The sequence below is a fragment of the Streptomyces toyocaensis genome, from assembly GCF_000725125.1.
GTDB classification, from domain to species: domain Bacteria; phylum Actinomycetota; class Actinomycetes; order Streptomycetales; family Streptomycetaceae; genus Streptomyces; species Streptomyces toyocaensis.
In genome coordinates this window covers 1-115,343 of the sequence record NZ_JFCB01000021.1, presented here as the reverse complement: position 1 = coordinate 115,343, position 115,343 = coordinate 1, and the positions used below count along the sequence as shown (strand labels likewise).

Annotated in this window: 56 protein-coding genes and 1 pseudogene (1 of these 57 running past the window's edge); 20 read left to right on the top strand and 37 right to left on the bottom strand. The window is 72.9% G+C overall.

Features of this window, described 5'->3' with window-relative positions; genetic code table 11:
• A protein-coding gene (locus BU52_RS33890) for a transposase (protein ID WP_078903378.1) crosses the window boundary here: on the top strand, window positions 1-165 show its 3' end. 243 nt of this gene lie to the left of the window's left edge; 165 of the gene's 408 nt are visible here — the last part of the coding sequence; the start codon falls outside the window, past its left edge; the stop codon is at window positions 163-165.
• A gap of 16 nt (window positions 166-181) precedes the next feature.
• On the opposite strand, the gene BU52_RS21875 is transcribed toward BU52_RS33890, so the two are convergent.
• Complete coding sequence (locus BU52_RS21875) at window positions 182-745, bottom strand: hypothetical protein (RefSeq protein ID WP_078903377.1); 564 nt, start codon at window positions 743-745, stop codon at window positions 182-184.
• A 508-nt stretch (window positions 746-1,253) separates the two neighbouring features.
• Window positions 1,254-1,643 carry a hypothetical protein gene (locus BU52_RS21870; protein WP_037937024.1) on the bottom strand — a complete coding sequence of 130 codons (390 nt, stop codon included), beginning with the start codon at window positions 1,641-1,643 and terminating at the stop codon, window positions 1,254-1,256.
• 372 nt (window positions 1,644-2,015) lie between these two features.
• Here BU52_RS21870 and BU52_RS21865 point away from each other — a divergent pair, with 372 nt between their 5' ends.
• Window positions 2,016-2,759 carry a FadR/GntR family transcriptional regulator gene (locus BU52_RS21865; protein ID WP_037937022.1) on the top strand — a complete coding sequence of 248 codons (744 nt, stop codon included), beginning with the start codon at window positions 2,016-2,018 and terminating at the stop codon, window positions 2,757-2,759.
• 100 nt (window positions 2,760-2,859) lie between these two features.
• Here BU52_RS21865 and BU52_RS21860 read toward each other — a convergent pair whose 3' ends face one another.
• Window positions 2,860-4,533, bottom strand: coding sequence for an L-lactate permease (locus BU52_RS21860; RefSeq protein WP_037937019.1), 1,674 nt, complete (start codon window positions 4,531-4,533; stop codon window positions 2,860-2,862).
• 240 nt (window positions 4,534-4,773) lie between these two features.
• Between BU52_RS21860 and BU52_RS21855 the strand changes: the two genes are divergently transcribed.
• Genes BU52_RS21855 through BU52_RS21845 form a run of 3 tightly spaced genes read left to right on the top strand, consistent with a single transcriptional unit; the run spans window position 4,774 to window position 7,732 of the window.
• Window positions 4,774-5,550, top strand: coding sequence for a (Fe-S)-binding protein (locus BU52_RS21855; RefSeq protein ID WP_037937013.1), 777 nt, complete (start codon window positions 4,774-4,776; stop codon window positions 5,548-5,550).
• A complete protein-coding gene (locus BU52_RS21850; RefSeq protein WP_037937012.1) occupies window positions 5,547-7,100 on the top strand; it encodes a lactate utilization protein B in 1,554 nt (517 codons plus the stop codon). The genes BU52_RS21855 and BU52_RS21850 overlap by 4 nt, the downstream gene beginning before the upstream one ends.
• The gene (locus tag BU52_RS21845; protein ID WP_037937011.1) at window positions 7,097-7,732 is read left to right on the top strand and encodes a LutC/YkgG family protein; all 636 of its coding nucleotides are present in this window, start codon (window positions 7,097-7,099) and stop codon (window positions 7,730-7,732) included. Before BU52_RS21850 ends, BU52_RS21845 begins: the two co-directional genes overlap by 4 nt.
• Before the next feature lie 65 nt (window positions 7,733-7,797).
• On the opposite strand, the gene BU52_RS21840 is transcribed toward BU52_RS21845, so the two are convergent.
• Window positions 7,798-8,517 carry a lytic polysaccharide monooxygenase gene (locus BU52_RS21840; RefSeq protein WP_037937009.1) on the bottom strand — a complete coding sequence of 240 codons (720 nt, stop codon included), beginning with the start codon at window positions 8,515-8,517 and terminating at the stop codon, window positions 7,798-7,800.
• 359 nt (window positions 8,518-8,876) lie between these two features.
• Here BU52_RS21840 and BU52_RS35970 point away from each other — a divergent pair.
• A pseudogene (locus BU52_RS35970) lies at window positions 8,877-9,079 on the top strand (IS5/IS1182 family transposase); the annotation flags it as partial.
• Window positions 9,080-9,148: 69 nt separating this feature from the next.
• Here the strand turns inward: BU52_RS35970 and BU52_RS21830 are convergent.
• From BU52_RS21830 to BU52_RS21815, 4 genes are all read right to left on the bottom strand, one after another.
• Window positions 9,149-12,349, bottom strand: coding sequence for a M20/M25/M40 family metallo-hydrolase (locus BU52_RS21830; protein WP_037937007.1), 3,201 nt, complete (start codon window positions 12,347-12,349; stop codon window positions 9,149-9,151).
• A gap of 281 nt (window positions 12,350-12,630) precedes the next feature.
• Window positions 12,631-14,040 (bottom strand): helix-turn-helix domain-containing protein, encoded by a 1,410-nt coding sequence (locus BU52_RS21825; RefSeq protein ID WP_037937005.1) that lies wholly within the window; start codon window positions 14,038-14,040, stop codon window positions 12,631-12,633.
• Entirely contained in the window at window positions 14,037-14,255 is a 219-nt protein-coding gene (locus BU52_RS21820; RefSeq protein WP_037937002.1) for a hypothetical protein, read from the bottom strand. Before BU52_RS21820 ends, BU52_RS21825 begins: the two co-directional genes overlap by 4 nt.
• Window positions 14,256-14,788: 533 nt before the next feature.
• Window positions 14,789-16,615 carry a glycoside hydrolase family 3 protein gene (locus BU52_RS21815; RefSeq protein ID WP_037937000.1) on the bottom strand — a complete coding sequence of 609 codons (1,827 nt, stop codon included), beginning with the start codon at window positions 16,613-16,615 and terminating at the stop codon, window positions 14,789-14,791.
• A gap of 352 nt (window positions 16,616-16,967) precedes the next feature.
• On the opposite strand from BU52_RS21815, the gene BU52_RS21810 reads away from it, so the two are divergent.
• The gene (locus tag BU52_RS21810) at window positions 16,968-17,540 is read left to right on the top strand and encodes a MarR family winged helix-turn-helix transcriptional regulator (protein WP_037937079.1); all 573 of its coding nucleotides are present in this window, start codon (window positions 16,968-16,970) and stop codon (window positions 17,538-17,540) included.
• A 20-nt stretch (window positions 17,541-17,560) separates the two neighbouring features.
• Here the strand turns inward: BU52_RS21810 and BU52_RS21805 are convergent, their stop codons facing one another.
• The 7 genes from BU52_RS21805 to BU52_RS21775 form a co-directional block, all read right to left on the bottom strand.
• Window positions 17,561-18,292, bottom strand: a complete 732-nt coding sequence (locus BU52_RS21805; protein ID WP_037936998.1) for a gamma-glutamyl-gamma-aminobutyrate hydrolase family protein — start codon at window positions 18,290-18,292, stop codon at window positions 17,561-17,563.
• Window positions 18,289-19,797: an aldehyde dehydrogenase gene (locus BU52_RS21800; protein ID WP_051858451.1), complete on the bottom strand. Its 1,509-nt coding sequence runs from the start codon at window positions 19,795-19,797 to the stop codon at window positions 18,289-18,291. Before BU52_RS21800 ends, BU52_RS21805 begins: the two co-directional genes overlap by 4 nt.
• Window positions 19,798-19,881: 84 nt before the next feature.
• Window positions 19,882-20,505, bottom strand: coding sequence for a TetR/AcrR family transcriptional regulator (locus BU52_RS21795; protein ID WP_037936996.1), 624 nt, complete (start codon window positions 20,503-20,505; stop codon window positions 19,882-19,884).
• A gap of 28 nt (window positions 20,506-20,533) precedes the next feature.
• Window positions 20,534-21,379 carry a fumarylacetoacetate hydrolase family protein gene (locus tag BU52_RS21790; protein WP_037936994.1) on the bottom strand — a complete coding sequence of 282 codons (846 nt, stop codon included), beginning with the start codon at window positions 21,377-21,379 and terminating at the stop codon, window positions 20,534-20,536.
• Window positions 21,380-21,390: 11 nt separating this feature from the next.
• Window positions 21,391-22,317 (bottom strand): 3,4-dihydroxyphenylacetate 2,3-dioxygenase, encoded by a 927-nt coding sequence (locus BU52_RS21785; RefSeq protein ID WP_037936992.1) that lies wholly within the window; start codon window positions 22,315-22,317, stop codon window positions 21,391-21,393.
• On the bottom strand, window positions 22,310-23,773 hold the full coding sequence (locus tag BU52_RS21780; protein ID WP_037936990.1) for an aldehyde dehydrogenase: 1,464 nt from the start codon (window positions 23,771-23,773) through the stop codon (window positions 22,310-22,312). The genes BU52_RS21785 and BU52_RS21780 overlap by 8 nt, the downstream gene beginning before the upstream one ends.
• A gap of 43 nt (window positions 23,774-23,816) precedes the next feature.
• Window positions 23,817-24,623 (bottom strand): acetoacetate decarboxylase family protein, encoded by an 807-nt coding sequence (locus tag BU52_RS21775; RefSeq protein WP_037936987.1) that lies wholly within the window; start codon window positions 24,621-24,623, stop codon window positions 23,817-23,819.
• Between the two features lie 331 nt (window positions 24,624-24,954).
• Between BU52_RS21775 and BU52_RS21770 the strand changes: the two genes are divergently transcribed.
• Window positions 24,955-26,310, top strand: coding sequence for a glutamine synthetase family protein (locus BU52_RS21770; RefSeq protein WP_037936985.1), 1,356 nt, complete (start codon window positions 24,955-24,957; stop codon window positions 26,308-26,310).
• 91 nt (window positions 26,311-26,401) lie between these two features.
• Here the strand turns inward: BU52_RS21770 and BU52_RS21765 are convergent, their stop codons facing one another.
• From BU52_RS21765 to BU52_RS21725, 9 genes are all read right to left on the bottom strand, one after another.
• Window positions 26,402-26,785 (bottom strand): nuclear transport factor 2 family protein, encoded by a 384-nt coding sequence (locus tag BU52_RS21765; RefSeq protein WP_037936981.1) that lies wholly within the window; start codon window positions 26,783-26,785, stop codon window positions 26,402-26,404.
• Window positions 26,786-26,822: 37 nt separating this feature from the next.
• Window positions 26,823-28,271: an aldehyde dehydrogenase family protein gene (locus BU52_RS21760; RefSeq protein ID WP_037936979.1), complete on the bottom strand. Its 1,449-nt coding sequence runs from the start codon at window positions 28,269-28,271 to the stop codon at window positions 26,823-26,825.
• A gap of 147 nt (window positions 28,272-28,418) precedes the next feature.
• Window positions 28,419-29,009: a TetR/AcrR family transcriptional regulator gene (locus BU52_RS21755; RefSeq protein WP_037936975.1), complete on the bottom strand. Its 591-nt coding sequence runs from the start codon at window positions 29,007-29,009 to the stop codon at window positions 28,419-28,421.
• An 8-nt stretch (window positions 29,010-29,017) separates the two neighbouring features.
• The gene (locus BU52_RS21750) at window positions 29,018-29,869 is read right to left on the bottom strand and encodes an ATP-binding cassette domain-containing protein (RefSeq protein WP_037936973.1); all 852 of its coding nucleotides are present in this window, start codon (window positions 29,867-29,869) and stop codon (window positions 29,018-29,020) included.
• Window positions 29,870-29,886: 17 nt separating this feature from the next.
• Window positions 29,887-31,689, bottom strand: a complete 1,803-nt coding sequence (locus BU52_RS21745) for a dipeptide/oligopeptide/nickel ABC transporter permease/ATP-binding protein (RefSeq protein ID WP_037936971.1) — start codon at window positions 31,687-31,689, stop codon at window positions 29,887-29,889.
• Window positions 31,686-32,627, bottom strand: a complete 942-nt coding sequence (locus tag BU52_RS21740; RefSeq protein WP_037936968.1) for an ABC transporter permease — start codon at window positions 32,625-32,627, stop codon at window positions 31,686-31,688. The genes BU52_RS21745 and BU52_RS21740 overlap by 4 nt, the downstream gene beginning before the upstream one ends.
• Before the next feature lie 54 nt (window positions 32,628-32,681).
• The gene (locus tag BU52_RS21735; RefSeq protein WP_037936966.1) at window positions 32,682-34,193 is read right to left on the bottom strand and encodes an ABC transporter substrate-binding protein; all 1,512 of its coding nucleotides are present in this window, start codon (window positions 34,191-34,193) and stop codon (window positions 32,682-32,684) included.
• Between the two features lie 269 nt (window positions 34,194-34,462).
• Complete coding sequence (locus BU52_RS21730) at window positions 34,463-35,452, bottom strand: methyltransferase family protein (RefSeq protein WP_037936964.1); 990 nt, start codon at window positions 35,450-35,452, stop codon at window positions 34,463-34,465.
• Between the two features lie 58 nt (window positions 35,453-35,510).
• Entirely contained in the window at window positions 35,511-36,479 is a 969-nt protein-coding gene (locus BU52_RS21725; protein ID WP_235216391.1) for an aldo/keto reductase, read from the bottom strand.
• Between the two features lie 87 nt (window positions 36,480-36,566).
• On the opposite strand from BU52_RS21725, the gene BU52_RS21720 reads away from it, so the two are divergent.
• Window positions 36,567-37,310, top strand: coding sequence for an SDR family NAD(P)-dependent oxidoreductase (locus tag BU52_RS21720; protein WP_235216390.1), 744 nt, complete (start codon window positions 36,567-36,569; stop codon window positions 37,308-37,310).
• Window positions 37,311-37,413: 103 nt separating this feature from the next.
• On the opposite strand, the gene BU52_RS21715 is transcribed toward BU52_RS21720, so the two are convergent.
• Entirely contained in the window at window positions 37,414-38,817 is a 1,404-nt protein-coding gene (locus BU52_RS21715; RefSeq protein WP_051858444.1) for an amidohydrolase, read from the bottom strand.
• Between the two features lie 99 nt (window positions 38,818-38,916).
• Here BU52_RS21715 and BU52_RS21710 point away from each other — a divergent pair, with 99 nt between their 5' ends.
• The 4 genes from BU52_RS21710 to BU52_RS21695 are packed head-to-tail and all read left to right on the top strand — an operon-like array spanning window position 38,917 to window position 43,391.
• Window positions 38,917-40,026 (top strand): zinc-binding dehydrogenase, encoded by a 1,110-nt coding sequence (locus tag BU52_RS21710; protein ID WP_200881242.1) that lies wholly within the window; start codon window positions 38,917-38,919, stop codon window positions 40,024-40,026.
• Between the two features lie 26 nt (window positions 40,027-40,052).
• Window positions 40,053-41,015, top strand: coding sequence for an aldo/keto reductase (locus BU52_RS21705; RefSeq protein ID WP_037936957.1), 963 nt, complete (start codon window positions 40,053-40,055; stop codon window positions 41,013-41,015).
• Window positions 41,016-41,058: 43 nt separating this feature from the next.
• Window positions 41,059-42,117, top strand: a complete 1,059-nt coding sequence (locus BU52_RS21700; RefSeq protein WP_078903374.1) for an alpha/beta hydrolase — start codon at window positions 41,059-41,061, stop codon at window positions 42,115-42,117.
• Between the two features lie 29 nt (window positions 42,118-42,146).
• A complete protein-coding gene (locus tag BU52_RS21695) occupies window positions 42,147-43,391 on the top strand; it encodes a multidrug effflux MFS transporter (protein WP_051858457.1) in 1,245 nt (414 codons plus the stop codon).
• Between the two features lie 459 nt (window positions 43,392-43,850).
• On the opposite strand, the gene hpaD is transcribed toward BU52_RS21695, so the two are convergent.
• From hpaD to BU52_RS21675, 4 genes are all read right to left on the bottom strand, one after another.
• Entirely contained in the window at window positions 43,851-44,876 is a 1,026-nt protein-coding gene (hpaD, locus tag BU52_RS21690; RefSeq protein ID WP_037936952.1) for a 3,4-dihydroxyphenylacetate 2,3-dioxygenase, read from the bottom strand.
• Between the two features lie 20 nt (window positions 44,877-44,896).
• The gene (hpaE, locus tag BU52_RS21685) at window positions 44,897-46,396 is read right to left on the bottom strand and encodes a 5-carboxymethyl-2-hydroxymuconate semialdehyde dehydrogenase (protein WP_037936950.1); all 1,500 of its coding nucleotides are present in this window, start codon (window positions 46,394-46,396) and stop codon (window positions 44,897-44,899) included.
• 22 nt (window positions 46,397-46,418) lie between these two features.
• Window positions 46,419-47,339 carry a 4-hydroxy-tetrahydrodipicolinate synthase gene (gene dapA / locus BU52_RS21680; protein ID WP_037936946.1) on the bottom strand — a complete coding sequence of 307 codons (921 nt, stop codon included), beginning with the start codon at window positions 47,337-47,339 and terminating at the stop codon, window positions 46,419-46,421.
• A gap of 81 nt (window positions 47,340-47,420) precedes the next feature.
• Entirely contained in the window at window positions 47,421-48,857 is a 1,437-nt protein-coding gene (locus BU52_RS21675; RefSeq protein WP_037936945.1) for a fumarylacetoacetate hydrolase family protein, read from the bottom strand.
• Window positions 48,858-49,123: 266 nt separating this feature from the next.
• Between BU52_RS21675 and BU52_RS21670 the strand changes: the two genes are divergently transcribed.
• The 7 genes from BU52_RS21670 to BU52_RS36840 all read left to right on the top strand — a co-directional run bounded on the left by BU52_RS21670 (window position 49,124) and on the right by BU52_RS36840 (window position 56,398).
• The gene (locus BU52_RS21670) at window positions 49,124-49,864 is read left to right on the top strand and encodes an alpha/beta fold hydrolase (protein ID WP_037936944.1); all 741 of its coding nucleotides are present in this window, start codon (window positions 49,124-49,126) and stop codon (window positions 49,862-49,864) included.
• 61 nt (window positions 49,865-49,925) lie between these two features.
• Window positions 49,926-50,600, top strand: coding sequence for a GntR family transcriptional regulator (locus tag BU52_RS21665; protein ID WP_037936942.1), 675 nt, complete (start codon window positions 49,926-49,928; stop codon window positions 50,598-50,600).
• A gap of 94 nt (window positions 50,601-50,694) precedes the next feature.
• A complete protein-coding gene (locus BU52_RS21660; protein ID WP_037936941.1) occupies window positions 50,695-51,813 on the top strand; it encodes a phosphotriesterase family protein in 1,119 nt (372 codons plus the stop codon).
• The gene (locus BU52_RS21655; RefSeq protein WP_051858442.1) at window positions 51,810-52,880 is read left to right on the top strand and encodes a phosphotriesterase family protein; all 1,071 of its coding nucleotides are present in this window, start codon (window positions 51,810-51,812) and stop codon (window positions 52,878-52,880) included. Before BU52_RS21660 ends, BU52_RS21655 begins: the two co-directional genes overlap by 4 nt.
• A 45-nt stretch (window positions 52,881-52,925) precedes the next feature.
• A complete protein-coding gene (locus tag BU52_RS21650) occupies window positions 52,926-53,903 on the top strand; it encodes an alpha/beta hydrolase (protein WP_037936939.1) in 978 nt (325 codons plus the stop codon).
• A 343-nt stretch (window positions 53,904-54,246) separates the two neighbouring features.
• On the top strand, window positions 54,247-55,956 hold the full coding sequence (locus BU52_RS21645; protein ID WP_037936926.1) for an amidohydrolase: 1,710 nt from the start codon (window positions 54,247-54,249) through the stop codon (window positions 55,954-55,956).
• Window positions 55,957-56,272: 316 nt separating this feature from the next.
• Window positions 56,273-56,398: a hypothetical protein gene (locus BU52_RS36840; protein ID WP_268747620.1), complete on the top strand. Its 126-nt coding sequence runs from the start codon at window positions 56,273-56,275 to the stop codon at window positions 56,396-56,398.
• 105 nt (window positions 56,399-56,503) lie between these two features.
• Here BU52_RS36840 and fabD read toward each other — a convergent pair whose 3' ends face one another.
• The 8 genes from fabD to BU52_RS21600 all read right to left on the bottom strand — a co-directional run bounded on the left by fabD (window position 56,504) and on the right by BU52_RS21600 (window position 115,260).
• The gene (fabD, locus tag BU52_RS21640; RefSeq protein WP_037936923.1) at window positions 56,504-59,743 is read right to left on the bottom strand and encodes an ACP S-malonyltransferase; all 3,240 of its coding nucleotides are present in this window, start codon (window positions 59,741-59,743) and stop codon (window positions 56,504-56,506) included.
• 23 nt (window positions 59,744-59,766) lie between these two features.
• Entirely contained in the window at window positions 59,767-77,751 is a 17,985-nt protein-coding gene (locus BU52_RS21635) for a non-ribosomal peptide synthetase (RefSeq protein WP_051858438.1), read from the bottom strand.
• Between the two features lie 62 nt (window positions 77,752-77,813).
• A complete protein-coding gene (locus BU52_RS21625; protein WP_037936921.1) occupies window positions 77,814-80,459 on the bottom strand; it encodes a type I polyketide synthase in 2,646 nt (881 codons plus the stop codon).
• A 24-nt stretch (window positions 80,460-80,483) separates the two neighbouring features.
• Entirely contained in the window at window positions 80,484-81,617 is a 1,134-nt protein-coding gene (locus BU52_RS21620) for an adenine nucleotide alpha hydrolase family protein (RefSeq protein WP_037936918.1), read from the bottom strand.
• A 65-nt stretch (window positions 81,618-81,682) separates the two neighbouring features.
• Window positions 81,683-85,150 carry an amino acid adenylation domain-containing protein gene (locus BU52_RS21615; RefSeq protein ID WP_037936917.1) on the bottom strand — a complete coding sequence of 1,156 codons (3,468 nt, stop codon included), beginning with the start codon at window positions 85,148-85,150 and terminating at the stop codon, window positions 81,683-81,685.
• Window positions 85,147-99,726, bottom strand: coding sequence for an SDR family NAD(P)-dependent oxidoreductase (locus BU52_RS21610; RefSeq protein WP_037936916.1), 14,580 nt, complete (start codon window positions 99,724-99,726; stop codon window positions 85,147-85,149). The genes BU52_RS21615 and BU52_RS21610 overlap by 4 nt, the downstream gene beginning before the upstream one ends.
• A gap of 129 nt (window positions 99,727-99,855) precedes the next feature.
• A complete protein-coding gene (locus BU52_RS21605; protein ID WP_051858436.1) occupies window positions 99,856-107,982 on the bottom strand; it encodes an amino acid adenylation domain-containing protein in 8,127 nt (2,708 codons plus the stop codon).
• 15 nt (window positions 107,983-107,997) lie between these two features.
• Entirely contained in the window at window positions 107,998-115,260 is a 7,263-nt protein-coding gene (locus tag BU52_RS21600) for an SDR family NAD(P)-dependent oxidoreductase (protein WP_268747619.1), read from the bottom strand.
• Window positions 115,261-115,343: the final 83 nt, after the last annotated feature.

Below are 115,343 nucleotides of genomic sequence, written 5' to 3'. Positions count from 1 at the left end.
GCATACAGCAACGGCCCCGTCCGCAAGTACCTGCGACGGCGGGGCATCCGCCACACGGTTCCGGAGAGGAGTGACAGCCAGGCTTTCCGCCTGCGCGAGGGCTCACGCGGCGGACGGCCACCCGGTTTCGACGTGGCAGCCCTTGTTGTCTGGCTCCGAATGTGAGCAGTCGGGCAGATTCCTAGTGGTGGTCGAGCCAGCGGCGTGCCGCGACGCTCAGCGGCGGCTCGTCCGGCTCGCCCATGTCGTCCATCGTGCCGTCCGTCAGCGCCTCGGCCCACCGGCGGAGAACCTGCGAACGATGCGGCGCCTTCAGCACGGAGGTGCTGATCGCGTGCTCCCACGTCGTTGCGAAGCACAGCACGTTCCCGTCGAGCGAGACCATGCGGAACTCGGGGCGGCAGGGTGCGCTGCCGAGCAGTCCGGCAGCACCTCTGCCCATGACGTCCCACTCGTTCTGCAGCTCGACGCAGTACCACCGGGCGAGGCGGTTCTCGTCGGGCTGGAGCGCGAGCAGGAACCTGCGGTCGGTCTCGGAGAAGAGGCCTCCTTCGACCGACAGCCGGTACCAGTCGGCGTTCGCTTTCTCGTGCAGCTTCGGCTCGAGGACGTCCAGCGTGGCCTCGACGCGCCCTTCCTCGGGAGGGCAGCTCGGTGCCTGGCCGGTGACGATGGGGGGAACGAGCCCTTCGGGCTCGGTCCACCCGTCCACGATCCGCAGGCCCGCCGCGGCGAGAGACTTCATGCACCCCATCATGTAGTCTCCGCTGGTCAGCATGCGGGGCAGAGCAGTGCTTGGGTTCGCACGTGGCCGTTGCCGCCCGTTACGGCAGACGCGGCCATGCGTTCCTCAGTACCACCATCGCGGCGATTGGCATCGTCCCGCTCCGCACATGATCGGCCGGACAAGTCCTAGCCGTGGGCCTTGTCCGAGAGGCTGTCCGGCTCGTCGCGGAGCGCCTGCCCGTCCCGAGTCGCGTTCCCTGGCGGCGGATCCGGTCCGGACCCGGTGAAGAATCCCGTCGGTCACCTGCCGGTGATCTCGCCACCTCTGCAACGCCTGGTGCTGACGGGCAGGAGCGGTGGCAGGCGTTCTCACTCGGCCTCACTCGGATCGCCCCGCCTCGTGCCTCCGTCAACGAGCCCGGCACGGAGCAGTCACCTGCTAGCCCGGACAGCTCCTGGACGGTCAATTCCAAGGAATGCCTGCCGAGGGTGCGGACTGGGCGGCGGCCGAGGCCACCGCGAGACAGTCAGGCGGCAGGGTCGACTTCGGGGTGCGTGAACCGCACGGGCTTGCCCAGCGACCGGGCGTGGGCGATTTCGGCTCGGGTGCTGTCCCCGATGTAGTCGCCGACTACGAGCACCTCATCAGCGAGGCGGATCTTCGCCCGGTGCAGATCGTCGAGTCGTGCCTTCAGCGCCTCGGCCTCGACAGGATCGGACCGAAGTTCGTGCGGCGACTTCATGTCACAGCCCGGTTTGACGACGATGTTCCCGGCTTTGGTCTCCCGCAGGTCGGCCTCGTTCATCTCGGTCATGAAGCGGGTGGAGCCGCAGATCACGACGATACGCGGGAGGCTCAACAGCTTCTTCGCATCGGCGAGCTTCTCCTCGGGGGTGAGCGGTAGCGGGTCTGACACCGGTTCCTCCTGGTGGTGTGGCCCAAGGGGTGCCTGCGGAGACGAGAACGAGGGTGCCCGAGATCGTTGTGCGACGAACGATGTGGACGCCCTCGCGACAGCACTCTATGCGGCGACCGACGACATGCGATGCCGGACCAAGGTGCAGGCGAGGGCGTCGTCATCGCTCACCTGACGTCCGGGGGAGGCCGACCATGATGCGCGTGATGACATCGTTCTGATCCTTACCGTCGGCCTCGGGGGCCACTGGTGACACACCGAGCGTCGCCGAACCCGCCCGCGCGAATACTCTGAGTGACGGTTCCGGTCCGACCACATGGCATGTGTGACATAGTCGCTTTCAGGGGCCTTTTATCCGGGAGGAAGTGCGTCATGTCCGTCGAGTGGGAGCCCGTCCGGCAGTCCCGCACCCATGAACTCGTGCTGGAGACCATCGAGGCGCGGGTGCTGGCAGGCGAGCTCAAGGCCGGTGACCGGCTGCCGCCCGAACGGGAGTTGGCGCCCGTGCTCGGGGTCAGCAGGTCCGCTCTGCGTGAGGCGCTGCGCGTGCTGGAGACGATCGGCGTGCTGGTCGCCCAGTCCGGCCGGGGACCGGACGCCGGGGCGCGGATCGTGCGGCACCCCGACGACGCGCTCGGCAGACTGCTGCGGCTGCACTTCGCGCTGGGCAGCTACAGCCTCGAGGACGTGCTGGAGGCTCGGGTCACGTTGGAACGTTCCAGCTTCCAGGCCGCGGCCGGGCACGCCTCGCCGGAGGACATCGAGGAGGCGGAGACCTTGCTGTGGCGTATGCGGGCCCCCGGCGTGGAGGTCGCGGAGTTCAACGACCTCGACACCCGTTTCCACGTCCTGATCGCCCGCAGCTCCGGCAACCGGCTGACGTCCACCCTGACCTCGGCGGTGCGCGAGTCCGTGCGGCCGCTGATCCTGCGTGCCCTGGAGGCGGTCGAGGACTGGCCGGCCGCGTCGGGCTCCCTGAACGACGAACACGCCGAACTTCTGCGTCTGGTACGGGAGGGCGAGGGCACGGCGGCGGCCGATCTGGTCGAGAGGCACATCCGCGGCTTCCACGGCACCCTGGTCGACGACCAGCAGCCGGGGTCCGCCGGGCAGTAGTCGCGGTGGCGAGGGCCGACGGCCACGGTGCGTCGAGCGGGGGTGGAACCGGGCGAGCGGCCCGGTACCACCCCCGCGCGCGGTTTTCGGGTGTCCGCCCCTACGGCAGCATCCAGGACAGGACGGGCAGCGACTGCAGGTAGACCAGCAGTCCCAACGCCGCCAGCATCACGACGCTGTACCCGACGACCTTGCGCAGCAGGATCCGCTCGGAGCCCGGCTCTCCCACCGCGGTCGCCGCGATGGTCAGGTTCTGCGGGCTGACCAGCTTGCCGACCACGCCGCCCGAGGTGTTCGCGGCCACCAGCAGGGTGGGGTCGATGCCCGCGCTCTTGCCCGCGGTCTGCTGGAGCGTGGCGAACAGGGCATTGGCGGAGGTGTCCGAGCCGGTCACGGCGGTGCCGAGCCAACCGAGGGCGGGGGAAAGCAGGGCGAAGATCCCGCCGACCGCGGCGAGCCAGGTGCCGATGGCGACGGTCTGGCCGGACTGGTTCATGACGTAGCTCAGCGCGAGCACGGTGGCGACCGTGGCTATGGCCGTACGCATGTTCTTCAGGGTCCGGCCCGCGGCGAGCAGGCCGGTGCGGGCGGACATCGGGAACCGGTCGCCGTCGCTCATGAGGCTGTACACGAGCGTCACCAGCAGGCCGGAGACGATCAGCAGGGTGCCGGGATTGCCGAGGATCTCCAGCTTGTAGACCGCACTGGCGGAAGGGGAGCCGTCGCCGGCCACCAGGTTGCCGTACAGGCCGGGCCACTGGAGTTCGATCTTGAACCGGCCGAGCAGCGCGGGGACGTCGAGTCCGCCGGCCTTGAGCTTGGCCAGCGCGAAGACCGCGATCACCAGGACGTACGGCAGGACGGCCAGGCCGACCCGGCGCGGGGTCAGCGGCTCTGCCTCGACCTGGGAGCGCTGGTCGTCGGGGGTCTTCGGCGCCCAGAACCGCAGCATGATCACCGCGGCCGCGAAGCCGGCCAGCGCGGAGACCACGTCGGTGAGTTCGTACGCGAAGTGGGACGCGCACCAGAACTGGGCCACGGCGAAGACGAGTCCGGTGACCAGGGCGATGGGCCACAGCTGCCGGATGCCGCGGGTGCCGTCGACGAGGAAGAGCAGCAGCATCGGGACGAAGAGCGCGAGCAGCGGTGTCTGCCGGCCGACGACGGCGGCGATCTCCTCGGGCGCGATGCCGGTGAGGTTGCCGGCCGTGGTGATCGGGATGGCCATGGCGCCGAAGGCGACGGGTGCCGTGTTGGCGACCAGGACCGTCACGGCCGCCTTGAGCTTCGGCAGGCCGATCGCCATGAGCATCGCGGCGGTGATGGCGACGGGGGCGCCGAATCCGGCGAGTGCCTCCAGGAGGCCGCCGAAGCAGAAGGCGATGAGCATCGCCTGGATGCGCAGGTCGCCGCGGCCGACGGCGCTGAACGAGCGGCGCAGGTCTTCGAACCGGTTGCTGACGACGGTGAGTTCGTAGAACCAGATGGCGGCGACGACGATCAGCATCACCGGGAACAGGCCGAAGACCAGGCCCTGGGTGGCGGACAGGACGCTGAGCCCGACCGGCATCCCGTAGCCGAGCACCGCGATCGACAGGGCGGTGATCAGGGCTCCGAGCGCCGACTGGAGCGCCGGGCGCCTGGCCGCCATCAGCAGCAGGAAGAAGACCGCGAGGGGCACAAGACCGAGCAGGGCGGTGGCGGTGAGACTGTCCCCGACGGCGGTCACGTCAGGGGTGTAGGCCGCGAGGACGGCCGGTTGCGCTGTGATCACGTACGTGCTCCTCCTTGAGTACCGCGGTCGCGGGGCCGTTACCGCCGGTGTCCGTGTTCCGGGCGGCCGTGCGCGTGCCCCGCCGGTGTCCCGTTCCGTCAGGCCCGTGCGTGCCCCTGCCGCTGCTGAAGCGGGCATCAGTAGGACACCGATGACCTCACATGTCAATAAGGTCGGACCGAACTGTGGCAGACAGAAGGGTCGGTGCCTAATATGGTCGGACCGAACAAGGGAGGCTCCATGCGCATCGGACTCTTCGCCACCTGTCTGGGGGACACGCTGTTCCCCGACGCGGTGAAGGCGACCGCCGTGCTGCTCACCCGGCTGGGCCACCACGTGGTGTTTCCGCCGGAGCAGACGTGCTGCGGTCAGATGCACGTCAATACCGGATACCAACGTGAACCGGTCCCCCTGGTGCGCGGCTTCGCCGAGCAGTTCGGCGACCCGTCGATCGAGGCCGTGGTCATGCCGTCCGGTTCCTGCGCGGGCTCGGTGCGTCACCAGCACCGGATCGTCGCCGAACGGTACGGGGACGCGGCACTGGCCGACGCCGTCACCGCCGTCGAGGCCAAGACCTACGAGCTGTCGGAGCTCCTCGTCGACGTGCTCGGCGTGACCGACGTCGGCGCCTGGTTCCCGTACCGGGTGACCTACCACCCCACCTGCCACTCGCTGCGCATGCTGCGGGTGGGGGACAAACCGCTGCGCCTGCTGCACGCGGTCGACGGCATCGACCTGGTGGAGCTGCCGGAGGCCGACGCCTGCTGCGGATTCGGCGGCACGTTCGCGGTCAAGAACGCGGACACGTCCACCGCCATGCTCCAGGACAAGGTCCGCGACGTGCTGTCCACGGGGGCGGACGTGTGCACGGCCGGCGACTCGTCCTGCCTGATGCACATCGGCGGCGGCCTGTCCCGCATCAAGGCCGGGACCCGCACCCTGCACCTCGCGCAGATCCTCGCCTCCACCCGCACCTCACCCTGCACACTTCCGGAGACGGAGGCCGCCGCCCGATGAGCAGCACCTTCCTCGGCATGCCCGCCGTCCCACCCCGCTCCCCCTACGGGACCGGCAACCTGCGCGGTGAGCACACGTTTCCCGCGGCCGCCCACGACGAGCTGCGCAACGAGCAGCTGCGCGGCAACCTCCGCAAGGCCACCCGTACCATCCGCGGCAAGCGGCTCGACGTGACCGGTGAACTGCCCGACTGGGAGCGGCTGCGCGACGCCGGCGCGGCGATCAAGACGGACACCATGAACCGGCTGCCCGAGTTGCTCGAACAGCTGGAACGCAAGGTCGTCGAGCACGGCGGCACCGTCCACTGGGCGCGTGACGGCGCCGAGGCCAACGAGATCGTCACCCGGCTCGTCGAGGAGACCGGAAGCGACGAGGTCATCAAGGTCAAGTCGATGGCGACCCAGGAGATCGGCCTCAACGAACACCTCGCGGGCCGGGGCGTCACCGCGTACGAGACCGACCTCGCCGAGCTGATCGTGCAGCTCGCGGACGACAAGCCGTCGCACATCCTGGTTCCGGCGATCCACCGCAACCGGCACGAGGTCAGGGACATCTTCCGCGCCGCCATCCCGGGCGTGGACCCCGGTCTCGACTCCGTGCCGGCCCATCTGGCGGCCGCGGCCCGGGCCTATCTCCGGGAGAAGTTCATGACGGTTCCGGTGGCCGTCTCGGGCGCCAACTTCGGCATCGCCGAGACCGGCACGCTCTCGGTGGTCGAGTCCGAGGGCAACGGACGCATGTGCCTGACCATGCCGGACACCCTGATCACCGTCATGGGGATCGAGAAGGTGCTGCCGCGCTACCAGGACCTGGAAGTCTTCCTGCAACTGCTGCCGCGCTCCTCCACCGGTGAGCGGATGAACCCGTACACCTCGTTGTGGACCGGTGTGACCCCGGGGGACGGCCCGCAGACGTTCCACCTGGTGCTCCTCGACAACGGGCGCACGGCAGCGCTCGCCGACCGGATCGGGCGCGAGGCGCTCAACTGCATCCGCTGCTCCGCCTGCCTCAACGTCTGTCCGGTGTACGAGCGGGCCGGCGGCCATGCCTACGGGTCGACGTACCCCGGACCCATCGGCGCCGTGCTCACCCCGCAGCTCGCCGGGATGCACGCCGCGAAGAACGACCCGAACAGTTCGCTGCCGTTCGCCTCCAGCCTGTGCGGCGCCTGCTTCGACGCCTGCCCGGTGAAGATCGACATCCCGTCGCTCCTGGTGGAGCTGCGGCACCAGCACACCGAGCAGGCCGACACCACCGTGGAGAAGCTGGCGATGAAGGCGGCCGCCTCGGTGATGAAGCGGCCCCGTCTGTTCACGGCCGCGCAGAGGGCCGCCGGCCCCGGCGGCCGGCTGGTGGCAGGGCGGGACCGGAAGATCTCCCGCCTCCCGGCACCGTTCGACGGCTGGACCGACAGCCGGGACGTCCCGGCTCCGCCCAGGCGTACCTTCCGCGACTGGCTGGCGTCCGAGGAGGGCGAGGCCACCCTGCGGGCCGCAGCCGAGGAGGGCGCCCGGACCGCAGACCACCCCCACCAGGAGGAGAACCGGTGACCACGACCGCACGCGAGACGGTGCTCGGACGCGTCCGGGACGCCCTCACCCTCGCCCGCCCGGCGGAGGTGACGGTCCCCCGCGCGTACCGCACGGGCCGCACGCTGCCCGACGACGAACGGCTCGCGCTCTTCGTGGACCGTCTGGCCGACTACAAGGCCCAGGTGCGCACCTGCACCACCGACCGCGCCCCGGCCGTGATCGCCGACGCGCTCCACGAGCACGGGGTGCGCCGGGCCGGCGCGCCGGCCGACCTGGACGCGGCCTGGCTCGCCGGCTACGACGGCGAGGTCCAGTGGGACTCCCCGGCCGTCCCGGCCCGTCGGCTCGGCGAACTGGACGGCGTGGTCACCGCGTCCGCGGCCGGCTGCGCGGAGACCGGCACGATCTTCCTCGACGGAGGCCCCGGACAGGGCCGGCGCGCCCTGTCCCTCGTCCCCGACCTGCACGTCTGCGTCGTCGACCTGTCGTCAGTGGTGCCCGGAGTGCCGGAGGCGGTCGCCCGGCTGGTCCCGGAACGCCCGACCACGCTGATCAGCGGCCCGTCGGCCACCTCCGACATCGAACTGGAGCGCGTCGAGGGGGTGCACGGTCCGCGCACCCTGGTCGTGGTGATCCGCACGGACAGCTGAGCGACGCCCGATTCCTGGCGGCGGGCCCGGGGACCGCCGGACACGAAGCGCGTTCCGCCGCCGGATCAGCAGGCGCCGAGGTCTTCCCAGACGCCCCATTCACCGGTGGTGCCGGGCTCCTCGCCCGTCACCCACCACTTGGCGCGCCAGGTGCGGCCCTCGTGGGAGACGGTGTCGCCGCCGGTATAGACGCTTCCGGCGTTCCAGACCGGTGCGGTGCAGTCGCCCGGCTCGCCGTCACCGCCGCCGTCACCGCCGCCGCCGTCACCGCCGCCGATGTTGACGTCGATACAGGAGTAGAAGGCGTTGGCGGTGTCCGCCACGTTCCAGACGGCGAGCACCTTCTGACGGCCGGTGAGGCCGCCGAAGTTCACCTGGTGGCTGACATCCGCCGGGGGCTGCGCGCCGTGGCCGTCGAACTCGGCGATCTTCGTGTTGCCGATGAAGTACTGCCAGGTGTCGGTGGCATGCCGCGCCGTGTGGTGCCAGTTGAAGGTGTACGTGCTGCCGACCGGGGTGACCCGCCAGCCCTTGCTGTCGTCGTCGAGCTCGGCGAACTCGGTGTTGCCGCCACTGCAGCTGCGCAGGCCCTTCGGTCCCTCGACGCTCTGCGGCTCGTACTTGATCTGGCCGCAGTCGACGACTCCGGTGGCGCACTGGTCCTGCCGGCTCGCGGGCGAGGTCACCCAGCCGTGGGCGCCGGCCGTGCTCGCCGGGAGGCTGACGGCGAGCAGGGGAGCCACCAGCGCGCCGATCGCGAGAGCCGCTCGTCTTCTCGTGTTCATGCCATGCCACTTCCTTCGTTGTCGTCAAGGCAGTCGCCACGGGCCGCGCGGCGGTGCCGATGAGTCGTGGTGCGTGCGCTGCGCGGCCGTACCGCCCCTGTGGCCGCGTCAGGTCGTGTCGGGCGTCGGGGTTGCGGGCGGGGTCGCCGCCGTGCGAGCACCACGTCCTCGCGCGTGCGACATCACCACTCCCGTGCCGATCGAGCTAAGGTCTAGACCTGAGTGCGTCAGGTCTAGACCTTAGCGCCGGACCGGATTCGGTCAAGGGGTTGGGCAAGGTGAACTGTCGAGAGCGGTGACCTGGTGAGTGGAGGCCGCAGACCTCGAACTGCCACCGCGCGACCGACGGACCGGCGGCACCCGGTGTGGTCATCGCCGACAAGGCGTATTCACCCCGGGCGATCCGCCAGGTCCTGCGCAGCCGGGGCATCCAGGCCGTGATCCCGGAGCGGACCGACCGGAAGCCGACCGGCTGCGGCGCGGACGGGCCGGCGGCAGGCCACCGGCCTTCGACCGTGAGCTCTGCAAGGCCCGCAACGTCGTCGAACGCTGCTTCAACCGCTCAGAAGGCCGCCCGGGACGGTGACGTGGTGACGCCGGCTGCGCTGTCCTCGAACGGAGAGGACCGGTCTCAGACGCGCTCCCACAGGGCCGGGACGTTCGGCGGCTCCCAGCCCGGGTAGGCGGTGTGGCCCTGGATGCAGCGGTACCGCACACCGTTGTACGTCACCACGTCCCCGGCCGCATACGTCGCGCCGAGTTGCCAGGTGGTCTCCCCACCGTCGCCGGACACGGTGAGGGTGTACGTGGTGGCGTGGCTGACCTCACCCGCCCCGGTGAAGGTCAGGGTGTACGTGCCGCCGGGTGTGCCCGCCGCCACCTGGACGGTGGCGGTCGACGACTGCCCGGAGGTCATCGAGGAAGGGTTGAACGACACGGTCACGCCGGTCGGTTCACCCGATGCCGACAGCCGCACGTTCTGGGCACTGCCGCTCGTCGTGGTGGTGGACACGGTGACGGTGGCGGAGGTTCCGGGGGCGACTGTGCCGGCCGAAGGGCTGGCCGAGATCGAGAAGTCGTTCGCCGGCGTGGGGTCGCCGGCGACGGCTGTCTTCCAGATCGTGTACGCCATGCCGTCGGCGCTGCGGTTCAGGGCGGTGGCGCTGATGTTGCTGGTGGTGTCGCATGCCGAGTGGTAGCAGGGGTCGTAGGCACTGCCGGCGGTGCCGCCCCACTTGGCGGCCTCGGCGACGGACTTCCGCGCCGAGGCTCCGGTGGCGTATCCGGAGGTGGGGATGCCGATGCTCTGGAAGGAGTAGTCGTCCGAGCGGCCCTGCCCCTCGATGTTCTCCTGCGGGGCCAGGCCGAGCGAGTCCCAGTACGCCTTCATCGGCGCCGAGGCCGCCGAGTTGAGGTTGTTGATGAAGTAGCCGCCGTTGGTCGAGGCGACCATGTCGAAGTTGTAGTAGACCTTGATCTTGGAGCGTTCGGCGCTGGACAGGGTCCTCGTGTAGTAGTCGGAGCCGTTCAGGCCGGCTTCCTCATCGGTCCACCAGGCGAAGCGGACGCGGTTCTTCATGGTGGCGTCGCTCTGCGCCAGAGTGAGTGCCGTCTCCAGGAGTGCGGCGGACCCGGATCCGTTGTCGTTGATGCCGGGGCCCGCGGCCACGCCGTCGAGGTGGGCGCCGAACATGTAGACGTTGTCGGCGTTCCCCTTGGGCCATTCGGCGATCAGGTTGCTGCCGGCGCCCGTCGAGCAGCCGGAGGCACATGCCTGTTCGGTGACGGTGTAGCCGGCGGCCTGGAGCTTGCCCTTCACATAGGCGAGGGAGGCTCGGTAGCCGGCGCCGGTCGCGTGGCGGTTGCCGCCGTTCTGCTGGGCGATGCCGTGGAGCTGGGACAGGTGCGCCTGCACCTTGGCCACGTCCACGTCCGGCGGGGTGGGCTGATTGTCACCGCCTCCGCCGACCCGCAGCGTGTACTGGGCGGTGTGGGTCTTGGTGCCCGCGCTGCCGGTGACGGTGATGACGTACGTTCCTCTGGTCGTGCCGGAGGAGGCGGACACCGTCATGGTGGAGCTGCTGCCGGAGGTGACCGTCGCGGGGCTGAAGGAGACGTCCACACCGGCGGGCTGGCCGGAGGCGGTCAACGAGATCTGCTGAGCGCCGCCGGCGACGGTGGTGGTGTCGACGGTGGTGCGCACGGAGGAGCCGGCGTCGACGTCACCCGTGGCCGCGCTGAGCGCGAGCGAGAAGTCGTTCTGCTGTCCGGTGCAGGTCGGGTCGGCGGGCTGGGCGGGCACGTCGATGGCGTTCCAGGCCGCCTTGGTGGTGTTGAACAGGTCGCAGCTCGCGTCCAGGTTCTTCGCCGCGGTGAGCGTGGCGGTGCGGTACCGCTTGTGGGTCATGCCGCTGGTCTTGAGCAGCATGCCACCGTAGAAGATCTTGCCGGCGTTCCGGATGCCGATGCCGGTCACGGTGGATCCGTCACAGGTGGCACTGGAGGGTTTGCCGCCACCGGGGTTGGAGCCCTCGGCCAGCAGGTAGAACCAGTGGTTGAGCGGCCCGGCGGCGGCGTGCTCCTCGGTGCTGGGGATCGCCGAGGAGTAGCAGGCGGGGTGGTTCAGCGCTCCGGGGTTGTACATGTTGCGGATCGGTCCGCGGCCCTGGAGGTCGATCTCCTCTCCGACGGTGTAGTCAGGAGTGTCGTACGGCACCGGCTGGTTGGTGTACGCCTCGGTCAGCGCGCCCATGATGTCGCCGGTCGCCTCGCCCAGTCCGCTCTCGTTGTTGGCGCCGCCGGGGGTGTTGGAGTCCAGGCCGTGGCCGAACTCGTGGCCGATCACGTCCATGCCGGCGATCCACTTGCCGGCGCTGTTGCGGCCGATGGTCACGGTGGAGCCGTCCCAGTAGGCGTTGAGCTGGTTGAGACCCACGCGTACGGGCCAGCTTCCGCCGTTTCCGTTGTGACCGTTGCGGCCGAGCCAGTTCTTGAGCATGTCCGACTCTTTCTGCGCCGCGAACATGGCGTCGACGCAGCCGGTCTCCTTGCTGGAGGCGTTGCCCGTCCCCCAGTCGTCCCGGGACTTGGTGAACAAGCCTCCGCTGTAGTCCGAGCACTGCAGGCCGGGGCGGGTGGTGTCGCGCAGGACGTAGTCGCTGCCCGAGCGGGAGGTGTCGATCGTCAGGGGATCGGGACCGTTCCACTCGCTGTGTCCGGTGCCGGCCCGTACGTCGTCGTAGGTGTCGACGACCTTGCCGGTGCGGGCGTCGACGAAGACGTGGAGTCTGCTGGGCACGTCGGCCTTGGTGCGCCCGGTGAGCACGGCTTCCCAGGCCAGAGTGGCGTGGTCGTTCTTGACCCGGACCACCAGACGCTTCGAGTCGAGCTTCTCGACCTTCGCGAGTTTGGCCCGGCTGGTTCTGACGGCCTGGGCCTGTGTGACCTTGGGTCTGGTGGGGACGGTGATCGTGACGTCGGCGGCGGACTGGACCGCGCGGACCTTGCCCTTGCCGTCGGCGAGGACCACCGCGTCGCCGCCCACCACGGGCAGGCCCTTGTAGGTGCGTTCGTAGGCGACGGAGTACAGGTCTTTGGTCCACGGGGTGACCTGGCTACGGTCGTACTGCTCGTCGGGTCCCTTGGCGAGGGCGTCGACGCCGCTGTGGGTGGCCTGGTCGGCGGCGGCGATCGCCAGGGCGGCGGGGGTGGGCTTCGGTTGGCTCGTGGGGGGTGCGGCGGCCGGCGCGGCCGAGGCGAGGGAGGCAGGCAGTGTCACCCCGCCGAGGGTCATGGCCAGGGATATCCCGGCCACCGCCATCTTTCTCAGCATCGTGGCTCCTTGTGAGAGGTCGTGAAGCGTCGCTCGACGATGCCGACAAGGACATGACAAAACAGCCGCCTCTCCCTGAACGCGATCGGGGTCGAGGGGGTGCTGTCACCGGGCCGGCCGACATGAGTGGCATGCCCACGCCATCGAGCTCGTCGAACCCTCACACCGGCTGCGGCCCAGGTCAACGACTTTCGGACGAGGTCCCCGAGTTGGCAAAATCCGGCAAGCGGAACGGGCCGACCGAAGTCCGGATGCAGGAGTCCGGCCGCCCGCACTCACGGTCATACATCCGGGTCCAGCACGTGCAGGCGGTAGTCCCGTACCTCGGGAACACCGCCCCAGTCGGTGAGCAGCCTGCCGTGCAGCCCGCCCAACTCCGCCCGGATCATCAGGTCACGTGAGCGCATCGCCTCTTCGCGCACCGGGGAGACCAGGGCGACCGCGGCCTGCGGGTTGCCTGCGCAGGCCCAGCTGTCGGCCAGCCGCAGGGTGAGCAGCAGGTGCGTCCCACGCATCGACGGCGGCACCAGAGCACGTGAACGCACGGTGGTGCCGACCGCGCGCCGGGCCGTCGCTCGGTCGCCGGTCACCACGGCGAGGTCGCGCAGCGCCCCGCCGACTGCCGACTCCAGCCACATCTCGCCGTCGGCACCGCGGAGCCACGGTGCCTCCAGACGGTCCCGGTCGCCGAGCCGGCCCAGGCCGCGCCGCGCCAGCCTGATCTGCCGGAGGCATTCTGCCGTGTCGCCGCCGAGTGCGTGACCGCGTGCCAGGTACAAGTGCGACAGGACGGCGACCCAGCGGCGGCGGCGGTCCACGGCGCCGACGGCCTGGGCATGGTCGAGTGTCGAGGTGGTGTCCCGGTCGAGCCGGACGAGGGTGCACATGTCGCTGAGCAGCGTGGCGCGTGCCGGGGCGTCGTGGACGGCCTCGGCCCACCTCAGACCATGGCCGAACCAGGCCATGCCGATGCTCCCCTGGCCGTGCTGCACCCGCAGACGGCCCGCGACCTGGGCGTACTGGGCCGCGGTCCGTAGTTGCCCGTACGGCAGCCGGCCCGTGGAGTTGATCGCCTCGGCCCACCGCACCACGGCGTGCAACAGCCGCTCCACCGTGGTCACACCGTCGAGCACGGCCCGGTGCAGTGCATGCCGGATCAGCCAGGCGAGGACGGCTGTGAGACCGTGCAGCAGCTCGGCCTCCGTGCCCGCCAGATCGGTGTACCGGGGGTGCGGGCCGGTGAGTCCGTGCAGCAGAACCGATATGGCCGCCCGGTCCGGGATCGGACAGCCGATCGTGCCGTGCAGCGGGCACGGGAGGCCTTCGGCGGGCAGCGCCGGGGGCCACAGGCCGGGGTCCATCGTCCCTTCGATGGCCGCCGTCCTCTCCCCCGACGGCACGGCGAACAGGCCCGGGGGGAGCCGGCGGTGTGGCAGGTCGTGGGGCACCTGATGCGGCGCGGCGGCGATCAGGGCCAGTTCCCCTCCGGTCTCCAGCACGGAGTCCAACCGCGGTACCAGCGGCGTCGGGGGTTCCCGCAGCCCCGCTTCCAGTCTGCTGATCAGGCTGTGGTGATAACCGACCCTCAAGGCGAGCTGCTGTTGGGTGAGCCCTGCCCGCACGCGCCATGATCGCAGATGTCGTCCGAACTGCCCCCGGGACAGGACGGCTTGCGCCGGGTCGATGGTCATCGTCTGTTGCCTCCGTCATGAAGCGCGCCGGTGACTTCGCCCGGCATGCGCAGTGACGTCATGGACCCGCGCCGACCGGTCACGGCACGTGGGTGCAGGGCGAGTCCGATGTCCCGGGGCCGGCCGTTGCCCTCGCCGAGCAGCCGGGACCGGTCGGCATGCGTGCCCGAGGCCGTCAACGCGGCCGGGACGACTGTGACGAGTCGGTGGAGCATGGGGGAACTCCTCGATGTCCTCGTGCGGGTGCCGAAACGGTAGGGACAGCGGATCCATGTGCGGAAGAAGCGATCTGACCCTCACTCCGGTGTTATGGAACACGGTTCCGGCGATGCGAGGTGAGGGGGGAGACGGCCGGCGGAAACGGGAACCCGGGCGGACGACATGCCCGCCGCTCGCCCGGGGATTCCTCCCGACCCCGGAAGTCCCGGGATCGCTGCGCTGCTTCAGCATGTTTCCAGCGCGGTCATCAACCCTTGATCTTCGGCACCCGGGAACCACGCAGTGCAGTGCGCCGGCCGCTGATCCGGATCTCGCCCGGCGGGGTGGCGGGGGCGCCGTCGGTGAGCGGCAGGTCCGGAGTGGCGGCCGAGCCGAACAGCCGACCACGCGCAAACGCTCGGCCGGCAAAGCCAGCCGAGCGTCCCGCCGGGGTCACGGCCACCGCCGGTTGATCACTTGTGTGGCGACGGTCTCCTGGAGCGCGTCCGTCCCAGGGTCGCCGGGCCGAAGGCTGCACGGGGCACGGCCGTCAGTCGTCGAACGACAGGCCGTGCCCGGTGCGGAAGAGCACCTTGGCCGGGTCGTCGGCCCGCTGGATGGGCACGGGCAGCCTGCCGCGCGGGTCGACCCGGCCGGCGATCACCCGGGCGGCGGCGCGCAGTTCGACCTCGGTCCAGCAGTACGAGGCCAGGGAGGCCGGGACGTCGCCGAGGTGGGCGATGTCGTAGGGGTTGCGCACCGCGAGGTGGACCACGGGGACGCCCGTGGCGAGCAGCCGGGACACCAGGGTGCGCTGCGCGCTGGTGGCGCCGACGTTGTCGGTGGTGACCACCACCGCGTCCCGTCCCCGTGCCGCGGCCAGGGCGGCGTCGATCGTCGCCGCGTCGGGCGCCCGGCCGGTGACAAGGTGGGTGGTGCTGTAGCCCAGTTCGTCGAACACTGTGGCCAGCTCGGGCACCGTGGTGCGGGTGCCGTCGGTCGGGAAGGCCGGGCTGGCGCCGACCACGAGCAGTCTCCGCTGCCGGCCGCGCAGCGGGAGCGCCTCGTCCTCGTTGACCAGGAGGGTGGTGGTGCGCTCGGCGATCCGGGCGGCGGCGCGCTGGTGGCTGCGGGCGCCGACGACCCGGTCGACCTCCCTCGGGGAGACGTAGGGGTCGCGGCTGAGCAGGCCGGCCTTGTCCTTGACCCGCAGGATGCGCAGGACCGACTCCTCGAGCCGGGCCTCGCTGATCTCTCCGCTGCGGACGGCGGCCAGGACTCCGTTGTAGGCGACGTCGATGTCCGGCGGGAACAGCAGCTGGTCGGCGCCGGCTTTGAGGGCGAGGACGGGCACACGGTCGTCGCCGTACTTGGTGCGCACGCCGGCCATGTTGAGGGCGTCGGTGACGATCACTCCGTCGAAGCCGAGTTCGTCGCGCAGCACTCCCTGGAGGATCGCGGGTGACAGGGTGGCCGGGTCGTTGCTGGGGTCGAGCGCGGGCACCTGGAGGTGCGCGGTCATGATCGAGTCGACGCCGGCGGCGATCGCGGCCCTGAAGGGCGGGGCGTCGATGCGGTCCCACTCCTCACGAGTGTGGGTGATCACCGGCAGTCCGGTGTGGCTGTCCTCCCCGGTGTCCCCGTGGCCCGGGAAGTGCTTGGCGCAGGCCACGACGCCGGCCCGCTGATAACCCGCCACCTGGGCCGCCACCATCCGGGCCACCTCGCGGGCGTCGGCGCCGAAGGAACGGACGTTGATGACGGGGTTGACCGGATTGACGTTCACGTCGGCGACCGGGGCGAAGTTCTGATGGATGCCCAGGGCAGCGAGTTCGGTGCCCGATATCCATCCGGCGGTGCGCGCGTCGGAGAGTGAGCGGCCCGCGCCGAGCGCCATCGCGCCCGGCAACTGAGTGGCGCCGCTGCCGATGCGGACGTTGGCCCCATGCTCCTGGTCGATGGAGATCAGGGACGGGATGGGGGTGGGCAGGGCGAGCGAGGCCCGCTGCACACCGTTCGACAAGTCCGCCACCTGCTGGGGGTCCTGGATGTTGTTCGCCCAGCCGGAGAAGTAGATGACACCGCCGATGTGGTACTTGGCGATGAGCTCGGCCACCGTACGGACACCGAGCTCCCTGAGGTTGCGGTCCTGGTCGAACTGGCTGGGAGAAGTCGCCGACGTACCGTAGAAGTACGGTACGAACAACTGGCCGATCTTCGCCTCGACGCTCATCCGGGAGATGATCTTCTTGAGCCGGTGGTCGCGCCCGTGCGCGACCGCGGGGACAGCCGTCGCACCCACGACACCCGTTGCGCTCGCAGCGACCACGGTTGCGGAGGCGAGAAGGGTCCGTCTGGACAGACTCCCGTCGTGCATGCGGAGATGCTCCTTCCAGCCTTGCCGTCAGAGGAATGGGAGGACACGCGCAGTACGTCGAACAGCGGGCAACGTAGCCCGCGGATCAGGGACGGGGCAAGAGGTCTAGACAAAATAGGTCTAGACAAAATGCAGAACTCCCCCTGGCCGACAACGGCATCCGCCGTCAACCGGTCAGCCCGCCGTCCGGTTGACGACGGCGTGGCACAGAAGCGCCAGGCGTCGCTTCCGCGACGTCCCGTCGACCTGCCCCCTTCCGCGTCGGCGGCGCTCCCGCCCGTACAATTCGGTGACGAACGACCGGGTGGCCGGCAGGCCGTCCGGTTCCGTCCGGGAGACCCAGGGAGCACTCTTGCCCGGTCAGCGATCCATCACCGAAGCGGAGAAGCTCGCGGAGGCCAAGCTGGGCGGGATTCCCGTTCATCGGGAGCGGATGGCGGCGGTGGCCAACATCCACCGGGCTGCCTCCGCGGTACGGCACCACCTGGAGAACTCCGTGTTGCGCGGTTCGGATCTGACCTGGACCGCGTTCGTCGTCCTGTGGGTGGTGTGGATCTGGGGCGAGTCGGAGACCCGGCACGTCGCGGAAGAGGCCGGCATCTCGAAGGGCACGCTGACCGGTGTGTCCCGCACACTGGAGTCGCGTGGACTGGTCCGCCGTACCGGTCACCCCACCGACGGCCGGCTCGTGCTGCTGTCCCTCACGGAGGACGGTGAGGAGTTCATGCGCCGCGTGTTCCCCGCGTTCAACTCGGAGGAGGCTTTCGTGACCGCGCAGTTGAGCGACGAGGAGTGCCGCGGTCTCGCGTCCGGACTGCGCCGTGTGGTTCTTCAGGTGGAGCAGCACGGCGAGGACCGCCGCAGGTCCCTGCTGGACGGGGCGGAGCCCGCGCCCCGTCGCAGCGGGCGGCGCGCCAGGGACTGAACTGCCCTGGTGCGGCCGGCTCAGCGGGGACCGCGCGAGGCCCTGACCAGCGCGTCGAACAGGCGCTGCTGAGCGGGGTCCTCGCGTGCCGTGTCCTCCGGGTGCCACTGCACGGCCACGAACCAGCCGCCGGCTTCGGCCGCTTCCACGGCCTCGATCGTGCCGTCGGCGGCCCGCGCGGTGACCGCGAGCCCGTCTCCCAGCCGGTCGACGTGCTGGTGGTGATAGCAGGACGCCTCCACCTTGTCGGTCCCGGTGGCACCTGCCACGACGGACCCGGGGGTGAGGGTCACCGGGTGTCCGACGTGCCGGTGCTCCCGCCCCGGACCGCCCATGTCCTGGTGCAGGGTGCCGCCCAGAGCCGTGTTGACCACTTGCAGGCCACGGCAGATCGCCAGCAGCGGCAGCCCCAGCGCGAGTGTCTGCCGGGCCGTCTCCAGGTCGAAGGCGTCCTGTTCGTCGTCCACGTCGTAGACGGCCTCGTGTGCCTCGTCGGCCCCGTAGCGGTGGGGTGCGAGGTCGCCGCCGCCGGGGAGCAGGATGCCGTCGAAGCGGGCGAGGCGGGCGGCGGTCTCCGCCGGGTCGCAGGTGCCGCCGGGAGCGTGCGGATGGATGGTGACGGGTTCGCCGCCGGCCCGCCAGACCGCCTCCGTCAGGGCCCGGGCGTTGACCTCGGCCGCATACCGCAGGGCCGAGGCGGTGGCGGAGAAGCGGGCCGGGACGGCGATGAGGGGGCGGTGGGTACGGGTCACAGCTGGATCCACGTGGTCTTCAGTTCCGTGTACTTCTCCAGGGCATGGGCGGACTTGTCGCGTCCGTTGCCCGACTGCTTCATGCCTCCGAAGGGCACCGTCAGGTCGCCCTCCTCGTAGCAGTTCACCCAGACCGTGCCGGCCTTCAGGGCGCGCGAGACCCGGTGGGCGGTGGACAGGTCGGAGGTCCACAGGCCGGCGGCGAGTCCGTACTCGGTGGCGTTGGCGAGGGCCACCGCCTCGCCGAGGTCGTCGAAGGTGAGGACGGACAGGACGGGGCCGAAGATCTCTTCACGCGCCAGCCCGCTGTGCGCGTCGACGCGGTCGAAGACGGTGGGCGAGAGGTACACGCCCCCGGTTTCGGGCAGGACGCGGTCTCCCCCGGTGCGGAGCCGGGCGCCGGCGTCCACGCCGGCGTGGATGTGGCCCAGCACCCGGTCGAGGTGGTCCGGGCCGACCAGCGCGCCCATCTCGGTGGCCGGGTCGAGGGGGTCACCGACGCGCAGTGCGCGGGCCCGCTCGACGACCGCCTCGGTGACCTGTTCGGCGACGGAGGAGTGGACCAGCAGCCGGGAGGGGGCGGTGCACATCTCGCCCTGGTTGAAGAAGATGCCCCAGGCGGCCGTGGCGGCGGCCCTCTCCAGGTCGGGGGCGTCGGGCAGGATGATGTTGGGTGACTTGCCGCCCAGTTCGAGCCAGACCCGCTTGAGGTTGGAGTCGGCGGAGTAGCGCAGGAAGTGCCGGCCGACGGCGGTGGAGCCGGTGAAGGCCAGCACGTCGACGTCGGGATGGAGGCCCAAAGCCTTCCCGGCCACCGGTCCGTTGCCGTTGACGACGTTGAGAACGCCGGGCGGCAGCCCGGCCTCGACGGCGATGCGGCCGAGGTGCAGCGCGGACAGGGGCGAGTTCTCCGACGGTTTGAGAACGACCGCGCAGCCGGCCGCGAGCGCGGGGGCGACCTTCCACCCCGCGAGCGTGAGGGGGAAGTTCCACGGCACGACGGCGCCCACGACGCCGGCCGGCTCCCGGGTGACGAGCGCGAGGGCGTCCGGTGCGGTGTGCGGGGACTCGTCGGTGAGTTTGTCGGCCAGTTGCCCGTACCAGCGGAAGGTGCCGATCAGGGCCCGCAGCTCGATGTCGTGGGCGTCGCCGATCGGCTTGCCCATCTCCAGACTCACGGTCAGGGCGAGGTCGGCCCGCCGCTCCTCGATCAGGTCGGCGATGCGCAGCAGGACCCGGCCGCGTTCGGCGGGCGCGAACCGCGGCCAGGGCCCGTCGTCGAAGGCCCGGCGGGCTGCCGCGACGGCCAGGTCGACCTCGGCCGCGCCACCGTCGGCCACGTCGGCCAGCACCTGGCCGTCCCGCGACGAGACAACGGCGAAGGTGCCGCCTCCCCCGTGGTGGTCGGCGCCGTCGATGATGTGCGCGCCGGGAAACGCGAGCGTCTTGGCCCGGCGGATCCAGTCGTCTTGGGTGGCATCCACCGTCAGTCCTCGTTTCGTCATGGTTCGAGATGTGCGGTCGGGTCGGGAGCGGAGATGCGGGAGCGGGGTCACCGGACGCCCTCGGGCGACAGCACGACGAGGCGGTCAGCTCCCGGCCGAGTCTCCCGGGTCCTCGCTCAGTCCCTCCAGCAGCGCCCGAAGCTCCGACAGTGCCTCTTCGGTCACTTCTCGCTCACCGAAGACCAGCTGGTGCAGGACGAGACCCTCCAGCGCGGCGAAGACCAGCCGGGACAGCCCGCGGTCGACCGGCCGGGAGAGAACCCGGGAGAGCCGGCGCGTTGCGGAGTCGAAGTACTCCTCGTACAGGGCGCGCAGGTGGGGCATCAGTTCCGGCCTGCGCCGGGCCTCCAGGAGCAGTTCGTACTGGAACGCCTGGAGATCCGGTCCGGTCTCCACCATCTCCCCCAGGCCGGCGGCGAAGCCGTCCACCGTCTCCGTGCCGGTGTCGAGCGCGTTGACACGGAGCGAGGAACGGACGGCGTGGTCGACGGCCTCCGCGATGAGCGTGTCGCGGGAACCGAAGTGGTGGACGACCAGCCCATGGGTGACTCCGGCCTCCTCGGCGACGGCCCGGTAGGTCAGCTTGCGCAGACCACCCCTGGCCACCACCCGTACGGCGGCATCCAGCAGGGCGACCCGCCCCGTCCCGTAGTTCGTCACGCGCTTGCGGGTGCCGCGTTCGCCGGCGGGCTCGGCGGGATCGGTCATGCCGTCGAGCCTACCCGCGGCGTCCGGGTCAGCGCCTCGGTGCTCTGATGCCACGGAACTCCCAGTCGCCGCCGAGGGCGGTGGAGAGCACCTCCTCCGACTCGGTCGGCTGGGCTCCGACGTCGGTACGGACAGCGGTGGGGCCGGTGACGACGTGGTTGACGAGACGGCCGAGACCCTCGACCTCGACCTCGACGACGTCGCCTGGCCGGACGGGCCGGGAGCCGGCCGGTGTGCCGGACAGCAGGACGTCGCCGGGGAACAGGGTGATGGTGCGGGCGATGTCGGCGACGAGGTAGTGCATGTCCCAGGTCATCTCGTCGGTGGAGCCGTCCTGAACGACCTCGCCGTTGACGTAGGTCCGCAGCCGTTTGCCGTGGAAGTCCCAGTCGGTGACCAGACCGGGGCCGAGCGGGCAGAGGGTGTCGGAGCCCTTGACACGAAGCATGGACCCGGCGTCGGTGTCCCGGAAATCGTGCAGGCCGTAGTCGTTGGCCACGGTGTAACCGGCGATGTACTCCCCCGCCCGGGCCGGGGAGATGTTGCGCGCCGTCTTCCCGATGACGATGGCGACCTCCCCCTCGTAGTTGAGCCACTTGCAGCCCTCGGGCCGGACGATGGCGCCCTTGTGCGCGTTCAGGGCCGAGGTGGGCTTGTGGAAGTAGGTGGGGGTGTCCGTGAGATCGATCTGGAACTCGTCGACGCGGCTGCGGTGGTTGAGGTGGACGGCGATCACCTTCGTGGGGACCACCGGCGGCAGGTGCGTGGCGTCCTCGGTCCTCACGCGGCGTCCGTCCCCGGCAACGAGTTCGTCCCCGTCGACGACGACCTGCACGACGGCTCCGGCGAGGAGGATGCGGCGGTATTCGGGCATGTCGGGACTCCTCAGACGCGGCTGTGCGGGGTGTGGGGCGTGGGCAGACCGGTGCCGGTCCAGCCGTCGGCGGGGCGGTCGAACCAGAGCAGCACCTGGCCGGTGCCGACGGAGTTCTCGTACTCCCCGTACTGGCGGCCCTTCGCCATGCACGCCCGCTCGCCGAGGGCTCCGGCCATCATCAGGTAGTGGAAGAACTTCGCCTCCGGCTTGTACTTCCAGAACTCGTCCATGGTGTCGAGGACCCGGTCGTGGCGGCCCTCCTTGAACCAGGCGATGCGTTCCTCGTCGGCCGACCGTGCCTCGGGGGTGAAGATGTGGGCGGGGTCGCTGGCCTCGTGGTCGCGCAGTTCGCGCAGCGGCCAGAAGGTGTGCGACAGGGCGCCGGAGGCGATGATCAGGACGCGGCGGCCGGGGGTGGCGGCGATGCCGTCGGCCAGGGCCCTGCCGAGGCGCAGGTGGTCCTCCATGTCGCCGGTCTGGCAGACGCCGATGGTCACCCAGCGTTTGCCGGGCAGGCCCCGGCCGAGATACGTCCACAGGTTGGTGGTGGCGTAGTAGACCGGCAGGTACGCGTCGTCGATCGGAGTGATCCAGGTGCCGTGCCGGTCGGCGAACGCGGCTATTTGATGCGCGAGTTCGGGGTCGCCGGGGAAGTCGTAGGGCATGCGGCACATGCCGCGCGGCAGTTCCTCGGAGGTGAACAGGCCGGCCCGGCGGTCCTGCGCGGTGACGACGAACTCGACGGTGGTGGCCCAGTGGGAGTCCAGGACGACCACGGTGTCGTAGTCGTCGCGCTCGAAGACGTCCTCGCGCAGTCGGCGGAGACCGGTGACGAGGGTGATCTCCTTGCCCTCGTTGAGCTCCAGCCGGGTCTTCTCGGGGAGCACGATGGTGGGGACGTGGGCGAGCAGGCCCGCCCCGACGATCTCACCCATGGGCCTTCCATCCCTTCGGCGCGGTGACGGTGTTCTTGAGGTCGCAGTAGAAGTCGAAGCTCCAGTTGCCGCCCTCGCGTCCGACGCCGGACTGGCGGGAGCCGCCGAACGGAGCCTGGAGGTCGCGGACGAAGAAGCAGTTGACCCAGACGGTGCCCGCGACCAGCCGCGCGGTGACGCGTCCGGCGCGCTCGGGGTCACCGGTGGCGACGGTGGCGGCCAGGCCGAAACGGGTGTCGTTGGCGAGGCGGACGGCCTCGTCCTCGTCCGTGAAGGTCTGGAGTGTCAGAACGGGTCCGAAGACCTCTTCCTGAACGATCTCGGAGTCCTGGGCGACGTCGGTGAGCAGCGTGGGGGCGTAGTAGTGACCCTCGCCGCGATGAGCGCCGACGACCGCGCGTGCACCGGCCGCGAGCGCCCGCTGCACGAACCCGTCGATCTTGTCGAGCTGACGGGGATGGATGAGGGGACCGATGTCGGTGGCCTCGTCGCGCGGGTCACCCTGCCGGAGCCGGGACGCCTTGTCGGTGAACCGGCGGGTGAACTCAGCGGCGACGGTCTCCTCCACGAGAATGCGTGTGGCCGCCAGGCACACCTGCCCGGAGTTGTCGTACTGCTCGACGGCGAGGTCGACGGCGAGATCCAGGTCCGCGTCGGCGAAGACCAGCAGCGGGGACTTCCCGCCGAGTTCGAGGCTGAGCGGGGTGAGGTGGGCGGCGGCGGACGCGGCGATGTGCCTGGCGGTCGGCACTGACCCGGTGAAGCTGATACGGCGCACGTCGGGGTGCGCGGTGAGGGCGTCGCCGATCTCGGAGCCATAGCCCTGGACGACGTTGAGAACGCCGGCGGGGAGCCCGGCCCCGGCGGCTATGTCGGCGAGCAGCGAGGCGGTCAGCGGTGACCACTCGGCGGGCTTGAGGACCACGGTGTTGCCGGCGGCCAGCGCCGGGGCGACCTTCCAGGTCGCGAGCATCAAGGGGGCGTTCCAGGGGGTGATCAGGACGCAGGGGCCGGCCGGGTCCCAGGAGACATGGTTGGTGTGGCCGCGGGTGGTGAAGTCCTCGTGCTCCAGTTTCAGCAGCCAGTCGGCGAAGAAGCGGAAGTTGTGGGCGACGCGGGGCATGATGCCGTGGCGGTGGGAGCGCAGGAGGGCGCCGTTGTCGGTGGTCTCGACGATGGCGAGTTCTTCGGCGCGTTGGTCGACGCCGTCGGCGACGGCGCGCAGGATGCGGGCACGCTCGGCGCGGGGGGTGGCGGCCCAGCCGGGGAAGGCGGCCTTGGCGGCGGCGACGGCCGCCGCGCCCTCCGTCGCGGTGCCCCGGGAGATCTCACCCAGCCTGCTGCCGTCGATGGGTGACCGGTCGGTGAAGGTCTCGGTGGAGGCGACGCGTTCGCCGCCGATGAAATGCCGGGTGTCGACGGTGACTCCGGCGACGGTGGTGAGGTGTTCGCTCATGCCCTCTGGCTCCTGACGGTCGGTGCTGCACGGTGCGGCGCGGTCACTGGGCACCGGAAGTGTTCGACTCCAGCAGCCGGCCGCCGTCCCACACCACGCCGACCTGCCGGTAGTAGGCGGCGATCGGCTCGCGGACCTCCAGCCGGGCCAGTTCCTCCGTGGGTGCCTCGAACAGCTCCAGTTCGGCGTCGCCCACCCAGGGCCGGCCGCCCTCGAACGAGGCGGCGCCGGACTCGATCAGTTCGTCGAGCGCCAGGCCCTTGCCCTTCTCGATGGAGGGCAGCCAGCGGTGGTGGGCCATCGGGTGGCCGTTGACGAAGCCGTTGGTCTCGGAGGGCTCCCGCAGAGTGACGACGGCCTGGGCGAGGCGCCGGTCGGCGGCGGCGAGAGTGGCGCCGAAGCGGGCGCCCGCCTCGATGCGCGGCGCGGGTCCGTAGGGGTGCGGACGCGTCTGGTGGATGGAGCCGAGCTTCTTCGGGTAGCCCTGGTGCAGTCCGCGGGCGATGGCGAAGTCCTTGTCGACCCAGATGTGGACGCAGCGAGTGTAGGTCTGTTGCCGGTACTTGCAGCGGACGACCGCGAAGGCCTCCTTGTACTGGGCGAGCACCGGGTCGAGCAGTTCCTCTCCCGAGGCGGAGCAGGACTGCCAGTCCGCCCAGATCAGCGCGACCGCGCCGGGATCCTCGTCGGCGAGCTGAAGCGGCTCGGGCAGCAGCTCGCGCACGCGGGCCGGGTCGGTGCGGTACTCGATGGTGAGCAGGTCGCCGGAGTAGCGCCATGGCGGCGAGGGGATCAGCGATGAGGCGCCCGTCGCCGTCTTCGGGTGGAAGTATCCGCGGACAGTGGTCACTGGAGATTCCTTAGGCGGTTGCACGGAGCGGTCGGGTCGTGGGGGCGAACTGCCTGCGCGGTTCGGCCTCGACACCGGTGGGACGGCCGGTGAAACGTCGGACCAACTCGTTTGACTCCAAACAACATAGGAAGCGGCGGACGCCCGGTCAAGAGCTATCCGTATGGATAAATTTCTCGGGTGGGCCCCTTGTGTGAAGGCGGCGGCCCTCCCTACGGTGTGGCCCAGACAAGTGCGCGCCTCCTGCTGTCGCAGTCCGAAGCCGCCTTCCTCCCTCTTCCCCAGCGGCCCCCGAGCCCTGGGACGCGCCCCTTCCCCCGAGGAGACACCGGTGAGCGCATCCACCACCCCACCCGTCCGCCGCCAGATGGAGCGGCTGGCCTCCGAGGGCATCGACGTGGTCCGGGTGACCTATCCCGACCTCATCGGCACCGAACGGGCCCGGGACGTCCTGCTGGAACACCTGCCCGCGGCCTGCGACCACGGCCTCGCCTTCTGCCGCGCCGTGTACCACACCAGCCCCCAGGGCGACACCGTGCCCGTCTCCGGCGGCCTCGACGCCGGCATGCCCGACATCCGCGTCACCCCCGACCTCGGCACCCTGACCGCCCTGCCGTGGGAGCCCGGGGTCGCCACCTGCCTGGGCGACGTCACCGACCCGGCCACCGGACTGCCCGCCTCCGAGTCCCCCCGCGACCTCCTGCGCGCCGTCCTCGACCGGTGCCGCGAGCACGGCCTGCGTCCCGTGGTGGGCCCGGAGCTGGAGTACTTCCTGTGCGACGCGGCCCCCGACAGCACGCAGGGCTGGCGCCGCTACAGCGACGCCGAAGGCGCCGTGTACACCGCCGGCCTGCGCGCGGACGGCGACAACCACCTACTGCGCACCCTGCGCCACCTGCGCGGCCTGAACATCGGCGTCAGCAGCGGCAATCACGAGTTCGACGGCTCCCAGTTCGAGATCAACCTGACCCACTCGGACGCCATGGATGCCGCCGACCGCGCCTTCCGCTTCAAGGCGGCGGTCAAGGAACTGGCCCGCAAGGAGGGCCGCCTGGCCACCTTCATGGCCAAGCCCTTCAACGACGCGGGCGGATCCGGCTTCCACCTCCACCTGTCCTGCCTGGACGACGACGGCGGCAACGCCTTCGCCGAGACCGCGGCGCCGTACGGCCTGTCCGCCACCGCACGCCATGCGCTGGCCGGTGTCCTCGCCCATGCACCGGCGCTCACCGCGCTGGCCAATCCGACGGTCAACTCCTACAAGCGGTTCGGCCCCGACAGCCTCGCGCCCTGGCTGATCGACTGGGGCCTGGACAACCGCAGTGCGATGGTCCGGATCCCTCCCGAGCGCGGCTCCGGCACCCGCTTCGAACTGCGCCTGGGCGACGCGAGCGCCAACCCCTACCTGCTGATCGCCGGAACGGTCGCGGCGGCACTGCTGGGCGTACTGGCCGGTGCGGAGCCACCCGCTCCGCTGGAGGGGTACGGCTACGACGCCGCGAAGGCGGCCGTGCTGCCGATGAGTCTGCCCGCCGCCCTCGACGAGCTGGAGGCGGACACGGCACTGACCGAGGTGCTCGGCAAGGACTTCACCGCCTCCTACCTCACGTACAAGCGCGACGAGGTCGCACGCTTCCACCGGCACGTCACCGACTGGGAGTTCACCGAGTACGCGTACCACCTGTGACGCCGGAGGGCCCCGGACCACTGACGCCCCCGCTCCCCGCCGGTCGTACGGCGGGGGCCGGGGGCGTACTCGCCGGCCGTGCGGCGGGGACTCAGTCCGGGTCCCGGCGGAAGAACGTCTTGCCGGCGATCCGCCACACGCCGTCCTCCCGCACCAGGGAGAAGTGGTTGGTGAAGTCATGGCCCTGATAGCCGGACTCGTCGAGCACGGCGACCGCGACCTCGCCGCTCACCTCGACCGAGCGGATGGTGTAGGTGTACGCCGGGGTCCACTCGTCGGGGCGGGAATCGGCCCCGACCACGTCGCAGAACGCCTCGATCGGCGCGGAGACGAACTCCCGTCCCAGGTAGCCCCACATGTGCGCGTCCGGACGGAAGGCCGCCCGGACGGCCTCCGGGTCTGCGGCACTCACCGCCGCCACATAGGCTTCCACAGCGGATCGAACGTCGTCGTGTGCCGCGGTGCGGTCACTCATCTGCTTTTCCTCTCAGCTCGTTTCAGGGCGGGCCGTGTCACCCGTGGTGTATCCACACGCCCTTGGTCTCGGTGAACACGTCCAGTGCGTAGGAGCCCATCTCCCGCCCCCAGCCGCTGGTCCCGAACCCTCCCCAGGGCGCCGCCGGGTCGGGGACCGGCGGCATGTTGACGAACACCGCGCCCGCGTGGATGTCCGCCGCGAGCCGGTGGGCGGTGGACAGGTCCCGGGTCCAGACCGCGGCGGCCAGTCCGTACCGGGTGTCGTTGGCCCGCGCCGCCAGTTCGTCCTCGTCCTCGTAGGTGAGCACGGGCAGCACGGGACCGAAGACCTCCTGCCGGGCGATGGTCATGTCGTCACGCACGGCGGAGAAGACGGTGGGCCGGTAGAAGTTCCCGTGTTCCAGGGGGCCGTCGGCGCGCGCTCCTCCGGTGACCAGCTCGGCCCCCTCGGCGGTGCCCTGCTTCACCAGGGCGTCCACCCGACGCAGGTGCTCGTCGGTAACCAGCGGCCCCATCTGGGTGTCCGGGGACAGGCCGGGGCCCAGGCGCAGGGCGTCGACCGCGGCCGCGAGCTTCTCGGTGAACTCCTCCGCCCGGTGGCGGTCCACGTAGAAGCGGGAGTAGGCGGCGCAGACCTGCCCGCTGTTGAGCAGTGCTCCCCGCACATTGCCCTCAACGGCGGCATCGATGTCGGCGTCCCGGGCGATGACGCTGGGTGCCTTGCCGCCCAGTTCCAGGGTGACGCGCTTCAGATCGTTCGACGACGCCCGGACGATCTCCTGTCCCACCTCGGTCGAACCGGTGAAGGAGACCTTGTCCACCCGCGGGTGTTCCACGAGGGCCCGGCCGGTCGCGGGCCCGCCGGTGAGCAGGTTGACCACACCCGGGGGGAAGCCGGCTTCCTCGCACAGCCGCACGAGGTGCCCGGTGGTCAGCGGAGTCTGCTCGGCCGGCTTGAGTATCACGGTGTTGCCGCAGGCCAGGGCCGGTGCCACTTTCCAGGCAGCGATCATCAGCGGGAAGTTCCACGGAGTGATGAGCGCGCACACCCCCACCGGTTCACGACGGGTGAAGTGCAGCGTGCCGGGGAAGGAGACCGGGCTGACCGCTCCCTCGATCTTCGTGACCCAGCCCGCGTAGTAGCGAAAGTGCTCCGCGGCCCCCGCGACACTGACCCCGCGGGCCACCTCGAGAGGCTGCCCCTGGTCACGGGTCTCCAACTCCGCGAGTTCCGCGGCGTCGCGCTCGATCAGGTCGGCGACCCGCCACAGCAGCCGGGCACGCTCCGCCGCGGGCAGCCCGGCCCACGCCGGGTCGCGCAGCGCCCGCCGTGCCGCGTCGACCGCGGCGTCGGCCTCCGCCTGTCCGGCCTGGGCGCAGGTCCCGAGGACCTCCCCGGTGGCGGGGTCGCGGGTGGTGAACTCCGCCCCGTCCGCGGCGTCGGTCCACTCACCTCCGATGAAAAGCCTGCCTCGCACATCCATGGGAGGATCCTTCTTTCACATCTTCGTCATGGCCCGGAACGGGCATGGCCAGGGGCCCGGGACAGGTATGGGTCGACGGCCCGGACGGGCATGGGTGAGAGGGGCGCGGCCACGAGGGCACGCCCCGGGGACTGCCCGGTGAACGGATCAGTCGTCGAGGTTCCGCATCACCCGGTCGACGTAGGCGCGGTACTCCGGGATCAGCGCGCCGTCCGGGAACATCAGGGAGGTGACATTGGCCCCGATGGACACGCTGATGATCTCCCCCGCGAGCTCCGTCACCGCGGGCGCGTCGGCGCTCTCTCCCTTGCCGCGCGCGGCAGCGAGCCGTTCGGCGAGCCGCCGGCGCCAGTCGTGGAGGTGCTCGCGGTACAGCGTCGCGAGTTCCTCGTTGGCCACCGAGTGCTCCCACAGTGCGAGCAGCACACGGGCGGAGTCGATGCGGTACTGGTCCAGCGGCAACGTCGCCTCGAGGTCGTGACGCAGCGCCTCCCTCGGGTCGGGTGACGGACCGTCCGCACCCATCTGCTCGTTCATCTCCGCGAGCACGCTCTGGAACGTGGCCGCCACGATGCTGTCCTTGCTGGGGAAGTAACGCTTCAGCGCGCCGTTGGCGAAACCCGCCGCGGCGACGATGCTGCGCATGGTCGCGGCCTCGAAACCACCCTGGATGATGAGCTTCTTCGCGACTGCGACGATCTCCCGCCGCCGCTGATCGTGGTCGATAATCTTCGGCATAGTCTTCCCTACGGTACTGGCGTTGTGGCCGGTGCACGAAGAGCGAGCCAGCTCCGTCTGCGCCCGGCCTGCCGGGCCGGGTCGGCGACCGGAGAGGCGAGGAGCAACCGCTGGGTGTAAGGGTGTTCGGGGTTGCGCGTGACCGTCTCGTTCGGTCCGGTCTCGACACATTCTCCCTGGTACATCACCGAGACACGGTGGCAGATGCGGCGTACCACGCCCAGGTCGTGCGACACGAAGAGGTAGGAGACACCGGTCTCCCGCTGGATGTCGATGAACAGGTCGATCACCGCCGCCTGCGTGGTCAGGTCCAGCGCGCTGACCGGTTCGTCGCAGACGATGAGCCGTGGGCGGCGCACCAGCGCGCGGGCGATGGCGATGCGCTGGCGCTGGCCGCCGGAGAACTCGCTGGGATAGCGCGTCACGGTGTCCGCGGGGAGGCGGACGTGGTCGAGCATCTCGGCCACCGTCGTCCGCGCTTCGGCCCGGCCGGTACCCGAGGCGGTGAGGGGCTCGGCGAGGATCTGCCCGACGGTCATCGTCGGGTCGAGCGAACCGTAGGGGTCCTGGAAGACCACCTGGAGGTCGGCCGCCAGGCGGCGGCGGGCGGCTCCCTTGAGGTGGGTGATGTCGCGGCCGGCGAAGCGGATGCTGCCGGAGGCGACCTCGGCCAGCCCGAGGATGGCCTTGCCGAGCGTCGATTTGCCCGATCCGCTCTCCCCGACGAGTCCCACGCACTCGCCCGCCCCGATGGTCATCGAGACGCCCTTGAGCGCGCGGAAGGTGGTGCGGCCGCGCCGGTAGTCCACCACCACGTCGTCCACTTCGAGCAGCGGCGCGGCCTGCGAGTCCGTTCTCACGTGTGCGGATTCCTCTTTCATGTGTGCACCTTCTGTCCGGCCTCGTGCCACGCCGCGTCCAGATCGTCGCGGCTCTCGCTGTCGTCCTGCGAGGCGTGGATGAGCTCCGCGGTGTACGGGTCGGCGGGCTCGGCGAAGATCTGCCCGACCGTACCGGACTCGATGATCCGGCCGTCCTTCATGACCACGACCCGGTCGCAGATGTCGGCGACCACACCGAAGTTGTGCGTGACGATGACGAGCGCCATGCCGTACTCCTGCTGCAGTTCACGCAGCAGTTCCAGCACCTCGGCCTGGACCGTGACGTCCAGTGCCGTGGTCGGCTCGTCGGCGACCAGCAGGTCCGGCTTGCCCGCCACCGCGCCCGCGATGAGGACCCTCTGCGCCATACCGCCTGAGACGTGGTGCGGGTAGGAGGCCATCACCCGGTCGGGGTCGGTGATGCCGACCCGCAGGAGAACCTCGCGTGCCCGGTCCCGGGCCTGCGCCTTGGTCAGCTTGTGCACCGCTCGTAGGGGTTCGACGAGCTGGTGGCCGATCGTGTAGCAGGGGTCGAGGTTGCTCATCGGCTCCTGGGGCACGTAGCCGACACGGGTGCCCAGCAGGGCGTGTCGTTCGGCGCGCGAGAGACCGCCGGCCTCCCGGCCGCCGATCCAGATGCCGTCGGCACTCGAACGGCCGTCCTGAGACAGCAGGTCCAGCGCCGAGAACATCGTCTGTGACTTGCCGGACCCCGATTCACCGACGATGCCGAGCACTTCACCGGGTGCGACGTCCAGGCAGACGCCGCGCACGACCTCCTTGTCGCCGTGCGCGGTGGCGTAGGTGACGCGGAGGTTGTCGATCCGCAGCGCGCTCCGCTCGACGGTGTGGACCAGTGCGCCGCTGCTCGCGGGCGTTTCGGCGTCCACCGCATGCCGGCCGGCCGGAGCGGTACGGCGTCGGCGGGCCGGCTCGGTGCGCACGCTCACCAGATCGGCGAGGGTCGATCCTATGAAGGCGAGCGCGGCGATGGTGATGCCCAGCGCGAGCGAGGGCCACAGGAGGATCAGCGGGTGCGTCCCCATGGTGCGGAACCCGTCGTTCATCATCTGCCCCCAGTCGGGGGCCGACGCGGTGCCCACGCCGAGGAACTGCAGGCCGGTCTGCATGCCCATCGCGACGCCCGCGGTGAGCGCGGACTGGATGATGACGGGCGCGTGGACGGCGCGCAGCATGTGCGCGTGCAGGATCCGGGCGTGCGTGAGCCCGGCGACACGGGCGGCGTCGACGTAGGGCTCTCTGCGCACGGCGAGTGCCCGGGAACGGGAGATCCGGTAGTAGCCCGGCGTCATGAACACGCCGACCGTCACCATGAGCACCGTGAAGTCGGCTCCGGTGCCCGCGGCGACGATGAGCAGGACGATCATGCCGGGCACGGACTGGACGGCGTCGCTGATCCACGAGCAGATCCGGTCGGCCGCTCCGCCGAAGTACCCGGCGGCCACGCCCGCGGGCACCCCGATCCCGACCCCCACCAGGCACGCGATGGCGGCGCCGTACACCGTCGTGCGCGCGCCGTACAGCAGCCGGCTGAAGATGTCCCGGCCGGCGGAGTCGCCACCCATCAGGTGCTCCGCGCCGGGCGGGGCCTGGGTCAGGGTGAAGTCGACGAGGTTGGGATCGTGCGGAGCGAGGAGCGGGGCGAACAGGCCCGTGAGGACGACGAGGAGGAGCACCGCCAGGGCGGTGACGCCGAGTGGACGGTGCAGGAAGCGCCGCCACAGGCTGAGCTCGGCCCGGACGGGAGCGCCCGGCGCACGGAGTGCGGCGTCGGTCATATCTCACGCACCTTCGGGTTGATCCACCCGAGCACGAGGTCGAGCAGGAAGTTGATGAGGACGACGAAGACGACCGTCACGGCGGTCAGCCCGAGCAGGATGGGGATGTCGCCGATCTGGGAGGCCGACTGGGTGAGGCTGCCGATGCCCGGGAGGTTGAAGATGATCTCGACGACGATCGCACCGCCGAGCAGTCCGACGAACATCACCGCGAGCACGGTCAGCGCGGCGGGCGAGGCGTTGCGCAGCACATGAAGGGTCACGCGGCGCGAGGACAGCCCGCGGGCCCGGAGGGTACGGACGAAGTCCTGTCGGTTGACCTCGACGAATCCGTTGCGGAGCTGTTCGGCGATCATCACGATCGCGGCCAGCGCCAGGGCGACCGACGGCAGAGTGATGGAGCTCAGCCACGCGGAGGGGGACTGGGTCAGAGGGACGTAGCCGACCGCGGGGAACCACTTGAGCCGGACCGCGAACGTCATGACGAGGACGAGGCTGACCCAGAATCCCGGGAGGGCGAACAGGACCACCGACGCGAGCTTCAGCACGTGGGCGAGGTGTCCGCCCGGACGCAGCCCGGTGGTGATACCGACGGCGGTCCCGACCACGGCCGCGAGGAGCGTGGCGCTCACCACGACCGACAGGGTGACCGGTACGCGCAGGGCGATCTGGTCCGAGACCGGCTGGAAGTTGCGCCACGAGGTACCGAAGTCGCCGCTGAGCGCGTGGGAGAACCAGTCCCAGTACTGCGCCAGGATCGGCCGGTCCAGGCCGAGCCGCTCGTGCAGCGCCGCCCGCTGAGCCGGGGTGGCGTTGTTGCCGAGCAGGCCGGCGGTGGGATCGCCGATGGCCAGGTGTGCCAGGAAGAAGGTGGCGGAGGTGACGACGAGCAGCAGGACTATCCCCGACAGCAGTCGCCGGATGGTGAATCTGATCATGTGAGGGCCCCTCTGGGAGCGGGGCCGCCCGGCTGCCGGGCGGCCCCGCCGGTACTAGCCGGCCTGAATGAACCGAAGGGTCGGGTACATCATTCCGGTGATCGGGGTCACCTTGATGCCCTTGACGCTGAAGTACGTGTTGTTCGCCTGGTACCAGACGTTGTTCCAGGCCTGCTCGATGATCTCTTCGTTGAGGTCACGGATCGGGGGGACCTGCGCCTCGCCCGTCGCCGCTTCGACCTTGCCCACGAGCTCCTTGACCGTGGGGAAGTCCTCGACCGAGGGGTTCGGGTTGAACCACTGCTGCGACGTGATCTGGCTGTCCACCGACGCCGCCGGGTTGGAGTCCATGGCCAGGACGGCGACGAACATCGGGTAGGTGGCGGCGTTCTTCTGGTAGTCGGCCGGAGACAGGTTCTTCCACGTCACCTTGATGCCGAGCTTGCCCAGGGTCTGCTGGACGGACGGCTGCCACGGCTGGAAGATCGACGACATCGGCATCGTCACCTCGAAACCGTCGGGGTAGCCGGCCTCGGCCATGAGCTTCCTGGCCTTGTCCATGTCGAACGCGTACCGGTCGTCGAGGGACTGGTCGTAGACCCCCCGGCCGACGGGGAACACCTGGTTGGTCGCCGATCCGGCGCCCTGACCCACGGACTTCAGCATGGCCGCGCCGTCGAAGGCGTGGTTGATGGCCCGCCGCACCCTGATGTCGCCCAGGGGCTTGAGCTCCTTGCCCGTGCGGTCGGTGAACTGGATGCCCACCCAGGTGGCGACGTCGGAGGCGACGTTCCAGCCCTGCTGCTTGGCCCGGGGGATGTCCGTGGCGTTGGCGTAGGCGATGTCGAGCTGGCCGGAGAGCATCGCGTTGAAGCTCGCGGTCGGGTCGGCGATCGGCAGCACGTGCACCGCGCCGAACGGGTAGGTCCTCTTGTCCCAGTGCTCGGACTTCTTGGTGAAGACGTACTCCGACCCCGGTGACGACTTGCCCTTGTCGTAGGTGTAGGGACCCGAGCCGACGGGTGCGGTGGCGAGCGACTTCGCCTTGATCGCCGTCGGCGAGGCCATCCAGCTGCGGCCCAGCCCCATGTAGTAGAGGAGGGCGTCGTCCTTCTTCTTGAGCTGGAGGGTGACGGTGTCCTCGTCGACCTTCTTGATACCGGTGACGTTCGCGTACGTCTGCCCGGACCGGACTCCGGCCTTGAGGTGCTCGAGGTTCTGGACCGCGGCATCGGCGTCGAAGACCGCGCCGTCGCTGAACTTCACCCCGGAGCGCAGCTCCAAGGTGAGGGTCCGGCGGTCCTTGGAGTACGTCCACGACTCGGCGAGAGCGGGAATGGGCTGGGACATGTCGTCCAGGGCGATCAGCGGGTCGTAGAGGGCCGACAGGTAGGGGCCGTCGAAGCCGATGTCGGCCTGGGCCGGGTCCCAGGAGGTGACGTCGAGGAGCGTACCGATCTTGATATCCTCGGGGGTGTCACTGTCTGAAGTGGAAGCGGTGTTCGTACAAGCGGCCATCGCCAGTGCGACGACCGCGACAAGGCTGGCTCGCCAGATTCTCTTCATGGAATCTTCTCTCGAGTAAGAGGGGCTGGTGCCGGATCGATCCGGCGAGGGGACATTGGCCTGTCGCCTCGCCGTCGCAGCCCTCGGCCCACGGGTTGAGAGCGAGTGCGGGAAAGAGTTTCCCTACACGCCACCTCACGCGTCGTGGCCGTTAGTCTACGATCGTCGGCGAAAAACGCAATGGCCCCGCCGCAGCCAATTGGCGAGCGGCAGGGCCAAGGTCCCGGCGGGGGCTGCCGAAGGGTCCGGCCGGGGTGAAGAAAGGTCCGTCAGACCGCCTCGGCGACCACGACCCGGGGGCTTCCCGGCAGCGCGATCACCTCGCGCCGGCGCCAGCCCGACGCCTCCAGCCACGCGGTGACCTCGGACTCCGGGTAGACGACCGTGCCGTCGATGACGAAGTACTCACCGGCGTGCAGCGCGTCGATCGGGCGCTGCCGGTCGTCGTCGTCCAGCAGGAAGTCCAGCAGGAGCAGCGTCGCGCCGGGGCGGGCCGCGGCGCGGGCGCCGGCGAGAATGGCGCGGTTCTGCTCGGCGGTGAAGCGGTGGATCACGTGGTTGACCATGACGAGGTCGTGGTCGCCGCCCGGCTGGGCCGTGTCCGTCGGTGCGGGGTCGATCCGGGCCCGGTCCGTGAGGCCGGCCGCCGCCAGCGCCGCGGCCACGGACTCCGTGGAGGCCGGGTCGAAGACGAAGCGGGCCGAGAGGTCGGGGTTGGCCCGCAGGGCGCCGATGGCGAAGTCCGGAGAGAGTCCGCCGAGGTCGAGCATGTCGCGGTAGGGCCCGAAGTCGAAGGACCGGGCGAGCATGGCGGCGTGCAGCGCGTTGTAGCGCATGACTCCGGCCATGAACGTCCCCCACCGCTCCTCGTTCATGTCCAGCTCACCGGGCTTGGTGGTGTCGACGGTGGTGTCGAACTGCAGCCAGTGGCCGTAACTGATCTCGTTCAGGAAGGCGAGGAAGGGGTGCAGATCGAGATCGCCCTCGCCCGTCAGGTGGGCGGCGGCGTCCGGCGCGAGCCGGTAACGGCCGTCGCGGCGCTCCAGCAGTCCCAGTCCGTTCATGGCGTCGGCGAGGATCCGGGCCATCCGCTCGCTGAGACCGGTCGCCGTGGCCAGCTCGGCCACGTCACGCTCGCCTTCGGCGAGGGCACGGAAGACACCGGTGCGCGCGGCGGCGAAGAGCTGCTTGGCTCCCATGTACCCGATCGCGATGTCGACGATCCGGTCGGGCGTGGCGGACGTGCTGGATACGGTCATGAGGTCCTCCTGAATGTTGTCGTACGACTGTTGAGCGGGGTGGCGGCCGTCGGCCCGGTCACCAGGTGCCGTCCGCGGCGACGTCGCGGTCGAGCCACAGGTCCGCCACCGCCTGCCGTAGCGTGGTCGCTCCCACCCGGTCCAGCAGGGCAACCGCTCCGGCGTTGTCCTCCAGCTGCGCCTGCCTGGACACGCCGACCAGGACGTTCGCGGTCGCGGGGTTGGCCAGGCAGAAGGCGATGCCCAGCCGCGCGGGCGTGGTGCCGAACTCGTCGGCAAGCCGTCGCACCTCGCCGTAGGACTCGGCGATGCGCTCCCGGATGCCGCCGACATCGGCACCGATCTTGCGGTCCGGACGGAGGTTGCCGACCAGGATGCCGCCCTCGAAGACATCGGACGCCTGGAGGGCGAGCTCGCCGGAGTCGAAGAGCGGGGCGTAGTAGCGGCCTTCGGCCATCGACCTGCGGACCAGGCCGTACTTGAGCTGGGCGAAGGCCGGCGGCACGAGTCCCCGATCGCGCGCGATGTCGATCGCCGCGCGCAGGTCGGGGTACCGCCAGTTGTTCACGCCCCAGGTGGTGAACCGGCCCGCGTCGATCTGCTCGGCGACGTCGGTGACGACCCGCTCCACATCGAGGTCGCCGAAGTAGTCGCCGACGACGACCATGTCGGCGCGCTCGACTCCGACCCGCTCCAGTGACGTCTCCATCTGCTGGGTGAAGCCGGTGGCCGGGTAGTCCCAGAGCCAGAGCTTGCCGCAGAACTGCCAGTCGGCACGCGCCAGACCGGCCTCCCGCACGGCGCGCCCGAAGATCAGGTCGGTGCGGGCGTTCTCCGCGTGCGGGCCCATGTTGTAGTGCGCGACGTCGAAGAAGGCGCAGCCGAGCCCGGCGGCCCGCGCGACCAGTGACACGGCGTCGTCGAAATCCATCCGGTCCCAGGTGTTCCAGGACCCCAGTGCCAGCACCGGTACCTCGGGGCCACCGGACCCCAACCGACGGCGGGGCACGGACTGTTCAGCGCTCAAAGCTCCTCCCGAAGCCTCGGCTTTTTTGTCTACGCTTGTATACTATAAAGCGGACGCCGTGACAAAGGTCTCGGCGCGAGGGGAGAAATGATGAAGCGCACACGCACCGTCCTCGTCACCGGCGGGGCGGGCGGGATCGGCCGGGCGGTGGCCGCGGCCTTCACGGCGGCGGGCGACACCGTGGTGATCGCCGACCGGGACGCACAGCGCGTCGGGGAGACGGCCGAGGCCCTCGGCGTCCACAGCCGGGTTCTCGACATCACCGACGCGGCCTCCGTCAAGCGCGAACTCGACTCGGTACAGGCTGAGTTGGGTCCGGTCGAAGTACTGGTGAACAACGCGGGCCTGCTCACGGTCCACGGCGCACTCCTGGACCTGCCCGGCGACGACCTGGACACCATCCTGCGCACCAACGTGGTCGGCACGTTCCGGATGACCCAGCAGGTGGCCCGCCGGATGGTCGACGCCGGCGTCGCCGGGGCGATCGTCAACATCTCCTCGATCGGCGGCAGGCAGCCCACGCCGGGCATGGGCGGCTACGAGAGCAGCAAGGCCGCCGTGGACGCGCTCACCCGCTGGGCCGCGATCGAGCTGGCCGAGCACGGCATCCGCGTCAACGCCGTGGCACCCGGCCCGGTCCTCACCGAGATGATCGCCGTCGGCATGCCGGAGGGTTCGCCCCAGCGCCAGGCGTGGGAAGGCCGCATTCCGCTGCGCAGGCTCGCGGCCATGGACGACGTCGCGGCGGCGGCCGTCTTCCTCGCCGGCGACACCGCCGCGCACATCACCGGCATCAGCCTGCCGGTCGACGGCGGCCAGCTGCTCACCTGACCGCGGCCGGCCGCCCGTCCAGGGCCTGTGCCGGGGTTCCCGCCCTCCGGGGGACGGCGGAGAACCCGGCACAGGCCCTGAAGTCCTTCCGCGCCCGGCCGGGTCAGACGGTCTCCGCCGTCGCCACCCATGCCTCGCGCTCGTAGACGATCTCGCCGTCCACCATGGTGAGTTCCACGTCGACGTCCGGCAGTTCGACGGGAGCGAGGGCAAGCGGATCGGCCGCCAGCACGCACAGATCGGCGGCCATCCCCGGGGCAAGCGTTCCCTTCCACGACGCGGCGCGGTCCTGCCGGGCGGGCTCCACCGTGTAGCAGCGCAGCAACCGCTCCATCCGCGGGCGCGGATCGGCCGTCGGCCCCATCCACTCGTCGGCGGCCGCGATCTGGCGCCGCCAGTCCGGTGAGAGCACCGGCGCGTCGGAGGTCAGGCACATGGACACGCCCGCGTCGAACGCCGCCTGCAACGGCCACGCGGCCGCCGCCGAGCCCGGGCCGAGCGCGTCGTCCACCAGGGAGCGGGTGCGCAGCGCGATCTCCGGCTGGGTGTCGAGGCCCACTCCGAGCGCGGCCATCCGGCGCAGCTGCGTCCCGGTGACGAGGTCGCCGTGGATGATGTAGTGCCCCAGGTCGGCGTCGCACTCGGCTCTCGCCTGCTCGATCGCGTCCAGCGTCACGTCGATGGAGCGGTCCCCGGTGGCGTGCACCCCCACCTGCCGGCCCGCACGGTGCGCGGCGACGATCATCCGGGCCAGGTTCGCCTCACGCTCGGCGTCGTCGGCGCCCGCCACGAGGAGCGCGGGCCTGACTCCGTCGGCGTAGCAGTGGTGCGTGTATGCCGACCGCATCGGCGGGATGCCGTCGGCGAATATCTTGACTCCGGCGAAGCGCAGCCACCGCGGGTCGCTCGTCGCGCCGTCGGTGGCGGCGAGGCCGGCCAGGAAGTTCTCCAGGTCGCTCGGTCCGTCGAGCTCGCCGAAGAGCCACAGGACGGTGATCCTGGCCCGCAGCCGCCGTTCGGCGGCGAGTTCGCGGTACAGCTCGGCGACGGAGGTGCCGAAGGCGCCGGTCGCTCCGTGGTCCTCACCCGGTCCGAGGCCCGGTTCCGTGTAGCTGGTGATGCCGAGCGAGGCGGCGAGTTCCCCGGCGCGCAGGATCGCCCGGCGGCGCTGTGCGTCGTCGAGGAGGGGTCGCTCCGGAGCCGGTCCGGGGACGACGTGCTCGCCGAAGAGGGTGTCGGGCCACATGGCCCCCAGCCAGGTGGCGTGCAGATGTGCGTCGTTGATGCCGGGCAGGACGGCACGTCCGGCCAGGTCGACGACCTCGGTCGAGGCGCCGGCGAGCGCCAGCACCTCACGGTCGTCGCCGACACGGGCGACGAGACCGTCACGCAGGGCGACGGCGGTAGCGGTCCCTCCCCCGCCGCCCGGCGCCAGGGTGTGGACGACACCGCCTCGCAGGATCAGGTCGGCCGGTGCATTGCGGGCGTCTCCGTCGGCTGTGCGCACGGGTGCTCCTCGTCGCTCTCAGGGGCTCGACATTTGAGTCGACAGCCGTAGACTAACGCATCGTCGAGCCCTTGATCCGCTCGATCCGAAGGAGTTGTGATGGATATTCCCTCCTCGACACGAGCCGCCGTACTGACGACCCACGGCGCCGCGTTGGACCTCACCGACCTGCCGTTGCCGGCGATACCGGAACCGGGCGCCGCCCTCGTACGCATCGTGTGCACGACTCTGTGCGGCACCGACATCGAGATCTGGTCGGGCAAGATGACCTTCCCCGGGATGCTGCCCATGGTGCTCGGCCACGAGATGGTCGGCGAGATCGTCGCGCTCGGCGAGGGCACCCGGGACGCGCTGGGCCGCGAGCTCTCCGTCGGCGACCGCATCGGCTGGTCCGAGTCGACCTGCGGCGCGTGCCACGGCTGCACGGTGCTGCGCGAACCGGTCGCCTGTTCGCGGCGGGGTTACGGGTTCCTGCAGCGTGCCGACGTCCCTCCCCACGCCACGGCGGGTCTGTGCGAGTACGCCTATGTGGTGCCCGGGGCGGCCAAGCTGCTGCTGCCCGACGCGGTCCCCGACACCTGGGCCGCGATGGCGGGCTGCGCGGCGAAGACGGTTCTGAGGGCGTTCTCCCGGGCCGGCGGGGTACGCCCCGGCTCCCGTGTCGTCGTGCAGGGTTCGGGGGCGCTCGGTCTCTTCGCGACCGCGGTGGCGTATCTCAGCGGCGCGGGCAGCGTGATCACCGTCGGCGCTCCCCCGTCGCGACTTGCCCTGGCCCACGAGTTCGGCGCCGACGAGACGGTGGACATCGCCCACGGCTCCGAAGCCGTCGTCGCCCGGGTACTGAAGCTCACCGACGGCCGCGGTGCCGATCTGGTGCTCGACTTCGCCGGTGCCCCGTCGGTCGGCCGGGAGGCCGTGGAAATGGCCGCGCAGCGCGGACGCGTCGTGGTCGTGGGCAGCACCGGTCCGGTCGCCGAACCGCTCGCGCTGGGCACGGTGATGGGCAAGGAACTCAACATCGTCGGTTCCCTCAACGGCGACATCGCCGACTACCACGACGCCATCGGCTTCTTCACCTCCTTCGCCGACCGCATGCCCTGGGACCGGCTGTTCGGCGAGCCCGTCGGCCTGTCGGAGGCCTCCGCCCGCATCGCCGCGATGAGCAGGCACGAGGAGATCAAGGCCGTCATCGATCCCCGGCTCGCCTGAGCGACCCGGAGAAAGGACTCACACACGTGACCACCACCCCGCTCCCCCGGCGCCGGATCGGCACCAGCGAACTCGAGGCGTCGGTCCTGTCCCTCGGCTCGTGGCACACCTTCGACCGGATGGACTTCGCGGACGCCGTCACCATGGTCCGCCACGCGCTCGACCAGGGCGTCAACCTGTTCGACGTCGGTGTCTACGGCATGCCCGGCATGCCTCCCGTCTTCACCGACGTGCTGTGGGGCGCGATCATGCGGGCCACCGGTACCCCGCGGGACGCGTACCTGGCCTCGGTGAAGCTGTGGATCGAGGGCTTCGGCGCGGAGGGTTTCGCCCCCCAGCTGAAGAACGCGTTCCTGCGGACCGGGCTCGACCACGCGGACCTGGTGATCCTGGGAGATCTGCGACGCGACGACGTACGCCTGGAGGACCTCGTCGGCGACCTCGCCGCCCTGACGGACGCCGGACTGATCCGGGCCTGGGGGGTGAACAACTGGTCTGCGGCGAACATCCACGCCCTGCGGCGGATCGCCACCGAACGGGGAGCGCCCGGCCCGCAGATCGCGCAGCTGAAGTACAGCGTGGCGCGGCGCGCGATTCCCGACGGAGAGCCGTTCGCCGAGCTGTTCGCCGAAGGGTTCAGCATGCAGGCCTCCGATGTACTGGAAGGCGGCATCCTCGCCGGACGCACATCGCCCGAGCGGGAGATCGGCCGCGACCCCGGCTCGATCCGCGACGCGATCGTGGCGACCGTCCCGGGCATCACCGGACTCGCCGGCGAGCTCGGCACCACGCCCGCCCAGCTCGCGGTCGCGTTCACGCTCACCCATCCCGCCAACACCACGACGCTCGTCGGCGCCACCCGGCTGGAGCAGGTCCGGCAGAACATCGGCGCCCTGGAGCTGGTGGAGCGGGTCGGGGCCGAGGAACTGCGGGCTCTCGTCGAACCGTTCTGGTGCGACCGCGGCATCGTCGACCCGGAAGGCCCCTGACGGTGACCGAGCCCTCCGTATACGACACCAGCAGGGGCAACCGATGACGACCGCACCCCACCACTCCCCGGCTTCCGGCGCCGAGCAGGGAGGAGGGGACGCCGTGACGGGCGCGCCGCGCCCGCGACCCGTCCCTTACGACCCCCAGCTCGAACCGGGCCTCGCCTCCTGCCGCGAGCTCATCGAGCGGATCCCGCTGCGGGCCGACACGATCCTCGCCAACCGCGCGTACTTCGCCACCCTCGTGCCTCCCGTCGAAGAGGCGGTCGGCGAGCGCCCGGTGGCATTCGAGCACGTCACCGTGGCGGGCCCGGCGGGCGCGCCGGGCGTGGAGCTGACGGTTCTGCGCCCCCGCGGCGGTGTCCGCGACGCGCCGGGCATCTACGGCATCCACGGTGGCGGCATGGTGCTCGGCAACCGGTTCTTCGGCATCGCCGGTCTGGTCGAGGACGTCCTGACGTTCGGCGCCGTCGCCGTGAGCGTCGAGTACCGGCTCGCCCCCGAGCATCCCGCGCCCGACGCCGCGGAGGACTGCTACGCGGGCCTGGTCTGGTTCGCCGAGAACGCCGCGGCCCTCGGGGTGGACCCCGCCCGCATCCTCGTCGGCGGGGCGAGCGCGGGCGGCGGCCTGAGCGCGGCGGTCGCCCTGATGGCCCGCGACCGCGGCGGCCCCGCCCTGGCCGGACAGATGCTGGACTGCCCGATGATCGACGACCGCAACACCACGGTGTCCAGCCGGCAGTACGACGGCATCGGCATCTGGGACCGCAACAACAACGACACCGGCTGGAACGCGCTGCTGGGTGCGGACCGGGGTACCGACGCCGTGTCGCCCTACGCTGCTCCCTCGCGCGCCGGCGACCTGTCCGGACTGCCTCCCGCCTACATCGCGGTCGGCGCGGCCGAGGTGTTCCGCGACGAGGCGGTCGACTACGCCACCCGGATCTGGGCCACCGGAGGCCAGGCCGAACTGCACGTCTGGTCCGGCGGCTACCACGGCTTCACGGGGTTCTCCCCGGACGCCGAGGTGTCCCGGGCCGCCGTGGCCACCCGGGAGTCGTGGATGCGGCGCGTTCTCGGCATCACCGGCCGGTCCCGGTGACGACGTCCGCGCCGCGCGGCGCGCGTGTCATGAGCGCGCGCCGCGCGGCGTTCGTCCTGGGGTCGCTCGAGGTGTTCGGGCCGCTGTCGATGGACCTGTCCATGCCGCTGCTGCCGCAGCTCGCCAAGGACCTGCACACAAGTGGCAGCCTCGCTCAGGCGTCGATGTCGGTGTGCATGCTCGGACTCGCGTTCGGCCAGCTCGTGGCGGGCCCGCTCAGCGACCGGATGGGCAGGCGGCGGCCGCTGCTGTGGGGCATCGCGCTCTTCACCGTGTTCTCGCTGCTGTGCTCGGCCGCCCCCACCATCGAGATCCTGCTCGTGACCCGGTTCCTGCAGGGCGTCACCGGGTCGGCGGGCGTCGTCATCGCGCTCGCCGCCGCCCGGGACATCGCGACCGGTATCGAGCTCGCAAGGCTGCTCAGCCTGCTCGGGCTCGTCGGAGCGCTGGCCCCCATCCTGGCGCCGGTGGCCGGCGGGCAGCTCGCCGCCGTCATGGACTGGCGGGGTCTCTTCGTCGTCCTCGCCGGCGTGGGCGCTCTCCTGCTGATCGTCGCCGGCACCCTGCTGCCCGAGACCCTGCCGTCCGGGCTGCGGCACCGGGGCGGGTTCGCCGACACCGGGCGGCGGTTCGGCACGGTCCTGCGCGACCGCCTTTTCGTCTGCTTCCTTCTGGTGGGAGCCTGCACAGGCACGGCGTTCTTCACCTACCTGGCGTCCATCAGCTTCGTGCTGCAGGACGGCTTCCACCTCACCCCCCAGGCCTTCAGCGCCGTCTTCGCGATGAACGCGGTCGTCGCGATGCTCGGTTCACTGTCCAACCGGGCCCTCGTACGCCGGGCCGGTCCCGCCCGCATGTACGTCGTGGGCACGACGGCGACGGCGGCCGCCGCGCTGGCCCTGATCGGCACGGTCGTCGCCGGATTCGGCCTGACCGTCCTGCTCGTCGTCCTCGCGCTGGTGCTGTTCTGCTACGGCGTCATCAGTCCGAACAGCTCGGCCCTCGCTCTCGCGGGTCACGGCGAACGCGCCGGAACCGCGGCGGCCCTGCTCGGCATGTCGACCTTCGCCGTCGGCCCGGTCGTCGCGCCCGTCGTCGCTCTCGGCGGAGCCGCCGACCTGACCATGGCCCTCACCATGGCCGTCGCCACCGTCCTCGCCTGCGTACTCGTGTGGACCGCCGTGCTGCCCCGGCTCCGCCGGGCCCGTCAGGATCCACCCACCGTCGAGCACCATGCCGACGATGCCGGGGAGCACCGCGGCGCCTCGCACTGATCACCCGGCCCGCTCACCGTTCGTTCCCGCCGTCGTCGGCGTCCCTCGCCGACGGCGGCGTCCGCATGCGGTCGGCCGGTGGCCGTCCGCGCTCCTTCCCGTCCCGCCGGCCCTCGTGGTGGCGTGACGGCGGGACAGCCGCGGCCGGAGGTACGGCGCGAACCGCTCCACGGTGTGCGCACGATCGTGCGGGACGTGTGGCGGCGGGGCGGCCTGCCGGCGACGGCACCCGGGAGCACAGCGAGCGTGATCCGGTATGCCGCTGAGGGGGGCCGCCGCCTTCCGCGCCTGTCCGGGCCTGCGCGACGCCCTTCCTCGTGCAGGCCGCCCGCCCCCAGCGTCGGCGGCCCCGGTACGGGACGGGGCCGAGGCGCCGGACGGCGGGTACGCCGAAGAGCCGGACCGCGTGCGGTCCGGCTCCTGCCCGGGCGGCGGCCGTGGCCGCCGCCCGGAGGTGTGTCAGCCGTCCTGCCTGCCCGGGTCGACGATCCCCAGGCCGTCGGCGCCCACCTGTACGGCGGACTCGTCCAGCACGGGACCGGTGACGGGCCGTGGACGGCCGTCGAGGTCGAGGACGGGGGACGCCTCCTTGTACCAGGACTCGATGACGGCGTTGCCCCAGAAGTCGCGGCGGCGGTCGTCGTGAACGTTCCACCGGTAGGTCTCGTGGTCGGGGTCGCCGGTGTAGTAGTCGGAGGTGTAGATCTCCACGCGGTGGCCGTCGGGGTCGCGCAGGTAGAGGTAGAAGGCGTTGGACACACCGTGCCGGCCGGGGCCCCGCTCGATGTGGTGCTCCTGGCCCAGTGACCCGAAGAGGTCGGCGGTGCGCAGTACCTGGTGGGACTCGTGGGTGGCCACACCCACGTGGTGCAACTGGGGCCCGGCGCCTGCGGTGAAGGCGACGTCGTGGACGGTCTGCTTGCGGTACATCCAGGCCGCGTACAGCTCGTGCTCGTCGCCCTCGATCGTCTCCGAGCAGCCGAACCCGAGCGCCTTGTAGTGGTCGTAGGCGGCGGGGATGTCGGGCGTGCAGATGTTGAAGTGGTCCAGGCGGGCGATCTCGGCGCCGCGGCGCAGGTCGTAGCGCTGGATGAGGCGCTCGGCGCGCTCGATGTCGTGGAAGAACTCCACGGGGAAGCCGAGCGGGTCGATGACGCGGACGGCGTCGCCGACTCCCGGGGTGCCGGAGCCCTTGGGGACGCGGCGGACGGGAAGGCCGAGCGCGGTGAAGTACCGCTCGGCGCGGTCGACGTCCTCGGGGGTGCGGACCCGGTAGGAGATGTGGTCGAGCGCCGCGGTCTCCCCCTTGCGCAGCACGAGGGAGTGGTGGGTGAGTTCGTCGGTCCCCCGCAGGCAGAGCAGGGACTTGTCCTCGTACTGGGTGTGGAAGCCGAGCATGTCGACCCAGAACCAGCTCGCCCTGTCCAGGTCGGTGACGACCAGCTGGGCGTAGGCGGAGCGGACGACGTCGGGAGGTGTGGTCATGGGATACGTCTCCTTGACGGTCAGGACGCACCGAAGCGGGGGGTGTGGGCCTCGCCGAGCATCACATGGACAATCTTCGACTCGGTGTAGAAATCGATACTATGTGCACCGCCCTCCCGGCCCAGTCCGGAGGACTTGACCCCGCCGAAGGGGGTCCGCAGGTCGCGGACGTTGTGGGAGTTGATCCAGACCATGCCGGAGTCGACGGCGTGCGCGACGCGGTGTCCGCGCTTCAGGTCGGACGTCCACACGTAGGCCGCGAGGCCGTACTCGGTGGCGTTGGCCAGTTCGACGGCCTCGGCCTCGTCGTCGAAGGGGGCGACGGCCACGACCGGGCCGAAGATCTCCTCCTGGAAGATCCGGGCGTCGCGGGGGACGTCGGCGAAGACGGTGGGCCGGAGGTAGTTGCCCTCCGGCAGATGCGCGGGGCGGGCGCCGCCGGCCACCAGTCTCGCCTCCTGCCGTCCGATCTCGACGTACTTCAGTACGCGCGCGTAGTGCTCGGGGTGCACCAGCGCCCCGACCTCGGTGGCCGGGTCGGCGGGCAGACCGACCTTCACCCGCTCTGCGCGCTCGGCCAGGCGCCGGGTGAACTCCTCGTACACCGGGCGCTCCACCAGGACACGGGACCCCGCGGTGCACCGTTCGCCGTTGAGCGAGAAGACACCGAAGACGACCGAGTCCAGCGCCGCGTCGAGGTCGGCGTCGGCGAAGAGCACGACCGGGGACTTGCCGCCCAGCTCCATCGACGTGGTCTTCAGGTGCGTGGCGGAGCTGCGGACGATGTGCCTGCCGGTGTCGGTGGAGCCGGTGAAGGAGATCAGCGGCACACCGGGGTGGTCCACCAGGGCCTGGCCGGCCTCCTCACCGATGCCGTGCACGATGTTGACCACGCCGGACGGCACGCCGGCCTCGTCGAGGATCTCCGGCCACAGGCTCGCGGACAGGGGGGTCCACTCGGCGGGCTTGAGCACGAGGGTGCAGCCGGAGGCCAGCGCCGGGGCCAGCTTCCAGCTCTCCAGCATGAACGGCGTGTTCCAGGGGGTGATCAGTCCCGCAACACCGATGGGGCTGCGGACGACATAGTTGATCTGCTGGTCGCCGGCCCGGAACGCCTCCTCGCCGAGAGCGACGATGACATCGGCGAAGTAGCGGAAGTTCTCGGCGGCCCGCCGGGCCTGCCCCCTCGCCTGGGTGATGGGCAGGCCGGAGTCGAAGGTCTCGAGGGCGGCCAGCCGCTCCTCGCGTGCCTCGACGGCGTCGGCGATCCGGTACAGGATGCGGGCGCGTTCCCGGTTTCCCAGCTTCGACCAGGCGGGGAAGGCCGTGGCGGCCGCGGTGACGGCACGGTCCACGTCGTCACGGCCGCCGGCCGCGGCGGTGGCGTAGGAGGAGTTGGAGACGGGATCGCAGACGGGGAACGTGCGGCCGTCGGCGCTGTCGAGGAGTTCGCCGCCGATCCAGTGGCGGATCTCGGCGGGCAGGTCGGCCGGGCGATGCGCGGCCAGGTTCGTGGACATGGCGTCTCTCTTCGTTCCGGAGTCAGATCTGCTGGGTGAGGTCGCCGCCCTCGGCGAGGAGGGCGCGGATGCGGGCCAGGCCGTTCTCGGTGGGCGACGTGAGCGGCGGACGCACATGTCCCGAGGCGATCCGGCCCTGCTGCTCCAGCACCCACTTGGCGGGGGCCGGGTTGGTCTCGACGAACAGCAGGTCGACCAGCGGGTGCAGCCGGTAGTGCAGGTCCCGTGCGGCGTCGAAGTCGCCGGCCTCCCACAGCTCGTACATGCGGGCCACCGCGGTCGGTGCGAGGTTGGCCACCGCGGAGACGAAGCCGGCCCCGCCCAGCGCGAGCAGCGGGAGGCACAGCAGCTCGATCCCGGACCACACCAGCAGCTCACGGCCGCAGGCGTGCAGGACGCGGGAGAAGTGTTCGAAGTCCTTGGTGGTCTCCTTGACACCGACGAAGTTGTCGAAGTCGGTGAACAGCCGCCTGACCGTCTCCGGCGCGATGTCCACGGCGGTGCGGGACGGAACGTTGTAGGCGACGACGGGCAGGTCGGGGAACTCTCGGGCCACCGTGGCGTACCACTGGTACAGCGCTTCCTGGGTGGGCCGGGCGTAGTACGGGGTGATGACCAGGGCGGCGTCCGCGCCCAGTTCCCGGGCGGCGGCGGTGATCTCGAGGGTCTCGTCCAGCTTGTGCGAGCCGGTGCCGGGCAGGAACGGCACCCGGTCGCCGATCTCGTCCGAGGCGGTGCGCATGGCGGCGATGCGTTCGGCGGCGGTCTGCGCCGACGGCTCGCCGGTGGAACCGCCCAGCGAGATGCCGTGCGAGCCGGATTCCAGCTGCCAGCGGATCAGGCCGCGGAGGCTGTCGTGGTCGACCGCGCCGTCCTCGGTGAACGGCGTGACGACGGGGGCGATGGATCCCCGGATGGTGGCGGGGTCGGTGCGGAACTGCATGGACTGCTCCGTGGGTGGATGGTTGCGGGCGAGGTCATGGGCGGGCGCGGCGGCGCCGCGGCTGCCGGCCGGGGGAGGCCGTCAGGGCTGGTCGTCGCGCCACTGCTCGTAGGCGGCCTGCCAGGCGGGGCCGAGCGGGTACAGGCCCTGGATCGGTTCACCCGCCGACACCTGTTCGGCGATGAACCGCTCCTGCAGTTCCTGCTCGGTGCTGTCGGCGATGAGTTCTCCGGCCAGGTCCGGGGGGACCACGACGACGCCGTCGGCGTCGCCGACGAGGATGTCGCCGGGCTGGACGAGCGCTCCGCCGCAGGCGATCGGGACGCCGGTGTCCCAGGGGACGTGGCGGCGGCCGAGGACGGCGGGGTGCTCGGCGGCGTAGTACGTCGGCAGGCCCAGGGCGGCCACCGCCGCGCTGTCCCGCAGCCCGCCGTCGGTGACGACGCCTGCCGCTCCCCGCACCTTCGCCCGCAGCGCCAGGATGTCGCCGATGGTGCCGGAGGTGGGGTCACGGCGGGCATCCATCACGAGCACCTGGCCGGGGCGCAGCTCTTCCACGGCACGCTTCTGCGCGTTCATGCCGTTGCCGAACTTCGCGAAGAGGTCTTCCCGCAGCGGCAGGTAGCGCAGGGTGTGCGCGGTCCCGACCAGTTTGGCGCCGGGGTCGGCCGGACGGATCCCGTCGATCGTCATGTGCTGCAGGCCGCGCTTGCGCAGCTGGGAGCTGAGCGTGGCGGTGGCCAGCCCCCGCAGCGCTTCGGCGACGTCCTCGCTCAGCGCGGGCTCGTCCGCGTGGGCCGGACCCCAGGCGTCGGCCCGCAGTGCGGCGTCGACGCGGGGCATGGCGCCCCAGGCCGCGAGGTCGTGGGCGGCGTCCGCCACCGTGTTGCGCAGCCGGCCGCCGGAGAGGTGCCGGTCCGGGGCGCTGACCTCCACCTCCACCACGTCACCGGGTGACACCACCGAGGCGCCGGCCGGGGTCCCGGTGAGGATGACGTCGCCGGGTTCCAGCGTGACCAGGCGCGACAGGTCGGCGATCAGGACACCGAACGGGAAGAGCAGTGTGGAGGTGTCGGCGTCCTGGACCAGTTCGCCGTTCACCCAGGTGCGCAGCCGCAGTGCGGCGGGGTCGAGCCCGGTGGCGTCCAGGAGCCGGGGGCCGACCGGGGTGAAGCCGTCGGCGCCCTTGGAGCGCAGGTTGGAGCCGCGGTCGGCGTAACGCAGGTCGTAGGCGCCCGCGTCGTTGGCCGCCGTCACCCAGGCGACGTGGTCCCAGCCCCGCTCCGGTGCGACCCGGTGCGCCCGGCGTCCGATGACCAGCGCGATCTCCCCCTCGTAGGACATGAGTTCGCAGCCACGGGGCCGAACGAGAGCGTCGCCGGTCCCGGCGAGGGAGGAAGGCGGCTTGAGGAAGTAGGACGGCTGGTCGGGGGTGCGTCCGCGTTCCTTCGCCCGGCAGGGGTAGTTGAGGTGAACTGCGACGATCTTCGACGGCTGGGTTCCCAGCGGGTGCGGCATGGGAGTTCTCCCTGAGCGTGTGCGACATCAGGCGCTTGTCGAGGAGGAGCGGGGCCTGTCCGCGCCGGCGCGGCCACAGGGGCCCGGGGCGCGGACGGCGACAGCCCGTCCTGGTGAAGGCCGGGCTGACCCGACTCAATAATCGTATACGTTATCATGCATGATTTAAAAGAGAAGGGTCGATCATCCGACGTCGCGGGCCAGTGGGCGGCGAACGGTAGGATCGCGAATCGTATACGAAACTCGATGTGAGAGGTCCGCGAGAGATGCAGAGTCGAACCGGTCTGAACGTCCGCACCTTCGCCCCCGCCCGCACCTCCGGGAGACCGCCCGTCCTGCTCGTGCACGGCTTCGGCTCCGACGGCCACCGGGACTGGGTCGAGACCGGGACCGCCCGGGCGCTGGCCGAGGCCGGTCGCGAGGTGATCGTGCCCGACCTGCGGGGGCACGGGGACAGCCCCTCCCCGTCGACGGCAGGCGAGGCAGGTGTGCCGAGGCTCGTCACGGACCTGGTCACGGTGCTGGACGAGGCGGGTGCCGCGGCGTTCGACGTGGTCGGGTACTCGATGGGCGCCAGACTCGCCTGGGAACTGCCCGGGGCGGCGCCCGGCCGGACGCGCCGGGCCGTCCTCGGCGGGCTGAGCCCCGTCGAACCGTTCGAGGCGGTGGACGTGGAGGCACTCCACCGCGCCGTCGCGGACGGCACCGAGCCGGCGGACGCGTTCACCGCGATGATCGCCGGCATGGTGTGCGCGCACGGGGCGCGGGCCGCCGGTCTGGCCCTGTGTGTCGAGGGGCTGCGCGACACGCCCTTCGCGCCGCGGTCCTGGGCGGGAGACACGCCGCCCGTCTTCGTCGTCGGGAAGGACGACATGATGACCCGCGGGATCGAGCGGGTCGTCGGTCTCCTCGACGGGGCGGAACTGGCCACGGTTCCGGGCGACCACCACGAGGTTCTCGCCGGTGCCGCGTTCCGCCGTACAGTCCTGGAAGTCCTTGCGCGGTGAGCGTTCGAGAACACGACCGGGGCCGCGTTGCGGCACGCCGGACCAGGGTAGGGGGACACCGATGAGCACTACGGAGAAGCAGGCCCGCTCCAAGCGGTCGAAGGCGGAGGTCAGCTACGAGCTGCTGCGCTCACGCATCCTCGACGGGACCTACGGACCGGGATACCGGCTGGTCATCAGTCAGCTCGCGCGGGAGACCGGCGTCAGCACGATCCCCCTGCGGGAAGCGCTGCGCAGACTGCAGTCCGACGGACTGGTCGAGGTCGTCCGCAACATCGGCGCACGGGTGGCGGCCTTCGACGCCGCCCAGGTGGAGCACTCGCTGCAGGTTCTGGCCCGCCTGGAGGGGTACGCGACCGCGATCTCCGCGCCCCTCATGACGGCGCGGCACATCGAGCGGTCGCGCCAGATCAACGCCCGCATGACCAGGGCGCTCGAGGACTTCGACCCCGCGTCCTTCACCGCCCTCAACCGGGAGTTCCACTTCTCCGTCTACGAGCACTGCCCGGACCGTCACCTGGTCTCCCTCCTGGAAGCGGAGTGGGCGCGGCTGGACCACATGCGCCGTTCGACCTTCAGCCATGTCCCGGGCCGGGCCCGCCGGTCGGTCGCGGAGCACGAGCGGCTGCTGGAACTGATCGAAGCGCGCGCACAGGCGCAGGAGATCGAACAGGTCGCCTGCGCGCACAAGATCGCGACCGCCGACGCTCTGCGCGAGGCGCAGGGCGCCCGCTAGGGCGGCTCCGGAACGCCGAACCGACGGTCCGCCGACCGAGAACGGACTCCGTGATCGTATACGATGAGGTATCTCATCTGTTACCGTGACCCCCATGTCCACCACCGACCCAACCGCGGGCGCGGACGGAGTGCCCGCCACCGCCCAGGTATCCGGGGGGACCGTCGTCACCGTCACCGGCGAGGTCCAGCCGGACGCACTCGGCGCGGTACTCCCCCACGAACACCTTCTGAGTGATGTCGCCCCGCCCGGCGACACGGCCGAATCCTGGGCGGCCGTGGGGCCTGCGCGTCCCACGGCCGCGAGCCGGCTCCGGCTGTACCGCGCGCCCCTGACGATGGAGCTCCTCGGCGAAGTCGGCATGGGCGCGCCCAACAGGGACAACTGGCTGCTCGGGGACGAGGAGCTCGCCACCGCCGAGGCCACCGCGTTCCGACGCGCCGGCGGCGCCACACTGGTGGACGTCACGACCGTCGGCCGCGGCCGGCACCCGGCCGGTCTGCGGCGGATCTCCGAGGCGACCGGCCTCCACGTCGTCATGGGCTCGGGCCGGTACCACCCCGCGTGGACCGGGGAAACCGCCGGTCCCACTGCCGAGAGCCTCACCGAAGAGATCGTCCGGGACTTCACCGAGGGCGTGGACGGGGTACGGGCAGGCATCATCGGGGAACTCGCGGCACTCGACCCGGAAGAGCCCGCCGAGCGCGCCGTCCTCGTCGCGGCGGCACGCGCCTCGGCGGCCACGGGCTCCGCGATCTCAGTCAACCGCTCCGGCGACGCCGCCACCCAGCAGCGGGTGCTCGACCTGCTCGCCGAGGAGGGCGCGGACCTCACGCGCGTCGCCGTCGGGCACTGCGACGCGCTCTCCCCGCACCCCGACGACCTCGAACCGCTCCTCGCACGCGGGGTGTTCGTGCAGTTCGACCAGCTCGGCCGGCTGCCCTCGGTGCTCAGCGTCAGTGACGACCAGGATGTCGCCGCGGCCGTGCTGGAGCTCGCCCGCCGGGGCCACGCCGGGCGGATCCTGCTGTCCCAGGACGTCCATGCCAAGTCGCAGCTGCTCGCCTACGGAGGGGGAGGCTACGGCTTCGTCCTTCAGCAATTCGTCCCGTACCTGAGGATGCTCGGGGCCGACGACGCCCTCGCCGGATCCCTCACCGTGCACAACCCCCGACGACTGCTCACCCTGGCGAACCGGAGGGCCGACTCGTGAGCCGCTATCCCTTCGAGATCCCGAACCTCGCCGGCCAGGCACTCACCGTCGCGGGTCCCGTGGACCCGTCGACGCTCGGCGAGACGCTCATGCACGAGCACATCTTCGTCGACCTGAGGCGCCCACCAGGGTTCCACCGTCCCGGCGAGGACTCCCCCGAGGCCGCCGATCCGCTCACTCTCGCCTCCCTCGCGCGCACCCGCCACGGGCGCCCGAACGCCGAGAACGACGTGCTGGACGACTTCGACGAAATGCTCGCGGAGGTGCTGGCCTTCGTCCACAGCGGAGGGCGCACGATGGTCGAGGTCTCCCCGATCGGCCTGGGCAGGGATCCCGAGGCACTCCTCCGCCTCTCCCGCGCCGGCGGGTTCAACATCGTCATGGGCGGCGGCTGGTACACCCCGGCCTTCCACCCGGCGGACATGGACGAGCGCACCGTCGACGAACTCGCCGACGTCATCGTGCGCGACGTCGTGGTCGGGGCGGACGGCACCGGGATCCGTTCGGGCATCATCGGTGAAATCGGCGCGGAGACGGTGCCGTTGACGGACAACGAGCTCAAGAGCGTACGTGCGAGCGGGCGCGCGAGCAGGGTGACGGGTGCCCCGGTCACCTTCCACGTCGGCGGGGTCGGCGAGGAGAAGTTCCGGGTGCTCGACATCCTCGCGGAGGAAGGCGTCACCGCGTCCAACGTCGTGCTGGGCCACGGCATGGACGTCCTCGCGGATCCGTCGTTCGGCAGCCGCGTCCTCGCGCGCGGTGTCTTCGTGGAGTTCGACTTCCTCGCCTCACCCGGGAGTCCCTGGGGACACCTCGTCCTCACCAGCGACCACAAGATCGCCCGGGGCATCGCTGAACTGATCGAGCGGGGTCACGCGCACCAGATCCTGCTCGGCCACGACGTATGCCAGAAGATCCAGCTCAAGCGGTACGGCGGCCAGGGATACGACTACATCCCGCGGTACTTCCTGCCCGCCCTGCGCCGCCTCGGGGTGAGCGAGGAGGCCCTCCGCACGATCATGATCGATAATCCCGCGCGAGCGCTCGCCTTCGCCGCACCGCAGTGATCACCGGCCCGTCCGCACTCGTCCGATCCCCCGTGAGGGAGAACCATGCGCGTCACCCCCGTCCCCTTCGATCCGGCACTGAGCGCGGTGCTCGACGCCATGCCCCGTGGTGAGCAGTCCGAGCCCTCCCCCGAGTCCATCGGGGTGATACGCGATTCCGCGGCGTTCATCCCCCTGCCCACGGTCGCCGACGTCGTCGGCGACCGTGCGATCGACGTCGAGGAACGTACTGTTCCCGGCCCCGCCGGCGCCCCGGACCTCGACATCACCGTGCTGCGCCCACGGCGTCGGAAAGCTCCGGTTCCGGGGCTCTACAACATTCACGGCGGCGGCATGATCAGCGGTCACCGCCACCAGGACACGCCTCGCCTCGCCGATCTCGTCGAAGAACTCGGTGTCGTCGCCGTCAACGTCGAGTACCGCCTCGCCCCCGAGAACCCCGACCCCGCACCGGTGGAGGACTGCTACGCCGGAGTGCGGTGGATGTCGGGCAACGCCGCCGAACTCGGCGTCGATCCCCGCCGCATCGTCGTCATGGGCGGCAGCGCCGGGGGCGGTCTCTCGGCGGGGGTCGCCCTGATGGCACGTGACCGCGGGGCACCGTTCCTGGCCGGGCAACTGCTGCTCTGCCCGATGCTCGACGACGGCAACACCACGGTCTCCAGCCATCAGTACGACGGCAGCGGCACCTGGCAGCGGGCGATGAACCTCCTCGCGTGGCAGGCGTTGCTCGGTGAGAAGGCGGGCGACCCCACGGCCGACGTGTCCGCCTACGCCGCCCCCGCGCGGGCGAGTGATCTGTCGGGCCTTCCGCCCGCGTTCGTCGAGGCGGGCAGTGCCGAGCTGTTCCGCGACGAGGACGTGGACTACGCGTCCCGTATCTGGGCGGCGGGAGGGCAGGCCGAACTGCACATCTGGCAAGGGGCCTTCCACGGCTTCGACGTCTTCGCCCCGGATCACGAGGTGACACGGGCCGCTCTGTCGGCCCGCCTGTCCTGGCTCCGCCGCGTCCTCGGTCTCTGACCGCACACCGCCGACACTGCCATGCGTGGCGGGTGGCAGCGCCGGCGTCCCGACAGACGCGGCCCTTCGTCCGGTGTCCGGCTCGGCGCCGCACCGCGACACGGAACCCGTCGTCGCACCGGCCGCATGAATACGCCGTTCGTCCCCGAGCGGGAAGCGCCCGGACCACCACGAGGCGTCCGCCCTCCCCGGCCACGTCCAGCGACCACCCATCACGGCGATCGGAGGGCGTGTGGCCGGACACGGTCCCGCAAGCCACGGCCGTGCCCCTCCGGCTCACCCATGCCGAGCACTCCCTCCCTCCCATCCAGTTTCCACCGTTCACCAGCCAGAAGGGGCAACCATGCCGGAGACAGCGGACCTCATCCTGACCGGCGGCGACGTACTGACCGTCGACGACGCGTTCACCGTCGCCCGGGCGGTCGCCGTGCGGGCCGGCCGGATCATCGCCGTGGGCAGCGACGCGGAGATCACGGCACTTGCCGGACCGGACACACAGGTGATCGACCTGGCCGGCCGGACCGTGCTGCCCGGGATCAACGATTCCCACCTGCACGCCGCTGCATGGGCCCTGACCAGACCGCCGTTCGCGCTGGACATCAGTCACCCGGCCGTGCGGTCCGTCGCCGACATCGCCGAAGCGGTACGACGGACCGCGGCCGGGACACCCCGCGGGGAGTGGATCACCGGTCTCGGCTGGGACGTCGGCTACCTGGCGGAATGCCTGGCCGATCCGGCCCGGCGTCCGCACCGGAGCGACCTGGACACCGCCGCCCCCGATCACCCGGTCTGCCTGACCGACTTCTCCGGCCACATGGTGTGGGCGAACTCCAGGGCACTCGAGCTCGCCGGAATCACGCGCGGCACCGGGTCCCCGGCGGGCGGAGTGATCGAGACCGACGCCTCCGGCGAACCCACCGGCATACTGAAGGAGACGGCACAGGCACTCGTTCAAGGACTCGTCCCGCCCGCGACCGTGGTCCAGCGGATGGAGGCGATCCGGACGGCCGTGGCGGCCCTGCACGCCGAAGGCATCACCAGCTACACGGAGCCGGGACTCGGCCCGGGTGGTGCCGAGATCCTCGGCGGGGGCCTCGACACCGGAACGCTCCACGCCTACATCGAGCTGGCCCGCGCGGATCAACTGGCGTCGCGGGTGCGTGTGCTGTTGCTGCCCGCTCCGATGGGCGGCTCGGCGGCCGATCTGACCGCCGGCCTGGAGGGACTCGCTGTACCGGACGACGTGGATTCAGGGAGACTGGCCGTCATCGGTGTCAAGGTGTTCGCCGACGGTGTACCTCCGAACGAGACCGCCTGGATGCACGACCCGTACCCGGGCGGTGGTCACGGAGCGCTCTGCGTACACGGCGCCGACGCCGGTCTGAAGCAGGCCGAACTCACCGAGATGATACGAGTGGCCCACAGGGCCGGTCACCAGCTGGGCGTGCACGTCACCGGCGACCGGGCGATCGATGCCGTGGTCGACGCCTTCGTCGCCGCAGACCGGGCGCACCCGCGTCCGGACGCCCGCCACTACGTCATCCACGGCGACTTCGCCTCCGCGCAGAGCCTCGCGAAGCTCGCCGCGCACGGATACGGCATCAACATGAACCCGGCCATCAAGTGGACCATCGCGGACCTGATGGACACGGTGGTCGGCAGCGAACGGTCGGACTACCAGTGGCCGGTGCGTTCCGCGGCCGAGGCGGGCATCGCGGTCTGCGTCGGCTCCGACGCCCCGATCACCGCACCCAACTGGCGTCAGGGCATCGCCGCCATGATGCTGCGCGAGTCCAAGGCCACCGGCCGGGTGAGCGGACCTGACCAGCGCGTCCCGCTGGAGACGGCGCTGCGCGCCTACACGGCCAACCCCGCCCGGCAGGACTTCGCCGAGGCGTGGAAGGGCACCATCGAACCGGGCAAGGTCGCCGACCTGTGCGTCCTCGGCGGCGACCTGCGCGCCACCGACCCGCACGACATCCCCGACCTGCCCATCGACCTCACCGTCTTCGACGGGCACATCGTGTTCGACCGAAACGGCGTCTCCCGCTGACCTGCAACAGACCCGGCCATCGGTCCCGGCTGACCCACCGCCCGTGCCGGGACGACGGCCAGGGCGACGGGCGCAAGAGCTCGACAGGCTGGGAGCGGGCGATGTTGACCGACGAGCCCTGCCCCCCGGCACGGTGTGCACCGCACCCTGGAGGTTGACCTCGTCCCAGGCGTGCTCGCCGAACTCGGCACCAACGTGACCTGACGGAGGGCGGAGGCTCCTGCCGCCGTGCCGAACCGCCGCCCCCACCCCACGACGCAGGGGCGCTCCCGAGGCGGACTGGCTGCGGAGTACGGGGACGACGGCCGTCCCGGCCATGGTCCGCGACCTGGACGGAATCGCGAGCGTGTTCCTGACGGACCTCGCCCGGGACGCGGCCATGGTCGTCCGCGAGGGCGGGGAACGCCGGCTCCGTGCGAGGGCGCGGCCCGTGCGGCCGTAGGTGCCGCGCAGGCGGCCGCCCCGCTCGCGCGCCCCGGGCCGGGTCGCGCGAGCGGGGCGGGTGGGCCACCGGCGGGCCGGAGGGGGCCGGCGTACGGCCCGCCGCTCAGCCGAACGCGCGCAGGCGTGAGGTGAGGTGGGCGGCGGCGCCGACCATCAGGGTGTCGGCGATCGCCTCCACGGTGCGGGCACGCCAGGAGCTCAGGCCGGTGTCCACGACCACCTGGTTGAAGGCACCCATGGCCGGTCCGCAGTGCACCAGGTAGTCCACCCGGGCGTCCGGGTTCCCTCGTACCGCGAGGCGTGAGCCACGCGCGAAGTAGCCGCGGAACACGGCCGCCAGGTGCTGCTTGGGGTCGGTGCCGGGCGCGGCGGGTGCGGGTGCCTCGCCGCCCAGGTAGCGGTCGAGGACCTGCCTCCTGGTCTCGTCGTCCAGCTCGGCGAGCGAGCCGTGCCGGCGCCACAGCTCGTGCAGCCGGGACGCCCGGGACGGGAAGAACAGCCCCCGCTTGAGGTAGCGGGCCTGGACGCCGAGGTCGAACAACTCGCCCCAGGGCGCGGTGTCCACGTCGTACTCGCGGGCCTCCTGGAGGATGTCCTTCACCTCCGCGCTGGTGGCCGCCTCCACGGAGCACTGGTTGACCGAGCCGGTCAGGACGAAGTCGGCGCCGAGCAGGAAGGCGGCCCCGGCGGCCTCGGGCGTGCCGATGCCCCCCGCGCACCCCACGTGCACCCGGTGGCCGCCCATGGTGGTCGTGTCGCGCAGCCGCAGGACGGCGGGCAGCAGGGTGAGCAGGTCGGCCGTGCTGGTCAGCCAGCCGCCGTCGGCCTCCACACACAGGTCGTCCGCCATCGGCCGGCCGGCCGCCGCGCGGGCCTCCTCCGCGGTGACCTCGCCCGCCTCCAGCAGCCGGGCGACCAGCCGCTCCGGCGGCGGGGCCAGGAACTCGGCGGCCACGTCCGTGCGGGACACCTTGGCGATGATCCGGCCGCCCTTGAGACGGAACCGGACCAGCGCCGGGGTCATCAGCGGGAAGCCGGACGCCTCGACCAGGTCGATGCCGTGCCGCAGAAGCAGGTCCACGAGGGCGGACTCCTCCTCTGGGGCGCCGTGCCGGTACATCAGGTTGACGCCGAAGGAGCCGCCCAGGCCCAGTTCGCCGGCCAGGTCGCGCAGCAGGCCGTCCACCTCGTCGAGGGGCAGGCCGCCGGTTCCCAGGAAGCCGAGCAGCCCGGCCTTCGCCGCCGCGCCCAGCATCTCGCGGCCCGAGATGCCGCCGTACAGGGCACCCAGCAGGTACGCGCGCCGCAGACCGTACCGCTCCCGGAAGGTGGCGGCGCCGAGGGTGTCCGCCGTCGGGACGGCAACGGCCGCGGATCCTCCCGCGGACGCCGACTGGCCGGCGGGCAGCGGCTCCTCGAGTCGTTCCTCCGCTCCGGGCGCGGGCAGCGGTTCCGCGTTCTTCCTGATCCTGGCGACCAGATTGGTCAGGACCCGGCCCGGGCCCAGCTCCACGAACTCGAAGTCGCCGTGGCCCATCAGCCGCCGCACCGTGTCGGTCCAGCGGACCGGGGAGACGATCTGTGCGGTCAGGGTCGCCTTGACGGTGCCGGGGGCGTACGGCTGCGCGTCCACGTTGGCCAGCACCGGGACGGCCGGGTCCCGCAGGGTGAAGCCGTCCAGGAAGCGGCCGAACTCCGCGGCGGTCTCCCGCATGTAGCGGGAGTGGAAGGGCGCGCTGACGTTGAGCCGGACAGCGCGGACACCGGCCGACTCGAAGGCGGCGCGGGCGGCGTCCACGCGCTCGTCCGGACCGGACAGCACGAACTGGTCGGGGGCGTTGTGGTTGGCCACGTCGAGTTCGTCGAGGCCGGCGTCGGCGAGCACCCGCAGCACGGCCGCCTCGTCGCAGCCGACCACCGCGGCCATCCCGCCGCCGCCGGCCTCCGCCATCAGGGCGCCGCGCCGCTGGACCAGGCGCAGCCCGGTCTCGAAGTCGAAGACGCCGGCGGCGAACAGGGCGGCGTACTCGCCGAGGCTGTGGCCGATCAGGTAGTCGGCCAGCTCGGGGTCCTCGGCGAGCCGGTCGAGGTAGGTCAGGGCGCCGACGACGTAGAGCGCCGGCTGCGTGTACTCGGTACGGCCCAGGCGGCGCTCGCGGTCGTGGACGCACAGTTCCTCGATCGAGTAACCGAGCACGCGGTCGGCGATCGCGGTCTCCCGCGGGTACCTGGCGAACAGCTCCTTGCCCATTCCCCGCTGCTGGGACCCCTGACCTGGGAAACCGTAGACCTTCATGCCGTGTGCCTTCCTTGCCGTCTTCGCTGTCACCGGAGTCGGACGTGGGTGTGTGATCGCAGTGCTGGAGGGGGTGGAGGCCGGTGCCGCGAGCGACCGGGCCTGTTCCAGGACCCGTGGGTCGTGGCCGAACGGGCTGAGCAGCGGCAGCGAACGGGAAGGGTCACCCGCCGGGAGGTTGCCGCGGACGAAGTTGTGCAGGGTGCCCGAGGGACCCAGGTCGAGGTAGAGGAAGTCGCCGCGGGCCCGCATCGCGGTCATGGCCCGCTCGAACTCGATGGGCCGGCGGGCGACCTGCCGGAAGTGGTCGGCACCGGGCCGCTCGACGAGCCGTCCGTCCACGCACGACACCCAGGGGATGCGCGGTGGGGCGAAGGTCACCCCGTCGAAGAAGGCCGCGCACTCGGTGAGGACGTCGTCCATCAGGCTGGAGTGGTAGGGGTACTCCACCGGTACCCGCTGGTGCAGCACGTCGGCCGCCCGCAGGGCCGCCTCGGCCCGGTCCAGGTCGGCGTCGGTGCCGGCGACCACGACGTGGCCGGGGTAGTTGCGGGCGGCGACCTCGCAGCCGGGCAGCGCGGGCATCCGGTCCCGGCCGTCCTGGCGGCTGATGACCGCGAGCAGCCCGCCGCGCGGGCCGGTTGGCAGGCACTCCGCCTGCCGGACCAGCAGCCGCAGGCACGTCTCGGCGTCGATGCTGCCGGAGACGACCGCGGCCGCGTACTCGCCGAGGCTGGAGCCGAGCAGGAGGTCCGGCTCGATGCCGGCCGCGCGCAGGGTCTCGGCCAGGGCGAGTTCGATCATGACGATCGCGGGATGGGTCAGCCGCGTGTCGAGGAAGGGGTCGTTCTTGCGCCGGGCCGGGTCGAAGATGCGGGCGAGGACCGACTCGCCCAGCAGCCCGGCGGCGACGGCGTCGTACCGCCGCAAGGCCGTGCGGAACACCTCGTCGGACTCGAAGAGCTCCTCGCCCATGCGGTAGTACTGCGAACCCTGCCCGGAGAACATGAAGACCACGGGCAGGCGCCCTGCGGGCGTCTTCGTCATCGGGTGCGTCCCGCCTTCCGCGGTCATCGGTACGTGTCCCAGAACAGGTCGGCCGGCACCGGCCGGGCAGGGGCGCCGGGCGTCTCGGAGGCGGTGCCCCGGATGACGACCGTGCCCTGGGACGGGGGCTGCGGCAACGGCGCGCGGGCGGCGCGGTGCTCCGCCGGGGCCGGGGCGAGCAGCAGGTGCGCGTTGGTGCCGCCGTCGGCGAAGCAGTTGAGGGCGGCCCGGTCCGCGCCCGCGGGCCACGGGCGGAGCTCCCTCGGGAAGTACATCGCGGAGGCGTCCAGGTCGAAGTGCGGCAGGGGCTGCTGTCCGGAACGGAACGGAACCTGCTGCCGGTGGTGCAGCATCAGGACGACCTTGATGAACGCGGCGATGCCCTCCGCGGCCAGCGGATGACCGATGTTCGGCTTCACCGATCCGAGCGCGAGCGGTGTGGAGCGGTCCGGTCCGGCGCCGTAGACACCCTCGATCGCCTTCAGTTCGAGCAGGTCGGTGACGGTCGAGCCGGAGGCGTTGGTCTCCACCCAGCCGACGTCCTGCGGTGCGCGGCCGCTGAGCGTCAGCGCCCGGGCCATCACGTCCTTCTGCGCCCGCAGATTGGGGGTGGCGGGTCCGGCGGTACGGCCGTCGTTGTTGATCGCGATGCCTTCCAGCACGGCGAGCACCCGGTCGCCGTCCGCCTCGGCCCGGGCCAGCGGCTTGAGGACGACGACGCCGACGCCCTCGCCGAGCACCAGGCCGGCCGCCCGGCCGTCGAACACGTGGAACTCCGGGCCCGGGTTGAGCAGCCCGCGCTGCCCGAACACCTGGTGCGCCCGGTCGTCCGCGAGCAGGCTCACCCCGGCGACGACGGCCGACTCGACGGAACCCGCGCGCAGTGCCTGGACGGCCATGTCCATCGCCACCAGGGCGGAGGAGCAGGCGGTGTCCACCACCAGACTCGGGCCCTGGAAGTCGAAGAACTGGGAGATGTTGGCGGCGAGGTAGTTCTGGCCGGTGACCACGACCGGGTTCCTGGCCCGCTCCAGGGCCGCCGGGTCCGGGAGGTGGGTGGCCCGGCCGCCGACGTACACCCCGACCGCGCGGCCCTTGAGGTCCGCCGGGCGGTAACCGGCGTGGTGCACGGCCCTGTCGACCTCCTCCAGCAGGAGCAGCGCCTGCGGGTCCATCGCCTTGACGTCCGCCTCGGACAGGAGGAACCGCTCGGGGGCGAACCTCAGCACCTCCGGCAGCAGCCCGGCGTGGTAACCGAGGGAGCGGCCGAAGCGGGATTCCGGGATGGGACGCAGGGCGGTGTGGCCGTCCCGCAGTAGTTGCCAGTACGCGTCGGCGGACTCGGCGTCGGGGAAGCGGCAGGAGAGGCCGACCACGGCCATGGCGTCCGCCCGTGGGTCAGGGATGCGGGAGGCGGCAGCCGGCCGGTGGACGGTGACGGGTGGGGCGATGGGTGTGTCGAAGGCCCAGACTGGTTCCGGGGCCGCGGGCTCCGGCCGTGCCCCGGCCTCGGTCTCCGCATCCCGTGGCGTACCTCCGAACTCCGCGAGCAGCGCCGTCCGGTGCTCCTCGCCGAGGTACGCCGCGAAGCCGTCCACCGTCGGGTGCTCGAGCAGGGCCGAGGGGTCGACCGAGACGTCCAGGCGCCGGGCGACGGTCTGGACGAGCTGGGAGACCATGATCGAGTCCATGCCGTAGTCGTGGACCGGGACGTCCCCGGCCAGTCTGGCGCGGTCGAAGCGCAGTTCCGCCGCGAGCTGGTCGAGCAGCCAGGAGGCGACCGCCTCGACGGCGGCGCGCACGTCCGCGCCCTCGCCGGCCACCGGTCGTGGCGCGACGGGCGCGGCAGCGGGCTGGACGGCCGGTGCGGCGGGCGGGGACTCAAGGCGCCGTGCCGTCAGGCGCTCGGCGCTGAACCCGGCGCCGGGGCGCGGCAGCACGGGCATGACGACCCGGGCGCCGCTCTCCAGCGCGCGGTCCAGCAGGGCCAGCCCCTGTGCGTCGGAGAGCGAGGCGAGGCCGGAGGCCTGGTAGGCGGCGCTGCGGGCCTCCCCCATACCGGTGTCCTTCCAGCTCGGCCACTGCACGCTGACCAGGGGCAGACCGTACGGACGGGCCTCGGCCACCGCGTCCAGGTAGGCGTTGGCCATGGCGTAGTCGCTCTGACCGACCGCGAGGGCGGGAACGGCGGCGGCGACCGACGAGTACAGCACGAACAGGCCGAGCGGTTCGTCCCGGAAGCACTCCAGCAGGGCGTCGAGACCGAACACCTTGGGTGCGAGGACACGGGCGACGCCGGTCTGCCGCTTGCGGACGAACGCCGGGTTCTCGAAGTCGGTGAAGCCCGCACTGTGGATCACCCCGCCGACCGGGCCGAGCCGCGCTCCGACGTCGGCGAGGACCTTCGCGAGCGCCTCCTTCTCGTCCAACGGCACGGCCACGACCTTGAGTTCGATTCCCTGGGCGGCCAGTTCGGCCAGCGGGCGCAGCTTGCGGCCCAGCGGGCCGTCCTCGGCGATGTGCGCCGCCCACTCGGCGCGCGGCGGCAGTTCCTCGCGGCCGGTGAGGACCAGTTTGCGCACCCCGTACCGGGCGACGAAGTGGCGCGCGGTGAGCAGCCCGAGGCCGCGCGTGCCGCCGGTCACCCACAGCACGTGGTCCGCCGGGAAACCGACCTCGGCGCGCTGTGCCCGCGGGGCCTCGGCGAGGGTCGCCAGGTGGCGCACTCCCCCGCGGTAGGCGACCTCGGCGGGTTCGCCGTCGGCGGACAGTTCCTCGGCGACCCAGCGGCACAGCTGCTCGTCGGTCGCGGCGGGATCGGTCTCCACGTGGCGGGAGCGGACGTGGCGGTACTCGCTCTGCAGCATCCGGTACAGGCCCACCCGGGCCGCTCCGCCCAGGGCGGGCGCGCCGCGCGAGACGAGCAGGGCGCGCAGGTCGCGTCGGCCGAGGTCGACCAGGTGCTGGAGCCAGCGCAGCCAGGAGGGCAGCGCGGCGTGCGGGGGCGGCAGCGCGGATCCGGTGCAGCCGGCCAGGTCGACGACGGCGTCGAAGCGGTCCCAGCGGGTGCCGGAGTCGGTGAGTTCGGCGTTGATCCGGTCGTGGGTGAGCACCTCGGCTGCCGGCAGCACCTCCGCGAGCCGGGCGGCCAGCGCCTCGGTACCGGGTGCGGCGAGTACGGCGGTCAGGGCGGGCGGCGCCGTACGGGGCACGGGCGGGGCGGGGATCCACTGCCGGGTCAGCAGCAGACCCTCAGGTTCCTCTCCGCCGCCAGGGGCGTCGTGGCCCGCGCCCGTGGCGTCGTGGCCGGCGCCCTGTGCGCTCCGGCCGCCGCCGAGTGCGTCACGCCCGGCGCCGAGGGCGGCCAGTTCGGCGTCGGCCGCCGCCAGCCAGACCCGGTCACCGTCGAAGGGGTAGCCGGGCAGCGCCACCCGGGCGGGCCTGCCGCCGGGGTGCAGGGCCGGCCAGTCGACCTGCTGACCGGCGGTCCAGGCGGTGGCGTACGCGGCGGGGTCGGCGGGGAGCCGCTCACCCGCGGCGGGCCGGCGCGGGTCGACCACACCGGTCCAGCTGCCGGCCGGGGTGCCGCCCGCGGCGAACTCGTCGAGACGGGCGCACAGTTCGGGCAGGTCGTGGAAGAGCACGGCCAGCCGGTGGGCCATCGCCTCCCGGCCCGTCTGCAAGGTCCAGGCGACCTGCGCGGGGGTCGCGGCGGTGTCCTCCGCGCGCAGGTGGCCGGAGAGCCGCCGGGCCTGCGCGGCCAGCCGGACGGCGTCCCGCGCGGAGAGCACCGCCAGCTGGGGACCGGCCGGGGCAGCCCCGTGGCCGTCGCCGTCGCCGACGTATTCCTGCAGGATGATGTGGGCGTTCGTGCCGCCCGCGCCGAAGGAGCTCACGCCCGCCGTCCTCGGCCGTACCGTGCCGTCCGCCAGGACGCGGCGGGGCCAGGGCGCTCGCTCGCGCTGCACCTCGAACGGGGTCGCCGTGAAGTCGATGTTGGGGTTGAGACGGTCCGCGTGCAGGGACGGCGCCAGCTCGCCGTGCCGCATCTGGAGCAGCACCTTGGTGATCGCGGCGATGCCGGCGGCCGACTCGGCGTGCCCGATGCTGGACTTGACCGAGCCGATGGGCAGCCGCTCGGGCGGCTCCTCGCCGAAGGCCCGCAGCATGCCGGTGATCTCCACGGGGTCGCCGAGCGCGGTGCCGGTGCCATGGGCCTCCAGGTAGTCGAGGTCGGCGGGCGCGAGCCCGGCCCGCTCCAGCGCCGTACGCACGAGGTCGCCCTGTGCCTTGGGGTTGGGAACGCTGTAACCCGCCCCCGCACCGCCGTGGTTGACGGCGGACGCCTTGACCACGGCGAGGATCCGGTCTCCGTCGGCGAGGGCCGCGTCCAGGCGCTTGAGCAGGACGGCACCCGAGCCCTCGGCGGGCACGTACCCGGTGCCGCCCTCGCCGAAGCTGCGGCAGCGCCCGTCCTCGGCGAGGAAACCGCGCTGGGCGAGCTGGAGGAACTTCACGGGGTGGCTGGAGATGTTGACCCCGCCGGCCACGGCCACGTCGCAGTCGCCGTTGCGGATGGCGAGGCAGGCCTGGTGAATGGTGACCAGCGACGAGGAGCACATGGTGTCCAGGCCGACGCTGGGGCCGGTGAAGTCGAAGAAGTACGACACCCGGTTGGCCACCGAGGCGTACGACGAGGAGGTCGCGAAGCCCTCGCCGCGCAGCGCCTCCTGGACGCCGTACAGCTGGTAGTGGCCGTACATCATGCCGACGAACACGCCGGTGCGGGCGCCGCGCAGCTGCTCGCGGGTGTATCCGGCGTCCTCCAGCAGATGCCAGACGGTCTCCAGGAACACCCGCTCCTGCGGGTCGGTGTGCTCCGCCTCGATCTGCGACATCCGGAAGAACAGCGGGTCGAAGCGGTCGGCGCCGGGGACGAAGCCGCCCCACTTGCCGTACGTCTTGCCGGTGGCGGACTTGTCCGGGTCGTAGAACAGGCCGTGGTCCCAGCGGTCGGCGGGGATCTCCTCGACACTGTCCCGGCCGGCGCGCAGGTTGCGCCAGAACTCGGTGACGTCGCCGGCCTGGGGGTAGCGTCCGGCGACGCCGATGACGGCGATGGGGGCGTCCTGCGGGACGGGGGCGGCGGTCTCGGCCGTCGGCAGCGGAAGCACGGTCGCCGCGGGGACGGCGGCGCCGGGGGCCGAGGTGTCCGGGTCGGCGGCCGGGAAGGCTCCGGGGTGGGCACCGGCCAGGTGGCCGGCGAGGTCGCGCACGGTCACGTGCTCGAAGAGCAGGGTCTTCGACAGCGGGCCGACGTGTTCCTCCAGGCGGCGGATGAGGCTCATGGTGATGAGCGAGTCCACGCCGTACCGGTCGAAGGGCTCGGTGACGGTGATCTCCGCCTCGGCCAGCTTCAGCTCCTCGGCGAGCAGCCGCAGGACCAGTTCCTCGGCGCGCTCCCGCGCTCCGGGCGCGGCGGTGGCGGACTCTTCCTCGTGCGGCTCGGCGCCGTCGAGGGCCCGGAGGATGCGGTCGGGGTCGCCGGCGGCCAGGAGCAGGCGCGGCGCGGTGTGGGCGAGGGCGCGGTCCAGGGCCTGCAGGGCGGGGGCGGTGCGCAGCGGGCGCATGCCGAGCACGCGCTCCATGTACGCCTCGGCGTCGGCGTCGACGCGCATCCCGCCGTCGGCCCAGACCGGCCAGGCGGCCGCGAGGGTACGGCCGTGCCGGGCGCCGTCCAGGCGGCGCCGCTCGCGCTCCTCGGCGAAGTGGTCGAGGAAGGCGTTGGCGAAGGCGTAGTCGCTCTGTCCGGCGTTGCCGAAGGCCGCGGCCGCCGAGGAGAACGCGACGAAGTAGTCCAGTGGTTCCTCCGCCGTCGCCTCGTCGAGCAGGACGGTGCCGTGCACCTTGGCGGCGAGCACGGCGTCCGCGTCCGCACGCCGCTTGGTGCGGACGAGCCCGTCCCGGAGGACACCGGCCGCGTGCACGACGCCGCTGACCGATCCGTACGCCCGGCGTGCCTCGGCCACCAGGTCGCGTACGGCGGCCGGGTCGGTGACGTCGGCGAGCACCACCCGGGCGCCGAGGACGTCGGCGCGGGCCCGGGCCTTTGGACCGGGGGCGGTGCGCGCGGCGAGCAGGATGCCGCCGCCGGTGACACCCGCGGCCCGCCGCGCGGCGGCGATGTGCTCGGCGACGAGCAGGCCCAGGGCGCCGGTGCCGCCGGTGACGATGTGCGCGCCGGCACCGGTGAACGCGGCGCCCGGCGCGGCCGGGAGGCTCACATGCCGCCAGGCGCGGCGGGCCCGGCCCTCCGCGTCCGTGCGCACCTCGGGGCCGCCGTCCGCGCCGAGTTCGGCGACGACGGCCTCGGTGAGCGGGCGGCCGGGGGCGACGGCCAGGACGCCGAGGGCGACCGACGGCTGCTCCAGCCGCACGGTGCGGGCGAAGGCGGCCATCGCCGGCTGGGCGGCCGAGGCGGCCGGCTCGTGGTGGACGTACAGGTAGCGCAGCGCGTCTCGGCGCTCACGCTGCCAGGCCCGCAGGAAGGACAGGGCCGCGTGGAAACCGTGCTCCACGGAGTCCCGGGCGGTACGGTCGCGTCCGGCCAGGTGGACGACGTGGACACGTCCGGCTCCGGCGGTGCGCACGGCGGCCTCGGCGTCGAAGCCGCCGGCGAGCGGGAGACGGCGGACGTCGGCGCCCGCGGCTGTGAGGGCGGCGGCGACATCGCCGGCGTCGGCGGCGTCGGCGGGGGCGAGCAGCAGGACCCGTGCGGCGGTGGGGAGCCCGCCGAGCGGAGCGGGGACGGTCTCCCAGCCGGGCTCGAAGGCGTGGACGACGTCGACGGCGGGCACGGCCCGCTCCCCGGGCCGGGGCGCGGTGTCCGCTGCCCGTGGAGCGTCCGCCGGGCGCAGCGCCCTCAGGGTGAAGGACTCCAGCGCGACGGCCACCTGCCCGTTCTCGTCGAGGAGGGCGACGTCGAAGGCGAGGGAGCCCGCCGGGGCGGGACGCCGTGCCGGGGTGGCGTACGCGTAACCCCGCTCGGGCAGAGGGGCGTACAGCCGGACCGAGCCCAGGGAGAACGGCAGGTACGGTGCCGGGCCCGCCGGGTCCCCGGCGCCGGGGACGAGCCGGCCCGCGGTCTGCAGGGCGGCGTCCAGCAGCGAGGGGTGGAAGGCGTACGCATCGGCGTCCGCGCGCTGCGGCTCCGGCAGGCGCAGCGTCGCGAGCGCCTCCCCGGGGCCCTCGGCGATCTCCTCGATCACCCGGAAGGCGGGACCGTAGGCGAAGCCGAGCGTGACGAAACCGTCGTAGCAGTCGGCCCCCGCCTGGACGCGGGTGCAGCGGGTTCGTACGTCCGCCGGGGCGATGGGGGCGGGCCGGGGACCGGGGGCGTCGAACCGCAGGGTGCCGCCGGCGTGCACCGGCGCGTCCTCGGCGGTGCCGCGCACCTCGAAGGCGGCCCGGGAGCGGTCGCCGGTGACGCGGACCAGCAGCGGGTGCCCGCTGTGGCCGGGGGCGAGCCGGACCGGTGCCGCCCACACCAGGTCGTCGACGCCGTGCACCGGGGCTCCCCCGGCGGCGATCTGGCCCGCCAGGCGGCCCATCTCCAGATACGCCACGCCGGGCAGCACCGGGTCGCCGCCTACGACGTGGTCGCGCAGGAAGAACTCCTCGCCCGTCAGCGTCTTCGTGAACCGCTGCTCGCCGAAGGTGGAGACGTTGGCGTCCAGGAGGGTGGGGTGCAGACGGGGACCGGGCTCCGCGGGGCGCTCGCCGGGGGCGACCCAGTGCCGGGGGCCGGCGAACGGGTAGGCGGGCAGGTGGACGCGGCGCCGGGCCGTGCCCTCGTGCAGGGTCCGCCAGTCGACATCGGTGCCGTGCAGCCAGGCGTCGGCGACGGCGTGGAGGTCGCGCCGGTCCGGGGAGACGGGGCCGCCCGTCCGGGGGGCCGTCACCTGGGCGGTGCGTACGGCGGAGGGGCGTCCGGCCAGGTGTGCGGTGAGTTCGGCGCGCAGGGCCTCGGTGCCGTCGGCGACGACGGCGAGCCGGTGCTCCATCGGCTCGCGGCCCGTCTGCAGGGTGTGGGCGAGGTCCCCGGCCGGGACGTCGTGCCGCCCGAGGTGGTCGGCGAGCCGGGCCGTGGAGCGCCGGAGCGCGTCGCCGTCGCGGGCCGAGAGCACGAAGACCTGCTGGGCCGCGGGCTCGTCGCGGGTGTCCGGCATGCGGGGTTCCTCCAACACGATGTGCGCGCCCGCCCCGCCGAAGCCGAAGGAGCTGACGCCGCCACGGCGGGGCAGCTCGGCTCCGTGCGCGTCCCGGGGACGCGGCCAGGGCCGGGCGGTGGCGGCGACCTCGAAGGGGCCGCCGTCGAGTTCCAGGTAGGGGTTCTGCTCGCGGAAGTGCAGGCTGGCCGGGATGGTGCCGTGGCGCATCGACAGGACCACCTTGAAGAGACCCGCGATACCGGCGGCGGCCTCCAGGTGGCCGATGTTCGTCTTGACCGAGCCGATCGCGCAGGGAGTGGACCCGCTGGGTGCCTCCTCCCCCGCCCGCAGCCGCCGGAAGGCGGTGCTCAGGCCGGTGGTCTCGATCGGGTCGCCGAGGGCCGTGCCGGTGCCGTGCGCCTCGATGTAGCCGACGGTGTCCGGGTGGACGCCGGCGGCCTGGTAGGTCTCGACCAGCAGGTCGGCCTGGGCGTCGGGGTCGGGGGCGGTGAGCGAGGTGGTCCGGCCGCCGTGATTGAGCGCGGCGGCCTTGATCACCGCGTGCACGGCGTCGCCGTCGCGCGCGGCCCGCTCCTGCGGCTTGAGCAGGACGACGCCCGCGCCCTCGCCGCGCACATAGCCGTCGGCGCGGCTGTCGAAGGCCTTGCAGCGGCCGTCGGGGCTGAGCATCTCGCCCTGGCTGAGCGCCTCGTAGACACCCGGGGCCAGGATGAGGCTGACGCCGCCCGCGATGGCCAGGTCGCAGGTGCCGTCGCGCAGGGCGGCGCAGGCCTGGTGGACAGCGGTGAGGGAGCCGGAGCAGGCGGTGTCGACGGCGATGCTGGGTCCCCGCAGGTCGAGCAGGTACGACACCCGGTTCGGGACGATCGACAGGGCGGCGCCGGTGAGGGTGTGGCCCTCGGTGGCGCGTCCGGCGGCCCGCTGCACCTCGTGGTAGTCGGAGTTGGTGACGGCGATGAACACGCCGACCCGCTTCCCGGCCAGCTCGGAGGGGCGGTAGCCGGCGTCCTCGACGGCCTGCCAGACGGTTTCGAGCAGCAGCCGCTGCTGTGGGTCCATCAGCTCGGCCTCTCGGGGTGAGATGCCGAAGAACGCGGCGTCGAACCGGTCCACGTCCGGGGCGAAGCCGCCCCAGCGGGACCGGGAGCGCGGGTGGTCGCGCCAGTCCCAGCGGTCGGCGGGGATCTCGCCGACCAGGTCGTCGCCGGCGGCGAGGTGGTCCCAGAACTCCCTGAGGTCCATGGAGCCGGGCAGGCGCCCGGCCATACCGATGACGGCGACCTCACGGCCGGCGGGGGCCACCGGGGTCCGGGACCCGTCAGGGGCCCCGGACGTCCCGGACCGGGCCGGGACGTCCGTGTTCCCGGCGCCGTCCGGTGCGGCCTGTTCGGTGGCGGGTGCCTGCGGGGCCGCCCCGAAGTGTGCGGTCAGCGCGCTCTCGTGGTGCTCCCACAGGTGTTCGGCGAGCGCGTGAAGGGTGCTGCGTCGGTAGAAAAGGGTCGGGTACTCGGTGATGCCGTACGCCTTGCGCAGTTCGGCGCTGAGCGCGGTGAAGCTCACGGAGTTCATGCCGGTCTCGCCGAGCGGCGTGCGCGCGCCGATGTCCTCGGGGCGCAGGTCCACCAGAGCGGCGACCATGCGGGCCAGCTCGGTGACGAGGGCCTGCGTGCGGCCGCCTGCGGCCCCGGCCGGCGCGTCGGCCGGGGCCGCCTGCGGGGACCCGGCGCCGAAGCGGGCGCGCAGCTCGGCCAGGGGCAGCGCGGCCAGCGTGGTGCGGTCGGTCTTGCCGTTCAGGGTGCGCGGGAAACCGGTCACCCGGACCAGGGCGTCGGGCATCATGTGGTCCGGCAGCCAGGCCGCCAGCCGCTGGGGGTCCGGCTCGGCCGCTCCGTCCTCCAGGACGTAGCAGGCGAGCAGGGTGTGCGAGCCCGCCGCCTGTCCACGGGCCACGACGACGGCCTCGCGGACACCGTCGAGCCGGCGCATGGTGGCCTCGATCTCCTCCAGTTCGACCCGGTGGCCGCGCACCTTGACCTGGGAGTCGAGCCGGCCGAGGTACTCGATCGTGCCGTCGGCGAGGCGTCGTACGAGGTCGCCCGTGCGGTAGACGCGGGCGTCGGCGCGCGCGGCGAACGGGTCGGGCAGGAAGCGCTGGGCGGTCAGTTCCGGGCGCCCCAGGTAGCCGTCGGCCACGCCGTCGCCGCCGATGTACAGCTCCCCCGCGACGGCGGTGGGCACTGGTCTGCGCGCGCTGTCGAGGACGTGCAGCGTGGTGTTGGCGACCGGGGCGCCCAGGGTGACCCGGCCGCCCGGGGTGAGGCGGCTCACCGCCGACCAGATGGTGGTCTCGGTGGGGCCGTAGAGGTTCCACACCTGCCCGTTGCCCGCGAGGAGCGCCCCGGCCAGGTCGGCCGGCAGTGCCTCCCCGCCGCACAGCACCTTCAGCGCGGGGTCGCCCTGCCAGCCGGCGGCCAGCAGCATGCTCCAGGTGGCCGGGGTGGCCTGCATGACGGTGGGGCGGGCCCGTTCGACCGCCTCGCGCAGCCGCAGCCCGTCGCGGGCGTCCTCGGCGGTGAGCACCTCCACCGTGCCGCCGGTGACCAGCGGCAGGTACAGCTCCAGGCCGGAGATGTCGAAGCAGACGGTGGTGAGGGCCAGCAGGGTGTCACCGGGTCCGAAGCCGGGCTCACGGGCCATCGACCACAGGAAGTTGGTCAGCGCGCGGTGCGGCACCCGGACGCCCTTGGGGCGGCCGGTGGAGCCGGAGGTGTAGATGACGTACGCGGCGTCGGACGGGCCGGCCGGGCCGGGCGAGGGCAGGGCCGGCGGCTGCTCGGAGGTGTCGACGACCAGCCGGGGCACGGCCGCGGGACCGGTGCCGCAGGTGGAGTGGGTGAGCAGCAGGTGCAGGCCGGCGTCCTCGGCCATGTAGGCGAGCCGGTCCTGCGGGTAGGCGGGGTCGAGCGGTACGTAGGCGGCGCCGGAGGCCTGGACGGCGAGAAGCGCCACCGGCAGGTCCTGATCGCGCGGGAGCAGCACCCCGACGGTCCGGCCCCGGCCCGCTCCGGCGGCGGTGAGCCGGGCGGCGAGGGCGTCCACGCGTTCCCTGAGCGTGCGGTACGTCAGTTCCGTGCCGGCGTGGCGGACCGCGACCGCGTCGGGCCGGGCGTCGGCCTGCCGACGCACGAGTTCCCAGACCAGGGTGTCCGCCGGGTAGTCGACGGGGGCGGGCGGGGTGAGCAGGGCCCGCTCGTCCTCGGTGAGCAGGTCCAGTTCGGCCACCGGGGTGCCGGGTCCTTCGACGGCCGCGGCGAGCAGGGTGGTGAAGTGGGCACCGAAGCGGGCCACGGTCTCCTCGTCGAAGAGGCCGGGGTCGTACTTGAGCGTGTAGCGGCAGCCCTGCTCCTGCTCGACGACCTCCAGGGTCAGGTCGAACTCGCCCTCCTGGTGCACTCCTTCGACCGGGCCGAGCACCACGGCATCGCCGGCCGCGTCGCGTCGGGCGGTGCGGGTCCAGTTCTGGAAGTAGAAGGCGACGTTGAAGGGGGCGCCGGCCTCGGGGTCCACGCGGCGCAGGTCGTCGGCCAGGGTGATCAGCGGGTACGCGCTGTGTTCCAGGGCACCCAGCACGGTGCGGTGGAGGCGGCGGAGCAGGCCGCGGAACTCCTCGGTGCTGTCGACGCGTTCGGCCAGCACCACCATGTTCATGAAGTAGCCGAGCGTGTCGTCGAAGCCGCTCGTCGGGCGTCCGGCCGTCGGCGTGCCCACGGCGATGTCGGCCTGGTCGCTGTAGCGGTGCAGCAGCGCGAACCAGGCGGCGAGGACGACCCCGAACAGGGACGTCTGTTCGGCGCCGGCGAGCGCGCGGGCCCGGTCGGCGACCACGGCGGGAATGTGACCGTCCAGGCTCGCCCCGCGGAAGCCGGGCACGGCCGGGCGGGGCCGGTCCAGCGGCAGCGGCACGGTGGTCCTGCGTCCGTTCAGCCGTTCGGTCCAGTACGCGCGCAGCCGCCGGCCCTCGGCACCGGTGAGCAGCTCGCGCTGCCAGGCGGTGAAGTCGGCGTAGCTGCGGGCGGGGCGCTCGGCGGGGAGGGCGCCGCCCGCGCGGAGTGCGTGGTAGCCGCGTTCCAGCTCGCGCAGGAGCAGGGCGATGGAGACGCCGTCGAAGACGAGGTGGTGGAAGGTGAGCAGCAGCGCGTTGCGGCCGTCACCCAGGGTGTAGAGGGTGACACGGACGAGGGGGCCGGCGGCGAGTTCGAAGGGGCGGCGCAGGTCGGCGCGCATCCGCTCGCGCAGTTCGGCGTCGCTCCTGGTGGTCAGGAAGACCTGCTGGAAGGGGAGTTCGGGCTCGGCGGCGATCCGGGCGTACGGTCCGTCGTCGTCGGACCGGATGGTGGCCCGCAGCTCGGCGTGCCGGTCGACCAGGTCCTGCAGGACGGTTCGCAGGGCGAGCACGTCGAGGCCGCGGTCGAGCCAGAGCGCGAGGGGCAGGTTGTAGGCGTAGGTACCGGGCGCGATCTGTTCGATCACCCAGAGGGCACGCTGGCCCTCGGACAGGGGGTGGCGGCCTTCCTCGTCGTCGGTGCGCGGGCGCAGGACGCGGGCCGCGGCCTCGGTGGCCGGGGAGGCGGCGGGGGAAGCGGCCGGGGCGGGTGCGATGGGCGCCGGGGCGGGTGCTCCCGGCGCGTCGGGCGGGGCGGGCGCGGCCGCCACCCCGGCGAGCCAGTTGGCGGCCAGGTGGGCGGCCAGCTCGTTCAGGGTCGGCTGCTCGAAGAAGTCGCCGAGCGGTACGGCGACACCGAACTCCTCGTCCACGGCGGCGACGATCTTCATGCCGCTGAGCGAGTCGAAGCCGTAGTCGGCCAGCGGGCGGCCGGGGTCGATGCGCTCGTCCAGTTTGAGCACCCGCTCCACGAGGTCGCGCAGGCGCTCGGTGAGGGCGTCGGTGGACGTGGTCACGCCCGAGGAGACGGGGGCGGCCACGGTGGCGGTGGCCGGGCCTGCCGTGGACGCGGGCGCGCCCAGCAGGACGCCGTCGCTCTCCGCCACCAGGACGGTCTGGCCCAGCTCCGGGTCGCCGGCGCCGAGCGCGTGGACCGGGGCGTATCCCTCCTCGTGCAGGAGCCGGGTCCAGCCCTCCGGGGAGGCGAGCGGGGAGTCGGGCATGCGCAGGTGGCCGTCCTCGAAGGCCCACCAGCCCTCCAGGACACCGCCGCCGATGGTCAGCAGCGGCCGTACGGACGTCAGTTCGTTGAGGACCAGCCATCCGCCGGGCCGCAGCAGCGCCTTGGCCTTGCGCAGGGTGGCCCGCAGGTCGCTGGTGGCGTGCACGACGTTGGTGGCGACGACGAGGTCGGCGCAGGCCGGCTCGAACCCCTGCTCCGCCAGGCCGCGTTCGAGGTTGAGCACCTGGAAGCGGGCGAAGTCGTAGCGTCCGGCGAAGCGTTCCCGGCCGTGTTCCAGGAAGCGGGGCGAGATGTCGGTGAAGGTGTACCCGACGCGTCCCGGGTGCGCGGCCAGCGCGGGCAGCACCCGTTCGCTGGTGGCGCCGGTGCCGGCGCCCAGTTCCACGACCTCGACCGTGCGGCCCTGCGGCAGTTGGGGCAGGCGCAGGTCCAGGAAGTGACGGACGGTGTCGCGGACCAGGAGGTTGAAGGAGTCGGTGAGCGGGTTGCCCTTGTAGAAGTTCTGCACCAGCTTCATCGAGGAGCCGGGGAACATGATCTCGGTGGCGCCCACCTCGCCGCGCAGAATGCGCGGGTACGCCTGGAGGAACAGGCGGTTGAGGGTGACGGTCGGCTCGATGTCCGGGTAGGCCGCCGCGATCCGGTCGAACTCCGCCTCCCAGCGGGCCGCGTGCTCGTCCGCGTCGATGCCGTCGACCGCGGCAGTGGTGGCGACCAGGTCGCCGTCGCGGGTCAGGAACCCGGCGCCGGCCAGGATGTTGAGCAGTGCCTCGTGCAGGCGGCGGAAACGGTCGAGGATGCCGAGGCGTCCGCGCAGTTCCTCCGCGCCGTGCCGTTCGCCGGCGCGCCGGAAGGCTCCCATGCGCTGGTAGACGCCGAGCAGCATGGGTGCGGAGACGGCCTCCAGCTCCTCGTAACCGGTGAGGACACGGCGTGCGGCCGGTGCGGCGTCGGTACCGGCGCCGAGGTGTCCGGCCGCTGCGGCCAGGGCGGCCGGGTGGCCGCCGCCGAGGACCTCGCCGTCCAGGGCGGGGTCGTGGCCCATGGCCTCGAGGGCCCGGCGCCCGGCGCGGATCGGCATGACCTGCGGCAGCCCGCTGCCGAGGATGCGGTGGACGGCGGCGATGCCCGCGGCGGGGCTGAAGCCTTGGATGCCGAGCCCGGCGAAGATGTCGGCCAGTCCGGGCTGGGCGCCGGAGCCGACCATGCCCCAGTAGCCCTGGTTGACGACGGTCACCGGATACGGCAGCCGTTCCCGCAGGAAGAGCGCGTAGGCGTCCTCGGTGGCGGAGGCACAGATGTAGGCGCCGTTGCCGGCGAAGCTGCCGAAGGAGCCGGCGGAGGAGAAGTAGACCAGGAAGTCGAGGTCCTGGCCGTCGACGGCGGTGGCGAGCGCGGCGGCGCCCTCGGTCTTGACGCGGGTCGCGGCGGTGAAGGTCTCCTCGTCGAGATCGGCGAGGGGGTGGTTGTCGAACACCATCGCGGCGTGCACGACCCCGTGCAGGGCGCCGAAGCGACGGTGCGCCTCGGCTACGGCGGCGGCGAGGTCGGCGGTGGCGCAGGCGTCGCCGCGGACGTGGGCGACGTCGCCGCCGAGGGCGCGGATCTCCTCGGCGGTGGCGCGCTGTGCGGGGCCGAGGTCGCCGCGGCTGAACCACACCAGCCTGGCGCGGTGTCGCTCGGCGAGGTGACGGCTGACTTCCTGGGCGATGCCGCCGGTGCCCCCGATGAGCAGGTAGACGCCGCCGTCCCGGAAGACGGGGCCGGGCTCGGGCAGGGTGACGCGGCCGAGGCGGCGGACGTAGCGTGCCCCGCCCCGCAGGGCGACGGTGCGGCCGGTGGCGTCGGCGGGCGCGGCCAGGATCGCGTCGGCCAGGGCGGCGGCCGCGTCCTCGCCCGTGAGGTCGGCCGAGTCGAAGTCGAGCGCGCCGACCTGGAGTTCGGGGCGCTCCTTGGCCACCACCTGGAGCAGGCCGTGCATGCCGGCGGCGAAGGGGTTGGCGGCGGTGCTTCCCGCGACGGGGTGGACGTCGCTGGTGACGACGACGACGCGCGGGGCACGGGTCGAGCGGACCAGACGGAACAGGGAGAGGGAGCCGGTGCGCAGCTGCTCGGAGGCCCGGTCGGCGCCCAGGCCCTCGGTGATGCCGGTGCCGACGCCGCCGAGATGGAGCACCAGGTCGGCGTCGTCGGTCTGCTCAAGCCAGGCGGACGGGGCGAGCTCGTCGATGCGGACCGGTTCCAGACGGCTGTCGGGGATGCGGGCCGCTATCGCCTCGGCGAGCCAGGCGGAGGCCTCGGTCACCAGGGCGACGACGCGGCCGGGACGCGGGACCGGTCCGGGAGCGGGCACGTCCTCGCGTACCCACAGGGGACGGTAGAAGTCGGGGTGTCGCTCAGCGCCGGCGCCGTCGTTCTCAGCAGGCTGTGCGGGGGCGGTACGGACCGGCGGCTCGGGGATCCAGTAGCGCCTGCGGGCGAAGGGGTAGGTCGGCAGCTCGATCCGGCGGGCCGCGGCGGGGGTGACCCGGGACCAGTCGACGACGGCGCCGGCCAGCCAGTGCTCGGCCACCGCAGCCAGGTCCCGCCGTCCCAGGGCCGTCTCCAGGGCCTCGGCCTCGGTGTCGGCGAGGACGACCCGTGCCCGGGCGGCCCGGCCGGTGCCGATCCGGGCGTCGGCCGTGCCCTCGGCGTACGCCTCCAGCAGCGCTGCCGCCTCGGCCACCGAGCCGACGGCCAGGGCCAGCCGGAACTCGTGAGCGTTACGGCCGGACTGGAGGGTGTGGGCGATGTCGGCGAGGCGGAGGGGGCCTTCGGCCGGGCGGACGGCTCCCTGGTCGCCGGCGGCTGCGACTTGGGCGATCGCCTGCGCCATCGTGCCCAACGTCCGTGCCGTCGTCACCGCCGGGGGCAGGGTGCGGTTCAGCTCCGCCGTCAGTGACGCCTCGAGGCGGGCGCGTTCGGGGACACCGAAGCCGCAGTCGGCGAGGTCGGTGCCGAGGTCGAGCTGCTCGGGGGCCACGCCGGCGGTGTCGGCGGCCAGGCGCAGGCACAGCCGCTGGGCGTCGCCCAGGGCGTCCCGGCCTGCGCCCGCCGCTTCCGTACCCGTGGCGCCGCGCAGGAACGCGGCGAGGGCGGCGGCGTACGCGCGAAGCCGCTCCTCGGTCTTGGCGGACAGGACGAGGAGCTGGTCGGTGTCCGGTGCGACGGGCTCGGCCGGTGGCGTGCGGTACTCCTCCACGACCAGGCAGGCGTTGGCGCCGCCCCCGCCGAAGGAGCTGACGACCGCGCGCAGCGGCAGGTCGTCGCCGGCGCCCGCGGGTTCCCAGGGCTGGAGGGTCTGCTGCACCTCGAAGGGCGTGGTGGTGAAGTCGATGCCGGGGTTGCGCCTGGCCGAGTTCAGTGAGGGCACCAGTGTGCGGTGGCGCAGCTGGAAGAGCACCTTGGTCAGGCCCGCGACGCCGGCCGCGGACTCCAGGTGGCCGATGTTGGACTTCACCGAGCCGACGGCGACCGTCGGCCGCTCGGCCCGCTCCGCCGCGTCGATGCGCCCCCCGAAGGCCTCCACGAGCCCGGCGATCTCGATGGGGTCGCCGAGCGGGGTGCCGGTGCCGTGGGCCTCCACGTAGCCGACGGTGGCCGGATCGGCCTGGGCGCGGTGCAGGGCGGCGCGGATCACCTCGGCCTGTGCGGCGGCGCTCGGCACGGTGTAACCGCCGGTCTTGCCGCCCGCGTTGATGGCGGAGCCGCGGATCACGCCGAGGATGCGGTCACCGTCGGCGAGCGCGTCCTTCAGGGGCCGCAGCAGTACGGCGCCCACGCCCTCGCCGTCGACGAACCCGTCGGCGTCCTCACCGAAACTCCTGAGCCGGTCACCGCGTGAGATCATCCCGCGGTCGGCCAGCATGCGCAGGTGCATGGGGTGCAGGATCAGGTTGACCCCGCCGGCGATCGCGGTGTGGCACTCCCCCGACCTGATGCTCTCGCAGGCCAGGTGGATCGCGGTCAGCGAGGCCGAGCAGGCGGTGTCGACGGCGAGGCTCGGGCCGGTGAAGTCGAAGGTGTAGGAGACGCGGTTGGCGATCGACCAGTGGTTGGAATGCGCGTCGGTGCGCACGCCGCGGGCGGTGGCCTCGCCGCCCATCCACTCGTAGTTGTTGTTCATGACGCCGGCGAAGACGCCCACCGGTCCCCGGGCGGCCAGCTCGGCGGGCGGGTGGCCGGCGTCGTCCAGGACGGCTGCGGCGGTCTGCAGGAACAGCCGCTCCTGCGGGTCCATCGCCTCGGCGTCGGCCGGTGATATCTGGAAGAAGAGCGGGTCGAACTTGTCGACGTCGTCGATGAATCCGGCCCACTTGCTGTAGCTGCCGCGCACCCCCGCGGGGTCGTGGTGGGCCTCGGCGTCCCAGCGGTCGGCGGGAACCTCACGGATGCAGTGCCGGCCCGCGGCCAGGTTGTCCCACATCTCGGCGGGCGTCTCGGCCAGGGGGTAGCGGCCGGCGACGCCCACGATCGCCACGCCGTCGCTCGCCGGGGCCGGGGCGGAGGCCCGGGCCAGCAGGCTCAGCAGCAGCTTTCGCTTGTCGTCCACAGTTGCTCTCTCTCACAGGTCTTCGGCCGGCCACCGGGGCCGGGGCGTCGCCGCCGGGGGGATCAGGCCTGGCCGGTGTGGCGGGCGGCCGCGCGCTGGGCCCGCCGGGAGGTACGCGGCGCGGGGGCGGTGCCGCCGCCGCCCGGGGCCGTGCCGGGGGCGAGGCCCATCAGCTCGGCAAGGTTGTCCACGAAGGACCGGATGGTGGGGAACTCGACGAAGGACGTGGCAGGGACCTCGAAGCCCAGTTCCTCGCCCAGTCCGGCGACGACCTCGATGAGCACGAGGGAGTCCAGGCCGAGGTCGAAGAGATTGGTGTCGGGGGCGGCGAGGTGCCGGCCGCCGAGGACCTTCCCGATCGCCTCGGTGAGGTGGTCACGGATCAGTTCGACGTTGTGCTGCGGGTCGGCCGGATCGAAGCGGGCGATCAGCCGCTCCCCGGCCGGTGCCGCCACGGCCCGGGCGCCGTGGTCGCCGGGCTCCACCCAGTGCCGCCGTCGCTCGAAGCGGTGGGTGGGCAGGGGCACCCGGCGGATGTCCCGGCCGGTGTGCACGGCCGCGAAGTCGAGGTCGGCGCCGAGCACCCACTGGTCGGCGGCGAGGGTGAGCAGGTGGGTGAGGCCGCCGGAAGCGCCGTCCGGTGGGGTGAGGCGGACCGCGTGCCGGCCGGTGCCGTCGAACAGCGCGTCCGGGGTGGCCGTCGCGTCGGCCGGACCGGTCCAGGCGGCGGGGTCCCGGCCCTCTTCCTCGGTCATCCAGCGGCCGGTGCGCGGCGACACGACGGGCAGCCGGGGCGGAGCGACGTGGTGGGGAGCGGTGCCGCGGGCCAGGGAGAGGGCGTCCGGGAGCGGGAGGGCCTCGGCGAGGGCGGCGGCCGTGGCGAGGCCGGTGCCGGAGGCGGCGAGGCCGGCCGGTGCGACGCCCCAGGCGGTCAGGGCGGTGGCGAGGGCGTACTCGTGGCAGCAGGCGGTGACCGTGCCCGCCTCGGCGAGGAGCGCCTCGGCCTCGCCGGGGCGTCCGAGGGCGGCGGCGCAGGCGTCTGCGGCGTCCCGGTAGGCGGGCACCGACGCGTACAGCTCGGCCGCGTCGGCCGGGTCGGCGCCGGTGCCGGTCAGGACGAGGACGGGGGCGCTCGGCTCGCGTCCGGTCACACCCCGGCGGATGCGCTCCTCGTCGCCGAGGGCGAGCGCCATGGCCGCGGAGCGGGTGCTGCCGGCGACCAGGGCCAGCCGGTGGGTGTGGGCGCGGCGGCCCAGGCCCAGTGTCTGGGCGACGGCGGCCGGGTCGAGGCCCGGGTGGGCCCGCAGGTGGCGGGCCAGGGCGGCGGCGGCCTGTCCGAGGGCGTCCTCGGAGCGGGCGGAGAGGACCAGCAGCTCCGGCCGGTTCTCGTGCGGCTCCTGATTGCGGGCCGGGCCCTCCTCAAGGATCACATGGGCGTTGGTACCGCCGATGCCGAAGGAGCTGACGCCGGCGCGCAGCGGGCCCGCCTGGCTCTTCCACTCGGTCTTCTCGGTGTTGACGAAGAACGGACCGGCGGCGAAGTCGATGTCCGGGTTGGGTTCGGTGAAGTGCAGGCTGGGCACCAGGGTGCGGTGCTCCAGCATCAGCGCGGTCTTGATCAGACCGGCCATGCCGGCGGCCGTGTCCAGGTGACCGATGTTGGTCTTCACCGAGCCGAGCGCACAGTACCCGGTACGGTCGGTGCCGCCACGGAAGGCCTCGGTGAGCGCCGCGACCTCGATGGGGTCGCCGAGCGGAGTGCCGGTGCCGTGCGCCTCGACGTAGCCGATGGTCTCCGCGTCGACGTCGGCGACCTCCTGGGCGTCGGCGATGACGGCGGCCTGTCCGGAGATGCTGGGCGCGGTGTAACCGGTCTTGGCGGAGCCGTCGTTGTTGATGGCGGAGCCCTTGATGACGGCGTGGATCCAGTCGCCGTCGGCGAGGGCCTCCTTCAGTCGCTTGAGGACGACCGCTCCGGCGCCGCTGCCGATCACCGTGCCGCGGGCCTCGGCGTCGAAGGCGCGGCAGTGACCGTCGGGCGAGAAGATCATGCCTTCCTGGTAGTGGTAGCCCTGTCCCGGCGGGTTGAGGTGGACCGCGCCGGCCAGGGCCATGTCGCACTCGCCGCCGAGCAGGGCGAGGCAGGCGGTGTGCACGGCGACCAGCGAGGTGGAGCAGGCGGTGTTGACGCTGACGCTGGGGCCGGTCAGGTTGAGCTTGTACGACACCCGGGTGGCGAGGAAGTCCTTGTCGTTGGCGAGCATCAGCCGGTAGTGGTCCACGGAGGACGCGGCCCGGTAGCGCTCGCCCAGGTTGTGCAGCAGGTAGGTGTTCATGCCGGCGCCGGCGTAGACGCCGATGTGGGCGTCGGTGCGCTCGGGGTCGTAGCCGGACCGCTCCAGGGCCTCCAGGGCGCACTCCAGGAAGACCCGGTGCTGCGGGTCGAGGATCTCGGCCTCGTCCTGGGTGAACTGGAACAGCTCGGAGTCGAACAGGTCGGTGCCGGGGATGGTCTGGGCGGCCTTCACGTAGCGCGGGTCGGCCAGTCGCGCGGCGGGCACGCCCGCGGCGAGGAGTTCCTCGTCGGTGTACCGGGTGAGTGTCTCGCGGCCTTCGCTGAGGACGTCCCAGAAGCGGTCGACGGAGTCGGCGCCCGGGAAGCGGCAGGCCATGCCGATGATGGCGACGTCGGAGTCGGAAAGCGTCATGGTGCTGGTTCTCCTGCTCTGGTCTCAGCTCAGCCGTATGCCGAGGTCGGTGGCGACGGATCGCATGTCGAGGAAGCTGCGGGCGACGAAGCGGGCGGCGTCCTCGGAGGCGTCCATGCGCTGGAAGAGGTCGACGAGGCTGCGCTCCTGCTCGTCGCGGTCGCCCTCCCCCGCCGCGATCTCCTTGACGACCTCGCCCAGCCGTTCCTCCACGTCCGCGAGGTCGAGTGAGCGCGGGAACTTGATGCTGAAGGTCTGGCGGTCGTAGGAGGCGTTGCGCTTGACGGACCGCACATGGCTGGCCGCGTTGAGCTTGTAGAACATGCAGTCGAAGTTCTTGAACGAGTAGTAGTTCAGCAGCGGGAAGAGCGTGCAGTGCGTCTCCATCGGCGAGGACTGGTACAGACCCTTGGCCCGCAGTTCCTCCACGATGCGGTCGGGGTCGTACTCGTGCCTCATGGCGATGAACGGGAAGACGATCTTCGGAAGGTTCTCGTCGTCGTCGAAGAGGAGTTCCTCCAGCTGCCCGCCGAAGAGCGTGTCGGTGAGCCGCTCGCCGAACGTCTTGTAGAAGTCGCGCACGATCTCCCGGACGTTGGACTCCATGGTGAGGATCTGCTGCGGGTCGGCGCACAGCGCGATGTAGGGGATCTTCTGCCGGTAGGCCATGAGGATCGCGCGCAGCACGAAGAAGGTGCGGCAGGAGACGCAGGGGAGCTTCTCGTCCAGGTACTTGCCGGGCTTCTTCGGCGCGGGACGGTTGAACACCTCGCGCATCATCAGCTTGATGTTGTCGTCGTCGGCGTCCAGCACGAACGTCGCCGGGATCTTCTCCCGGGCCAGCGCGATGTTCTGGGCGGCGTGCACGCTCTCGAAGGGCACGTCGAAGGTGAAGGCCAGCACCCGCTTGCCGTACTCGTTGACGAACTTGTCCAGCATGTAGGTGCTGTCCTTGCCGCCGCTGTACATGAACAGGCAGTCGTACTCGCCGGTGCCGGGCGGCGCCTGCTGGAACTCGGAGAACACCTCGCTGGTGTAGCGGTAGTTGACGAGCAGGTCCTCGGCGAAGTCAAGGTTGCACAGGTTGCACACCCCCTGGTCGTCGAGCACCACTCCCGGGTGATTGGCCTTGAGCGAGCAGACCTGGCAGCTGGACACGGAACCCCCTGGTGAAACGGACGGATCGGGCTGTGCGGTGGGTGTGGCGACGTCGTGCCGGCCGGTCATGGGCGCCGCCTTCTGCGGTCGCGGCGGCCGGCGAGCGCCGCCGTGTCCCGGACGCGCCGGGGCCGTGGCACGGCGGGCCCGGCGGAGCGGCCGGCGTCGGCGACACGGGCAGCCATGGCCCGTACGGTCGGATGGCCGAACATGTCGAGGCGGGTGACCTGGAGGCCGAGCCGCTCACGCAGGGTCGCCACCACGGACGTCAGGCGCAACGAATCACCGCCGACGTCGAAGAAATTGTCCTCGGCACCGACCCACTCCAGGCCGAGCGCCTCGCACCAGACCTCGGCGATGCGCCGCTCCAGATCGGTGCGGACGGCCGCCGCGCCGCCGGCGACACGGACGACGTCCGGCTTGGGCAGTGCCCTGCGGTCGATCTTGCCGTTCGGGGTGAGCGGCAGCCGGAGCAGGACGACGAGGGCGGCGGGGACCATGTAGGCGGGCAGGCGCTCGCCCAGGACGGCGCGCAGCGCGGCGGTGTCCAGCGGGCCCGCCGGGCCGACCAGGTAGCCGGTCAGGCGGCGTTCGCCGGGCCGGTCCTCGCGGACGACGGCGACGGCGGCGGTGACGCCCGGCAGCCGGCGCAGGGCGGACTCCACCTCGCCGAGTTCGATGCGGTAGCCGTTGAGCTTGATCTGGCCGTCGATCCGCTCCAGGTACTCCAGGCGGCCGTCGGGCAGGTGGCGTACCAGGTCGCCGGTGCGATAGGCGCGGCCGGTGCCGCCGCCGGGGACCGTGACGAAACGTTCGGCGGTCAGCTCGGGCCGGCCGAGGTAGCCGTCGGCGACGCCGTCGCCGGACAGGTACAGCTCGCCGGGGATGCCCGGCGGGACCGGGACTCCGCGCTCGTCGAGGACGTGGCAGCCGGTGTTGCCGATGGGGCGGCCGATGGTGGCCGCCTCGCCGGGCAGCACCCGGTCGACGGTGGACCAGATGGTGGTCTCGGTCGGGCCGTACATGTTGTACAACGCGCCGACGCGGACCACGAGTTCCTTCGCCAGCTCGTGCGGCAGCGGTTCACCGCCGCACAGCGCCCGCAGCCGCGGATCGCCGCTCCAGCCGGCGGCGAGCAGCATCTGCCAGGTGGTCGGGGTGGCCTGCAGGACGGTGGGCGCGGAGCGTTCCACGCGCTCGCGGAGGGCGACGCCGTCGGCGGCCTCGGCGGCGGAGAGGATGTCCACGGTGCCGCCCCGCACCACCGGCAGGTACAGTTCCAGGCCCGCGATGTCGAAGCACACGGTGGTCAGCGCGAGCAGCGAGTCCCGGGAGCCGAAGCCGGGCCTGCGGGCCATGGTCCACAGGAAGTTGACAAGCGCCCGGTGGCCGACCTGGACGCCCTTGGGCCGGCCGGTGGAGCCGGAGGTGTAGATCACGTAGGCGGGGGTGTCCGGGTCGGAGCGGTCGAAGGGGGCCGCCGGTGGCCCCACGGTGGGCACGGAGGTGACCGGCACCGCGGTGACCGGGAACTCCGCCAGGGTGCCGCCCAGCGTCTCGTCGGTCACGACCAGCCGGGCGCCGGAGTCCTGGAGCATGTGGCCGATGCGTGCGGGCGGGTAGATCGGGTCGATCGGCACGTAGGCGGCGCCCGTACGCAGGACGGCGAGCAGGCTGACCAGCAGTTCGGGCGAGCGCTCCAGGTAGACGCCGACGAGCGTGCCGGGGCCCGCCCCGAGACCGGCGAGGTGCCGGGCCAGCCGGTCGGTGGCCTCGTCGAGTTCGCCGTAGCTGAGGGCGCGGTCCTGGAAGCGGACGGCGGTGACGTCGGGTGCGGCGCAGGCGATGTCGGTGACCAGCCGGGTCACGGTCTCCTCGCGCGGGTACTCCTCGACGGTGTCGTTCCACGGGCCCAGCAGCAGCTCCCGCTCCTCGGGGGCGAGCAGGTCGGCGGTGCCGAGCGGGAGGTGGGGTGCCGCGGCGAGGGCGTCGAGGAAGGTGGCGAAGTGCCCGGCGAGCCAGCGCTCGTGCTCCGTGGTCAGTCCGGCGCCCGCGTGGAAGCCGACGGCTCCGTCGGCGTCGACGCGGACGGTCAGCGGCCGGTCACCCGGTTCGGCCGCGCCGCCGGGCAGGACGACGGCGACGGGCAGCCCGGTGCGGGCGGCACCGGTCAGGTCCGGGTGGCGCAGGGCCACGTCACGCCGGTACGGCGTGCGGTCCCGGAACTCGTCGAGTGCGGTGCCGATCAGCTCGGTGAGGCCGGACAGGGTCAGGTCCGGCAGTTCCTCCGGTGTGTGCAGGGGCACGTCGGGCGCGAGGACGCGGGAGGCGGCCGGGGAGGCAGCCCGCGGGACGGACACGGCGACGTGCCGCTCGTCGCCCCGGGTCAGCCGGGTGAGGAAGGCCAGGGCGGCGGCGAGTGCCGTCCGCTCGGGCTCCGTGCTCCGCTCGCGCAGGACCTCGGGCAGCGGAACCGGGCCCTCCGGGCGGATCACCGGGTTCAGCGGGCCGAACCTCGGCGGGAGCACCGGCCGCAGCGACCGCAGGGCGCGCAGCCAGCGGCTCTCCTCGCGGTGGGCGGCGCGGGCGGCCTCCGCGAGTGCGGTGACCGCCGCGTCGGGCAGGTGCGGGAACCGGCCGCCGAGTTCCCGGGCCAGGGCGAGGGGGTCGAGCCGCTCCCCGGACAGGGCGGCGAGGTCGGTGAGGCGGACGTCCCGGTCGCCGGTGGCCACGGTGAGGGCGTCGGCTCCGGCGTCCACGACGGTGCCGGGCTCGGCGGTGGAGGTCCGGTCGGTGACCTGCACGGCGCGGACGGCCAGCAGCCCGTCCGGCACGGCGAGCAGCGCCGTGCCGAAGTCGTTGCGGCGGCGTCCGAACGCGGTGGCCCGCACCAGTGCGTCCAGTTCGGCGGCGGACCGGCGCCAGTCGAACACACCGCCCCGGGGCAGGCCGTCGTACCGGCCGTGGTACGTACGCAGGCCCAGGTCCTGCGGGGTGCGGGTGACCGTGCCGGCGGCCAGTTCTTCCACGAGTTCGGCGAAGGACTCGACGCCCGCCTCGAAGCAGGCGACGTCGAGGTCGTGCACCGTGGCCGCCGGATCGACGGGCACCGTGCGCTGCTTGAGCACGTCGCCGGTGTCGGCCTCCCGCCGCATCACGTGCCAGGTGACGCCGTGCTGCTTGTCACCGTCGAGGATGGCCCAGCTGGTGGCGAACAGACCCGCGTGCCGGGGCAGCGGACCGTCGTGGAAGTTGACGGGCAGCCGGGCGGGCAGCGCGAGCACCTTCTCCGGGAGCATCCGGAGGTTGGCGATGCTGAACAGGTAGTCGAAGCGCAGCGGGGCCAGCCGCTCGGCGAGGTCCGCGCCGAACGGCACGGCGGGCAGACCCTCCTCCTCGGCCCAGTCGAGCAGCTCGGCGGAGGGGGACACCACGGCGGCCACCGTGTGTCCGCGGGCCACGAGCAGCCTGGTGCACTCGACGAGGAGGGTCTCCTCGCCGATCACGACACAGCTGAACGGCTCGGCAGTCATCGTCCGCCTCCTTCGGACTCTCCGCGCTGGGAGAGCAGTTCGGCCAGCAGCTCGTCGACGGCTGCGTCGGACAGCCCCGCGACCAGGCGCTCGGCGTCGTCGGCCGGGGCGGGTGCGGGCGCTGCGGGGGTGGTGGGCTCGGGGATGGTGCCGGGTGTTTCGGGTTCTCCAGGGCTGTGCGCCCGGGCGCCGAAGTGCCCGGCCAGCTGCCGGATGGTGATCCGCTCGAACAGCAGGGTCGCCGGCTGGGGTCCGTAGACCGCTTCCAGCGCGCGGGTCAGCTCCAGGACGACCAGCGAGTCCACGCCGTAGTTCTCGAAGGTCAGGTCGGGGTCGAGCCGGTCGGGGGTCATCTCCAGGACACGGGCGAAGACGTCCGTGACCTGGCGCAGGGCGTCGTCCTCGGAGGCCGGGGCGACGGGGGCGGACGGGGCCGCGGCGGGAGCCGGCGCGGCGGCCGGGGTCCGCTTCGGCTCGCGCTGGGCCGTCGGAGCCTTCCCGCCGCCGGGCACCACGCCGTCACTGACGGCGGCGACGACGCTCTGGAAGGCCGGTCCGGCCTCCGTGGTCGGGGCAGCCGCGCTGATGTCCGTGAAGCCGCACGCGGCCAGCGCGTCCCGCCACTGGCGCTCACTCGCCAGCGGGGAGCGGGGCATGCGCTGCTCGGGGTCCGAGAACAGCCACCAGCCGGCCGTCAGGCCGAAGACGAGCGCCAGCTGGTGCCGGGCGCGGGTGCCCTCCACCAGCAGCAGGGCGCCGCCCCGCCGCAGCAGGCTCTTGGCCCCGGCCAGCGTGTCGGACAGCCGACGGGTGGCGTGCAGGACGTTGGTGGCGAGCACCACGTCGTGGGCGCCCGGGCTCAGGCCCTGCCCGGCCGGGTCGGCCTCGATGTCCAGCACCTCGAAGCGGGTGAAGGGGTACCGCGGACCGAAGCGGCTGCGGGCCTTGCGGACGAAGGCCGGGGAGACGTCGGTGAAGACGTACTCGACGCCGTCGCCGTAGGGGGCGAGGGCGTCGAGCACGGCCGCCGTGGTGCCGCCCGTGCCGGCGCCGATCTCCAGGATCCGCACCGGTACGGCGGGGTCGGCGGCCCTCCGGGCCTCGACCTGCTCGGCCACGAGCCGCGCCACCTCCCCGTTGCAGCGGTCGGTGACCGGGTCGCCCCGGTAGACGGCGGCCACACGCTCGGCTGAGCCGTCGGGGAAGAGGACCTCCATGGCGGGGCGGCGGCCGGTGAGCACGTCGGGCAGCGCGGTCAGGCAGTCACCGAGGAGCGACACGACCGGCGCGAGCGCATGATGACGTCGCGTCAACTCGTCCAGTCGAGTGATCAGTTCCTTTTCGGGGGTGGTCCCGCGGCCCGTCGGGCGCAGTCGGCCGCCGTCCGTGACGGTCAGCCAGTCCGCCTCGGCCAGCATGTCCAGCTGCGCCTGGAACAGCGCCGCGTGCTCCGGCACCACGCCCAGGCGGGCGGCGAGTTCGTCCCGGGAGGCCTCGCCCGCACCGAACAGGCCCGCCCGGTCGAGCACCGATGCCAGCAGGCGCAGCGCCAGCTCCTCCGCCTCGGCGACCGCACGCTGATGCGAGGCCAGTTCACGGTCGGCGCCGGGCGCGCCCGGGAAGCGGACCTCGGGCAGCCGGTCGGGCGCACCGCCCGGCAGCACGCTCAGGGTGCGGTCCGGGTCGATGCCGAGGTTGTCCAGGATGGGCCGGTCGGCGTCCAGGGCGAACACCTGGGGCAGCCCGGCCGCGAGGGTCCGCTCGACGACGGTCATGCCCTGCTCGGCGCTCAGCGGCCTGATGCCGGCGGCGCCGAACCGGCGCAGCACCCGCTCCCGGTCCGGGTCGCCGCCCGCGTGCCAGTAGCCGAGGTTGAGCACCCGCACCGGGAAGGGCAGGGTGCGGGCGGCGTGCAGGGCACAGGCGTCGGCGAACGTGCAGCCGGCGGCGTAGCCGGCCTGGCCGTGATTGCCCTCGAAGGCCACACCGGACGAGTAGAGGAGCACGAAGTCCAGCGGTACGTCGCGCACCGCGTGCAGCAGGCTCCAGGTGGAGTCGGTCTTGGACTCCAGGGCGGTCCGCAGCCCGTCCTCCGGCAGTTCCCGCAGGACCTGGTTGACCAGCACCATCGCGGCGTTGATCACCCCGTGCAGGGCGCCGAACTCGCGTACGGCGAGATCGACGGCCTCCTTCAGCGCGTCCGGGTCGGTGGCGTCCAGGGCGACGTAGCGGACCTCGGCGCCCGACTTCTCCAGCTCCGCGACGGTCTGCCGCCGTGTCTCGTCGAGCGGGGAGCGGCCGAGCACGACCAGCTTCGCCGCGTAGGCGCGGGCCAGGTACCGGCAGGTGTCCCGGCCCACGGCACCGAGCCCGCCGACGACCAGGTAGACGCCGCCCTGGCGGAACCGGGTGCCGGCGGCGGGCAGTTCGACCCGCTCCAGGGTGCGCACCCGGCGCACGCCCGCGCGCAGCGACACCGGCACCGGCCGGGCCGGGAACGGCTCGGCCACGATCGCGGAGGCCGCCCGGGCGGCCTCCGCCGCGCGTACGTCGACGAGCGCCACGCGCAGCGCGGGGAACTCCTTGGCCGCGACGGCGGCCAGGCCGGCGGTCCCGGCGGCCCACGGGGAGGAGTCGTCGCCCGCCTCCAGCGGGTGGACGTCCGTGGTGACGACCTTCAGGCGTGTCCCGCGCTCCAGCAGGCCGTGCCGGGCCAGCGCCCGCACCAGGCGGTACAGGGCGACCGGGCCCCGGTCGGTCAGGGCGCGCAGCTCGGCGCGGCCCGCGGGCTCGCCCCCGGGGGCCGTGGCGAGGAAGTAGACCAGGTCCGGTGCGCCGGATCCGGCCAGGGCGCGGTCGAGTTCGGCGTCCGCGAGGCCGCCGGGGCCGACCGGGAGCCGTCGTACGTCGGCGCCGTGGTGGGCGCGGGCGATGCCGGCGGCGGGCTCGGCGTCCAGCCGCTCCCCGACCAGCAGCACGCGGCGGGCGTCCGCGGCGCGCTCCTCGGCGGGCCGGGCGGTCCACACGGGCCGGTGCACGACCACCGCGGACGGCTTGGCCTCCCGGTAGGTCAGGCCCTCGAACCGGACCCGCACCGCGCCGGTGTCGTCGCAGAGCAGCACCTCGCAGCGGTCCGTTCCGGTCTCCCGGACGTACGACCAGCCGGTCGCCGGGACGGCGCCGAACACCTCGACGCGGTCGGCCGCGAACGGCAGCATCGGCCGGGCGTGCTCACCCCTGCGGCGTACCAGCAGGGCGGCGACGGTGTGCAGGGCGGCGTCCAGGACGCCCGGGTGGAGGGCGTGCGCGGGGTCCTCGCCGGCGGTGTCGCCGATCCGGCCGAGCACCTCGTCACGGCCGGTCCACACCTGCCGGACACGGCGGAAGAACGGCCCGTACGGCAGTCCCTGCCCGGCCAGTGCCCGGTAGAAGGACCCCTCGTCCACGCCTTCGTCCAGGCGGGCGCGGAGCGCGGTGACGTCGAGGGGGGCGGGCGCGGCGGGGGCGGCGGCGAGCCGGCCGCAGGAGCGTACGGCGCCGTCGGCGCCGCGGATCTCGTACTCCTCGCCGTCCCAGGCCACCGTCACCGTCTCCTCGGCCTCGCCCAGGGCCAGCGGGACGATCCAGCGGACGTCCACGCAGGCGCGTCCGGCCAGTCCCCCGCTCGCCTCGGCGACCAGGTCCAGGTGGCCGACACCGGGCAGGATGGGCCGCCCGTCGACCACGTGGTCGCGCAGCACCGGCTCGTCGGCGGAGAGCCGGCGCTCCCACCGGTGGGGGCCCCGTGCCGGGGCGGGAGCGGGCGTGGTGTCGAGCCAGTGGCGTACCCGCTCGAAGGGGTACGTCGGCAGGGGCACCCGGCGGCGTTCGGCGGGGCGCAGGCGGTGCAGCAGGTCCCAGTCGACGGTGACGCCCGAAACCCACAGCCGGCCGAGGAGGTCGTCGGCGCCGGCCGCGATCTGGGCGGCGAGGAAGTCCTCGCCACCGATGCCGTCGGTCAGCAGGCCGGCGAGCGGCGGATGCTGCTCCACCCGGCCGAGGTGCAGCCACTGGCCGCCCTCGCCCCGGCCGACGGCGGCGAGCTTGCCGGCCGCGTCCGCGAGGTCGGTGGCGACGAACGCGAGCCGGACGGCGAGCGGTTCGCGGCCCACGCGCAGGGTGTGCGCGACGTCGGCCAGCCTCGGGGCGCCCGGCTCGGCGAGGGCGCGGCCCAGGTCGGCCGCGCGGGCGCGCAGCCGCTCCTCGTCGCGGGCGGACAGGACGATCAGCTCCGCCTGCCCGGGCCCGGCCGGGGCGGGCTCGGGCGCGATGTACTCCTCCACGACGACGTGCGCGTTGGTGCCGCCCGCCCCGAAGGAGCTGACGGCGGCGCGGCGGGGCAGCGGACGGCCGTCGCCGTCGTACGCGCGCGGCCACGGCGCGGTCTCCCGCTGCACGGTGAACGGTGAACTCTCGAAGTCGATGACCGGGTTCGGTTCCTCGGCGTGCAGCGTGGGCAGCAGGGTGCCGTGGCGCAGTTGCAGGACGGCCTTGGTGAGCCCGGCGATCCCCGCGGCGCCCTCCAGGTGGCCGATCGCGGACTTCACCGAGCCGAGCGCGCAGAATCCCGTGTCGCCGGTGTGCCGGGCGAACGCCTGCGCCAGCGCGGTGTGCTCGATCGGGTCACCCAGGGCGGTGCCGGTGCCGTGCGCCTCGACGCAGCCGATGGTGCGGGCGTCGATTCCCGCAGCATCCAGCGCCTGCTCCACCAGCGCCTGCTGCGCCTGCGGGTTGGGCACGGTATAACCGCTGGTGCGGCCGCCGTGGTTGACGGCGCTGGCACGGATCACGGCGTGCACGGTGTCGCCGTCGCGTTCCGCGTCCGACAGCCGCTTGAGGACCACCGCGCCGACGCCCTCGCCGGGCACGTACCCGGTGCCGCCCGCGCCGAAGGCCCGGCAGCGGCCGTCGGCGGACAGCATGGTCTTGCGGCTGAGGTGCACGTACTTGTCGGGGTGCACGGCGACGTTGACGCCGCCCGCGACGGCGTACGAGCACTCGCCGCGGCGGATGCTCTCGCAGGCCTGGTGCACGGCGACGAGGGACGCGGAACAGGCGGTGTCGATCACCACGCTCGGGCCGCGGAAGTCTCCGAAGTAGGAGACCTGGTTGGCGATGGCGGAACGGTTGGCCAGCACGACCTGAGGGTTGCCGCGGGCCGATTCGGCGGCGGCGAGGATCGCGTAGTCGTCCCACATGACACCGACGAACACACCGACGTCATGCCCCTGGCCACCGTGCCGGGGCGCCGGGATGCGGGACGGCGGGTAGCCGGCGTTCTCCAGCGCCGACCAGGCCGTCTGCAGGAAGAGCCGCTCCTGCGGGTCCATCGTGCGGGCCTGCTTGGGCGCGATCTGGAAGAACAGCGAGTCGAAGGAGTCCACGTCCGACAGGAAGCCGCCCCAGCGGCTGTAGCTGCGGCCGGGTGCCGCGGGGTCCGCGTCGAACAGGGCGTCGGCGTCCCAGCGGTCCGCGGGGACCTCGGTGACGCAGTCGCGGCCTTCGGCGAGGTTGCGCCAGAACTCCTCCAGGGTGTCCGCCTGGGGATAGCGGCCGCTGATGCCGATGACGGCGATCGGCTCGTCGGCGTCCCGGCGGGCGGGCGGGGTGTGCGGAACCGGGGCGGGCGCGGACGCGGCGTCCTGCCGCGGCAGCCGGGTCTCGTGCCGCGACGGCTCGGTCTCCTCGGGGAACAGGCGGGTCACGGCGTCGGCCTGCTCGGCGAGGATGTGGCCGGCCAGCTCGTCGACCGTCCGGAACTCGAAGAACACGGTGCCGCGCAGGCCCGGGAAGTCCTTGCCGAGCAGCGCGTTGGACTCCATGACCAGCACCGAGTCCAGGCCGTAGTCGTCCAGCGGGACGCGGCTGTCGAGGCGCCCGGCGGGCAGCTTGAGCACGCCCGCGAGGACCTCGCGCAGGTGGTCCACCACCCGGTCCCGGAGCCGGCCCGTGCGGGCGGTGGGCGCCGGCGCGACGGGCCGGGACGGGCCGGGCGCGCCCGTCAGGGCGGCGTCCACCTCCGCCGGGTCGCCCCAGGCGGGCACGAGCCAGGCGGCGCCGGGGGCGAAGGAGCGGGCGAGGAGGTCGAGGCCCGCTTCCGCGGTCAGCGCCCGCATCCCGCTGCGCCGGGTGTACGCGGCCAGTTCCTCCTCGCGGACCAGACCGTCGACCCCGCCGGCCGCCCAGAGCGGCCAGGCCAGGGACAGGCTGCGGCCCCGCCCCTCGCCCCGGCGCACCCGGCGGTCGCGGAGCACCGTGTAGAGGTCGGCGAAGCGGTTGGCGGTGGCGTAACCGGCCGCTCCGAAGTCACCGATGAGGGAGGAGACGGAGGAGAAGACCACGAAGAGGTCGAGGGGGTCCTCGCGGGTCAGCCGGTCAAGGTGGACCAGGCCGTGTGTCTTGGCGCCGAGCAGCCGGGCGAAGCGCCGCCGGTCACCGTCGGCGCGGCCCTCGTCGGCGACGCCCGCCAGGTGGAACACGCCGTGCAGGGTGCCGAACCGGTCCCGGGCGGCGGCCAGCGCCGTGCCGAGTTCACCGGCCCGGGCCACGTCGGCGCGCAGCGCGAGCACCTCGGCACCGAGGCCGGTCAGGGTGCGGTGCCAGGCGCGGGTCCGCTCGTCGGGCTCGGAACGGCCGATCAGTACCAGCTTCGCCGCGTGGGTGCGGGCCAGGTGCTCGGCGAGGAGACGGCCGAGGGCACCGGCGCCGCCGGTCACGACGTACACGCCGCCGTCCCGCAGGGGCACGTCGGCCGGCGTCGTCCTCCCGGTGAGCGGGCGCAGGCTCCGTACCTGCCGTTCGCCGGAGGCCGTACGGCGGACCTCCAGGCCCGCGGCGCGGGGTGCGGCGCGCAGTTCCACCGCCACGGCCCGCGCGACCTCGGCGGCCGGCGCCGCGCTGTCGACGCCGAGGGTGAGCAGTTCCAGGCGCGGAGCGACCGGCCCGGTGGAGCGGGCGAACCCGGCCAGGGCGGCCCACTCGGGCCGGTCCTCGCCGGCGTTCTGCGGGTGCAGCACCAGACACCGCACCCGGCCGGGCAGCACGCCGGTGCGGGCCGCGTCGAGCACGTCCAGGACGGGGGTGCAGGCGTGGTCGAGCAGGTCGGCGGGTGAGCCGTCGTCCGCGTCGCCGAGGACGACGGCGAGGTCGAGCCCGTCCTCGTCGGCGAGGGAGGCGAGCCGGCCGGTGTCCTCGCCGACGGCGACGACGCGCTGCCACACGCCGGTCGCGGTCAGCGCGGACTCCAGGTCCGGGTGGCGGCCGAGCAGGGCGAGGGTCCCGGCGGCGCCCGCCGGTTCCGGGTCGGCGGCGGGGCGCCAGTACGGCTCGTAGAGGCGGGCCTCACCGGTGGCGGGCTCGGGCCCGGCCTGTGCGGTGGGCGTCCGGCCGGCAAGCGCCGCCCGGGTGTCGGGGGCAGGGCTCGCGAGGGCCGCCCGGGTGCCGGGGAGACGGCCCGCGAAGTCCCGCAGGGAGGCGAGCACGCGGCCCTGGTCGTCGTACACGGTCAGGTCGAAGCGGCGCACACCCGCCGACTCACCGGCCAGCCGGGCGTACGCGTGGCAGACCGCGGGCAGCGGGGCGAAGGAGTCCAGGGCGCCCAGGCTGAAGGGGACGGCGAGTTCACCGGGGCGCGGCGAGGTGGTCCGGCCCGTCCAGTGGCACGCCCGCAGCACGCCGTCGAGGAGCGCCGGGGGCAGCCGGGTCCCCGCGGCGGTACCGGCCTGGGCCAGCCGGACCAGCGCCTCGCCGGGGCCGACCCGGATCTCGTCGATGACCTGGAAGGAGGGGCCGTACGCGAACCCGGCGGCCGCGTACTCGGTGTACGCGGTGGGTCCGTCGCGCACGACGGACAGCCGCTCGCGCAGCGCGGCGAGGTCCTCGGCGGCCTCGGGGACGGCGGGGGCCGGTACGGCACTGCCGCGGGCGTGGGTGGTGCGGCCGGTGTCGGTCCCGCTCCACACCTCGAAGGCCAGCCCGGTGCCGTCCGGGCGGAAGGAGACGAACAAGTCCATTTCGCCGTCGCGGAGTTCGACGGCCCGGCCCCAGACCACCTCGCGCAGGGCGTGCCGGGTGCCGGGCTCGGCGAGCGCGGCGGCGGCGCGGACGAACTCCAGCGTCGCCGCGCCCGCGAGCAGCGGCCGGCCCTCGATCATGTGGTCGCGCAGCAGCGGGTCGTGCGCGCGCAGCGTCTTGCGGAAGCGGACCCCTGCGACGGTGGACTCGTTGGCGTCGACCAGTGGATGCGGAGCTGCCGTGCCCAGGTCGGGGTCGAGCGGGATCCAGTAGCGCTCCGCGGCGAACGGATATTGCGGGGCGCGCACCCGGCGCGGGGCGGGCCCCGGCCGGCCGGCGTGCCAGGCCGCCCAGTCCACGTCGGCGCCACCGAGCCAGCGGCGGGCCGGCTCGGCCAGCGGGCCCGCACCGGCGAGGTCGGGAGCCGGGCCGCCGTCGGCGAACCGGCGCAGTGCGGCGACCAGTTCGCCGCCGTCGGTGACCGCCACCGCGAGCCGGGCGTCGAAGGGCTCGCGGCCCACCTGCGTGGTGAAGCACAGGTCGGCGAGCGGCACCCGCTCGGTCTCGACGAAGCGGGCGGCCGACTCGGCATAGGCGCGCAGCCGTTCCTCGTCGCGGGCGGAGAGCAGGAACAGCACGGGGTCGCCGGTGCGCTGCTCGCCCGCCGGCAGGTCGGTGACCGGGTCGGGGTCCGGGGACTCCTCGAGGACGAGGTGCGCGTTGGCGCCGCCCGCGCCGAAGGAGCTGAGGCCGGCCCGGCGCGGGCCGTCCCGGTCGGGCCACGCGGACAGCTCGCGCTGGACGCGGAACGGGGAACGCTCGAAGTCGATGTTGGGGTTCAGTTCGCCGGAGTGCAGCGAGGGCACCAGGGTGCGGTGCCGGAACTGCAGCAGCACCTTGGTGAGTCCGGCGATGCCGGCCGCGGACTCCAGGTGCCCGATGTTGGACTTGACCGAGCCGATCGGCCAGGTGCCGGGCGCGGCCTCGGCGGACCGGTAGGCGTGCGTGAGGCCGGTCAGCTCGATCGGGTCGCCCAGGGCGGTGCCGGTGCCGTGCGCCTCGACGTAGCCGATGTCCCGCGGGGTGACGCCCGCCCGTTCCATCGCCGTGGTGATCGCGCGCTGCTGGGCACGCGGGTTGGGCACGCTGTATCCGTTGGTCCGGGCGCCGTGGTTGACGGCGCTGCCGAGGATCAGGCCGTGGATGCGGTCCCCGTCGGCCCGCGCCTTGCGGTAGGGCTTGAGCAGGACGGCGCCGACGCCCTCCCCGGGCACATAGCCGTCGCCGCCCGCGCCGAAGGCCCGGCAGCGGCCGTCGGAGGACAGGAAGCGGCCCTGGCTGAGGAAGGCGAACTTGTACGGGTGGACGGAGACGTTGACGCCCCCGGCGACGGCGAGTTCGCTCTCGCCCCGGCGCAGGCTCTCGCAGGCCAGGTGGATCGCGGTGAGCGAGGAGGAGCACATGGTGTCCAGCGCCATGCTCGGACCGGACAGGTCCAGTGCGTGGCTGACCCGGTTGGCGATGGTGGCGAAGGACGAGCCGGTGAGCGGCCGCCCGCCGCGCAGGGCGTCCAGGGCGCCGTGGAACTGGTACTCGCCGTACATCACGCCGACGTACACGCCGACGGGCCGGCCGGCCAGGTCGGAGCGGCGGTAGCCGGCGTCCTCCAGGACGTGCCAGGCGTTCTGCAGGAACAGGCGCTCCTGGGGGTCCATCAGTTCGGCCTGACGCGGGGAGATGCCGAAGAAGAGGGGGTCGAAGCGGTCGACGTCGCGCAGGAACCCGCCCCACCGGGTGTGGGCGAGGCCGGGCGCCGCCGGGTCCGGGTCGTACCAGCGGCGGCCGTCCCAGCGCTCCGCGGGGATCTCGGTGACGGCGTCACGTCCCTCGGCCAGCGTGGTCCAGAGCTCGTCGAGGTCGTCGGCGGCCGGGTAACGGCCGGCCAGGCCGATGACGGCGATGGCGTCCGTGTCGTCCTCGGCGGGCTCGGCGGCTCCGGCCCGTGCGATGCGGCGCGGGGCGCATGGCGGGCGCGGGGCGGTGCCCTCGGCCGCGGGCCCGGCCGGTGCGGCCGCCGGTGTGCCTCCGGTCAGCTCGGCCGCGTGGTGCTCCGCGAAGAAGCCGGCGAGTTCGCCCAGGGTGGCGTACTCGAAGAACAGGGTCTTGGACAACGCGTCGAAGTGCCGGTCCAGCTCGCGGTTGAGCTTGGCGATCATCAGCGAGTCGATGCCGAGCCGGTCGAACGGGGCGTCCTCGGCCAGTTCGGCGGCATCCAGGCCGGTCTCGGCGGCGATCAGCTCGCGCAGCAGCCGCAGGGCCTCCTCGCGCGGCCCGCCCCCGGCGGGCGGTTCGGCCGTGGCGGGCCGGGCCGCCCGGGCGGCGGGCGCGGTGAGCGCGGGGGTGATGGTGCGCAGGTCCCCGTACGCGGCGACGAGCGCGCCGGGGGTGCCGAGGGCCTGCTCGAACAAGTCGAGGCCGACCTCGGTGGGGAGGACACCGAAGCCGGTGCGGGCGGCGATGTCCGCGGCGGCCTCGGCGCTCTGGCGCATTCCGCCGTCGGCCCACATCGGCCAGGCGATCGCGGTGACCCGGCGGTGGCGTTCGGCGTAGGCCTCCAGGTAGGCGTTGGCGTACGCGTAGTCCGTCTGGCCGGGGCTCGCGATGTGGGCGGCGATGGAGGAGAAGGCGACGAAGAAGTCCAGCGGGTCGTCGGCGGTGGCCGCGTCCAGGGCACGCAGCCCGGCGGCCTTGGGAGCGAGGACGGCGGCCACGTCCTCGGCGGACTTGGTCAGGGCGAAGCCGTCGCGCAGTACGCCCGCGGCGTGGACGACACCGGTGAGCGGCCCGAACTCCTGGCGCACGGCGGCGAGTCGGTCGGTCAGGGCCTCCGGGTCGGACACGTCGACGCTGTGGTAGACCAGGCGCTCGTCCAGGTCGGCGGGCCGTTCGCTGCGGCCCAGCAGGACCACGCGGGCGTCGGCCCGGGAGAGCAGCCGGCCGGCGACGGCGCGGCCCAGTCCGCCGGCGCCGCCCGTCACGACGTACACGCCGCCGTCACGGACCGCTGAGGGGCGGGCGGCCGGGGCGGGCTCGGCCTGCGGGATCCGGCGGCCCTGCGCGGTGTGGGCGACCTCCGGGTCGCGGCCGTGGCCGGCCAGTTCGGCGGCGAGTGCGTCGGCCTCGGCCGCGTCCTCGGCGAGGCCGACGGCCTGCACCTCGAGGAGGGGATTCTCCGCGCGGACGGTCCGGGCGAAGGCGGCGAGTGCGGCGTGCTCGGGCCGGGGGCCGTCGGTGTCGTGGCGGTGCAGCAGCAGAACGCGCACGGGTGCCGTGGGACGGGCGCCGAGGAGCGTGCGGACGGCGTGCAGCGCCTCCTCGGGGGCCGGTGCGTCGACGAGGACGACATCAGGTGCGGTGGCCGGGTCGAGGCCGCGGGTGACCGTGCCGATGCCCAGGGCGGTGAGGTGAGCGGCCAGTTGTGTTCCGCGCGCGGGGTCGGGGGCGACGACGGCGGCCGTGTGCCCGAGGGGTGCGCCGGTGGGCTCGGCGGGCGCGGCGGTCCAGCGACGGACCAGCAGGGCCGACTCGCGGGGCTCACCGAGGACGCGCACGGCGAGGTCGTGCAGGCGGGCCAGGACCTGCCCGTGGGTGTCCACGACGGTGAGGTCCGCGTGAGCGGTCCGCTCCCCCAGCCGGCCGGCCGTGACGTGGACGTGGCAGGGCCCGGTGACGGGGGCGTGCACGGTGAGTTCGCCCAGGGCCATCGGCAGGAAGCCGTCGGCCCGCTCGCCGTAGGCGCGGGCCAGCAGCACGACCAGGGCGTGGAGGGCACCGTCCAGCAGGGCGGGGTTGAGCACGGCGCCGTCGAGCGAGGCGCCTTCGGGCAGTTCCAGGGTGCCGAAGGCCTCGCGGTCGCCGAGCCGGACCTCGGTGAGGGCGCGCATCCGGGGGCCGTAGTCCAGGCCGTGGGTGCGCAGGACGTCGTAGCAGTCGGTGTGGGCGACCAGTTCGGCGCAGCGTGCGGCGACAGCGGCCGGGTCGGCCGGTGCGGGGCGCTCGACGGCCCCGGGGTGGATCTCGCCGGCCGCGACCATCCGCTCGTCGGCGGTGAGTTCGAATCCGACCGTGTCGCGGTCGCGCCAGAGCTGGACCAGCGCGGTGCGCGGCCCGGTGGCGTAGGAGAGCAACTGCTCGAAGGAGACTCCGCGCAGCCGGACGGGTCCGCCGAGGGAGAGTTCGCCGGCCGCGCGGGCCAGTTCCAGCTGTCCGGCGGCGGGCAGGACGGGTTCGGCGTCGACGCGGTGGTCGGCGAGGTAGAACTCGGTGCCGGTACGGGAGCTGCGGAACGCGAGGGTGTCCAGGGTCGAGACGTTCTCGTCCAGCATGGGGTGCGGGCCGGGGCCGGTGACCCGGTCGGCGGGAGCCGGGGTGTCGGGTCCGGTCAGCCAGCAGCGGCGGCCCTCGAAGGGGTACGTCGGCAGCGGGACGCGGCCGCGCTCCTCGCCCGCGAACCAGGCCGCCCAGTCGACGGCGGCACCGGCCTGCCAGGCGCGGGCCACGCCGTCCCAGGGGCCGTCGGTCACGCCGAGGGCGACACCGCGCACCTCGTCGTGGGCGCCGCGCACGGGGATGCGTGCCCGGGCGGCGGGCGGTACCAGACCGTCGCCGGTCAGCGCGTCCTGAAGCCGCAGCGCCCCGGTCACGCAGGCGGCGGCCCGGGCCGCGAGCCCGTCGCCGTGCACCGCGACCGGAGTGAGGCCCCAGTCGAGCCACAGCTTGCCGAGCGCGTACTGCACGGCGAACGCACGTCCCCGCTCGCCGAGCCGGTGGGCGCCCGCGGCGAGTGCGGCCTCGTGGTGCTCGGCGAAGGCGGGCTCGGCGGCGGCCCACCGGCCGGCCAGGCCCGCCGCGTCCGGGACCTCCTCGGCGAAGACGAAGGAGACCTCGCCGGTCACGGGCCGCTCGGGGACCGGGGCCGTGCGCAGTGCCCGGGCGAGGGCGGCGCGGTCGGAGCCGGTGACGGCGAGCCGGTACTCGTGGGCGCGGCGGCCCACGGCCAGTGTGTAGGCGATGTCGGCGAGCGCGGCCGGGTCGTCGCCGTCGAGGTGGGCGGCCAGGTTCTGGGCGGCCGTGGCCAGCGCCGTGGGGGTGCGCGCGGACACCACCAGCAGCTGCTGTGCGCGGTCCGCGTCGCCGGTGACGGGGGCGGGCGGGGCCTCCTGGAGGACGGCGTGCGCGTTGGTGCCGCCGATGCCGAACGAGCTGACGCCCGCGCGCAGCGGGCCCTGCCCTGTCCAGGGGGCGGTGTCGGTGCTCACCTTGAACGGGCCGGCCGCGAAGTCGATGGCCGGGTTGGGGGTGGTGTGGTTGACGGTCGGCACCAGCGTCCGGTGCTTCATCATCAGCACCGTCTTGATGACGCCCGCGACACCGGCCGCCGCGTCCAGGTGGCCGATGTTCGACTTCACCGAGCCGATGGCGCAGAACCCGGTGTCGGCCGTGGACTCCCTGAACGCCCGGGTGAGCGCCGAGACCTCGACCGGATCGCCGAGACGGGTGGCGGTGCCGTGTGCCTCGACGTATCCGATGGAGCGCGGGTCGACACCGGAGACGGTGTGTGCCTCGCGGATGACGGCGGTCTGGCCGGCCGCGCCGGGCGCGGCGAAACTCACCTTGCCGGCACCGTCGTTGTTGGTGGCCGTGCCCTTGATGACGGCGTGAATGGTGTCCCGGTCCGCGAGGGCGTCCCGCAGGGGCTTGAGGACCAGGACACCGACGCCGTTGCCGAGGACGGTGCCGCTGGCGTCCGCGTCGAAGGGGCGCACGTGCCCGTCCCGGGACAGGATCGCGCCTTCCTCGTACAGGTACCCCTTAGCCTGCGGCAGTTTCACGGTGACACCGCCGGCCAGCGCCATGTCGCACTCGCCGTTGATCAGCCCCTGGCAGGCCAGGTGGAGGGCGACGAGGGACGTGGAGCAGGCGGTCTGGACCGCGTAGCTGGGGCCCTTGAGGTCGAGTTTGTACGACAGCCGGGTGGCCAGGAAGTCCTTGTCGTTGCCGACCATCACCGCGAAGTGGTTCGAGGTGGTGGTCTGGTCGACGTGGGGCAGGACCTGCTGCTGGAGGTAGGTGTTGATGGCCGCGCCGGCGTAGACGCTGATCAGCCCGTCGTAGCGGGCGGGGTCGTAGCCGGCGTGCTCCAGGGCGGCGTGGCCGGCCGTCAGCAGGAGGCGGTGCTGCGGGTCGGTGACAGCGGCCTCCGCCGGGGTGAACTCGAAGTACCCGGTGTCGAACAGGTCGACGTCCGGAACGACCCCGTGGGCGGGAACGTACTCCGGATCGTCCAGCAGCCGGGCCGGCACCCCCGCCGCCGCGAGTTCCTCGCGGCTGAAGCGGGTGATGCCCTCGCGACCCTCGCTCAGCAGGCGCCAGAAGGAGTCCAGGTCGTCGGCGCCGGGGAATCGCCCGGCCATGCCGATGATGGCGACATCCGTCTCGGCTGCCTCGACCTCTTGGCTGCTCACTGGCCCTCTTCCCCCTTGTGCGTACGCCCGTTCCGGTCCGGACGGGCAGATGGTGGCTCTGGTTCGGTTCGGGCTCTCGGCCCCTCGGTGCTGCGGCGGTGGCCGGGAGTCAGCTCGGCCCGGGGCGGCTCACCGGACGGTCTTCCGTCGCGCGGGCCGGCGACCGCCGGTGCGCGGCGCGCTCTTCCCGGCCGGGCCGGAGGCCTTCGCCTCGGCCCGGGCTCGCAGGTCGGCGAGGGAGGCGTCGGGCTCCCCGGCGATCTGGCCGAGCAGCCGTTCGTAGGTACGGGCCATGTGCTCGGCGGTGTCCCGGGCGAACAGGTCGGTGCTGTACTCCAGGTAGCCGCCGAGGCCCCCGCCGGTCTCCTGTACGACGAGGCTGAGGTCGTACCGGGCGGGTCCGGCGTCGGTGCGCACCTGGGTGACCGTCAGTTCGTCGGCACCGTCGGCGCCGGCCGCCGTCTCCCAGGTGGGCAGCAGGTTGAACGCCACCCGGAAGAGCGGGGAGCCGCCCGCGTCGGGCTCGGGTGCCAGGGTGCGCACGAGGTCGGTGAAGGGCAGGTCCTTGTGCCCGTGCGCCTCGGTGGTCACCCGCTTGGCCTCGGCCAGCAGTTCGGTGAAGGTCCGCTGCCCGGTCACGTCCAGGCGCATCGCCAGCATGTTGACGAAGTAGCCCACGACGCCCTCCAGTTCGGTCCACGGCCGGTTGGCGACCGGGGAGCCGATGACCAGCTCGCTGTCGTCGGTGCGACCGCCGAGCAGCACGGCGAAGGCGGACAGCAGCGTCATGTACGGGGTGGCTCCGGCGTCCCGGCCGAGCCGCCGGAGCTTGTCGGCCACCTGCTGGGAGACCCGCAGGTCCACGGAGGATCCCTGGTACGTCTTCACCGGGCACCGCTCGTAGTCGGTGCGCAGCGCGGGGCGGGCGGGCAGGCCGGCCAGTGCCCGCCGCCAGTGGCCGCGCTGGCGGTCGAGTTCCGCCGCGTCCACGGCGGCCTGCTGACGGCGCGCGAAGTCGGCATAACAAAGGGGAAGTTCGGGCAGAGCGGGGTCGTGTCCCGTGGCGAGGGCCCGGTACAGGGCGAGTTGCTCGGTCAGGACGATGTTGACCGACCAGCCGTCGAAGACGCCCCAGGGCCGGGTGAGCACGGCGACGTGCCGGTCCTCCGCCAGGGTGAGCAGGTGCGAGCGGAGCGGGTACGGGTCCTCCGGCGCGAAGGGACGGGCCCGTTCGGCGCGCAGCCACTCGGTGAGCCCCCTCTCGTCGCGGGGGCCGGGGACCATGCTCACGGTGAAACCGCCGGCGTCACGCACACGCTGGGTGAACGTGCCGTCGGCGCCGCGGTGGTAGCTGGTCCGCAGGATCGCGTGCCGCTCCACCAGCGCGCGCACGGAGCGCGCGAACGCGTCCCGGTCGAGGGGGCCGTCCAGCCGGAAGACCAGCTGGACGTTGTCGTACGCGGCGGACAGGTGTGCGGGCCGGTTCAGGAACCACAGGTCGCGCTGCTGGAGGGAGAGGGGGGCGTCTCCGTCCTCCGGGGCGTTGGCGTTGTCCGGGGCGGCGTTGCCGGCCGTCGCGTTCGGCACCGGGGTCCCGGACGCCTCTGCCCCGGCGCCCTCCGCCTCAGCGCCCTCCGACACGTCGTCGCCGACGGCCGCCGTGAGCCGGTCCTGCTCCGCCGCGCTCGGCGCTCCCGGGACAGCGTCGGCGTCCCCTGTCCCCTCCAGCAGTGCGTCCAGCGCCGCCGCGATGCCGGACATGCCGGGCGCGGTGAAGATGGCCTGCAGCGGGAGGTCGGCGCCCGTTTCCTTCTTGATGCGCAGGGAGAGACGGGTGGCGAGGAGGGAGTGGCCGCCGAGGTCGAAGAAGCTGTCGTGCAGGCCGACCCGGCTGACCCCGAGGACCTCACCGGCGATGCGGCACAGGGTCCGCTCGGTGGCGGTGCGGGGCGCCACGTACTCCTCGCGGGCCAGGTCGCGCTCGCTCGGGGCGGGCAGGGCGCCCCGGTCGACCTTGCCGTTCCGGTTGACCGGCAGCTCGTCCAGGACGACGAACGCGGTGGGCACCATGTAGTCGGGCAGCCGGGCGGCCAGGTACTCCTTCAGCTCCCGGGCGGGCGACGCCTCCTGGCCGGCCTCCTCGCGCCACTCCCGGGCCGGGCTGAGATAGGCGACCAGCACACGGGCGGCGCCCGAGCCGTGCGGCAGGACGACGGCGCGGTGCACCGAGGGGTGGGTGTGCAGGTGGTTCTCGATCTCGCCCGGCTCCACCCGGAAGCCGCGGATCTTGACCTGGTCGTCGACCCGGCCGAGGTGCTCGATCAGTCCGTCGGGCCGCCACTTGACCAGGTCGCCGGTGCGGTACATGCGGGTGCCCGGCGTGAAGGGGTTGGCGACGAACCGCTGGGCGGTCAGTCCCGGCCGGCCGAGGAAGCCGCGGGCAAGCTGGTCACCGGCGATGTACAGCTCGCCGGGCACGCCCTGCGGCAGCAGCCGCAGCGCCGAGTCGAGGACATAGGCCTGGGTGTTGCACACCGGCGCGCCGATCGGCACCCGAGCGGCGTCCGGCTCGACGGTGTACGGCGCCTCCAGGCCGAGAGCACCGCCGACCTCGGTGGGTCCGCACAGGTTGTACAGCTCGGTACCGGGCAAGGCGCGCGCCACGCGCTCGGCCAGCTCCACCGGCAGCGGTTCACCGGTGGCCTCCAGCCGGACCAGGCCGGTGCAGTCGGCGGCGGCCGGTTCGGAGAGGAACTCGGCGAGCATCGACGGCACGAAGTCGATGTCGGTGACACGCTGGTCACGGATGAGGCGGGCCAGGTACTCGGGGTCCTTCTGCCCGCCGGGCCGGGCGATGACGACGGTACCGCCGACCTGGAGCGGCCAGAACAGCTCCTTGATGGAGACGTCGAAACCGATCGAGGTCTTGAACACGATCCGGTCGCCTTCGCGCATGCGGTAGGCGCGCTGGTCCCAGTGCAGCCAGTTCATGCCGGCCCGGTGAGTGATCATCACGCCCTTGGGGCGGCCTGTGGTGCCGGAGGTGTAGAGCACGTACGCCGGGTTGTCGGCGTGTACGGGCACCTCGGGATCGGTCTCGGGCAGGCCCGCGGTGTCCGGCAGTTCCTCCAGCAGGAGCAGCGGGCGTCCGTCGGAGAGCATCTGCTCGCGGCGTTCGGGCGGCAGATCCGGGTCCAGGGGCATGTAGGCGGCGCCGGACTTGAGGATGCCGTAGATCGCGACGAGCAGGTCGAAGGAGCGCTGCATGCTCACCGCGACCAGCCGCTCGGGGCCGGCGCCCCGTCCGGCCAGCCAGTGCGCGAGACGGTTGGCGCGGGCGTTCAGCTCCGCGTACGACAGTTCGGCGTCCCCGAAGACCAGCGCGGTCAGGTCGGGGGTGCGGGCGACCTGGGCGGTGAAGGCGGCCGTGAGCGTCGGGGACGGCATCGGGGTGTCCGTGTCGTTCCACTCGGTCAGCAGGCGGCGGCGCTCGGCGGCGGGCAGGACGTCGATGGCGAGGGCCTGGGTGCCGGTGCCGTCGCCGTCGGCGAGGGCGGCGGCGATGCCCCGCAGGGCGGCTTCGACGTAGTCGGCGACGGCGTCCACCGAGACCGAGTCGTCGGTCTGGAGGTCGAGCGAGAACTCGCTGCCGAAGTCGTCGAGGGAGACGGACAGCGGGTAGTTGATGCCGTCGGCGGCGGCGAGGAAGCGCACGCCCTGGTCCTCGATGCGGATCGCGGCGGCCTCGCCGTGCCCGGGCTCGAAGTGCCGGAAGTTGCCGACCGCGCTGAACAGCGGAGCGTCGCCGTCGGTGTCGGCGCACCGCTGCGCCAGGCCGAGCGGGGTGTGCTCGCGGGCGACCAGTTGCCTGAGGCCGGTGTCGACCTCGTCGATCAGCTCCCGCACGGTGCGCCCGGTGAGCCGGACCCTGAGCGGCAGGGTGTTGATGAAGTTGCCGAGCATCCGCTCGACGCCTTCGACTCCCTGCAGACGCCCGGACATCACGGAGCCGAAGACGACGTCCTCGCGACCACTGCAGGCGGCCACCACGCGGGCCCAGGCGGCGTGGAAGAGGCAGGCCGGGCTCAGGCGCAGCCGCTTGGCGTGATCGCGCAGCTCGCGGGTCAGGTCCGCGGGCAGCGAGCGGCGCAGCCGCGTGACCCCGCTGGCGTCGCCGTGCGTGTCGGAGAGGCCGAACGGGAAGGTCGGCTCGGTGACGCCGTCCAGGGCCTGGCGGAAGTAGTCCTCCGCGTCACCGGCGGCCTGCTGGTGCAAGGTGTGGGCGACGAACTCGCGGTACGGCGCCGGGGCCGGCAGCAGGTCGGCGCGGTCGGCCATGTGCAGGGCCAGCTCCTGCAGGGTCAGCCGCAGCGAGGTGGCGTCCTCGATGAGGTGGTGGGCGGTCAGGACGAGGTAGCGGCGCTCGGAGTGCGGGTCCTCGGCGACGACCAGACGCAGCAGCGGCGCGCTGTCCAGACTCATCCGCTCGGGGCTCGCCAGCAGTTCCCTCGCCTGCTCCTCGGCGTCCCGGTCGGCGGCCAGCCGGATCCGCCGCACGGGCAGTGCCGCGGTGCGGTGCACGACCTGGACCGGTTCGGGCAGGCCGGCGGTGAGGACGGCGGTGCGCATCACGTCGTGGCGGTCGACGATGCGCTGCAGCGCGTCGGTGAACCGGGCGCACGCCCGCTCGTTCTCGGCCCGGTACAGGGTGGCGACGAGGTACGGATCGTGGTCCGGGTCCATCAGGTGGTGGAAGAGGATGCCCTCCTGCGTGGACAGCAGCGGGTACACGTCCTGGACGCCGGCCGCGCCGCCGGGCACGGCGGCCACGACGGTGTCGATCTGCTCCTGGGTGAGGTCGATCAGCGGGAGCAGGCCGGGCGTGAGCCGCTCGCAGCCCTCGGGGATCGGGTTGGCGGGGACGGCGTGCGCGGGCGCCGCGCCGGTCCGGTCGATGCGGGCGGCCAGCTCGGCCAGCGTGGGGGCGGTGAAGACGTCCTGGACGGTGACGTGCCGGCCGCTCTCCTTCAGCCGGGCCACGAGCACGGTGATCATCAGGGAGTGGCCGCCGAGGGCGAAGAAGTTGTCGTCCGCGCTGATCCGGCCGGCGTCGAAGCCGAGCAGTCCGGCACAGATCTCGGCCAGCTGCCGCTCGGTGACGGTCGCGGGGGCGACGTAGGCGCGCTGGGTGAACGCCTCGATCCCGGGGGCGGGCAGGGCGCGGCGGTCGAGCTTTCCGTGCGCGGTCACGGGCAGTGCGTCGAGTGCGACGAACGCGCTCGGGACCATGTACTCGGGCAGGGTGCCCTCGAGGTGCCGGATCAGGTCGGTGCGGTGGTCGTCGAGGGCCTGTCCGGGTGCGGGGACGAGGTAGGCGACCAGGAGAGGGCTGCCGGGCTGGTCCTCGCGGACCAGGACCGTGGCGGAGCGGACGGCGGGGTGCTCGGCGAGGCGGTGTTCGATCTCGCCCGGCTCGATGCGGAAGCCCCGCAGCTTGACCTGGTCGTCGGCGCGTCCGAGGAACTCCAGTGGCCCGTCGGGCAGTCGGCGCACCAGGTCGCCGGTGCGGTACATGCGGGCGTCCGGGTCGGCGGCGAACGGGTTCGGCACGAACCGCTCGCGGGTCAGCTCGGGCTGGTGCAGATAGCCGCGGGCCAGTCCGGCGCCGGCGATGTACAGCTCGCCGACGCAGCCGATGCCCTGCGGTGCGAGGGCCTCGTCGAGCACGTGCAGCTGGATGTTCTGGATGGGCCGGCCGATGGGCACGACGCGGGGCGCCGGTCCGGCGGGGACGGTCCAGTGACTGACGTCGACGGCGGCCTCGGTGGGGCCGTAGAGGTTGTGCAGCGGCGCCGGGTGGCGCTCGTAGTGGCGGGCGCACAGGTCCGGGGGCAGGGCCTCGCCGCTGCAGAAGACCTGCCTGACGGTTGTGCACCGGTTCCAGGCGGGCTCCTCGACGACGCTGCGCAGCATGGACGGCACGAAGTGGAGGGTGGTCACGCCGAAGTCCTGGACGGCGGAGACCAGGTAGGCCGGGTCGCGGTGGCCGCCGGGTGCCGCGACGGCGAGGCGGGCGCCGAAGAGCAGCGGCCAGAAGAACTCCCAGACGGACACGTCGAAGCTGTACGGGGTCTTCTGCAGGACGACGTCGTCGCCGGTGAGCCGGTACTCGTTCTGCATCCACTCGATGCGGTTGACGGCGGCCCGGTGCTCGATCATCACGCCCTTGGGCCGGCCGGTGGAGCCGGAGGTGTGGATGACGTAGGCCAAGTGGTGTGCGCCCAGGCCGAATGCGGCGGTGGGGAGGTTGTCGTCGCGGTCGCCGGAGACGTCCTTGCCGTCCGGGTCGCGCAGGGTGCCGTCGGGGTGCAGGGCGAGCAGGTGGGCGGCGCCGCGCAGCGGCTCGGCGTCGAGGTGCGGCTGGGTGAGGATCACGTCGGCACCGGAGCGCTCGACGAGGTCGGTGCGGCGGGCCGCGGGGTAGGACGGTTCGATCGGCATGTAGGCGCCGCCGGCCTTCAGGGCGCCCAGGATGCCGGCGACCATCTCGGCGGAGCGCTCGGCGTGCAGGCCGACCAGGGTGTCCGGTCCGACGCCGTGCCGGCGCAGGCCGTGGGCGATGCGGTTGGCCCAGGCGTTGAGTTCGGCGTAGGTCCAGGAGCGGTCGGCGGTGACCAGGGCGGTGTGCCCGGGGTGGCGGGCCACCCGGTCCTCGAACAGTTCGTGCAGACAGCGGTCGTCGGTGAAGGGCCGCCCGGTGTCATTGTACTCCTCGACCACCCGGCGGCGCTCCTCGGCACCGATCATGGCGAGCCGGGACACGGGCAGCGCCGGGTCGTCGGCGACGGAGGCGAGCAGCCGGGTGTAGTGGCCGATGAAGCGCCGGACGGTGTCGCGGTCGTACAGGTCGGTGTTGTACTCGACGGTGCCGACCAGCCCGTCGGGGGTCTCCCGCACGTCGACGGTCAGGTCGAACTTGGTGAAGCTGAGGTCGATGTCGACGGGGAAGACGGCCAGGTCTCCGAGGGCGGCGTCCCGGGTGGTCTGCGCCTCCTGCAGGACGAACAGCGTCTGGAAGACGGGCGAATGGGCCAGGCTGCGCTCGGTGCCGAGGGCGTCCACCACCGCCTCGAAGGGCACGTCCTGGTGGTCATAGGCCTCCAGTGCCGTCTTCTTCACCCGGGCCAGCAGGTCGCCGAAGCCCGGGTCGTCCCCGAGGTCGGCGCGCATCACCAGGGTGTTGGCGAAGAAGCCGACCAGGTCCTCGACCTCGCGTCGGCCCCGGTTGGCGACGACCGTGCCGACGGCGATGTCCGTCTGGCGGGTGTAGCGGTTGAGCACGGCCATGTAGGCCGCGAGCAGGGTCATGTAGAGCGTGGCGTCGTGGAACTTCGCCACCTCGCGCAGGGCACCCAGCAGGTCGGCCGGGCAGGTGAAGCTCTCGCGGGCACCCGCGTACGTCTTCGTGCGCGGGCGCTCCCGGTCGGCGGGCAGCGTCAGCCGCGGGTCGACTCCGGCCAGCTGCCGCTTCCAGTACTGCGTCTGACGGCCGTTCATGTCATCGGCGAGCCGCTCGCGCTGCCAGTGCGCGTAGTCGGCGTACTGCACGGGCAGCGGCTCCAGCGGATCGGGGCGGCCCGCGCGGAACGCCTCGTAGAGGGCGACCAGGTCACGGAAGAAGACGCCGACCGACCAGCCGTCGGACACGCTGTGGTGGGTGGTGACGAGCAGGTGGTGCTCCTGCTCCGACTGGCGCAGCAGCCGCACCCGGATCAGTGGCCCGCGTTCCAGGTCGAACGGGGTGGCGGCCTCGTCCCGGCAGATCGCGGCGAGTCGCGCCGGGTCGGCCAGTTCCTCCTCTGCGACCGTGAAGTCGCTGCCGTCACCGATGACCTGGCACGGTACGCCGCCGTGGTCGGCGAACCGGGTGCGCAGGACCTCGTGCCGCTGGACGACCGCCTCCACCGCGCGCAGCAGCGCGGGGCGCTCGAGGCGGCCGCAAAGACGCATCGCCATCGGGATGTTGTAGGCGGCGCTGGTGCCGTCCAGCTGGGCGAGGAACCACAGCCGCTGCTGGGCGAAGGACAGCGGCACGGGCGTGCCGTCGGTCCTGGGCAGGCGGGGGATGGTCTCGAGCGCGGAGAGGTCGACGCCCTGTTGGCGCAGCAGCGCGATCAGGGCGCGCTGCCGCTTCTCCGGCAGGGAGCGGATCCTGTGGATGAGGTCAAGACCGGTGTCCTGACTGGTGGTGCCCATCGTCGTCCCCTGTCCTCAGCTCTCGGTGTCCAGCGCGGCCAGTTCCTCGTCGCTCATGTGCTCGACGAGGGCGATGCTTTCGAGGATCAGATCCAGCTCGCGCGTGCTCGCCTCCCCGGTGATGGGGAGGCGCGCGCGCAGCTCCTGGGCCATGTCGGAAAGGCGCGGTGCGTTGAAGACCGCTTCGGCCGGCAGCTCGACGCCCGCCCGCTCCTTGAGCAGGTTGATCAGCCGGGTGGCCAGCAGCGAGTTGCCACCGAGCGAGAAGAAGTCGGTCCGCGCGGTCAGTGTCGCCGCGTCGATCTGGAGGACGTCGGCCCAGGCCTGCGCCATGAGCTGCTCCGCGTCGGTGTCGGCCCCGGCGGGCGCCGTGGTGGCGTCCCGTTCCGCCGCCGCCGGTTCGGTCTCCTGTGGGGCGCGTCCGACCCAGTAGCCGCCCGCCTCGAACACGGTGGCCGGCAGGGGCACCATCCGGCGCCGCCCGGTGTGCAGCGCGCTCCAGGGCACCCGGACCCCGTGCACCCACAGGGCGGCCAGCTCCTCCAGGGTCCGGTCCTCGGCCAGCCCGGTGAGGAAGGCCTCGGCGCGGGCGCCGGACAGGACGGAGGTCAGGGGCCCGGAGGAGTCGTCGGCGTTGCCGCGGTGGACGGCTGCGGTCGTGGCCGTGCCGGCCAGGTGATCGGCGAGCGCCCGGATCAGTTCGGCACGGTCGGCGGCGACCACGGCGAGCCGCTCGGGCAGCGGTTCGCGGCACAGCTGCGTGGTGTACGCGATGTCCGCCAGGCTCACGGTGGAGCCGGCGGCGTCCCCGTCGGGCAGGGACGCCAGATGGTCGTGCAGGCGCCGTACCGCCGTGGACAGGCGTTCCTCGGTCCGGGCGGACAGCACGACGATCTGCGGCGCGGTGTCCGGGGTGACGGCCCGGGCCTCCGCGGCAGCCGGCGGTGCCTCCACGACCATGCTGACGTGACTGCCGCCCGCCGCGACGCAGTTGATGAGGGCGCGGCGGGGCGGAGTCGGCCCGGCGGTGTCCGTGCCGCCGCGCGGCTCCCAGTCGGTCAGCCGGTCGCACAGTTCGAGGGGCGAACCGGTCAGATCCAGACGGGGGTTGGCGGTGCCGGTGGCGACGAGCGGGGCGATCTGGCCGTGCTGGAGCTGCAGGACGACCTTGGTGAGCTGGGCGATGCCGGAGGCTGCCTCGGGGTGGCCGAGGTTCGACTTCACGGAGCCGACCGGCACGGGGGTGGTGACATCGGCGAACACCTCGCGCAGAGCACGCACTTCGACCTCGTCGGAGAACGCTGTGCCGTTGGCGGCGGCTTCGACGTACCCGATGGAGCCGGGTTCGGCGCCGGCCCGCTCCAGCGACCGGCGCATGGCCGCGACCTGAGTGCGGTGGCTGGGCGTCATGAAACCGTTGGAGCGGCCCGCGTGCAGCGAGGACGTGCTCTTGAGGACCGCGAGGACGGTGTCACCGTCGCGCAGCGCCGCGTCCAGCGGCTTGAGCAGTACGGCGCCGACCGCCTCGGCGGGCAGGTAGCCGTCGCCGTCGCGGAAGCTGCGGCTGCCCGGGTGGGTGCCGAGCAGCTGCATCTCGGAGAGCGCGACGTACTTGTCCTCGTGGACGGTCAGGTTGACCCCGCCCGCGACGGCCAGCTCGCACTCGCCGCGCAGCAGGTCGGCGCAGGCGAGGTGGACGGCCATCGCCGAGGACGTGCACATGCTGTCCACGGCGAGACTCGGGCCTTCGAGGCCGAAGAAGTGCGAGACCCGGTTGGCGATGAGGTTGTACGAGGCGGACGAGGTGAGCGCCGCGAGCACCGGTTCGGAAGCGTCCGCCCGGTACATCTGGTAGGCGGCGCCGACGTACACGCCGACGCGCCGGCCGTAGCGGCGCTCGATCACCTCCTGGGTGACACCGCCCTGTTCCAGCAGGTGCCACACCGTCTCCAGGAACAGCCGCTGCTGTGGGTCCATGGCGGCGGCCTCGCGGGGCGAGATGCCGAAGTGCAGCGGGTCGAACCGGTCGATGCCTTCGAGGAAGGCGCCGTACCGGGTGCCCCGGTCGGTCTTCCAGCGGTCGGAGGGGACCGTGGTGACGCAGTCCCGGCCCTCGCGCAGCCCGGCCCAGAAGGCGTCCAGATCCTCGGCGTGCGGGTAGCGTCCGCCGATGCCGATGATGGCGATGTCCTGACCCGCCGGGGGCTGGACCGGGCCGCGGGCAGCGGCGTCCGGGCGGGCCGGCTCCGGCACGGCGGTCTGCCGCCGGGCGGGCTCGGGTGCCGCCTCGCCGACGAGGGCGCGCAGGGCCTGTGCGTGCTCGTCCGCGAGGTACCGCGCCAGCCCGCGCACGGTCCGCACCTCGAACAGCAGCGTGCGCGACAGCGGCCCGAAGGTGTCCTCCAGCGGCTGGACCATGGTCACGGCGAGCACGGAGTCCATGCCGTACCGCTCCAGCGGGGTGTCCGGGTCGAGCCGTTCGGGTCCGAGCTTGAGGGCGGAGGCCAGCACGCGCCTCAGGTGGGACACGGCCCGGTCCTCGACGGACCGGGTGGATCCGCCGCCGGCCGCGGGGGCGGGCGCGGAGGGCTGGGCTGCCGCGGCCGTCGTGGGTCGCGCCGTCGCGGCCTGCGGTGCCGCCTCCCCGGGACGCTCCGTCAGTCGGGTCAGCAGGGCCTCGCGGTTGCCCGCGACCACCAGCAGCCTGCCGTCCGTGACGCCTCCCCCGGCGCCGGCCAGAGCCTGGTGCAGGGCGGCGAGGCCGCGCCGGGTGTCGAGGGGGGCGAGGCCCAGGGCGCGCAACTGCTCGCGGACGGGGCCCTCGGCTCCCATGCCGCCCTCGTCCCACAACGGCCAGTTGACGGACACGGTGAGGCCGTTGCGCCGCCCGGCGCTCACGAGCCGGTCGCGGTGTCCGGCGTACGCGTCCATGAAGGCGTTCGCAGCGGCGTAGTCGCACTGGCCGGGGTTACCGAAGGCGCCGGCGAGGGACGAGAAGCAGACGAAGAGTTCCAGCGGCTGTTCCCGGGTCAGCTCGTCCAGGTGGACGAGTCCGGCGACCTTGGGGGCGAGCACCCGGTCGAGTTCCCCGGGGCTCTTGCGGACGACGAAGTTGTCCTCGATGACCCCGGCCGCGTGCAGCACGCCGGTCAGCGGCCCGTGGTCGGCGGTCACCCGGGCCAGCAGGGCGCCGAGCGCGTCCCGGTCGGCGACGTCCACGCTCTCGTACCGGACGGTCAGGCCGGTGGTGCGCAGGTCCCTCAGCACCGCTCGCCGCTCGTCGGTCAGCGGCGAGCGCCCGGTGAGGACCACCGTGGCGTGCGCGACCGAGGCGGCGATGTCCCGCGCGACGTGCAGGCCGAGCCCGCCCATGCCGCCCGTGACGAGGTAGACGCCGTCCTCCCGCCAGGGCGCGGCGGCGGGCCGGGCGCCGGTGACCTCGGTGAGGCGGCGGACCCGGCGGCGGCCGTCGTGGTGGCGTACCTCCGGCTCCGGGTCGGCGGTGGCCTCTGCCCCGAGGCGGCCCGCCACGGTGACGGGCGATGCCCCGTCCAGGCATTCCAGGTACTGGGTACGCAGGTTCGGGTTCTCCAGGTGGGCCGTGCGCAGCAGCGCGCCCAGGCCGCTGAAACAGGCCAGTCGGTCGCTGTCGCCGACGGCCGCCACCTGCAGCAGCGCAGGCCGGCGCACCCCCTGCTCCAGCAGCCGGCGGGTCAGTGTGAACACCTGCCGCACGGCATCGGCGTACTGCCGGTCCAGCGGTGCGTCCGCCGGTTCGAGGAAGGTGCACTCGGTCCCTGCGGGCAGCGCTGCCCGCAGGGTGTCGCGTGCGTCGGCGGGGAGGCCGAGCACCACGACGTGCCGTGCCGAGAAGGTGCCCGCCGCCCCGCTCGTGAGCTGCCGCTCGGCCCACTCCGGCCGCAGCAGCACCACATCGGCGGCCGGGGGGCCGGCGGCCGGCGCGGGCCGGTGCGGCGCACCCTCGGTGCCTAGGTCGAACCAGCAGCGTTCGCGGGCGAAGGGGTAGCCGGGAAGGCCGATGCGCCGCACGGCGCCACCGGCCGGCCAGGCGTCCTCCCAGCGCACCTCGGCGCCGTCGGCCCACCGCGCGAGCAGGTCCTCGTACGCCCCCTGCCGCGTCCAGGCGTCCAGGGCGGCACGCACCGCCGGGGCGTCGGCGGGCCGGTCCGGGCGGACGGTCCCCCGGTGCCAGGTGCCCCTCGCGCCCGGGTCGGCGGCGAAGGCCGCGAGCCGGGACCGGGCGTCGGCCAGGCTGCTCGCGGCGAAGGCGAGGCGCTCCTCCAGTGCCATGCGTCCGGTCTGCAGGGTCCAGGCGACGGCGGGCAGGTCCGCGTCGGTCACCTCGCCGAGCCGGGCGTGCAGACGCCGGGCCTGTTCGGCGAGCTGCCCCTCACTCCTGGCGGAGAGCACCAGCAGCGCGGGGCGGCCGTCGGCCGGGGCCTGGGACGGGCGGGCCGGCGGCTGGTACTCGGCGATGACGACATGCGCGTTGGAACCACCACCGCCGAAGCTGGACACACCGGCGACCCGCGGCAGCGTACGGCCCTCCAGCACGGGGCGTCGCCACGGCTCCAGGGTCTGCTGGACGCGCAGCGGGGTGCGCTCGAAGTCGATGTGCGGGTTGAGCGTCGCGGAGTGCAGGCTCGGCACCAGTTCGCCGTGGCGCAGCTGGAGCAGCACCTTGGTGAGGGCAGCGATGCCGGCGGCGGACTCCAGGTGTCCGATGTTGGACTTCACGGAGCCGATGGCGAGCCGCTCGGGTGCGCCGCCCGCACGGCTGAACGCCTGCTCCAGACCGCTGACTTCGATGGGATCGCCCAGGGAGGTACCCGTGCCGTGGGCCTCCAGGTAGCTCAGGGTGCGCGGGTCGACCCCGGCGGAGGCGAGGGCGTCGGCGATGACCTCGCCCTGGGCGACCGGGGTCGGCACCGAGTAGCCGGAGGTGCGTCCCCCGTGGTTCACCGCCGTGCCCTTGATCACCCCGAGGATCCGGTCTCCGTCGGCGACGGCCCGCTCCAGCGGCTTGAGGAGGACGGCACCGACACCCTCGCCGGGCACGTAGCCGTCGCCGCCCTCACCGAAGCTGCGGCACCGGCCGTCGCTGGAGAGGAACTTGCGCTGCCCCAGCACCAGGTGCTTGTTGGGATGCGGGGTGAGGTTGACACCGCCGGCGAGCGCGGTGTCGCACTGACCGCTGCGGATGGCCTCGCAGGCCAGGTGGACGGCGGTCAGGGAGGAGGAGCACATGGTGTCCACGGCCATGCTCGGCCCGTGGAAGTCGTAGAAGTACGACACCCGGTTGGCGACCGTGGAGGCACTGCCCCACAGGGCCGCGGGCTCACCGCGCTCCTGTGCCTGGGCGCCGAGGAGCTGGTACTCCTGGTACATCACGCCGACGAAGACCCCGACCTTCGCACCGCGCGAGAGCCGGTCGGCGGTGTACCCGGCGTCCTCCAGGGTGTGGTGGGCGCACTGCAGGAACAGCCGCTCCTGCGGGTCGAGGTGGTCGGCCTCCAGCAGCGAGATCTGGAAGAACAACGGGTCGAACCGGTCGATGTCGTCCAGGAAACCGCCCCGGCCGCCGGCCCCGGCCGCGGCGTACCGGTCGTGGTTCCAGCGGTCGGCGGGGACCTCGCGGACGCAGTCGCGGCCCGCGCGCAGGTTCTGCCAGAACTCCTCCAGGTCGGTGGCCTCGGGGTAGCGGCCGCTCACGCCGATGATCGCGATGTCACCGGGGCGTGCGGCCTCGGGCTCGGCCGGCGTCTCGACGGCGGGCAGCGGACGGCTGGAGAGCCCGGCCAGCTCCGCGCACACGCGGCCCTGCTCGTCGGTCACGGTGACGTCCAGCCGGGCGGCGGCCCGGTCGGTGCCGCTGCCGGGCTGGTGGCGGATCCAGGCGTACGCCCGGGCGGGCGAGGCGTCGAGAGCTTCGGCGCGGGTGAGTGCGAACGGCAGGGCGAGCGCCTCCGAGCCGCCGTCGCCCAGCCACAGGCCGATGGTGGCTTGGAGGGCGCCGTCGAGGATGCTCGGGTGCAGCAGGCCGCCGTGCAGCGGTTCGGCCGCCTGCGGCATGCGCAGCTCGGCGAGGACCTGGTGGCGGCCTTCCGCGTCCCTGCCGGTGCGCAGCTCGGTCAGGGACCGCTGCGAGGGGCCGTACTCCAGGCCGAGGCCGTCGTAGAGGCCGTAGACATGTTCGCCTGAGTACGTCCCCTCCGTGCATGCGGCTCGCAGCTCGGCGAGGGGAAGGGTGCGCGGGGCGGCGTCCTCGGCGAGGCCCGCCCGGCCCTGGCCGCACAGGGTGGTGACGCCGTCCGGACCGACGGCGAGGATCTCGTACGTGCAGCCCGGCCCGCCGGTACGCACGCGCACGCGCAGCGTCAGCCCGTCGGGGCCGTACACGGCCGCCCGGAGCCACACCACGTCGGTCAGCCGGACGGCGGCGGTGTCCTCCCGGCCCAGCGCCCGGGCGACCGCCGCGCGCGCCATCTCCAGGTGCGCGACCCCCGGCAGCATCCGGCCGCCGCGGACCTGGTGGTCCCGCAGGTACGGTTCCGAGCCGTCGAAGCGGGTTTCGTACGTCGTCTCGTCCGCCGGGCCGCCGGGCACGGTCCGGTGGAGCAGGGGGTGGGTCCGCGGGTCGGTGGTGTTTCCCGGAGGTCCGTACGGAGCGGAGCCGATCGGCGAGGTGCCGTGGGCAGCGGGCGTGTTGCGGGCACCGTGGGCACCGACGAGGTGGGACGCCACGGCCTGCGGCGTGCGGTGCTCGTCGAAGACACCCGGAGTCAGCGCCAGCCCGTACCGCTCGTTGACCCGCTCGACGAGCCTCGCGCGTCCGCCGAGGTCCAGCCCGAACTCACCGAATTCCGCGTCGGGGTGCACATCGTCCGGGTGCACGCCGAGCAGGGCCGCCACGTCCTGAACGAGGGCGGTGCGTACGACGGAGACGGTGTCGGGGGTGTCCTGGGCGGGCGTGGACGGGCTCCTCTCGTCCCTTGCGGCGGGAGCCGGTGCGGGGACGGCCGGCGCCGTCGCGTCGGCGCTCGCGGGCAACCGGGGCGCCAGCCATGCCGCGAGCTCAGCGATCGACCGATGCTCGAACATCACCGTCGGCGACAGTTCCACCGACAGCCGCTCCTCCAACTCCCGCACCAACGCGAGCAGATCAGCAGATCCCAACCCCAGCTCGTAATAACCCGAGCCCACATCCACCGCATCCGCCGCCACACCCAGCCGAGCCCCCACCAACTCCCGCAACACCGCCGCAGCGGACGGAGAATCCGCCACCGGCACGACAGCGGCGGCGGCCGGCGCCGTCGCGTCGGCGCTCGCGGGCAACCGGG

Coding starts and splice junctions, on each gene's coding strand:
- BU52_RS21625 (WP_037936921.1), bottom strand. CDS start 80,459: ATGACGCTTTCCGACTCCGACGTCGCCATCATCGGCATGGCCTGCCGC.
- BU52_RS21675 (WP_037936945.1), bottom strand. CDS start 48,857: ATGCCGCACCCGCTGGGAACCCAGCCGTCGAAGATCGTCGCAGTTCAC.
- BU52_RS21825 (WP_037937005.1), bottom strand. CDS start 14,040: ATGACCATCGACCCGGCGCAAGCCGTCCTGTCCCGGGGGCAGTTCGGA.
- BU52_RS36840 (WP_268747620.1), top strand. CDS start 56,273: ATGGTCCGCGACCTGGACGGAATCGCGAGCGTGTTCCTGACGGACCTC.
- BU52_RS21765 (WP_037936981.1), bottom strand. CDS start 26,785: ATGAGTGACCGCACCGCGGCACACGACGACGTTCGATCCGCTGTGGAA.
- BU52_RS21720 (WP_235216390.1), top strand. CDS start 36,567: ATGATGAAGCGCACACGCACCGTCCTCGTCACCGGCGGGGCGGGCGGG.
- BU52_RS21710 (WP_200881242.1), top strand. CDS start 38,917: ATGGATATTCCCTCCTCGACACGAGCCGCCGTACTGACGACCCACGGC.
- BU52_RS21800 (WP_051858451.1), bottom strand. CDS start 19,797: ATGACGAAACGAGGACTGACGGTGGATGCCACCCAAGACGACTGGATC.
- BU52_RS21850 (WP_037937012.1), top strand. CDS start 5,547: ATGAGCAGCACCTTCCTCGGCATGCCCGCCGTCCCACCCCGCTCCCCC.
- hpaD (WP_037936952.1), bottom strand. CDS start 44,876: ATGACCACACCTCCCGACGTCGTCCGCTCCGCCTACGCCCAGCTGGTC.
- BU52_RS21650 (WP_037936939.1), top strand. CDS start 52,926: ATGCGCGTCACCCCCGTCCCCTTCGATCCGGCACTGAGCGCGGTGCTC.
- BU52_RS21790 (WP_037936994.1), bottom strand. CDS start 21,379: ATGCCCGAATACCGCCGCATCCTCCTCGCCGGAGCCGTCGTGCAGGTC.
- BU52_RS21740 (WP_037936968.1), bottom strand. CDS start 32,627: ATGATCAGATTCACCATCCGGCGACTGCTGTCGGGGATAGTCCTGCTG.
- BU52_RS21840 (WP_037937009.1), bottom strand. CDS start 8,517: ATGAACACGAGAAGACGAGCGGCTCTCGCGATCGGCGCGCTGGTGGCT.
- BU52_RS21745 (WP_037936971.1), bottom strand. CDS start 31,689: ATGACCGACGCCGCACTCCGTGCGCCGGGCGCTCCCGTCCGGGCCGAG.
- BU52_RS21795 (WP_037936996.1), bottom strand. CDS start 20,505: ATGACCGATCCCGCCGAGCCCGCCGGCGAACGCGGCACCCGCAAGCGC.
- hpaE (WP_037936950.1), bottom strand. CDS start 46,396: ATGTCCACGAACCTGGCCGCGCATCGCCCGGCCGACCTGCCCGCCGAG.
- BU52_RS21820 (WP_037937002.1), bottom strand. CDS start 14,255: ATGCTCCACCGACTCGTCACAGTCGTCCCGGCCGCGTTGACGGCCTCG.
- BU52_RS21760 (WP_037936979.1), bottom strand. CDS start 28,271: ATGGATGTGCGAGGCAGGCTTTTCATCGGAGGTGAGTGGACCGACGCC.
- BU52_RS21695 (WP_051858457.1), top strand. CDS start 42,147: ATGAGCGCGCGCCGCGCGGCGTTCGTCCTGGGGTCGCTCGAGGTGTTC.
- BU52_RS21785 (WP_037936992.1), bottom strand. CDS start 22,317: ATGGGTGAGATCGTCGGGGCGGGCCTGCTCGCCCACGTCCCCACCATC.
- BU52_RS21755 (WP_037936975.1), bottom strand. CDS start 29,009: ATGCCGAAGATTATCGACCACGATCAGCGGCGGCGGGAGATCGTCGCA.
- BU52_RS21855 (WP_037937013.1), top strand. CDS start 4,774: ATGCGCATCGGACTCTTCGCCACCTGTCTGGGGGACACGCTGTTCCCC.
- BU52_RS21665 (WP_037936942.1), top strand. CDS start 49,926: ATGAGCACTACGGAGAAGCAGGCCCGCTCCAAGCGGTCGAAGGCGGAG.
- BU52_RS21735 (WP_037936966.1), bottom strand. CDS start 34,193: ATGAAGAGAATCTGGCGAGCCAGCCTTGTCGCGGTCGTCGCACTGGCG.
- BU52_RS21730 (WP_037936964.1), bottom strand. CDS start 35,452: ATGACCGTATCCAGCACGTCCGCCACGCCCGACCGGATCGTCGACATC.
- BU52_RS21865 (WP_037937022.1), top strand. CDS start 2,016: ATGTCCGTCGAGTGGGAGCCCGTCCGGCAGTCCCGCACCCATGAACTC.
- BU52_RS21670 (WP_037936944.1), top strand. CDS start 49,124: ATGCAGAGTCGAACCGGTCTGAACGTCCGCACCTTCGCCCCCGCCCGC.
- BU52_RS21645 (WP_037936926.1), top strand. CDS start 54,247: ATGCCGGAGACAGCGGACCTCATCCTGACCGGCGGCGACGTACTGACC.
- BU52_RS21875 (WP_078903377.1), bottom strand. CDS start 745: ATGAAGTCTCTCGCCGCGGCGGGCCTGCGGATCGTGGACGGGTGGACC.
- BU52_RS21605 (WP_051858436.1), bottom strand. CDS start 107,982: ATGGGCACCACCAGTCAGGACACCGGTCTTGACCTCATCCACAGGATC.
- BU52_RS21815 (WP_037937000.1), bottom strand. CDS start 16,615: ATGCACGACGGGAGTCTGTCCAGACGGACCCTTCTCGCCTCCGCAACC.
- BU52_RS21830 (WP_037937007.1), bottom strand. CDS start 12,349: ATGCTGAGAAAGATGGCGGTGGCCGGGATATCCCTGGCCATGACCCTC.
- BU52_RS21615 (WP_037936917.1), bottom strand. CDS start 85,150: ATGACTGCCGAGCCGTTCAGCTGTGTCGTGATCGGCGAGGAGACCCTC.
- BU52_RS21700 (WP_078903374.1), top strand. CDS start 41,059: ATGACGACCGCACCCCACCACTCCCCGGCTTCCGGCGCCGAGCAGGGA.
- BU52_RS21780 (WP_037936990.1), bottom strand. CDS start 23,773: ATGAGCGAACACCTCACCACCGTCGCCGGAGTCACCGTCGACACCCGG.
- dapA (WP_037936946.1), bottom strand. CDS start 47,339: ATGCAGTTCCGCACCGACCCCGCCACCATCCGGGGATCCATCGCCCCC.
- BU52_RS21660 (WP_037936941.1), top strand. CDS start 50,695: ATGTCCACCACCGACCCAACCGCGGGCGCGGACGGAGTGCCCGCCACC.
- fabD (WP_037936923.1), bottom strand. CDS start 59,743: ATGACGAAGACGCCCGCAGGGCGCCTGCCCGTGGTCTTCATGTTCTCC.